The sequence below is a fragment of the Sporichthya polymorpha DSM 43042 genome (assembly GCF_000384115.1).
GTDB lineage: Bacteria > Actinomycetota > Actinomycetes > Sporichthyales > Sporichthyaceae > Sporichthya > Sporichthya polymorpha.
This window is the reverse complement of the sequence record NZ_KB913029.1, coordinates 5067210-5181252: the sequence shown is the minus strand read 5'-3', so window position 1 is coordinate 5181252 and position 114043 is coordinate 5067210. Positions and strand designations below refer to the sequence as shown.

The following is a 114043-nucleotide window of genomic DNA, read 5'->3' as shown; positions in this document are numbered from 1 at the left end:
GCCCGGGGCGGGCCGGAACTCGGCGACGATCGCGGGCAGGTCGTCCACGCCCTCCAGGTACTCGACGACGACGCCTTCGTGCCGCAGGTCGTCGCCCCAGACCTTCTCGACCAGTTCGGCGTCGTGGCGGCCCTCGACGTAGATCCGGCTGGCCCGGGCGACGCGGGCGCGGGCGCGGGGCACCGCCACCGAGCCGGACGCGGTCCGGGCCGGGACCTTGGCCGCGGCGGGGGCGCTCGGGGGCGTCAGCGTGACCGGCTTGCCGTCGATCAGGAAGCCGGGGCCGAGCGGGAACGTGCGGTGCTTGTCGTGCCGGTCCGCGAGGGTGACCACCCAGCCGCCGGGCATCTTGTCGCAGCGCACCACGGCGCCGCAGAAACCGGTGTCGACCTCCTCGACGACGACGTCCCGGTCGGCCGGGACGGCCGGGACGGCCCGGGGCCGCCGCCAGTTCCCGGCGAGGACGTCGGCGCCGTAGTGGTCGCCGGGCATGTTCGAGCGCATCCGTCAGACGTTAATGGCGATGGGCGAGCAGGTTCGGACGGCGCGCGGCGCGGCTAAACTGTCACTCACCAGGTGAGAGTGCCAACGGTCGAGCTCGATGCGGGGAGGTGCGGCGTGCTGGACGAACGCAAGCTCGCCGTGCTCCGCGCGATCGTGCAGGACTACGTCTCGACCGAGGAGCCCGTGGGCTCGAAGACGCTGGTCGAGCGGCACAACCTCGGCGTCTCCCCGGCCACGATCCGCAACGACATGGCCGTGCTGGAGGAGGAGGGCTACATCGCCCAGCCACACACCAGCGCGGGGCGGGTGCCGACCGACAAGGGCTACCGCCTGTTCGTCGACCGCCTGGCCGGCGTGCGGCCGCTGACCTCGCCCGAGCGGCGGGCGATCCAGCAGTTCCTGGACTCGGCGATCAACCTCGACGACGTCGTCGACCGCACCGTGCGGCTGCTCGCGCAGCTCACGCGGCAGGTCGCGGTGGTCCAGTACCCGTCGCTGTCGACGGCCACGGTGCGGCACCTCGAGGTGCTCTCCACGGGTCCGGGCCGCGTGATGCTGGTGCTGATCACCGACACCGGGCGGGTCGAGCAGCGCGTCGTCGACGTCCCCGTCGTGACCAGTGAGGACCTGCTGCCGGACCTGCGGGCCCGCCTCAACGCCGTGCTGGACGGCCAGCGGCTGTCCCAGGCCGCGGACGCGGTGACCCTGCTCGGGCAGAACTGGCCGGCGCCGCCGGGGAGCGTGGACGGCACGGTCGTCGGGACCGTCATCGCGGCGCTGCGCGAGATGATCGACGACAGTCACGACCAGCGCGTCGTGATGGCCGGTGCGGCGAACCTCACGCGCGCCGGGCAGGACTTCACCGACTCGCTCGGCGTCGTCCTCGAGGCGTTGGAGGAGCAGGTCGTGCTGATGCGCCTGCTGCACCAGGCGAACTCCCCGGACGTCAGCGTGCGGATCGGGCACGAGAACAGCTTGGAGAGCCTGGCCGGTACCTCGGTCGTCGCCTCCGGGTACGGTCACCGCGAGGTCGTCGCCCGGCTGGGCGTGATCGGGCCGACCCGGATGGACTACCCGGGCACGATGGGTGCGGTGCGCGCCGTGGCGCGCTACGTCGGCCACATCCTCTCCGACGAGAAGTAGGACGGGCGGACAACCACAGTGGCGGACTACTACGGCGTCCTCGGCGTGTCCCGGGACGCCGGGCCGGACGAGATCAAGAAGGCGTACCGGAAGCTCGCGCGCGAGCTGCACCCGGACGTCAACTCCGCGCCCGACGCCGCGGATCGTTTCAAGGAGGTCACGGCCGCCTACGAGGTGCTGTCCGACCCGAAGAAGCGTCAGATGTACGACCTCGGCGGGGACCCGCTGCAGCCCGGCGGGGGCGGCGGCAACCCGTTCGGGGGTGCCGGCTTCGGCTTCGGCGACATCATGGACGCCTTCTTCGGCGGCGGGCAGACCCGCGGCCCGCGCAGCCGCGTGCAGCGCGGCCAGGACGCCCTGCTGCGCCTGGAGATTCCGCTCGCGGACGCCGCCTTCGGCACCACCCGCGAGCTCACGCTCGACACCGCCGTCGTCTGCAACCGCTGCGGCGGCGACGGCTGCGCGCCCGGTTCGGAGCCGGTGACGTGCGACATCTGCCACGGCCGCGGTGAGATCTCCAGCGTCCAGCGTTCGTTCCTCGGCCAGGTCATGACGTCGCGGCCGTGCAACCAGTGCCGCGGCTACGGCACGGTGATCCCGTCGCCTTGCCCCGAGTGCGCGGGCGAGGGGCGCGTGCGCAGCCGGCGGACGCTCAAGGTGAAGATCCCCGCGGGCGTCGACACGGGGACGCGAATCCAGCTCTCCGGCGAGGGCGAGGTCGGCCCCGGCGGCGGCCCGCCCGGGGACCTGTACGTCGAGATCATCGAGGCGCCGCACCCGCACTTCACGCGGCAGGGCGACGACCTGCACGTCGAGGTCCGGCTCCCGATGACGGCCGCGGCGCTCGGCGCCTCGCTGCCGATCGAGACGCTCGACGGGCCGTTCCAGCTGCACGTGAAGCCGGGCACCCAGTCCGGGCATCTCGAGCGTGTGCCGGCCCGCGGCGTCCCGCACCTGCGGGGCTCGGGGCGCGGTGACCTGATCGTGCACATCGAGGTCGTGACGCCGACCAAGCTCGACGCCGAGCAGGAGAAGTTGCTCCGGGAGCTCGCCCGTCTCCGCGGCGAGGAGCACCCGACCGGCGACCTGTCCACCGGGCAGCCCAACGTCTTCTCGAAGATCCGCGACATCTTCGGCGGACGTTGATCCGGCGGTGACGGCGCCGCTGTTCTTCGTCGACCCGGGACAGCTCGGGGCCGACGAGGTCGTGCTCGGCGGGGCCGAGGGGCGGCACGCGGCGAAGGTCCGGCGGCTGCGGGTCGGCGAGGAGGTCGACCTCGCCGACGGCACCGGCGGGCTGGCGCACTGCGTGGTCGCGGCGGTGGTGGGGGAGACGCTGACCCTGCAGGTGCGCGAGCTGACCGAGGCGCCGCCCGCGGAGCCGTCGTTCACGGTCGTGCAGGCGCTGCCCAAGGGCGACCGGGGTGAGCTGGCGGTCGAGGTGCTCACCGAGGTCGGGGTCGACGAGATCGTGCCGTGGTCCGCGGCCCGGTGCGTGACGCAGTGGACCGGCGCCCGCGGGGAACGCTCCGCGCTGCGCTGGGCCGCGCACGCCCGCGAGGCGGCCAAGCAGGCTCGGCGGCCGCGCATCCCCACGGTGTCGCCGCTCGCCAGCACCGCCCAGGTGGCGCGCCGGCTGTCGGAGGCGGCGCTCGCGCTGGTCTTGCATGAGGGTGCGTCAGATCCGCTCGCGACCGTGATGCTTCCCTCGGCGGGGGAGGTCGTGCTCGTCGTCGGGCCTGAGGGTGGGATCGACAACCACGAGCTCGCGGCCTTCGCGGCCGCCGGGGCCCACGCGTCGCGGCTCGGGCCGGAGGTGCTGCGCACCTCGACGGCCGGGGTCGCGGCCCTGTCGGCCTTGCTGGCTCGAACCACCCGCTGGGCCTGACCCACCGTCTGCTGATCGACCGTCACTGTTCGTCACGGCGGTCCCGGAACCCGCTTCGCCGATCCGTCCGGATCCCGCCCGATTCGTCCGGGCCAACGGGGTGGTCGCACGCAAAGCGGGACCCAAATCGCCTGCGCGTCAAGGGTGCAGTCGTCACGATGTGTGTGCGGGACCGATCGGGGGGATCGGGCCCACAGCATCCGGGGGGATCGATGAGCGCTCGACGTGTGACGTCGTACCGCCTGCTCCTGGTGCGCTCCGCGCTCGGACGTCTGGCCCGTGCACTCGGTTACTACGCAGTCGCGGCCCGGGCTCAGATCCGCGCGTGGCGCACCTCGTACCACGTCCAGATGTTCGGGTACCGGATCCGCGCGGGGCTCGCCGCCGCCGGCCGGGTCGCGGGCCGCATCCCGCGTCAGATCCTCGCGGGCCTGGCGCTGGTCGCCTGGTTCTTCAAGGAGCTGCCGGCCTACGTCGGACGCGTCATCTCCGAACGCCGCGAGGACCGCGCCGAGCTCCGCGCCGAACGTCGCATCGCCGTCGCCCACGTCCGGGCCGAGCGCGCCGAGCGGCGCGCGGCCCGTGCCGAGCGGCGCGCCCGCCGTCGGGCCGAGGCCGCGGAGATCAAGGCCGCCCGCGGCTCCCGTCCGAACGCCCTGCCGGTCCCGGCCTGGCTCTCCCGCGCCGAGAGCGCCGAGAACGCTCCCCGGCCGGCCCGCCGCGTCCCCGTCCCGCGCCGCGCGATCGTCGCCGCCGCGCTGACGATGGCCGCCGCCGTTCCCGCCTACTCCGTCGTCTCCGGCTCGCTCGGCTCCGACGAGCAGCCCCGCCTCCCCGACGCCGCCGCCGCGCCCGCCGTGACCGGCGGTCCGGCGGCTCCGGCCCCGGCCGCGGAGCCGACCGTTGCTCCGGCCCCGAGCCCGCCCGGCGCCCCGGCGCTCCCGGGGGTCCCGGCGGTCGGCGTCGGCCCCGCCGCGCCCGCGCCGGTCCCGACCGGCGACACCGGCGAGTTCGCCCGAACCCTGACGGTCCTCCCCACACCCGCCCCGGCGATCCCGGCCCCGCGCCTGCGCGTCGCCTCGACCCCGGACGGCTCGGTCCCGCTCGACAGCGCCGCCGTCGTCGGCTCCCTCACCCGCCCCCTGACCCCGGCCCAGGCCGCCGAGGCCCAGCGGCAGGCGACGTGGGAGAAGAAGATGACCCGCGCCCCCCGCGCCGCCAAGCCCGTCGGCAAGTAGCCGCCCCGGGCACCCGCCGTCTTCTCCAGCCTGGCGCGCCTATTCCGCACCCGGGATGGGCGCGGCGCGCCGGAGAAGACGGGCCTCGCGAGCCCGGCACCCTCGGCGCCTGGGCGGCGAGGCGGCAGCCGCAGCTCGGCCTCGTCGCCGCCTGCGAAACCCCCGTGGATCAGCCGATCTTGCTGCCGGGCGGGGGAGGGGTCGGGGTGGTGGTCGGGGTCCCGGGGGTCGGGGTGGGGGTCGCCGGGGTGGAAGGGGTCGGCGAGGGGGTCGGGGTCGGCTGGACCGCCCCGGGCGGGGTGGAGATCGTGATCCAGATCGAGTCCGAGGCGAGCTTGGTCTCGCCGTCCGCGGCGGAGAGCGTGTAGGCGTCGATCCGGTAGTTGCCCGGGTCGAGGGCGAAGGTGACCTGCCAGTCGCCGAGCTCCGGGGCGCCCTGGGTCGCCTGGACGTGGGCCCGCTTGAGCACGTTGCCGTTCTGCGAGACGTCGACGGTGACGCTGGCCTCGAACACGCGCGCCTGCCCGGCGACGGTCAGCGGGCTGGAGTAGCTGCGGCCCGACAGCGGGGCGAGGATCGCGACGTAGTTGCTCTGACCGTCGTCGACCGGGATGCCCGAGTCGTCGCGGTTGCGCTCCTGCTCCTCGGTGACCGGCGCGATGAACGCCGAGTTCTCCGGCGACTCGATGACGCCCTCGGTGACCTCGGGGTCCTCGCCCCCTTCGGCGCCGATGGGCGGCCCCGGGTCTTCGGGCACGTAGCGCTCCGCGTCGGCCTGCTCGTTGGTGATGACCGGGCCGTCGAAGGGCTGGACCGCGACCGGGTCCGGGGCCCGCTCGACGACGTTGACGTCCCGGCCCCCGTCGTCGCCGGTGACCTGCAGGCCGATGGCGGTGCCGGCCACCAGGGCGACGACGAGCGTGCCGCCGGCCAGCGCGGGGCGGGCGGCGGCGGAGGTGAACCAGCCGAGGACGCCGCGGCGGGCCTCGGTGCGGGCGCGGATCTTGGCCAGGCCGTCCCCGACCGGGTGGACGCGGTCGGCCTCCGCGCGTAGGGCGCGGGCCAGGATGGCCTCGAGGTCCTCGGGCGGCTCGGGCCGGCCGAACCGGCTGCCGTAGTCGCTCATGACGTCTGCTCCGCTTCCAGCATCGCTCGCAACGCTGCCATGCCCCGGTGGGTGTGGCTCTTCACCGCGCCCTTGGACACCTTCATCGCCGCAGCGATGTCGGCCTCGGACAGGTCTCCGTAGTAGCGCAGGACGAGCGCCTCGCGCTGCCGCTCCGGCAGCTTGCGGAGGGCAGCCATCACGCGGTCGCCCTCCAGGCGGGCGAGCGCGCCGTGCTCGGCGCTCGGCATGTCGGGACCGGGCGTCGGGGCGTACTTGTCGGCGACGACGCGGCGGCGCAGGACCGACCGGGACCGGTTGACCACCGTCTGGCGGAGGTACGCCAGGGCCTTGTCCTGGTCCTGGATCCGTCGCCACGCACCGTGCATGGCGACGAAGGCGTCCTGGACGACCTCCTCGGCCTGCATCGAGTCGCGCAGGAGGAGGGCGGACAAACGGACGAGGGAGCGGTAGTGCTCGGAGTACAGCGCGGTGACGGCCTCGTCGGCGTCCCACCGGGCGCCGGCGGCCCCCAGCTCCGCGACCATGACTGTCATACCCCCAAGACGCCGGACTGGCTGGATAGGTTTACCCGGTGACCAGCTCAGCGCCCGAACCGGATTGTCTGTTCTGCAAGATCGTCGCCGGAGAGATCCCGGCAACAATAGTCGCGGAGACCGCCGACACCGTCGCTTTCCGTGACATCAACCCACAGGCGCCGACGCACGTGCTGGTGATCCCCCGGGAGCACCACCGTGACGTGGCCGTGATGGCCGAGCAGAACCCCGCCCTCGCGGGCCGACTGCTCGCCGACGTGGCCGCCGTGGCCCAGCAGGAGGGGCTGCCCGGCTTCCGCCTGGTGTTCAACACCGGCGCCGAGGCCCAGCAGACGGTCTTCCACGTCCACGCGCACGTGATCGGCGGCCGTGAGCTGACCTGGCCGCCGGGCTGACGCCGGCCCGACGACGGCCGGGTGTGCCCAGTGCACACCCGCGGGCGGGAACGGGGGACGGCTGACCGTCGCTCGCCGGTCGTGACGCGCGTCACGCTGCGGGCATGGCTGCCCCCGCCCTTCCCGAGCTCGACGCCCCCGATCTCGACACCATCGACCTGTCGCTGCCGGCGGTCTTCGCCGACGGTCCGCCGCACGAGCTGTTCGCGCGGCTGCGCGCCCACGCCCCGGTGCACCGCAACCACAGCCGGAACCCCCACGTCGGGGACTTCTGGTCGATCACGCGTGCCGCCGACATCGAGATGATCAGCAAGCACGCCACGCTGTTCTCCGCACACGAGCGGGGCATCTGGATGCGGTCCGACGCCGCCGGCGGGCTAAACCTGATGCGCAACATGGTCATCTTCAAGGACCCGCCCGACCACACGCGCTACCGGAAGCTGGTCCAGGTCGCGTTCACCCCGCGGACGATCGCGCACCTGGAGGACTACGTCCGCGCGCGGGTCGCCACGATCCTCGACCGGGCGGCCGCGACCGGCTCGATGGACCTGGTGAAGGACCTGTCGCTGCCGGTGCCGCTCGCCGTCATCACGGACCTGCTCGGCGCCCCCGCCTCCGACGTCGACAAGCTGGCGGACTGGACCGCGCGGCTGGACACCGGCGTCGATGCGCCCGAGCTCGGCATCTGCCTCGAAGCGATGATGGAGATGGGCGGGTACCTCGAAGAGCTGATCCTGGGTCAGATCAAGGGCGACTCGCTGGTCGGCCTGCTCGCCCGGGCCGAGGTCGACGGCGACCGGCTCACCGAGGAAGAACTGATGATGTTCTTCGCCATCCTCGTCTTCGCCGGCAACGACACCACGCGCAATGCGACCTCCGCCGGGGTGCTCGCCCTGACCGAGCACCCCGACCAGCTGCAGGCGCTGGCCGCCGACCCGTCGCGGATCCCCAACGCGGTCGAGGAGATCCTGCGCTGGAGCACGCCGCTGAACTACTTCGCGCGCACCGCGCTGGAGGACACCGAGATCCGCGGGGTGCCCATCGCGGCGGGCGACCTGCTGCTGATGTGGTACGCCTCGGGCAGTCGGGACGAGGAGGTCCTGCCGGGCGCGGACCGCTTCGACGTCCTCCGGCCGGTCGAGTACCACCAGGCCTTCGGGGGCGGTGGACGGCACTTCTGCCTCGGCGCCGGACTGGCCCGCCTCGAGCTGAAGGTCATCTTCGAGGAGTTCACCCGCCGCGTCCGGGACCCCCGTCTGTCGGGTCCCGTTGTGCGGCACTGCACGACCTGGGTGAACGGTTACGACTCGATCCCGCTGACCTTCACTCCGGCGTAGCGGGGCCTGCCAGAACCGCCGCCCCGTAGTGCTCGGCGACGGCGAGCGCGAGCGCGAGCCCGGACCGGTCCTCGTCCAGGGGCCGGCCCCGCAGCCGGGCCGCCAGCTCGAGCCGCTGCTGGATCGTGTTGCGGTGGTAGTTCAGCTCGCGCGCGACGGCGCGGGCGTTGGCTCCGCCGTCGCAGTAGTTCCGCAGCGTCGCGCGCAGCCGCTCCGCCCGCTCCCCGGGCAGCGCGAGGTCGCCGAGCTGCGCGGCGACGAACCGGCGCAGGGCGTCCACGTCGTCGGTGAGGACGGCAAGGGTGGCGACGTCCGCGAAGCGGGTGACGCCGACGGGCACCGCCGCCGCGGACGCGATCGTCTGCGCGCGCAGCGCCTCGGTGTGGCTGCTGCGGAACCCCGCGGGCCCGGGAGCGGGGGTGCCGGTCGCGATCCGGAATCCCTCCCGGGGCGCGGGCAGGTCGCCGTCCAGCCACCCCGCCCCGGCCGGGGCGCTGAGCCAGCCCCACGTCGTCGTCGAGTCGACCGGGACCAGCAGCGGCGCGCACCCGGCGGCGGCGTCCGCCCACTCGCGGGCGGCGGCCTCCAGCCCGCCGACGTCCCGGCCGGTGAAGCGGACGCCGGACCAGCAGACGAACGCCACGTGGGTCCGCTGAAGCGGGTGACCCAGGCGCCGGGACAGCTCGTCCTCGGACCCGCTCGCCCGGCCCTCCAGCACCGCGAGCACGTCGTCGCGCTGGCGCCAGGACGCCCCGCGGAGCCGCGCCTCGCGCTCGACCGCGTGGGTGTGGACGGTGACCTCCATGCCGGCGGTCACGTACTCCAGCAGGACCTCCGCGCACAGCGCGACGACGGCCGCCCGGGCCTCGGGGTCCGCGACGTCGGTCTCGATCCGCTGCTGCCAGAGCTGCCAGAGCCGCTGGTGCCCCCGCTGGTAGGACCGCAGGATCGCGCCGACCGAGACGTCCCAGTGCGCGCAGTCCCGCGCGAACGGGGCGGTGATGGCGGCGAGCTCGACCGGCTGCGGGCTCCCGGCGGCGACCAGCGCTGCCGTGATCGCCGCGACGTGCTCGTCGACCATCTGCTGCGTCTGGCGGGCGATGACGGGCACCGCGGTCAGCTCCGGGACGCCGGGCAGGACCTCCCGGTGAAGCATCGCGGCCGTGTCTCGGTCGCCCGGGGCGTGGCGGCGGGCCACCTCCGAGAGCAGCTGCGTGACCTTCGGACGGTCCACGGTCGCAGCCTAGGCCGCGCGGGCGCGTAGCATGGCGCCGATGGCCGAGAGCGCAACCGCCGAGCACACGATCGTCGTACCCCCCAGCGTTCCGATGGTGGGTCTGCTCGGGTCCGGAGACGAGTACCTGCGGGTGATCGAACGCTCCTTCCCGGCGGTGGACTTCCTCGCCCGCGGGAACGAGATCCGCGTCCAGGGTCCCCAGCCCGAGGTCGCCCTGGCCGAGCGCCTGTTCGACGAGCTCGTCGTGGTGCTGCGCACCGGCGCCCCGCTGTCCGCGGACTCGGTCCGCCGGTCGGTGGAGATGCTGCGCGCCGACACGCTCACCCGGCCCGCGGACGTGCTCACCGCCGACATCCTGTCCAACCGCGGCCGCGCGATCCGGCCCAAGACGCTCAATCAGAAGCGCTACGTCGACGCGATCGACCGGCACACGATCACGTTCGGGATCGGCCCGGCCGGCACCGGGAAGACGTACCTGGCCGTCGCCAAGGCCGTCCAGGCGCTACAGACCAAGCAGGTCGACCGGATCATCCTGACCCGCCCGGCCGTCGAGGCGGGGGAGCGGCTCGGGTTCCTGCCCGGCACCCTCTACGAGAAGATCGACCCGTACCTGCGGCCGCTCTACGACGCGCTGCGGGACATGATGGACCCGGAGGCGGTCCCGCGCCTGCTGACCGACGGGGTCATCGAGGTCGCGCCGCTCGCCTTCATGCGCGGCCGGTCCCTGAACTCGGCCTTCATCATCCTCGACGAGGCGCAGAACACCTCGCCCGAGCAGATGAAGATGTTCCTCACCCGGCTCGGCTTCGACTCGAAGATCGTCGTCACCGGCGACATCACGCAGGTCGACCTCCCCGGTGGCACGCAGAGCGGCCTGCGCCAGGTGCAGCAGATCCTCGAGAATGTCGACGACGTCTCCTTCTGCTTCCTGCAGAGCACGGACGTCGTGCGGCACCGACTGGTCTCCGACATCGTCGAGGCCTACGGGCGCTGGGACGCGACCCAGACGCCGGCGCCGAACGTCGGTCGCAACCGCGGGCGACGGTGACGGGTCATCAGATGAACGTCGACATCTGCAACGAGTCGGGCGTCGAGGTCGACACCGACGCCTTGCTCGATCTGGTCCGCCACGTCCTGGACGAGATGCGCATCCACCCGCAGGCCGAGCTCTCGGTGCTGCTGGTCGACACCGCGACCATGGAGAAGCTGCACCTGCAGTGGATGGACGAGCCCGGTCCCACCGACGTCCTCGCCTTCCCGATGGACGAGCTACGCCCGGGTCGTCGCGACAACCCGGAGGCCGACCCCGGTCTGCTGGGCGACGTCGTGCTCTGCCCCGAGGTGGCGGCGAACCAGGCCCGGGTCGCCGGCCACTCGACCGAGGCCGAGCTGCAGTTGCTCTGCACCCACGGCATGCTCCACCTGCTCGGGTACGACCACGCCGACCCCGCGGAGGAGAAGGAGATGTTCGACGAGCAACGACGTCTGCTCGCCGCGTGGCAGTCACGGCGCCGGCAGGGCTAGGCGGCGACTTCCTCCATGGGCTCCGACCTCTCGCTGATCCTCCTCGCCGTCACGCTGGTGGCGGTGGCCGGTGCGTTCGCGGCGATGGAGGCGTCGATCTCGCGGCTGTCCCGCTCGAAGGTCGACGAGCTCGCCCGCAGCGGCCGCCGCCTCGGCGTGAAGCTGCGCGAGATCGCCGACGACACCCCGCGCTACCTCAACATCGCCCTGCTCCTGCGCCTGATCTGCGAGCTGATGGCGACGGCCCTGGTGGCCGTCGTCGCGCTCGGGGAGATCGACAACAAGTGGGGCGCGGTCGGCCTGACCGCGGGCGTGATGGTCGTCGTGTCCTACGTGGTCGTCGGCGTCTCTCCGCGGACCGTGGGACGCCAGCACGCGGGCGCGGTCGGGCTCGTCGCCGCGGCGGTCCTGCCCCCGCTCGCCACGGCGCTGGGCCCGCTGCCGAAGGGCCTGATCCTCCTCGGCAACGCCGTCACCCCCGGCAAGGGCTTCCGCGAGGGCCCGTTCGCTTCCGAGGCCGAGCTGCGCGACCTCGTCGACCTCGCTGCCGAGGAGTCGATGGTCATCGAGGACGACGAGCGCCGCATGGTGCACTCGGTCTTCGAACTCGGCGACACGATCGTGCGCGAGGTCATGGTCCCGCGCACCGAGATGGTCTTCATCGAGCAGACGAAGACACTGCGCCAGGCCCTCTCGCTCGCCCTGCGCAGCGGGTTCTCGCGCATCCCGGTCGTCGGGGAGGGCGAGGACGACATCGTCGGCGTCGTCTACCTCAAGGACGTCGTCCGCCGCGTGCACTGGGATCGCGACGCCGAGTCGCTGCCGGTCTCCAACGTCATGCGGCAGGCGATCTTCGTGCCCGACTCGAAGGCCGTCGACGCGCTGCTCAAGGAGATGCAGCTGACGCAGTCTCACATCGCGATCCTCGTCGACGAGTACGGCGGCACCGCCGGGCTCGTGACGATGGAGGACCTCGTCGAGGAGATCGTCGGCGAGATCGCCGACGAGTACGACCGCGAGCGCCCGCCGGTCGAGCGACTGGACGACGGCGCGGTGCGCGTGATCGCCCGGCTCCCGGTCGAGGAGCTCGGCGAGGTCTTCGAGCGGGAGATCGCCGACGACGAGGTCGAGACCGTCGGTGGCCTGCTCGCCAAGCACCTCGGCCGCGTCCCGATCCCCGGGGCCGAGGTGGTCGTCGAGGGCCTGCGCCTCCACGCGGAGAGCGTCGGCGGGCGCCGGAACCGCATCACCACGGTGCTGGTCACCGTCGAGCCCGAACCCGACCCCGAGGGGTCCGACGAGGGCGCCGCCGTCGCCGAGCACGAGCACGCCTGAGCCGGGCCGACCGGCTGTCCTAGGGTTCTCGCGTGGCCGACGACCTGCACCCCGAAGACGCCAAGCTCGTGACGCTCGCGCGCTCCACCCGCGCCCGCAACGGTGCCGCGGAGGGCGCGGCGGTCCGCGACGACACGGGGCGGACCTACGCCGCCTCCACGGTCGACCTGCCGTCGCTGCAGCTGACCGCCCTCCAGGCGGCGGTCGTGATGGCGGTCGCCAGCGGCGCCCGGGGCCTCGAGGCCGGGGCCGTCGTCTCCGACGCCGAGGCCGTGGCCGACGCCGACCGCGCCGCGCTCAGCGACCTCGGCGGGACCCCGCCACTGCACCTCGCCGGGCTCGACGGAGTCGTCCGCGTCACCGGCTGAGACACCTACGGCGGGGGTTCGGTCGACCCGCAGCGGTGGCACGGCGTGACCGGCTCACCGTCGCCGTCGACGTCGCGGAGCGCTCCGCACTCCGGGCAGACCCGGTTGAGCCAGCAGACCGGGTCGCCACCTGTCTCACTCATGGCGCTCACCCATGGCTCCATGATGCCCCCAGCCTGGGAGAATCGCCGGATGACCGATCACCGCTCCGGCTTCGCGTGCTTCGTGGGGCGGCCGAACACCGGCAAGTCGACCCTGACCAACGCCCTGGTGGGGGCGAAGGTGGCCATCACCTCCGACCGCCCCCAGACGACGCGGCACACGATCCGCGGCATCGTCAGCCGCCCGGACGCCCAGCTCGTGCTCGTCGACACCCCCGGGTTCCACCGACCGCGGACGCTGCTGGGCGAGCGGCTCAACGACCTCGTCCGCGGGACGCTCGCCGAGGTCGACGTGATCGGCATCTGCATCCCGGCCGACGAGAAGATCGGCCCCGGCGACCGGTACATCGCGAGCGAGCTCGCGAAGGCGAAGAAGAAGCACACGACGGCGTTCGCGATCGTCACGAAGACCGACGCCGCCGGCAAGCAACAGATCGCCGAGCAGCTGCTTGCGGTGTCCGCCCTCGGCGAGCAGGTCGGCATCGACTTCGCCGAGATCGTGCCCGTCTCGGCGGTCCGGGGGGAGCAGGTCGACCTGCTCGCCGACCTGCTGATGAAGAACCTTCCGCCCGGCCCCCCGCTCTACCCGGACGGGGAGCTGACCGACTCGCCGGAGGAGCGGATGGTCGCCGAACTCATCCGCGAGGCCGCGCTCGAAGGTGTCCGCGACGAGCTCCCGCACTCCTTGGCGGTCGTCGTCGAGGAGATGGTGCCCCGCGAGGGCCGGCCCGAGGACTCGCCGCTGCTCGACGTCCGCGCCGACGTCTACGTCGAGCGCGACAGCCAGAAGGGGATCGTCATCGGCAAGGGTGGGGCCCGGCTCCGCGAGGTCGGCTCGACGGCCCGGCGGCAGATCGAGGCCCTGCTCGGCACCCCGATCTACCTGGACCTCCACGTCCGGGTCGCCAAGGACTGGCAGCGCGACCCCAAGCAGCTGCGGAAGCTGGGGTTCTGACGCGTCAGAGCCGGACCTGCCACTCGCCCCAGTGGTCCCAGAGCCGGAAGCCCATCGCCTCGTTGACGGCGATCATGTGGGTGTTCGACGCGGCGTTCCAGGTCAGCAGGGTTCGCACCTCGGGTCGGCGGCGCAGCAAGTGCGCGAGGTTCGCGACCTTGACCCAGGTCCCGAGCCGGTGGCCACGGTGGTCGGGGTCGACGATCGTGTTCCACTGCCATCCGTGCTCCGGGATCTCCGGCGCCAGGCCGATGTGTGTGAAGGCCGCGACCGTCCCCTCCTCGTCGACCGCGACGGTCGTGTAGACCTCCAGCCCCTGCTGCTGCGCCGCCTCCTCGCGACCCCGCAGTCGCTCGACGTCGTAGACCTCCGGCTCCCACTGCAGGTTCTCCATCGGGGCGTCGGTGGACATCCGTCCGTTGAGGTAGGCGAGACCGGCGGCGAACCGCTCCGGGGCCGCACCGACGAAGGAGTGCACCGCGTAGCCCGTGGCGTGGGGGCGGGACGACGTCTCGAGGTCGACGGCCCGGGCCCGGACGTCCTTGTCGACGAGGAGACGACGCCGGGCGTCGTACAGGCCGAGCTCGGCGCCGAGGGACCGCGCGAACGCCTCGCCGACGGAGTCCATGCGGGCCTCGAAGATGAGCAGCTTGCGCTCGGACGCCAGCGCCAGGTCCGCCACGGAGTCCCACAGCAACCGGCCGACGCCGCGACGCCGGAACTCCGGATGGACCGTCAGATCAACGATCCCGGTGGAGGTGTTGTCCAGTTCCGGAGTAGTCAACTGGACCAGCCCCACGATGCGCCCACTCGGGCCGTCGACCGCGACCCAGTGGGTCGTGGGTTCGTCCGGCGTCGGGTGCAGGATGCGCCGGCCCTCGTACCCCGGGGCGAACGGCGGGTCGTCCGGGAGGTCGTGGGCGTGGGCAGCCGCCAGCACGGCGACGACGTCGTCAACCCGTGCCGGGTCCAACCGCTCGATGTGCATGGAGCCAGGGGACCGTGCCGGGTGGGTCCGGCGCCAGCGAATTTCGAGCGGTGCGGGCGTGTGTGCGGGTGGGGAGAGTTCAGCGCAGCAGCGCGCTCATGACGCGGGTGGCGCGGTCCGGGTCGGCGGGTTCGCCGGTGAGGGTGGGGGCGTGCGCGTAGGCCTCCAGCAGGCGGACGACGGCGAACGCGAGCTCGTCGTCGTCGAGGTCGATGCCCAGGTGCCCGGCCGCGCGGTCGGTGGCCAGGACCTCGGTCACCTTGGCGATCATGCGGCGCTGGAACGGGCTCGCGTTCGTGGTGCAGAGGCGGACGAACGTCTCGGGTTCCTCGCGCTGCAGGCGCAGGACGCCCGTGTTGGTCGAGATCGCGCGGATGTAGCGGCCGAGGAGTTCGGGCGCCCGCGGGCTGATGCCCTCGGCGTCGATCTCGGCGAGCAGGCGGTCGAGCGTGCGGTTGGTCAGGTGCCACATCACCTCGGACAGGAGTTCGTCCCGCGTCCCGACCCAGCGGTGCATCGTCACGCGGCTGACGCCCACCTCGCCGGCGAGGGCGGAGATGTCGACGCGTTTGCCCGCCATGAACCAGTGGCAGGCGAGGTCGAACGCGGTGCCGATGCTCGCGCGCGGAGCGTCGCCCTCGCGCGCCAGGCGTTCGCCGAGCGTCTCGGACGTCGTCACACGTTCCCCTTGCCTCAGCGGTGAGACCGATGTTACACATTGCGCCAGATGTAACAGACTGAAACAAACGCCACCAAGTGTAGCGAGGTGCCCCCGATGCAGCGAAGCCTTCTCGCGGTCCTCCTGTCGGCCGCGGCCGTCCTGACGACCGCACCCGGTCCGGCGGTCGCTGCGGCGGAGAGCCGGTTCGCCCCCGTGAACCGGCCGGGTCCGGCGCTCTCGGTCCCGACGGCCGAGCTCGACGCCTCGCTCGCCTGCACCGGGAACGTGGCGAAGGGCCGGCAGACCGTCCTGTTCGTCCCCGGGACGACGGTGAATCCGCGCGAGGACTACTCCTGGAACTGGTTCCGGGCCCTCGACCAGCTGAACCGGCCGTACTGCGCGGTGACGCTGCCGTTCAACACGACCGGCGACACCCAGGTCGCGTCGGAGTACGTCGTCCACGCGATCCGGAAAATCTCCGCGATCACCGAGCGCAAGGTGCAGGTGATGGGCCACAGCCAGGGCGGCACCGAACCGCGCTTCGCGCTGCGGTTCTGGCCGGACCTGCGCAGCAAGGTCGACGACTACATCGCCTTCGCGGCGACCAACCACGGCAGCGCGCTGATCCGCGGGCTCTGCCTGCCGACCTGCTCGCCGTCGCTGTGGCAGCAGATCGACAACTCGAACTACATCCAGGCGATGAACTCGCACCAGGAGACCTTCGAGGGGATCTCGTACACCGCGATCTACACCTGGTTCGACCAGTTCGTGCAGCCGAACCTCGACGACACCGGCACGACGTCGCTGAGCGGCCCCGGCGACATCACCAACGTCGCCCTCCAGGACGTCTGCCCGGCCAACACCGGCGAGCACATCGCGATCGGCACGTACGACCCGGTGGCCTACGCGCTGGCGATGGACGCGCTGAACCACCCCGGCCCGGCGGACCCGTCGCGGATCCCGTCCTCGGTCTGCAACGAGGTCCTCATGCCGGGCGTCGACCCGCGCACATTCGCGACCAACCTCGCCGACGCCTACAACCAGATCTTTGCGGGGCTGACGACCGATCCGCGGGTAGACCAGGAGCCGGAGCTGAAGCCATACACGCTGGCCGGGAGGTCTTGATGCTGGGCTCGATCTACACCGACGACCACGAGATGTTCCGGGAGTCCGTGCGGGAGTTCGTCCGCCGGCAGATCGAGCCGAACGAGGAGAAGTTCCGCGAGAACCGGCTGATCGACCGGGACGTCTGGCTCGCGGCGGGCCGCCAGGGCCTGCTCGGCCTGGGCGTGCCGGAGAGTTACGGCGGCGCGGACGCCGGCGACTACCGCTTCAACGCCGTCCTCGGGGCGGAGCTCGCGGCGGCGGGCATGGCCGTGGCGTCCTCCTTCGGGATCCACTTCGACGTCGTCGCGCCGTATCTGGTCGAGCTGGGGACCGAGGAGCAGCGCGAGCGCTGGCTGCCGAAGTTCGCCACCGGCGAGTACATCACCGCGATCGGGATGACCGAGCCCGGCGGCGGCTCCGACCTCGCGGCGCTGAAGACCGGCGCGGTCCGCGACGGGGACGACTGGATCGTCAACGGTTCCAAGACCTTCATCACCAACGGGATCCAGGCGGATCTCGTCGTGGTCGCCGCGCAGACCGACCCAGCGAAGAAGGCGCGCGGCATCACGCTGTTCGTCCTGGAGGAGGGCATGCCCGGGTTCACTCGGGGCCGCAAGCTCGACAAGGTCGGGCAGCCCGAGGCGGACACCGCCGAATTGTTCTTCGACGACGTCCGCGTCCCCGACACCAACCGGCTCGGGGAGGTCGGGCAGGGTTTCGTCGCGATGATGGAGCGCCTGCCGCAGGAGCGCATCGGGTCGGCCGTGTCGAACATCGCGCACGCCGCGGCGGTGCTGGCGGAGACCGTCCAGTACGCCAAGGACCGCAAGGCGTTCGGGCAGCAAATCGGCGCGTTCCAGTCCAACAAGTTCCTGCTCGCGGAGCTCACCACGAAGGTCGAGCTGACGCAGTGTTATGTCGATCAGGGCGTGCTCGCCCACAGCAAGGGCGAGCTGACCGCCGTGGACGCCGCCAAGATCAAGTGGTGGTCGGCGCAGGTGCAGAACGAGGTCCTCGACGCCTGCGTCCAGCTCCACGGCGGGTATGGCTACATGCGCGAGTACCGCGTCGCCCGGGCCTGGATGGACGCCCGGGTCACGAAGATCTGGGCCGGCTCGAACGAGATCATGAAGGAGATCATCGGCCGCGACCTCGGCCTCTGAGTTCGACCGGGATGTCCCGCTTTCGGCGTAACGCCGCTCACGCAACTTGTCGTGCGGGCGGCCGCGTCATGTACGCTCGCGCCATGCGTTTGCGCCGGGTCGGCCTCTCGGGCCTCCTCCTTAGCAGCCGCGGCGAGGCCCCGTAAGGGCCGGCTCCCTCGTCGCGGGTTTTGCTGCGCCTGCCGGTCGCGCCCGATCCGACCTGACGACATGAGGAGCCTTCAATGTTTCACCCCCAGCAGCCGAGCGGGATGCCCGTCCACCGCTACCCGGCGTACGTGCCCGTCGGCCTGACCGACCGCACGTGGCCGGACAAGGTCATCACCTCCGCGCCGCGCTGGTGCGCGGTCGACCTGCGGGACGGCAACCAGGCGCTGATCGACCCGATGAGCCCGCAGCGCAAGCGGCGCATGTTCGAGCTGCTCTGCTCGATGGGTTACAAGGAGATCGAGGTCGGCTTCCCGGCCGCGAGCCAGACCGACTTCGACTTCGTCCGGCAGATCATCGAGGAAGACCTGATCCCGGACGACGTCACGATCCAGGTCCTGACGCAGGCGCGCGAGGAACTGATCACCCGCACGTTCGAGTCCATCAAGGGCTCGAAGCAGGCGATCGTCCACCTCTACAACTCGACCTCGACGCTGCAGCGCCGCGTCGTGTTCGGCCTCGACCGTGACGGCATCAAGGACATCGCCGTCCAGGGCGCGCGCATCTGCCAGAAGCTGACCGAGACCGTCCCCGGCACCGACGTGTACTTCCAGTACTCGCCGGAGTCCTACACCGGCACCGAACTCGACTTCGCCGTCGAGGTCTGCAACGCCGTCAACGACGTCTGGAAGCCGACGCCGGACCACAAGGTCGTCGTGAACCTGCCCGCGACCGTCGAGATGGCGACGCCGAACATCTACGCCGACTCGATCGAGTGGATGCACCGCAACCTCGCCTACCGCGACGCGGTCGTGCTGTCGCTGCACCCGCACAACGACCGCGGCACCGCGGTCGCGGCCGCGGAGCTCGGCTACATGGCCGGCGCCGACCGCATCGAGGGTTGTCTGTTCGGCAACGGCGAGCGGACCGGCAACGTCTGCCTGGTGACGCTGGGTCTGAACCTGTTCAGCCAGGGCGTCGACCCGATGATCGACTTCTCCGACATCGACGAGATCCGCCGCACCGTCGAGTACTGCAACCAGCTGCCGGTGCACGAGCGTCACCCCTACGGCGGCGACCTGGTCTACACCGCGTTCTCCGGCTCGCACCAGGACGCGATCAACAAGGGCTTCGCGTGGCTCGAGCGGGACGCGGCCGCGGCGGGCATCCCCGTGGAGCAGCAGACCTGGGCCGTGCCGTACCTGCCGATCGACCCGAAGGACGTCGGCCGCACGTACGAGGCCGTGATCCGGGTGAACAGCCAGTCCGGCAAGGGCGGCGTCGCCTACATCATGAAGACCGAGTACAACCTCGACCTGCCGCGCCGGCTGCAGATCGACTTCTCCGCGGTGATTCAGCGGCACACCGACACCGAGGGTGGCGAGGTGACCCCCGAGGAGATGTGGGGCATGTTCGAGGGCGAGTACCTCAAGCCCTCGGAGATCGGTGCCGCCACCGGTGTCCAGCTGGACTCGCACCACACGTCCTCGGCGGCGGGGGAGCAGGACGAGCTCTCGGTGAACGTCATCGTCGACGGCCAGTCCAAGACGCTGACCGGTCGGGGCAACGGCCCGATCGCCGCGTTCTGCGACGCGCTGTCCTCGATCGGCGTCGACGTCCGCGTCCTCGACTACCACGAGCACGCGATGAGCGCCGGCGGCGACGCCCGCGCGGCCGCGTACCTCGAGTGCGCCGTCGGCGGTCAGGTGAAGTGGGGCGTCGGCATCGACGCGAACATCGTCACCGCGTCACTGAAGGCCGTCTGCTCGGCCATCAACCGCTGATCCGCCCGTGACGTCCGACGAAGTGGCTGTTATAGCGACCGCATCCTCGGACGTCAGGGACCTGCCGGCGGTCGTCGAGACGCTGAGTACGGCGTTCGACGAGGTCCCGATCTTCCGCTGGTTCTTCCCGGACGACGAGCGCCGGGCAGCGATCCTGCCCGCGTTCTTCGCCGCGGTGTGCGAGGCCCATCTGTCCTGGGGTGAGATCCACCGGTCGGCAGACGGACTCGCCGCCGCGGTCTGGGTCCCGCCGGGTGCGGAGATGCCCGCGGAGGTGTCAGCGACCCTCGGCGACCGCCTCGGCGGGATCCTCGGGGAGGAGGCCGGGACGAAGATGGCCGACCTCCGCCCGCTGATCCGCGCCCACCACCCCGACGGGCCGCACTGGTTCCTCAACTTCCTCGCGGTCCGGCCGGAGGCCCAGGGTCGCGGGTACGGCACCGCCCTGCTGCGGCCGATGCTCGACCGCTGCGACGCCGAGGGCGTCCCCGCCTATCTCGACGCGACGTCCGAGGCCAACAAGCGCCTGTACGAGCGCGAGAGATTCGTGGTCGTCCAGGAGGTGACCCTGCGAGACTCGCCGCCGCTGTGGTGCATGGTCAGGGAGGCGCAATGACCGAGATCGAGCCGGCTGAGATCCCACCGGACGGCAAGGACTGGACCTGGGTCCTGAACACCCCGTGCGGGGAGTGCGGCTACGACGCGGGGACGGTGGTCCCGGAGCAGGTGGCGTCGACGCTGCGGACGAACGTGGCGGACTGGACGGCGGTGCTGGCGCGCCCGACCGGGCTGCGGGAGCGCCCCGCGCCGACGGTGTGGTCGCCGCTGGAGTACGCCTGCCACATCCGGGACGTCTACCGGCTCTTCGACCAGCGCCTGGTGCTCATGCTCGACCACGACGACCCGCTGTTCGCGAACTGGGACCAGGACGCGACCGCCGTCGCCGAGCGCTACGGCGAGCAGGACCCGGCGACGGTCTCGGGCGAGCTGGCGGAGGCGGGCACCGCGCTCGAGGACCGCTTCGCCGGCCTCACCCCGGAGCAGTGGAGCCGGACCGGGCGGCGCAGCGACGGCGCGGTCTTCACCGTGGACTCGTTCGCCCGGTATCTGCTGCACGACGTCCTCCACCATCTCGGGGACGTCAGACCGCAGAATGGTTGAGTGAGCGTTTACCGGGACACCGGGGTCGTCCTGCGCACCCAGAAGCTGGGGGAGGCCGACCGCATCGTCACGCTGCTCACGCGGCGCCACGGGCGGATCCGCGCCGTGGCGAAGGGCGTCCGCCGGACCTCGTCGCGGATCGGGGCGCGCCTGGAGCCGTTCGCGCACGTGGACGTGCAGTGCTACTCCGGGCGGACGCTGGACATCGCCCAGCAGATCGAGACCGTCGACGCCTTCGGCGGCAAGCTCTCCCGCGACTACGCCCGCTGGACGGCGGGCCAGGCGATGCTCGAGGCCGCGGAGCGCTTCACCGAGAACGAGGGTGACCCGGCGCTGCAGCAGTACCAGCTGCTGGTCGGCGGCCTCCGTGCGCTGGCCGAGAGCGACCGCGACCCGGTGATGGTGCTCGACGCGTTCCTCGTCCGGTCGCTGGCGATCGCCGGGTACGCGCCGAGCTTCTCCGACTGCGCCGGCTGCGGGGCCCCGGGCCCGCACCGCTTCTTCACGATCCCGGGCGGGGGAGCGACCTGCGCGGACTGCCGCCCACCGGCCTGCGCCGCTCCCGGCGCCGAGACGCTCGTCCTGCTCGGGGCGCTGCTCTCGGGCGACTGGGAGGTCGCCGAGTCCGCCGCCCCGCGCGCCCGGCGCGAGGCCAGCGGTCTGGTCGCCGCTTACCTGCAGTGGCACCTCGAGCGTGGCCTGCGCTCGCTCCGGCACGTCGAGCGCGACCAGCCCTCTGCCCCGGGACCGACGGCCACGTCCGCATGAGCCGTCGCCAGTACGCGGCTCCGCCGCCGCATCCGTCCGGCGCGCGTCCGCCCGACCTGCCCAAGGAACTGATCCCCCGTCATGTCGCGATCGTGATGGACGGCAACGGCCGCTGGGCCAAGCAACGAGGCCTGGCCCGGACCAAGGGCCACGAGGCCGGCGAGGCCGCACTGCTCGACGTCATCTGCGGCGCGATCGAGATCGGCGTCGAGTGCGTCTCGGCGTACGCGTTCTCGACCGAGAACTGGAAGCGGACGCCCGACGAGGTCCGCTTCCTGATGGGCTTCAACCGCGACGTCATCCACCGCCGCCGCGACGAGCTCGACGCGATGGGCGTCCGCGTCCGCTGGGCCGGGCGTCGGCCCAAGCTCTGGCGGTCGGTCATCTCCGAGCTCGAGGACGCCGAGCGGCGCACCGCCCGCAACGACAAGATCACGCTGCAGTTCTGCGTCAACTACGGCGGCCGTGCCGAGATCGCCGACGCCGCTCGCGCCCTCGCCGCCGACGTCGCCGCCGGCACGGTGAAGCCGGACAAGATCACCGAGACCACCTTCGCCCGGTACCTCGACGAGCCCGACCTCCCCGACGTCGACCTGTTCGTCCGCAGCTCGGGGGAGCAGCGCACGTCGAACTTCCTCCTCTGGCAGAGCGCCTACGCCGAACTGGTCTTCCTCGACACCCTCTGGCCCGACTTCGACCGCCGCCACCTCTGGCACGCGATCGAGCTCTACGCCTCCCGGGACCGCCGCTACGGCGGCGCCGCCCCGAACCCGGTCCCGCCCGCCGGCTGACTCACTCCTGCGGGACGTCATCCCGCGGAGCGGCGGCCGCCCAGTTCTGCAGAGTTGCACAATATTGAAATTATGCAGTTATGATGAAGGCATGACTTCCCCCGGCGCGCTCCCGCTGTACCAGGCGAAGGCGGAGTTCTTCCGCATGCTCGGGCACCCGGTGCGGATCCGGGTGCTCGAGCTGCTGGCGGCCGGGCCGACGTCGGTCCGGGACCTGCTCGCCGCGATCGAGATCGGGCCCGCGGGGCTCTCGCAGCAGCTCGCGGTGCTGCGACGGTCGGGGATCGTGTCCGCCCGCCGGGAGGGGACCACCGTCATCTACTCGCTCGCCGGGGTCGAGGTGGTCGACCTGCTCGCGGCCGCCCGGCGGATCCTGACCGAGGTGCTCGTCGGGCAGACGGAGGCGCTGACCGACCCGACGGCCCCCGAGATACCGGCCGGCTGATGGCCCCGCTCCCGGCGGCCGTGTCCGGCTGGCGCTCGCTGCTCCCGTCGGCGGCCGACGTCGCGCCGATGCGCCGGTCCTGGCGTCGCGACCTCCAGGCCGGGGTGACCGTCGCCGTCGTGGCGCTGCCGCTGGCGCTCGGCTTCGGCATCGCGTCCGGGCTGGGGGCCGAGGCCGGGCTGGTGACGGCGATCGTCGCGGGCGCGGTGGCGGCGATCTTCGGTGGCTCCAACCTGCAGGTGTCCGGCCCGACGGGCGCGATGACGGTCGTCCTGGTCCCGATCGCGCACGAGCACGGCCGCGAGGGTGTGCTGTTCGTCGGCGTCCTCGCGGGGCTGATGCTGATCGCGCTCGCGGTCGCCCGGGCCGGCCGGTACATGAGCCTGGTGCCGGCGCCGGTGGTCGAGGGGTTCACGGTGGGCATCGCCTGCGTCATCGCGTTGCAGCAGGTGCCCGCCGCCCTCGGGGTCGACGTCGAGAGCGCGGAGAGCGCGCTCGTCACCGCCGGGCGGGCGGTCCGGGAGTTCGCCGACGACCCCGGCGCTGCCTCGCCGCTGCTGGCGCTGCTGGTCGCGGCGGGCATCGTGCTCGCGACCCGGCGCCGCCCGACGCTCCCGCTCGCCCTGCTGGCCGTCGCCGTCGCGACGGTCGTGGCCGAGACCGCCGACCTCCAGGTCGGGCGGGTGGGGGAGATCCCGCGGTCGCTGTCGGCGCCGTCGCTCGGGTTCGTCGACCTCGGCGACCTCGACGCCCTGATCGCGCCGGCGATCGCGGTGGCCGCGCTGGCCGCTCTGGAGTCCCTGCTCTCGGCCTCGGTCGCCGACGGCATGACGGTCTCGCAGCGCCACGACCCCGACCGGGAACTCGTCGGCCAGGGCCTGGCGAACCTGGCCGCGCCGGTCTTCGGCGGCGTGCCCGCGACCGGCGCGATCGCGCGCACCGCCGTCAACGTCCGCGCCGGGGCGACGACCCGCCTCGCCGCGTTCGCCCACGCGGTCGTGCTCGCGATCCTCGTCCTCGCCGCGGCCCCTATCGTCGAGAAGATCCCGCTCGCGGCGCTGGCCGGCGTGCTGTTCGCGACCGCCTGGCAGATGGTCAGCGTCGGGTCCGTGCGCGCCATCGCGCGCTCGACACGTCCGGACGCCGTCGTGCTGGTCCTCACCGCGGCGGTGACGATCGCGCTCGACCTCGTCCGCGCCGTCCTGCTGGGCCTGCTCGTCGCCGGGGCTCTCGCACTGCGGACGATCGTCCGGGCGTCCGAGGTCGCGGAGGTCCCGCTCTCCGAGGAGCTCCCGCCCGACACCGCGGAGGAGGAGCACGCCCTCCTCGCCGAGCACATCGTCGCCTACCGCCTCGACGGCCCGCTGTTCTTCGCCGGCGCCCATCGCTTCCTGCTGGAGCTGACCGACGTCGCCGACGTCGCGGTCGTGATCCTGCGTCTGTCGCACGTGTCGACGATCGACGCCAGCGGCGCGATCGTCCTCGCCGACGTGATCGGGGCGCTGGAGCGCCGCGGCGTCGTCGTTTACCTCTCCGGGCTGCGCCCGGTGCACCGCCGGCCGCTGACCGCGGTCGGGGTGCTGCCCCGCCTGCAGGAGGCCGGCCGGGTGGCCGCGTCGACGCCGGAGGCGATCGCGGCGGCCCGTGCCCGCCTGCGCCAGGACGGGGTGCTCGCGCCCGAAGGGTGAGCGTTCGCTGTGGGCGGCCGTAAAGGCGTTGAACCGCGCCGCGGACCTCCGACTGAATGTCAACCATGTTGGTCGACATTCAGTCGCACAAGCCGTATCGGCTGTCGCTGATCGGGATGCACACGCACGCGGTGTCCGACGTGTTGTGTTCCTGGCGCTGAGCCCGCCCCCGACCACTTCGCCGCCCTGCCGCGGCCCCTCGAACGGATCGATCCCATGCGTGTCCTCCCTCGTCCCCGCTTCCCCTTCCGTGCCGGTCGCGGTGCTCTCCGCAGCGCCCGGCGCGCGCCCGCACCGCTGCTCGCGGTCGTCGACTACCGCGTCGGGCCGTTCGTCCGGTGGTGCGCGACGGTGACCTCGCCGACGGGGGAGTTCTCCGAGCGGGTCGTCCTCGCGGTCGACGCCGAGGGCATCTACCTCGCAGCCCTGGCCGCGCTCGACGACCTTCGTCGGGAGAGCGGCCGACAGGTCGAGGCCGAGCACGTCCTGCACGAGGACCTGATCCCCGCCTGACGGGCCACCCGGGTGGGTGAGGTGGTGACCGTGCGCAGCCCACGCACCACGGTCCGCGAGACCGCGGCGGCGGAAGCGGCCTGACGCAGCGTCAGGCCGCCTGCGCTGCCGAACGGCTCAGTCGAGCCCGATGACCTTGCGGCCGGAGTAGAGGATCAGCTGGTCCTGCAGCGTGGCCTCCGGGGGCGCCGGGATCTCGGGGCCGAAGGCGCCCGGGGCGCGGATCGAGTCGCCGAAACTCCTCAGCAGCTCGAACGCGGCCTCGACCCCGGCCTCGTCGAGCTTGTCGTCGAGGCCCGCCGCCTGGCACAGGTCCCAGGTGTGGATCAGGGTGTCGGTGCAGAGCATCCCGCCAACGAGGGTGGCGAACTCCGACTCCGCCCCGTAGAAGCGCACCGGGAACAGGGCCTTCTCGTCCTCCGCGAGCGCCGCGGCGACGTCCGCGGTCGCGGCACGCCAGGCGGCAATCACGTCCTCGGTGTCGGTGACCTCCTCCAGCGGGGTGTCGTTCAGCGCGGCCAGCACCCGCCGGTGGTTGTCGACGACGTGGGCGAGCAGGTCGCGGCTGTTCCAGTCGCGGCACGGCGTCATCGAGTTCCAGTCCAGGGTCCGCACGCGCCCCACCCGCAGGTCGAGGTCGGCGGCGATGCGGCCGTACCGGCCGCGGATCTCGTCGAGATCGGGGAAGGTCGGGTTCGGGGACGTCATGACGCTCATTAATAACCCACGGCCGGGTCAGGTGGCGGAGCAGTCGGCACAGCGGCCGAAGATCTCGACGGTGTGGCTGACGTCCGTGAACCCGTGCTCGGCCGCGACCTTGTCGGCCCACCGCTCGACGGCGGGTCCCTCGACCTCGACGGCGCGGCCGCAGACCCGGCAGACCAGGTGGTGGTGGTGCCCGTCGCTGCAGCGACGGTAGATCGACTCACCGTCGTCGGTGCGGAGCACGTCCACCTCGCCGGACTCGGCGAGCGACTGGAGCGTCCGGTACACCGTCGTCAGGCCGACGTTCTCCCCACGCTGCTTGAGCAGGTCGTGCAGTTCCTGCGCGCTGCGGAAGTCGGAGACGGCGTCGAGCGCGGCGGCGACCGCGGCCCGCTGGCGCGTCGCGCGCTGCGGCCGGACTCCGGCGTCACTCATCGTTCGTCCACTTCCGGCATCCGAGGCATCAGAGGTTGAGCACTCCCACGACGATCACCGCGGCCAGGGCCGCGACGCGAAGCGCGCGACCGGCGTTGGGGAGCGTCGGCCAGAACGCGGCGAGCAGCCACCCCAACAGTCCGACGACCACAACCAGCAGGAGCAGGCCGAGAATTCCGCCGGCGATCAGTCCGCCGACCAGCGCGACCGCGACGAACGCGGGCAGCACGAGCTTCGGCATCCGGCTCAGCCAGAGCAGGCCCGGCGCGGTCGTCGTCGCGACGCGGTTGGCGATCTTGTCCGGCGGGACGTTCGCGCGCACCCGCGGATGCGCGTTGCGGGGACGTGGTTTCGCGGCCATTGCCACATCCTGCCAAGGTGGAGCAATGCTGCTCGTCGCCCGGGTGCCCGGGGTGTCCGATCCCGTCGAGTTCCAGGCCGAGGCCGAGGGCGCACTCGCCGCGCTGGCGACCCGCCCCGGGTGGGTGTCGGGCCGGGTCGGGCGGGCCCTGGACGACCCGTCGACGTGGGTCGTCGTGTGCGAGTGGACCGACGTCGGCAGCGGCCGGCGTGGGCTCACGACCGGCGCGGTGCGGACGCAGATCATGCCGCTGATGGCGCGATTCCCCGCCGAGCCGGGCACGTTCGAGATCGTCTCCTCCGCGTGAACCGGACGCGACAGAGGACTTCGCTCGCGGACCGGCGGCGAGTAGGCTGACCCGCTCCGGCCTCATCCCCTGTGGCCCGCTGAACGTCCCGTACGGAGTGCTCGCGTTGCCTGCTGACCGGATCGACGCGATCGTCGGCCTCAGCCGTCGCCGGGGCTTCGTGTTCCCGTCGAGCGAGATCTACGGCGGCATGCGTTCGTGCTGGGACTACGGGCCGCTCGGGGTCGAACTCAAGGAGAACATCAAGCGGCAGTGGTGGAAGGCGTGCGTCCAGAGCCGCGACGACGTCGTCGGGCTGGACTCCTCGATCATCCTCGCCACCGACGTCTGGAAGGCCTCGGGCCACCTCGAGTCGTTCGTCGACCCCCTCACCGAGTGCCAGGCCTGCCACAAGCGCTGGCGCGTCGACCAGATCACCGAGAACCCCGCCGAACTCGCGAACCTGTCGTGCCCCGGTTGCGGCAGCCCCGGGTCGCTCACCGAGCCCCGGCCGTTCAACGGTCTGCTGCGCACGCACCTCGGCCCGGTCGAGGACGCCGACGCCGTGCACTACCTGCGCCCGGAGACGGCGCAAGGGATCTTCGTCAACTTCGCCAACGTGCTCACGACGTCCCGGCGCCGTCCGCCGTTCGGCATCGGTCAGGTCGGCAAGAGCTTCCGCAACGAGATCACGCCGGGCAACTTCATCTTCCGCACGCGTGAGTTCGAGCAGATGGAGCTCGAGTTCTTCGTCGAGCCCGGCACCGACGAGCGCTGGCACGAGTACTGGCTCGCCGAGCGCTGGGCCTGGTACCTCGACCTCGGCATCCCCGAGGCCGACCTGCGCCGCTACGAGCACCCCGCGGACAAGCTCGCGCACTACTCGCGACGCACCGTCGACATCGAGTACCGCTTCGGCTTCAGCGCCGGCGCGGGCACCGAGTGGGCGGAGCTCGAAGGCGTCGCCAATCGCAGCGACTTCGACCTCACCACTCACAGCAAGAACTCCGGCAACGACCTGAGCTACTTCGACCAGACCACGGGCGAGCGCTGGACGCCCTACGTCATCGAGCCCGCGGCCGGGCTGACCCGCTGCGTGCTGGCGTTCCTGCTCGCGGCGTACTCCGAGGACACCGCCCCCAACGCGAAGGGCAACCCGGAGAAGCGGACGGTGCTGCGGCTCGACCCGCGCCTCGCCCCGGTGAAGGCGGCGGTGCTGCCGCTCTCGCGCAACCCCGAGCTCTCGCCGCGCGCCCGCGAGGTCGCGGCCGGCCTGCGCCGGCACTGGAACGTCGAGTTCGACGACGCCGGCGCGATCGGCCGGCGGTACCGACGGCAGGACGAGATCGGCACCCCGTACTGCGTGACGCTGGACTTCGAGTCGCTCGACGACGGCGCCGCCACCGTGCGCGACCGCGACTCGATGCGCCAGGAGCGGGTCTCGCTCGACCGGCTGACGGGGTACCTCGCCGAGCGGTTGGTGGGGTGCTGACCCCGCTCCGCCTGGGCACGCACGAGATCTGGCCGCCGGTCGTGCTGGCCCCGATGGCGGGAATCACCAACCGGGCCTTCCGTCGCCTGTGCCGCGAGCACGGCGCCGGGCTGTACGTGAACGAGATGGTCACCGCGCGCGGACTCGTCGAGGGCGACCGGACGACGCGGGCGATGGTGTCCTTCGACGCCGACGAGTTCCCCCGCAGCCTCCAGCTCTACGGCACCGACGCGGACTCCATCGCCGGTGCGGTGCGGCTCGTGGTGGCCGAGAACCTCGCCGACCACGTCGATCTGAACTTCGGCTGCCCGGTGCCCAAGGTGACGCGCAAGGGCGGCGGCTCGGCGCTGCCGTGGAAGCGGGCGCTGTTCGCGCGGATCGTCGCCGGCGCGGTGGACGCGGCCGACGGTGCGGTGCCGGTGACGGTGAAGATGCGCGTCGGCATCGACGACGAGCACCCGACGTTCCTCGACGCCGGCCGGATCGCCGCGGAGGCCGGCGTCGCCTGGGTCGCCCTCCACGCCCGGACCGCGGCGCAGCACTACTCGGGCCAGGCGGACTGGTCGAAGATCGCGGAGCTGAAGGAGTCGCTGGCCGGCACCGGCGTCCCGGTGCTCGGCAACGGCGACATCTGGGAGGCCGGTGACGCCCTGCGCATGGTCGCCGAGACCGGGTGCGACGGCGTGGTCGTCGGGCGTGGCTGCCTCGGCCGGCCCTGGCTGTTCGGCAATCTCGCCGCTGCGTTCGACGGCCGCCCCGACCCCGGCCACCCCGGGCTCGGCCAGGTCGCGGCCACGCTGCGTCGGCACGCCGACCTGATGACCGAGGACCTCGGCGAGTTCAAGGCGTGCCAGGAGATCCGCAAGCACATCGCCTGGTACCTCAAGGGGTTCGCGGTGGGCTCCGGGCTGCGGCAGGCGCTCGGCCTGGTCGGCTCGCTGGCGGAGCTGGACCGCCTGCTGGCCGAGCTCGACACCGACCAGGAGTTCCCGGCCGCGAGCCTCGGCGTCCCCCGCGGACGGGCGGGCTCACCGCGCCGTGTCGCCCTGCCCGACGGGTGGCTCGACGACGCCGGTGACGCGGTCGTCGACGACGCCGACGCGGGTCTCGCGGCCCTCTCGGGGGGATGACGGAACGTCATGATCGCGCCGGAGGCGATCTCTCGATCCGGCGGCTTGATCGAAATCAGTGACCCAAACGTGACCTCGTCGGTGAGAGGAACAACGCAGGGGGTCGGGTAGGACTTTGTGGGTAGACGAGACAGAATCAGGTCTTACCGCACAGCCGCACAGCCGCGCAGGGTCGCGTGGCCTGGCCCATCCCGGTGGAAGCCGAGAGAGCGAGATTCCATGGCGCCCGAGCACGGTGCATCGTCCGACGCCCCCGTTGTCGTCATCGGCGCCGGCCCGGCCGGCCTGACCGCCGCCTACGAGCTGGTCAAGCGCGGACGCGCCGTGACGGTCCTCGAGGCGACGGACCAGATCGGCGGCATCTCCCGCACCGAGGTCCGCGACGACTGGCGGTTCGACATCGGCGGTCACCGCTTCTTCACCAAGGTGCCCGAGGTCGAGGCGCTCTGGCACGAGATCCTCCCCGACGAGGACTTCCTGCAGCGGCCGCGCATGAGCCGGATCTCCTACCGCGGCAAGCTCTACGACTACCCGCTCAAGGCCGGGAACGCGCTGAAGAACCTCGGCATCATCGAGGCCGTCCGCTGCGTGCTGTCCTACGTCTGGGTGCGCATCCGCCCGCCGAAGGACCAGACCAACTTCGAGGGCTGGGTCGCCGCGCGCTTCGGCTGGCGCCTCTACAACATCTTCTTCAAGACCTACACCGAGAAGCTCTGGGGCATCCCCGGCGACCAGATCCAGGCCGACTGGGCGGCCCAGCGCATCAAGAACCTCTCGCTGTTCTCGGCGATCAAGAACGCGATCTTCCAGCCCAAGGGCCAGACCGAGATCACGACGCTGATCGACACGTTCCAGTACCCGAAGTACGGCCCCGGGATGATGTGGGAGCGCTGCCGCGACCTCGTCGTCGAGGGCGGTGGGCAGGTGATCATGGAGGCCCCGGTCGTCGCGCTGCACCGCGAGGGCAAGCGTGTGACCGCCGTCACCGTGTTGCAGGACGGCGAGGAGAAGCTGATCCCGTGCAGCGACGTCATCTCCTCGATGCCGCTGCAGCACCTCGTCCAGGGCATGAACCCCAAGGCCCCGCAGGAGGTTCGCGAGGCGGCCGAGGGCCTGGGCTACCGCGACTTCGTCACCGTCGCGATCGTCGTGCCGGTCGAGGACGGCTTCCCCGACAACTGGATCTACATCCACACCCCGGGCGTGAAGGTCGGCCGCATCCAGAACTACGGCTCCTGGTCGCCGTACCTGGTCAAGGACGGCCTGACCTGCCTCGGGCTCGAGTACTTCGTCAACGAGGGCGACGGCACCTGGACCTCGTCCGACGAGGACCTCATCGCCCTGGCCAAGAAGGAGCTCGCGCAGCTCGGCCTGGTCAAGACCGAGCGGATGCAGGCCGGCTTCGTCGTCCGCGTCCCCAAGGCGTACCCGATCTACGACGAGGGCTACGACGTCAAGGTCGACACCATCCGGCACTGGCTGGCGGACGAGGTCGTCAACGTCCAGGCCACCGGCCGCAACGGCATGCACCGCTACAACAACCAGGACCACTCGATGGTCACGGCGATGTACGCGGTCGACAACATCTGTGGCACCCCGCGCGACCTCTGGACGGTCAACGTCGAGGAGGAGTACCACGAGGAGAAGCGCAACGACTCCCCGGGCACCTCCGCGAACACCGCCCCCGCTGCCGGCACCGGCCGGGCCGCTCCGGTCCTGCCGCGCCGGGACTCCTCCGCCTGACCGACCTCCCAGGACCGCCCGTGGTCTCCTCCCTCCCCGCCTCCGCCCGCACCGCCGCTCCCGCGGCGGCGCGTGGGCGGCTGGAGCGGTTGGAGCCGTTCGCGCTGCCGGCGCTCGCGCTGGCCGTCGCGCTCGGGGTGGGGCTACGGCTGTGGTCCACGGGGCCGCTGTGGCTGGACGAGGCCCAGACGGTCGAGTTCGCCCGGGTTCCGCTCGCCGACCTGCACCAGGCGCTGAAGACCGACGGCGCCCCGCCGCTGTACTACGTCCTGCTCCACGGCTGGCTCGACCTGCTCGCGACGCTCGGGGTGGGGGACAGCCCGTGGGCGGCGCGCTCGCTGTCGATGGGGTTCTCCCTCGCGGCGCTTCCCCTGGCCTACCTGGCGGGGCGGCGGCTCGGCGGGTCGCGCCGGCACGGGGAGATCGCGCTCCTGCTCTTCGCGGTCAACCCCTGGTCGGTCCGGTACGCCGGCGAGGCACGGATGTACTCGCTGGTCGTCCTGCTCGTTCTGTGCGCGCTGCTCGCGTTGGAGCGGCTGCGGCGGCGGCCCGGCCCCTGGCCCGCGGTCGCGCTCGGCGCGATCACCGCGGCCCTGCTCTACACGCACTACTGGGCGATGTTCCTGCTCGTCACCGTCGGTGCGCTGCTGCTGTACCGCGCGGTGCGCAGCCGGGAGGACCGCCGCGGCGCCCGCCTGGCGTTGACCGGGATGGCCGCCGGCGGAGTGACGTTCCTGCCGTGGTTCCCGACCGTGCTCTACCAGTCCGAGCGCACCGGCGCTCCCTGGGCGTCCCGGCCGGACCTGGGCTCGATCGCGATCCTGCCCGCCGAGTGGTGGGGCGGGTTCGGCCCGGTCGGCAGCACGCTCGCCCTGCTCGTGGTGCCGCTCTCGCTGCTCGCGGTGTTCGCCCGCCGCCGTCCCGGGACCTCCGTGATCACCTTCGTCCGCCCCCTGGGGGTGACGGCCCGGCTCGCCGCCGTCGCCGGCGGGACGCTGCTGGTCGCGCTCGGCATCTGCCTGGCGACCGGGGGAGCGGTGGTGGGCCGGTACACGGCCGTCGTCGTCCCGCTGGTCCTGCTGCTGCTCGCCTTCGGCATCCTGACGCTGCCGCCGGCCGCCGGCGTCGGCGTCCTCGCCACGTTCGTCAGCCTCGGCCTGCTCGGCAGCCTGACGATGGCGACCACCCCGCACACCCAGGCCGGCCGGATCGCCGCCGCCCTGAACGAGAACAGCAAGCCCGGCGACCTCGTCGTCTACTGCCCGGACCAGCTGGCCCCGGCCGTCGAGTCCGAGCTGACCGCGGCCGGACTGGAGAAGCTGACGCTGCCGGCGCAGGCCAACCCGGCCGTCGTCGACTGGACCGACTACGAGGAGCAGATCGCCGGCCTGAGCCCGCGGGTCCTCGCCGACGGGATCGCGGACTACGTCGAGGCCGGGTCGAACGTGACGGTCTGGTACGTCGCCGGGGTGGGCTACCGGACCCACAGCCGGGTCTGCATCAGCCTGCGTGACCGCCTGGTCGCCGAACTGGGGATCCCGACGCTGGTGCACGACCGCACCGGTCGCGGCTACGAGAAGGCCAGCCTGGAGCGATTCCGGCGCTGAGGCCCGGACGCGACCTCGGTAGGCTGCCCAGTTGACGCCGGGACTATCGAGGGAGCTTGCGCGTGCCGAAGTTCGTCTACGACTTCACCGAGGGCAACCGCGACCAGAAGGACCTCCTGGGTGGCAAGGGGGCCAACCTCGCGGAGATGACCAACCTCGGTCTCCCCGTACCGCCCGGCTTCACCATCACGACCGAGGCCTGCCAGGCCTACCTGGCCAGCGGCTCCGCCCCGGCCGAGCTCTCGGAGCAGGTGACCGAGAAGCTGGCGTGGCTCGAGGGCCAGTTCGGCAAGAAGCTGGGCCAGGCCGACGACCCGCTGCTGGTCTCGGTGCGCTCGGGCGCCAAGTTCTCCATGCCCGGGATGATGGAGACCGTTCTCAACATCGGCCTGAACGACGAGTCCGTCGCGGGCCTGGCGAAGCAGTCGAGCAACGACCGCTTCGCGTGGGACTCCTACCGCCGCCTGCTGCAGATGTTCGGCAAGACCGTGCTGCACATCGACGGCGAGCACTTCGAGGACGCGATCGACGCGGCGAAGAAGGCCAAGAACACCACGGCCGACCTCGACCTCGACGCCGAGGATCTGCGCGGCCTGGTCGACACCTTCAAGGCGATCATCCTGCGCGAGACCGGCAAGGAGTTCCCGCAGGACCCGCGGGCCCAGCTCGACGCGGCCGTCGAGGCCGTCTTCAACTCCTGGAACGCGCCCCGCGCGATCCTCTACCGCCGCCAGGAGCGGATCCCGGCCGACCTCGGCACCGCCGTCAACGTGCAGTCGATGGTGTTCGGCAACCTCGGCATGGACTCCGGCACCGGCGTCTGCTTCACCCGCGACCCGGGCACCGGCGCACAGGGCCTCTACGGCGACTACCTGTCGAACGCGCAGGGCGAGGACGTCGTCGCCGGCATCCGCAACACCCTCCCGCTGCAGGACCTGGAGAAGCTCGACAAGCCGTCGTTCGACCGGCTGCTCGAGATCATGACCCAGCTCGAGAACCACTACCGCGACCTGTGCGACATCGAGTTCACGATCGAGCGCGGCAAGCTCTGGATGCTGCAGACCCGCGTCGGCAAGCGCACCGCGGGTGCCGCGTTCCGCATCGCGACCCAGCTCGTCGACCAGGGCCTGATCGATCTCGACGAGGCCCTGCAGCGCGTCACCGGCGACCAGCTGACGCAGCTGATGTTCCCGAAGTTCGACACCTCGGGCAAGCCGCAGCAGATCACCAAGGGCATGAACGCCTCGCCCGGTGCGGCGGTCGGCAAGGTCGTCTTCTCCTCCGACGACGCGGTGGCGTGGGCCGAGCGCGGCGAGGCCGTCATCCTCGTCCGGCGCGAGACCAACCCCGACGACCTGTCCGGCATGATCGCCGCGGCCGGCATTCTCACCTCCCGCGGCGGCAAGACCTCGCACGCCGCCGTCGTCGCGCGCGGCATGGGCAAGACCTGCGTGTGCGGCGCCGAGGAGCTCGACGTCGACACCCGGGCCAAGCGGATCTCGGCCCCCGGCGGCATCACCATCTCCGAGGGTGACGTCGTCTCGATCGACGGATCCTCCGGTGCGGTCTACCTCGGCGAGGTGCCGGTCCAGCCGTCGCCGGTCGTGCAGTACTTCGAGGGCCGGCTCGCTGCCGAGGACGGCGACGACCTGGTGAAGGCCGTGCACCGCCTGATTTCGCACGCCGACGCGACGCGCACGCTGAAGGTCCGCACCAACGCGGACACCCCCGAGGACTCGGCCCGCGCCCGCCGCATGGGCGCCGAGGGCATCGGCCTGTGCCGCACCGAGCACATGTTCCTCGGTGACCGCGCGCAGCACGTCGAGAAGTTGATCCTCGCCAACAGCGACGCGGAGCGGCAGGCGGCGCTCGACGCTCTCGAGCCGCTGCAGAAGCAGGACTTCCTCGAGATCTTCGAGGCGATGGACGGCCTGCCCGTGACGGTCCGTCTGATCGACCCGCCGCTGCACGAGTTCCTCCCGAACCTCACCGACCTCGCCGTCAAGGTCGCGGTCGCCGAGGCCAAGGGTGAGGACCCCGGCCACGACCGGGAGCTGCTGGCCGCGGTCAACCGCCTGCACGAGGCGAACCCGATGCTGGGTCTGCGCGGCGTGCGCCTCGGCGTGGTCATCCCGGGCCTGTTCGGCATGCAGGTCCGCGCGATCGCCGAGGCCGCGGCCGAGCGCAAGAAGGCCGGCGCCGACCCGCAGCCGGAGATCATGATCCCGCTCGTCGGGGCGGTGCAGGAGCTCGAGCTCATGCGCGAGGAGTCGGAGAGCATCCTCACCTCGGTCGCCGCCGAGACCGGCGTCGACCTCTCGTTCATCCCGATCGGCACGATGATCGAGCTGCCGCGCGCCGCGGTGACGGCAGGTCAGATCGCCGAGGCGGCGGACTTCTTCTCCTTCGGCACGAATGACCTCACCCAGACGACGTGGGGCTTCTCCCGCGACGACGTCGAGGCCGCGTTCTTCACCCAGTACCTGGAGAAGGGCATCTTCGGCGTCTCGCCGTTCGAGTCCCTCGACCGCGAGGGTGTCGGCCGCCTGGTCTCGATCGCCTCCACCGAGGGCCGGGGCACCAAGCCCGACCTCAAGCTCGGCGTCTGCGGCGAGCACGGCGGCGACCCGGAGTCGATCCACTTCTTCCACGGGGTCGGGCTGAACTACGTCTCCTGCTCCCCGTTCCGCGTCCCGGTCGCCCGCCTCGAGGCCGGCCGCGCCGCCGGCTCCGGTGGCTCCGACACCCGCTGAACCTGCGTTGCGTCCGACGATGTGGCTGCAATAGCAACCACATCGTCGGACGCACGGTGTCGTCGGGGCGGCCTAGGGTGGGCGTCTGATGGACAGTGAGGGGTACCCCGCGGGGTACGGCGCGGCGGACGCCGAGCGCTGGGTCGCCGAGCCGCCGAAGTTGACCGAGCGGACGGCGTTCGCGCGGGATCGCGCGCGGGTGCTCCACTCGGCCGCGCTGCGGCGTCTGGCGGCCAAGACCCAGGTGGTGGCCCCGGGAACCGACGACTTCGCCCGGAACCGGCTCACGCACTCGCTCGAGGTCGGGCAGATCGGCCGCGAGCTCGGGGCCTGGCTCGGTGCCGACGCGGACCTGGTCGAGACCGCCTGTTTGGCCCACGACCTCGGTCACCCGCCGTTCGGGCACAACGGGGAGGACGCGCTCGACACCGCGGCGTTCTCCTGCGGCGGGTTCGAGGGCAACGCGCAGACGCTGCGGGTGCTCACCCGGCTGGAAGGGAAGACGATCCGGGCGGACGGACGCAGCGTCGGGCTCAACCTGACGCGGGCCGCGCTCGACGCGACCGTGAAGTACCCGTGGCCCCGGCGGGAGGGCCTGCGCAAGTTCGGCCACTACCCGGACGACGCCGACGCCTACGCCTGGCTCCGGGCCGGGGCCCGGTCGGGGCGCCGGTGCCTGGAGGCGCAGGTCATGGACTTCGCCGACGACGTGGCGTACTCCGTGCACGACGTCGAGGACGGCATCCAGGCCGGGATGATCGACCTCGGGGCACTGGGCTCGGTGGGGGAGCGGGCCGACCTGGCGGCCCTGGCCGCGCGGAACTACCTCACCGACCTCGACTCCGCCGAGCTGGACGACGCGGCCGCGACGCTCACGACGCTGCCGTGGTGGCCGCAGAGTCCGGACCGGACCCGGCGCGGGCTCGCGGCCCTGAAGAACATGACCAGCCAGCTGATCAGCCGGTTCTGCCTCGCGGCGCAGGCCGCGACCCGGGATCACCACGGGCCCGGCCCGCTCACCCGCTACGCCGCCGACCTCTGCGTGCCGCGCGAGACCCAGGTCGAGATCGCGCTGCTCAAGACCGTCGCCGCCCGGTACGTGATGCACACCGAGGCCCGCGAGACGCTCCAGGCCCGCGAGCGGTCGGTCATCGCCGAGCTCGTCGACGCCCTGGAGGCCGGCGCACCGGACGCCCTCGACCCGGCGTTCGCCGTCGACTTCACCGCCGCGGAGGACGACGCCGCCCGCCGGCGGGTGGTGCTCGACCAGATCGCGTCCCTGTCCGACACGTCCGCCCTCGCCCTCCACGCGCGGCTCTGCCGCTGAGGCACCGAATTGAGTTAGTCTCAGCGCATTCACAGGCCCAACGCCGGGTAACGGGATTGCCACGGGGTGTTCATGTCCCGTAGACCCGTCGGGCCGGTATTCGTCAGGGAGGGACCTCATGCGGGGGCTTCGGTCGACGCTGCGCGCACGCGCGCACACAGGGAACAGGACCATTCACAGAACCGGGGTGGTGGTCGCGGGTGCGGCCGTCGCCCTCGCCGGCCTGCCGGGTCTCGCGGCTCCGGCCGCCGCGGCCGGCAACGGGATGATCGCCTACACCGCCGGCGACGTCGGCGACGGACCGGAGATCCCGTCGGCGTTCGCGGTCTCGCCCGCCGGGGGCACACCGAAGACCATCAGCGCGGGCTCCGTGAGCGACGCCGGCGCGACCGTCGCGGCCTTTCCGGTGTACTCGCCGGACGGGAAGAAGGTGGCGTTCTCCCGTGGGACCGTCGGCGAGGTGCCGGCGCTCCGTGTGTACGTCGCGAACGCGGACGGCTCGAACCCCGTTCCGGTGACACAGCCCGCGAGCGGAGACGCGCCGGCCCGGCTGGACGTCGTCGCCGGGTTCTCGCCCGACGGCACCAAGCTCGCATTCACCCGCCAGCTGACCGGCGGGGAGGGCGAGGGAGGCTACCCACCGATCCAGACGTGGATCGTCGACGTCGCGACCAAGGCCGAGAAGCGGCTGGCCGAGGGTGTCGACCGGGCCGTCTTCGGGCTCATCGAGGGACTGTCGGCGAACGGCAACGGGGTCTTCTCCGCGGACGGCAAGCAGGTCGTGCTCACCAGCATGGCCGAGGAGTCGGTCTACCGGGCGAACGTGAGCACCGGGGCGGCGCAGCGCGTGACCGACCCGGCCGCGGGCGCCGCGGTGGGGCCCCAGTTCTCCCCGGACGGCAAGCGGATCGCCTTCGGCGCCCAGTACGAGGTGTCCGAAGGCTGGGAGTGCGGCGTGTTCACGGTCGGGGCCACCGCGACGAATGCGGCCCGGGCGGCGTGGACCCCGGTCACGACCTTCGCGTGCGACGACTCGCAGGACACACCCCTACCCACGTACTCCCCGAACGGGAAGTGGATCGCCTTCGGCACCGCGAAGGAGGATCCGGATCCGGAGGAGAGGCAACTGCGTCTGGTGCCCGCGTCGGGTGGCACGGTCACTCCGTTGACCGCGGTCGCGGAGGGCGCCGCGATGTTCCCGGTGTGGTCCCCCGACAGCACCAAGGTCGCCTTCGCTCACATGGTCGAGGACCCGGAGACGGACTCGACGTCCACCTCCCTCCGCGTGGTCAGCGTCTCCGACCCGACTCACGCCGCAGGGCCGCCCTTGGCGAGCGGCTCCATGCTCGTTCCCTCCTCTTGGCAGCGGCTGCCGGACGCGACGAAGCCGCCGGTGTCGGGTCTGCACGTGTGCAACGAGAAGGCTCCGGTGCCGGCGGGTTACAAGCTGATCTCCGGGACCAAGGGCAAGGACCGCCTGGTCGGGACCAAGGCCAAGGAGCTGATCCGTGGGCTCGGTGGCGATGACGTGATCATCGGCAAGGGCGGCGGCGACATCCTGTGCGGCAACGGTGGAGACGATGTGATCCGCGCGGGCTCCGGGGACGACCGCCTCTACGGCGGCAACGGCAACGACGATCTGCGGGGCTCGACCGGGACGGACTACGTTTCGGGCGGCCAGGGCGACGATGTTCTCCGCGGCGGTGCCGGTGCCGATGTTCTGACGGGTAATCAGGGCAACGATCGGCTGCTCGGGCAGAAGGGCGCCGACGAGATCCACGGCGGCAAGGGCACGGACACCGGGGTCGGTGGGCCGGGCAAGGACACGTTCTTCGGCGTGGAGAACAAGACGCAGTAGTCGGTCTCACCGAGATCGACTGGGGAGTCGCGGACGGCGGCGAGCCGGCCCGGGGTTAGCCTCGGGCGGTGCTCGCCGCCGTCGTCTGTCCGCACCCCCCGCTCCTGATCCCGGAGGTCGCCGCCGGCGCGGCTCCCGAGCTCGACGACCTGCGCGCGGCGTGCGACGCCGCGCTGAAGGTCGGCCTCGCCGCCGCACCGGAGCGGGTCGTGCTCGTCGGCCCGGCGCCGACCACCGCTGCCTGGGAGCCGGACGCCGCCGGGGCCCTCGCCGGCTTCGGGCTGCCGGGCCCGCCGGCCGAGCTCCCGCTCTCCCTCACTGTCGGCCGCTGGCTGCTGGACCGGGCCGGATGGGACGGGCCGCGCGTCCTGCACTCGATCGCCGCCGACGCCGACCCCGCCGCGTGCGCGGCGCTGGGGGAGTCGCTCGCGGCCGGACCGCCCGCCCTGCTGCTCGTGCTCGGCGACGCGAGCGCCCGCCGCTCCGCGGCCGCGCCGGGCCACCTGGACGGCCGGGCCGCGGGATTCGACGCGGCGGTCGCGGCCGCCCTCGAAACGGCCGACGTCGACGCCCTGCTCGGGCTGGACGTCGACCTGGCCGGCCAACTGATGGCGGCGGGCCGCCCGGCCTGGCAGGTCCTCGCCGGGGCGGCCCGGGGGAGCTCCTGGGAGGCGACGCTGCACGCCGACGTCGCCCCCTACGGCGTGGGCTACCTCGTCGCGTCCTGGCTGCGTTCCTGAGAGTTCAGCGCATCAGCGCGGCGAACGCCTCCAGCTCCCGCGGGGCGTCGCGATGCGCGATGTGGAAGCTGACCTCGGTGACCCCGGCCGACTCGAGGTCGTCGAGCCGCTTGCGCAACTCGTCCGCCGTGCCGGTGAACGTGGCCGCCGCGATGAACTCGGCCGGGATCAGCTCGCGGTCGATCGCATTCAGCGTGTGGGCGTGGCCCTCGTGGATCGTCAGATGCCGGGCCGGCGCCGGGACCGCCTCGACGCGCTCGCGCCAGGCTCGGCCGTTGGGCAGGCCCTCCAGCGCCTCGAGCCAGCCGAAGTCGTACATGCCGTGGTACGCGAGGGCGGCGGCCGGTCCGGCGACGTCGACGACGCGCGGCGAGGTCGGCAGCTCGCCCTCGGCCAGCACCGTCCCGAGCGCGACCCGCAGCGACCAGTCGAAGCCCGCGGGCGGGTCCATCAGCGAGGAACTGACGCCGTCGCCGACGCGGCGTGCGGCCTCCAGGCCCCGGGGCCCCTCCGCCGCCACCACGATCGGCACCTCCAGCGGCCGTGGGGCCGTGACACCGTCCTCGTGGAGCATGCGCAGCCGCCGACCCTCGTGCTCGACCTCCTCGCCCCGGAGCAGGGCCCGCAACGTCTGTACGTAGCTCTCCACCTCGGACCAGCGCACCGGTGTCCGGCCCAGCAAACGTGCCGCGGAGAACCCCGAGCCGATACCGACGGCGACCCGGCCGGGAGCGAGGCGGGCGAGGGTCGCGATCGCCGCCGCGGACGTCAGCACGTGCCGCGTGTGCGGGACGAGTACGCCGGGGGCGAGGCCGATCCGGCTCGTCCGCTGCGCGGCCAGCGCGAGCGTCATCCAGACGTCGCTGAACACCGCAGGCGAGTCGTAGCACCAGGCCCGGTGGAACCCGAGTTGCTCGGCGAGCGCGATGTGGTCGGGTGTGTCCGCCGCGGGCGCGAAGCTGCAGGAGATGAGCATTATTGCAACTCCCTGTCTCGAATATCTGCAGCCTAGCCCGCAGGCGGACGCGAAAAAAGGGGCCGGCGGGGCGTCGGAGTTCTCTCGCGAGCGACGACGATGAGGGTGTGAGCGTGCAATCGGCGAGAGCGGGCGCGGAGGGGGACCTCCTCGCGCTCTACGACGTCGCGCTCCCGCAGGTGTACGGCTACCTGCTGCGGCGATGCGGCACGCAGGCCGTCGCGGAGGACCTGACCGCGGAGACGTTCCTCGCGGCCGTCGACGCCACGCGGCGGCCCGACCCGCCGGCGATCGACGTCGCCTGGCTGATCGGGACCGCCCGGCACAAGCTCGTCGACCACTGGCGCCGTCTGGCGCGCGAGGACCGGAATCTACGGGCCGTGGAGGCACCGGCGGAGGCGGAGGACCCGTGGGACGCCACCCTCGACGCGCTCACCGCGCAGGCCGCGCTGGAACGGCTCGGTCCGCATCACCGTGCCGCCCTGACGTTGCGTTACCTGGATGACCTGACTGTGCCTCAGGTTGCCGCCGCCCTGGGGCGGACGCGGCACGCCACCGAGGCCCTGATCGTGCGGGCCCGGGCGGCGTTCCGCTCCGTCTACGAACAGACCGTGACCGGGAAGGAGGTCGACCGTGGCTGACCCGTTGGACGTCCTGCGAGGCCCGGACGGCCCCGGAGACCCGGACCCCCAGTTCGCCGCCCGGCTGCGAGCGCGCCTGGAGCGCGCCCTCGCGGCCCCGGAAGGAGTCGATGTGAGCAGCACCGCGCTCGAGATCGAGCCGACGACCGCCACTGCCCAGCCCAGCCTGCCCCCGCTGACCAACGCCCTGACGCCGTACCTCACCGTCGCCGACGGCCGGGGCGCGATCGCCTGGTACGCCGAGGTGTTCGGCGCCCTGGTGGCCGAGCCGCCCTACGAGATGCCGGACGGCCGGATCGGGCACGCCGAACTCCGCCTCGGCGGGGCGCGGCTCTACCTCGCCGACGAGTTCCCCGATCTCAACCTGGGTGCGCCCGGCGGCGTCACGTCGGTGACGCTGCACCTGGCGGTCGCCGACGTCGACGCGGTCGTCACCGCGGCGCGCGCGGCCGGGGCGGCCGTCGAGCGGGAGCCGGCCGACTACCCCTACGGTCGCAACGGCGTCGTCCGCGACCCGTTCGGGCACCGCTGGCTGCTGGACCAGGCCAGGGCGCCCAGCGGGTTCGCCGAGGGTGAGGGCGACGTCGGTTACCTGTCGCTGTGGGTCCGCGACCTCGACCGCGCCGAGGCGTTCTACGCCCACGTCCTCGGCTGGACGTTCGCCGAGCGGAGCCCGTTCGCCCGGACGGTGTCGGGCTCGATGTCGCGGGCCGTCGTGGCCCTCGACGCCCCGAACGCGGAGTTCTGGCCCGACCCGCGGCCGGGCGCGTTCATCTCCCGAGCCGTCGCCGACATCGACGCCGCCGTCGCGCGCGTGCGCGCCGCCGGCGGGCGGGCGAGCGACCCCCGGGACACGCCCTACGGCCGCAGCGCGGACTGCGTGGACGACCAGGGCCTGCCGTTCTCCCTGCACGAACGCGGGCCGGGGGAGCCGCGGCCGGCAGTCAACGGCGAGCGGCACGGCGACGTCGCGTACGTGACGGTCCTGACCCCGGACTCGGCCCGCTTCCGGGCGTTCTCGGAGTCGGTGTTCGGGTGGACGTTCAGCTCCGGTCGGGTCGCGGACGGCTGGAACGTCGACGGCCCCGCCCCGATGACGGGCGTCGCCGGCGGCCAGGCGCACCCGGAACTGGTGCCGATGTACCGCGTCGACGACCTCGCGGCCGCGGTGGAGCGCGTCCGCGAGGCCGGGGGCACCGCCACCGACCCGGAGCCGCAGCCCTACGGCCAGTGGTCGCAGTGCACCGACGACCAGGGGCTGCCCTTCCACCTCGGGCAGCTCTGACCTTCGGACCGGCGCGTCAGGCGGGGTTGCCGTCGTTGTCGACGAGGCCCTGGAGCTTCTCGACCCCGGTGTCGATCTTGTCGGAGTACTTGCCGCCGGTCTTGTCGTCGACGAGGTCGCCGAGCTTCTCGGCGGCGGCGTCGATCTTGTCGTCGTGCTCGGTGGCGAGGTCCTTCGCCTTGTCCACGAAGTCGCCGAACTTCCCCATGACAGCCTCCCGGGCGCCGCTGGAACGCAACGCCCGGAAGGCTATCGGGATATCTCGGCCGGGATCTCCCGGCCGGGATGTCTCGGCCGGGACCCGGCTCAGCCCATCGGCGGGCCGGGCGGCTGATTCGGCATCGGCGGGGTCTCGGCTGCGTTCTCGTCCCCGGCGTTGCCCTCAGCACGGTCCAGACCCTGCTTGGCCTTCTCCAGGCCCTGGTCGATCTTGTCCGCGTGCTTGCCGCCGGTGCGCTGGTTCACCATCTCACCGGCCTTGTCGAGGCCACCCTCGATGCGGTCGCGGTTCTCGCTGACCATGTCCTTGGCCTTGTTCTTGAGCTCGTCGAGCTTGCCCATGTGCTGCCTCCCGGGCTCGTGTGCGGTCACTAGGTCCTTCCCGAGGGTGGGCGCGGAAACCTTCCTGCCCGGCGCGCCTGGGAAACTGGCGGCATGTCCGAACCGCTGGTCGTCGCCGTCGTCGGCCCGACCGCGACCGGAAAGTCCGCCCTCGGCATCGAGCTGGCGAAGCGCCTGGGTGGCGAGGTGGTGAACACCGACTCGATGCAGCTCTACCGCGGCATGGACATCGGGACGGCGAAGTTGTCCCCCGCCGAACGCGCGGGTGTTCCGCATCACCTCCTGGACCTGTGGGAGGTGACCGAGCCCGCCGCGGTGGCGGTCTACCAGCGGCTCGCGCGCCAGGTGGTGGCCGATCTCCTCGCGGCCGGGAAGTCGGCGGTGCTCGTCGGCGGGTCCGGCCTCTACGTCCGGGCCGTGCTCGACGACCTGGACTTCCCGGGCACCGAGCCCGAGGTGCGCAGCCGGCTGGAGGCGGAGTTGGAGGAGGTCGGCGCTCCGGCCCTGCACGCCCGGCTGGCGACGCTCGACCCGGTCGCGGCCGAGCGGATCCTGCCCGGCAACGGGCGCCGGATCGTGCGGGCGCTGGAGGTGATCGAGCTGACCGGCCAGCCGTTCACCGCGAAGCTGCCCGACCCGCGGTACGTGCGCCCCGCGGTGCAGATCGGCCTGGGCGCGGACCGCGAGACGCTCGACCGGCGCCTCGACGAGCGCGTGGACGCCATGTGGGCGGCCGGCCTGGTCGACGAGGTCCGGAGTCTGCTGCCGCGTGGCCTGCGCGAGGGCCGGACGGCCTCCAAGGCGCTCGGTTACGCGCAGGTGCTGCAGTTCCTCGACGGCGTCTGCGACGAGGACGCCGCGCGGGCGGAGACGCAGCGCGCCACGCGCAAGTTCGCCCGCCGTCAGATGGCGTGGTTCGGCCGCGACGCCCGGGTGCGCTGGCTCCCGGCGGACCACCCGCAGCTGGTCGACGCCGCGCTCGCGGCCCTCGAGCGGCCGTTGCCGGCGGGCACGGACCGGGCCGGATCCGTACTCTGAGAACCATGGAGCGGATCGCGTTCGTCAAGGGTCACGGCACGGAGAACGACTTCGTGCTGATCCCGGACCTCGACGGCGCCCTCGACCTCGGCGCGGCCACCGTCGCCGCGCTCTGCCACCGGCGTGCGGGTATCGGCGGCGACGGCATCCTGCGGGTGGTCCGGACCGAGGCTGAGCCCGACGCCGCGCCGTACCGCGGCGCCGCCGAGTGGTTCATGGACTACCGCAACGCCGACGGCTCTCTCGCCCAGATGTGCGGCAACGGCATCCGGGTCTTCGCCCGGTACCTGGTCGACGCGGGGCACCAGGCGCCCGGGCAGTTCCTCGTCGCCACCCGGGGCGGCGTCCGCACCGTGACGTGCGGGCCCACCGGCGACGTGACCGTCGACATGGGCCCGTACGCCCTGCCGGACCTGGGTGCGGTGAACGTGACCGTCGGTTCGCGCACCTGGCCCGCGCTCGCGGTCATGATGCCGAACCCGCACGCGGTCGTCTTCGTCGAGGATCTGACCGAGGCCGGCGACCTCCTGACGCCACCTCAGGTCACGCCGGGCGCATTCCCGGAGGGGGTCAACGTCGAGTTCGTCCTCGTCCGCGGCCCGCGCCACGTGGCGATGCGCGTGCACGAGCGCGGAGTGGGGGAGACCCAGGCCTGCGGGACGGGTGCCTGCGCCGTGATGGTCGCGTCGGCCCGCCGCGCCGGGGCCGGCGCCCCGACCACGTACCGGGTCGAACAACCCGGTGGGTCGCTGCTGATCACGCTCACCGCCGACGGCAACGTGGAGATGACCGGGCCGGCCGTGCTGGTCGCGGAGGGAACCTGGCTGCTCGGGGCGGAATTTGGCTCGAGTGACGGGGTAGATCCGTGTCACGCTGAGGTCGTTTCCACTGGCGCGACGACAGGGACGGTATGACGAGCACCTCACGGCAGCCGCAGTTCGACGACTTCGAGAACTTCGACGAGTTCTCCGCCGCTCTCGACGAGGGCGCTCTCGACGACGCGGACCGTGACGGTGACCAGCTCGACCTCGCCGATCGTCACGCTCTGCGCCGGATTCCCGGGCTCTCGACCGAGCTCGAGGACATCACCGAGGTCGAGTACCGGCAGCTGCGACTCGAACGGGTCGTGCTGATCGGTGTCTGGACCTCCGGCACCGCGGCGGAGGCGGAGACGTCGCTGCTCGAACTCCGCCGCCTGGCCGAGACCGCGGGCGCCGTCGTCCTCGACGGCTTCACCCAGCGGCGCGACCGGCCGGACCCCGCGACCTACGTCGGTTCCGGCAAGGCGCGCGAGCTCCGCGACGTCATCGTCACCGAGGGCGCGGACACGCTCATCTGCGACGGTGAACTGACGCCCAGTCAGCTGACGCAGCTGGAGAACGTCGTCAAGGTCAAGGTCATCGACCGGACCGCGCTGATCCTCGACATCTTCGCTCAGCACGCGAAGTCGCGAGAGGGCAAGGCGCAGGTCGAGCTCGCGCAGATGCAGTACATGCTGCCGCGTCTGCGTGGTTGGGGTCAGTCGATGTCCCGCCAGGCCGGTGGTCGGGCCGGTGCCGGCGGTGTCGGCATCGGTGGCCGTGGCCCCGGTGAGACCAAGATCGAGACCGACCGCCGTCGCATCCGCGCGAAGATGGCCAAGCTCCGCCGCGAGATCGCCGAGATGGGCACCTCCCGGCAGACCCAGCGCTCGGAGCGCCGGCGCAACGCCGTGGCCTCGGTCGCGATCGTCGGGTACACGAACGCGGGCAAGTCCTCGCTGCTGAACCGGATCACCGGCGCGGGAGTCCTGGTCGAGAACGCGCTGTTCGCGACGCTGGACCCGACCGTGCGCCGGGCCGCGACGCCCGACGGCCGCGAGTTCACGCTCACCGACACGGTCGGGTTCGTCCGGCACCTGCCGCACCAGCTCGTCGAGGCGTTTCGCTCCACGCTGGAGGAGATCTCCGGCGCGGACCTGATCCTGCACGTCGTCGACGGCTCGGACCCCGAGCCCGAGGCGCAGCTGTCCGCGGTCCGCGCGGTGCTTGCCGAGATCGACGCGCGGAACATTCCCGAGATCGTCGTGGTGAACAAGGCCGACGCGGCCGACGAGTACGTCCTCGAGCGTCTGGTGCGCCGGGAACCGACCGCGGTCGTGGTCTCCGCCCGCACCGGCCGGGGGATCGACAACCTGCTCGCCGCCATCGCCGCCGACCTGCCCCGCCCCGAGGTCGAGGTCGAGGTCCTCGTGCCCTACGACCGCGGCAGTCTCGTCTCCCGGGTCCACCAGCACGGCGACGTGCTGGTCGAGGAGCACACCGAGACCGGCACCCGCATCCGCGCCCGGGTCGGCGAGGCTCTCGCGGCCGAGCTGGCCCCGTTCGCCGCGGCCGGCTGAGCGCTCGGCCGGCGGCGGTCCCGCGGGAAATCCGCCCCGGACATGACAGCGGGACGGGGTTCTTCCCCGTCCCTCTTCAACGTATAGAGCACTGGGGGGCTTGCGGCAAGAGGTGGGGTGTGCCGGATCATCGCCCGCCGTAGGGCTGCACTTTCGCCGAGGGCCCTGCAGCGAGGGGGATTCATCGCATGCGCGTGTTCGACCTGCCCGAGCGGCTCGCGGCCAAGGACGACCCGGCGTTGATCGGCGCCGACGAGGAGCACTTCACGGCGATCGCGGCGAGCCTGGAACGGACCGTCGCCGAGCTGACCGAGCGGCTGGCGGCCGAGCGGGCCGCGCCGGTGAGTGCGGGCCAGGCGGCGCTCGACCGGGACCTGGAGGTGCACCGGCTCACCGCCCGGCTGCGGACGCTGCGCCGCTACGGGCTCGACCTGTGCCTCGGCCACCTGCAGCCGGCCGACGGCTCGGAGCGCGTCTACGTCGGACGCCTCGGGCTCACCGACGCGGACGGACGGCGCCTGCTCGTCGACTGGCGCTCGCCGGCCGCCGAGCCGTTCTTCGGCGCGACCCACGCGAATCCGATGGGGCTGGCGAGCCGGCGCCGCTACCGGTGGACCCGCGGGCGCATCACCGACTACTGGGACGAGGTCTTCACGCCGGAGGGCCTGGAGGGGCACGCCGCGCTCGACGACCAGTCGGCGTTCCTCGCCAGTCTCGGCGCGCACCGGTCGGAGCGGATGCGCGACGTGCTCGGCACCTTGCAGGCCGATCAGGACGCGATCATCCGCGCCGGCTCGCGGGGGGCGCTCGTCGTCGACGGCGGGCCCGGGACTGGCAAGACCGTCGTCGCGCTGCACCGCGCGGCCTACCTCGTCCACTCCGACCCGCGGTTGCAGCAGCAGCGGCGCGGCGGCGTGCTCTTCGTCGGGCCGAGCGTGCAGTACCTGTCGTACGTCTCCGACGTCCTGCCGAGCCTGGGCGAGGAGGGCGTGCTGGTCGCGACGTTGCACGACCTTGTACCTGAGGGAGCGTCAGCACAGCCGGAGCCCGATCCCGATGTCGCGCGGCTGAAGGCGGTCGCGGCGTGGCCGAAGGCGGTCGACGCGGCGGTCGCGTTGTACGAGGAGCCGCCGACGAAGCCGCTCACCGTCACGACACCGTGGGCGGAGGTGCGCCTGACGCCGGAGGACTGGGTGGAGGCCATCGCCGCGGCCGACCCGGGGACGCCGCACAACGACGCCCGCGCGCCGATCTGGGACGAGCTCGTCACGATCGTCGTCGACAAGCACCGCGAGGTACTCGAGGAGGTGGACCTCGCCGAGGACCAGTTGCGCCGGTTCCTCGGGCAGCACCGGGAACTGATGGCGGCGTTTCACCGGACGTGGCCGTTGCTGGAGGCCGCGGACATCGTCGCGGACCTGTGGGCGGTGCCGGCGTACCTGCGGCGCTGCGCGCCGTGGCTCTCGGTCGAGGACGTCCGCCGCCTGCAGCGGCCGGAGGGCTCGCCCTGGACGGTCGCCGACCTGCCGCTGCTCGACGCTGCGCGGCAGCGGCTCGGTGACCCGGAGGCCGCGCGCCGCCGGCGGGCCAACGCGGCGGAGCTCGCCCTCGAGCGCGAGCAGCGGTCCGCCGTCATCGACCGCATGATCGAGGCGGACCACGACCACGACAGCCTGATGTGGATGTTCCGCGACGTCGGCGGCCAGGACATGCGCGAGGTGCTCGTCGAGGACTCGGTCCTCGCGCTCGACGTCGACGCCTACGCCGGCCCGTTCGCGCACGTCGTCGTCGACGAGGCGCAGGAGCTCACCGACGCGCAGTGGCAGATGCTGCTCGCCCGCTGCCCGTCGCGCAGCTTCACGATCGTGGGGGACCGGGCGCAGGCCCGCCACGGCTTCCCGGAGACCTGGGAGGAGCGGCTGCACCGCGTCGGTCTCGACACCGTCCGCGTCACCACGCTGACCGTGAACTACCGGACCCCGACCGAGGTCATGGCCAAGGCGGAGCCGGTGATCCGCGCGGTCCTGCCCGACGCCAACGTCCCGACCTCGATCCGCAGCAGCGGCATCCCCGTCACCGTCGGCGCGACCGCGGACCTGCCCGCGATCCTCGACGACTGGCTCGCCGCGAACCCCGAGGGCGTCGCCGCGGTCATCGGCGCCCCCGACCAGCCGCACCTGCCCGACCGACCCCGGGTCGCCTCCCTGACCCCCGAGACGGCGAAGGGACTCGAGTTCGACCTCGTCGTCCTCGTCGACCCCGACGAGTTCGGGACCGGCGTCTCCGGAGCCGTCGACCGCTACGTCGCGATGACCCGCGCCACCCGGCAGTTGGTGCTGCTGGCGAGCTGACGGACCTAGCTGACGGGTCGTCAGCCGCAGGTCTTCGCCGCGAGGACGCGGCCGGCGGCCTCGCGGACGCGGGCCTCGGGGAGGCGGCCGGCGCGGACGTCACGCTCGAGGGCGTCGAGCAGCTTCGGGACGCGGGCGGGCTCGGCGAAGAACAGGGCGAGGTCGGCGCCGGCGCCGAGGGCCCGCCGCAGCGACTGCCCGAGCCCGAAGGGAACGGCCTTCATCTCCGAGAGCTCGTCGGTGACGACGAGCCCGTCGAACCCGACCTCGGTGCGCAGGGCGCGGTAGACCACCGGGTCGAGCGAGGAGGGGAGGCCCTGGGTCGAGAGTCCGGGGACGGTGAGGTGGCCCATCATCACGGACGTGCCGGTCGCGCCCAACGTCCGGTACGGCTTCCAGTCCGACGACCGCAGCGACGCGACCGGCGGGGTGACTGCGGCGCCGCGATGCGAGTCACCGGTCGCGCGGCCATGCCCGGGGAAGTGCTTGAGAGTCGGCAGGACGCCGGCCTCGCGCAGGCCGGCCGCGAAGGCGCCGGCGAAGCGGGAGACGTCGTCGGGCCGGGCCGCGTACGCGCGGTCGCCGATCGCCGGATTCCGGCCGGCGAGGTCGACGACCGGCGCGAGGTTCATCGTGATCCCGTACCGGAGCAGCTTCTCCCCGCGCTTGCGGGCGAGGGTCCGCACCTGGTCGGGGCGCAGCTGAGCCTGCTTGCGCGCGCTGCGCATCGAGCCGGTCGCCGCGATGCGCTGCACCCGTCCGCCCTCGTCGTCCGCCGAGACGAGGGGCGGCACGGCGGCCTTGGACAGCCGGGTGAGGCGGCCGTCGGTCAGCTCGCGCATACCGTCGCCGTGGAGGAACAGCCCACCGATCCCGAGCCTTGCCAGCCGGGTGAGCTCGGCCCGCGTGGGCGCGGCGACACCGACCATGAGCGTCTGGGCGAGGGCCGCGCGCAGCGGCATCGTGGCCGCGTCGGCGCAGGCCGAGGGCGTGGGGACGGTCGGGGTCGAGAGGGAGGACAGTCGGGCCACGCGGCCGTCGGACTGCGACAGGGCGATCACACCCGACCCCGCCGCGAGTGCGCCGACGCCGAGCACCGCGACCACCGCGCGGCCGCGCCACCCCGTCACCACCGGCTTACGCCGACGGCGGTGCTCGCCCCTCATGCGCTCCCCTCGGCCGGACGGGCGTCCGGGAGGACCCTACGGGGGCTTCCTGTGCCTCGGGGGCCGGACGGCGAAAATGCGCGGCCCGCCACACGCGGAGCTGCGGGTCGTCCACAGGCAGGTCTAACCACCCGCCGACCTGATCTAACCTCGGGCGGTGCCCACACCGTCTGTCCGCGAGCTGCTGGAGGCAGCGGTCGGTGACATCGGCGGGGTGGAGCGGCCGGGACAGCTGCAGATGGCCGACGCGGTCGCGGAGGCGCTGCGGACCGAGGAGCACCTGCTCGTCCAGGCCGGGACCGGGACGGGGAAGTCGCTCGCCTACCTGGTGCCCGCGCTGCTGCACCGGCGCCCGGTCGTGATCTCGACGGCGACGTTGGCGCTGCAGGCCCAGCTGGTCCGGCGCGACCTGCCGCGGCTGGTCGAGGCCGCCGAGCCGCTCCTGGGGCGGCGGCCGGAGTTCGCGATCCTGAAAGGCCGCAACAACTACGTCTGCAAGCACAGAGTTGGGGGAGGAGCGGGCGGCGGAGTCCCCGAGGACGACGGCGAGACCCTGTTCGAGGTCGCGGCGCCGTCGAGTGCACTGGGTCAGGACGTCCTGCGCGCCCGGGAGTGGGCGGCGACGACCGAGACCGGCGACCGTGACGACCTCGTGCCCGGCGTGGGGGACCGTGCCTGGGCGCAGGTGTCGGTCACGTCGCGGGAGTGCCTGGGCGCGACGCGCTGCCCCGAGGGGCCCGAGTGCTTCGCCGAGCGCGCCCGGGAGAAGGCGGCCGAGGCCGACGTCGTCGTCACCAACCACGCCCTGCTCGCGATCGACGCGCTGGAGTCGATGCCGGTCCTGCCGGACCACGGAGCGGTCGTCGTCGACGAGGCCCACGAACTCGTCGACCGGGTCTCGGCCACCGCGACGGCCGAACTCACGGTCAACGCGGTCGAACGCGTGGGCCGCGCGGCCGCGAAGGTCGCCGACGAGCGGCAGGTCGACATCCTGCTCGGCGTCGCGGAGGGCCTCGGCGCGACGCTCGCCAATCTCACCGAGGGCCCGCTCAACCCGATGCCGCCGCTGCTCGCCGCCGAACTCGGCGCGCTGCGCGACGCCGCCCGCAACGCGCTGGTGTCGATCTCGACCTCGCGCGACGACAGCTCGGACGTCCTGCTCGCGAAGAAGATCGCGCGCGGCGGGCTGGAGGAGATCGCCGACGTCGCGACCAAGCTCGCCGCCCCCACCGAGTACGACGTCGCCTGGCTCGCCGTCGAGGACCGGCGCGGCCGCGTGCTCCGCGTCGCGCCGCTGTCGGTCGCGGGGCTGCTCCGCTCCGCGCTGTTCGACTCCCGCACCGTCGTCCTGACCTCGGCCACCCTCGCCGTCGGCGGCGGGTTCGACGTCACCGCCCGCAGCGTGGGCCTGCCGACGGGGGAGAAGGCAGGGGAGCAACCGAGGGAGAAGCCGGAGGCCCCGGCGGAGGGCGAGGATCAGCCGCTGCGGTGGAAGGGCCTCGACGTCGGATCGCCGTTCGACTACGGCAAGCAGGGCATCCTCTACGTCGCCCGGCACCTGCCGACGCCGGGTCGCGACGGACTGGGGCCGGCCGTGCTCGACGAGCTGGCCGCGCTGATCGACGCGGCCGGCGGCCGGACGCTCGGGCTGTTCTCCTCACGCCGGGCGGCGGAGTGGGCGGCGGCCGAGCTGCGCGAGCGCCTCGACGTCCCGGTGCTGTGCCAGGGCGACGACACGCTCACCGATCTGGTCCGGCGCTTCGCGGACGAGGAGGAGACGTGCCTGTTCGGGACGCTCTCGCTCTGGCAGGGCGTCGACGTGCCGGGGGAGTCCTGTCAGCTCGTCGTGATGGACCGCATCCCGTTCCCGCGACCGGACGAGCCGCTCTCCGCCGCGCGGGCGCGCGCCGTCGACGCGGCCGGGGGCAACGGGTTCATGTCGGTGTCGGCCGCGCACGCCGGGGTCAAGCTCGCGCAGGGGGCCGGTCGGCTCATCCGGCGGGCCGAGGACCGGGGTGTGGTCGCGATTCTCGACCCTCGCCTGGCCAACGCGCGCTACGGCAACTTCCTGCGGGCGTCGTTGCCGCCGTTCTGGTACACCACCGATCGCGAGGTCGCACTCGGTGCGCTCCGGCGCCTGTCCGGCGGGGCGAATCCCCCGCCGGACAAGCAACCTGAGGTGGCGTCAGGTACTGCCCGTTGATCGTCTGAACCGGAGGGAGGATCAGACGCGGCGCAGCACGCTCACCACGCGACCGAGGATCGTCGCCTCGTCGCCGGGGATGGGCTCGTACGCGGGGTTGTGCGGCATCAGCCAGACGTGACCGTCGCGGCGCTTGAACGTCTTCACCGTCGCCTCGCCGTCGATCATCGCGGCGACGATGTCACCCGGCTCGGCCACCGGCTGCTGGCGGACGACGACCCAGTCGCCGTCGCAGATCGCGGCGTCGACCATCGAGTCGCCGGAGACCTTGAGCAGGAACAGCGTGCCGTCGCCGACGAGTTCGCGGGGGAGCGGGAACACCGACTCCACCGCCTGCTCGGCGAGGATCGGGCCACCGGCGGCGATGCGGCCGACGAGCGGGACGTACGCGGCCGCCGGGCGGGCCGAGCGCATCGTCTCCTCGTCCTCGAGCTCGGGGTTCGGGGCCGGCGCGACGCCCTCGGGGAGCCGCACCTCCACTGCGCGCGGCCGGTTCGGGTCGCGGCGCAGGTAGCCCTTCTTCTCCAGCGTCGTCAGCTGGTGGGAGACCGAGGACGTGGACGTCAGGCCCACCGCCTCGCCGATCTCGCGCATCGACGGCGGGTAGCCGCGGCGCTCGACGGAGTCCCGGATCACTTCGAGCACCTTGCGCTGTCGCGCGGTCAGGCCGTCGGCGTCCGGGGGGCCGTCGGGAAAAGCGTGCACCTCGGCCGCGGGCTCCGCCGCCGGCTCACCTTTGCGTGATCGGGCCACCTGCTCCTCCTCGACGTTGCCGTAATCGGCCGCATCCGGGCCGTTTCCGTGCTCCGAAACGTAGCGTGCACCGGCGACACGATCAAACATATGTTCGAGCGAGTCGTAGGAATTGTCGGAGGGTCCGTGTAGAACTTCGGTCAGACGTTCGATCGAACCTCTGTTCGAGCGTACGGGGACGGCTGGAGGAGGATTCTCATGAACGGCACGCTGCACCGCACGACCGACCGCACACACCTGACGTTGGTCCCGACGTCGGTGCCGACACCGACGCCGACACCGACCGTGGCCGAGCTGGAGCGCCTCGTCGCGCACCCGGCTCCGCTGCGCCTGACTCGGCGCGGCCGTCTCGTCGCGGTGGTGCTCTTCCTCGGGGCGCTGCTCGCCGGCGGGGTGCTGTTCGGCTCGACCTCCACCCGCGCGAGCGGGGAGGCCGGCCCGGCGCGGTCCTACGAGTACGTGATCGTCCAGCCCGGCCAGACGCTGTGGGGCATCGCCAAGGAGGTGGCGCCGGACGACGACCCGCGGGCCACGATCGAGGCCATCCGCCGCCTCAACGCGCTCCCCGACGGCGGCATCCAGGCCGGTCAGCGGATCGCCCTGCCCTGACGGCGGGTGACGGCCCCGTCACTGACTCGTCACCGTTCGTCCCCAACGGCCGTGACGGCTGGGACGGGCGACGACGGATTCCCGGAACACGCCGGACACGCCCGATTCCGCCCGAATTTCGGCGACCTCACCGGCTCTGACCTGCGGCGCTGCCCGTCCCCCGAAACGGGTCCCGTCGCCGTCTTGCCTCGTGTGGTCTCAAGGGCCTACGGTTCCCACATCTAGTAGTTACATCGCTGTAGTTACCCACATGTTGTCCCCACGTTGTGCTCAGGGGGTCAACACCTTCTCAACAGCAACATCCACAGGATCCCGGGGAAAGCGACCGGATCCGCACATGATTCGCGTTTCGGGAGCCCTCGTGAACTGTCCGTTCTGCCGCGTCGCGGACACCCGCGTCGTCGACTCCCGGACGGCCGAGGACGGGACGGCGATCCGCCGGCGGCGGCAGTGCGGCCAGTGCGAGCGGCGCTTCACCACCGTCGAGGTCGCCAGCCTGAACGTGGTCAAGCGCAGCGGCGCGGTCGAGCCCTTCAGCCGGGACAAGGTCCTGGCGGGCGTCCGGAAGGCCTGCCAGGGCCGGCCGGTCGACCAGAACTCCCTCGCGCTGCTCGCGCACAAGGTCGAGGAGTCGGTGCGGAGCCTCGGCAGCCCCGACGTCCCGGCGCACGAGGTCGGTCTTGCGATCCTCGGTCCGCTCCGGGCCCTCGACGAGGTCGCGTACCTGCGGTTCGCCTCGGTGTACCGGAACTTCGACTCGATGGCCGACTTCGAGGCCGAGATCTCGGCGCTGCGCGCCGAACGCGCCCTCACGTACTGAGCGACACGCACCACCCGGGCATCACCAGCCACACCGGACAGCAGCAGTACCCAGCATCACCGGCCCCTTCGGGCCTGAACGACAAACCACGGGGAATGGCATGTACCGGCCTCGCCGGACGTTCCAACAGACGACGAGAAGTCGAGAGGAAGCGACGTGACCGAGATGGTGAACGGCGAGACGCAGGCCGCGCAGGCCGGGGGAGCAGCGCCGGGTTCGGTGCCGGGCCAGGCGTCGGGTCAGGCGGGCGCGCAGCGTCGCGGCCTGACGATCGAGCGCATCTTCACCACCCCGGGCACTCACCCCTACGACGAGGTGTCCTGGGAGCGTCGCGACGTCGTCATGACGAACTGGCGTGACGGGTCGGTCATCTTCGAGCAGAAAGGCGTGGAGTTCCCGTCGTTCTGGTCGGTGAACGCCGCGAACATCGTCACCACCAAGTACTTCCGCGGGGCCGTCGGCACCGAGCAGCGCGAGTGGAGCCTGCGTCAGCTCATCGACCGCGTCGTGCACACCTACCGCGACGCCGGCGTCCGGCACGGCTACTTCGCCACCCCGGCGGACGCGGAGGTCTTCGAGCACGAGCTCACGCACGCGCTGCTGCACCAGGTGTTCTCGTTCAACTCCCCGGTCTGGTTCAACGTCGGTACCACCGCGCCGCAGCAGGTCAGCGCCTGCTTCATCCTCGCCGTCGACGACACGATGGACTCGATCCTGAACTGGTACCGGGAGGAGGGCCTGATCTTCAAGGGCGGCTCCGGAGCCGGCCTCAACCTCTCGCGCATCCGGTCCTCGAAGGAGCTGCTGTCCTCGGGCGGCACCGCGTCCGGTCCGGTCTCGTTCATGCGTGGTGCGGACGCCTCCGCCGGGACGATCAAGTCCGGCGGCGCGACGCGGCGCGCGGCGAAGATGGTCATCCTCGACGTCGACCACCCCGACATCGCCGAGTTCATCTCGACCAAGGCGCGCGAGGAGGAGAAGATCCGCGTCCTGCGCGACGCCGGCTTCGACATGGACCTCGGTGGCTCGGACATCAGCAGCGTCCAGTACCAGAACGCCAACAACTCGGTGCGCGTCACGGACGAGTTCATGCGCGCGGTCGAGAGCGGCGCCCCGTTCGGCCTGCGGTCGCGCACGACCGGTGAGGTCATCGAGAACATCGACGCGCGCGAGCTGTTCACCTCCATGGCGAAGGCCGCGTGGGAGTGCGCCGACCCGGGCATCCAGTACGACGGCACGATCAACGACTGGCACACCTGCCCGGAGAGCGGCCGCATCACTGCGTCCAACCCGTGCAGCGAGTACATGCACCTGGACAACTCCTCGTGCAACCTCGCGTCGCTGAACCTGCTCAAGTTCCTCCGGAACGACGGCACGTTCGACGCCGCGCAGTTCGCGAAGGTCGTCGAGCTCGTCATCACCGCGATGGACATCTCGATCTGCTTCGCGGACTTCCCGACCGAGCCGATCGGCGAGACCACCCGCAAGTTCCGTCAGCTCGGCATCGGCTACGCCAACCTCGGCGCGCTGCTGATGGCGACCGGCCACGGCTACGACTCCGAGGGTGGTCGCGTCCTCGCGGCGTCGATCACCTCGCTGATGACCGGCACCGCCTACAAGCGCTCGGCCGAGCTGGCCGGCGTGGTCGGGCCGTACGAGGGCTTCGCGCAGAACGCGTCCGCGCACACCCGCGTCATGCGCAAGCACGCGGCGGCGAACGACGCGATCCGGTCGCTGGACGAGATGGACCGCTCGGTCCTCGCGCTCGCGACGAAGACGTGGGACGAGTGTCTGCGCGTCGGTGCGGAGAACGGCTGGCGGAACTCCCAGGCGTCGGTGCTCGCGCCGACCGGGACCATCGGCCTGATGATGGACTGCGACACGACCGGCATCGAGCCGGACCTGGCGCTGGTCAAGTTCAAGAAGCTCGTCGGCGGCGGCTCGATGCAGATCGTCAACCAGACCGTGCCGCGTGCGCTGGCCAAGCTCGGCTACCACGAGGAGCAGATCGAGGCGATCGTCGAGCACATCGCCGAGCACGGCCACGTCATCGACGCCCCCGGCCTGCGGCCGGAGCACTACGAGGTCTTCGACTGCGCGATGGGCGCCCGCGCCATCAAGGCGATGGGCCACGTGCACATGATGGCCGCGGTGCAGCCGTTCATCTCGGGCGCGATCTCGAAGACGGTGAACCTGCCGGAGTCGGCGACGATCGAGGAGATCGAGGAGGTCTACCTCCAGGGCTGGAAGCTCGGCCTCAAGGCGCTCGCGGTCTACCGCGACAACTGCAAGGTCGGCCAGCCGCTGTCGGCCTCGAAGTCCGGCTCCGAGGAGGCCTCGACGTCGGAGAGCGCGCCGGCGACGCAGATCGAGTACCGCCCGATCCGCAAGCGCCTGCCGAAGGTTCGCGACTCGAAGACGGTCTCGTTCGCCGTCGGCGGCGCCGAGGGTTACATGACCTCGGCCGCCTTCCCCGACGGTGGCGTGGGCGAGATCTTCCTCAAGATGAGCAAGCAGGGCTCGACCCTCGCGGGCATGATGGACGCCTTCTCGATCGCGGTGTCGATCGGTCTGCAGTACGGCGTCCCGCTGGAGACCTACGTCCAGAAGTTCACCAACATGCGCTTCGACCCGGCCGGCATGACCGACGACCCGGACGTCCGCATGGCGGCCTCGATCATGGACTACATCTTCCGTCGCCTCGCCCTGGACCACATGGCCCCCGAGGAGCGCGCGGCACTCGGCATCTACACCGCCGAGGAGCGGGCGCGGCAGCTGGAGACCGGTTCCTACTTCGCCGACGACGAGGACGACGACGTCGACGTCGAGGCCATGGCGCAGTCGGCTCCGATCGAGACCGTGGACATCTCCACCGGTGGCGCCTCGGCCACCTGGGAGGCCCCGGGCTCGACCACCGAGCTGATCGAGGCCCAGCAGGGCCGCACCGCCGACGCCCCGCTCTGCCTCACCTGCGGGACGAAGATGCGCGCCGCCGGCTCCTGCTACGTCTGCGAGGGCTGCGGCTCCACGAGCGGTTGCTCGTAACAAGATTCTGCGGCGCCCCGGACCCCCCTCCGGGTAGCCGCAGAAAACATCAGCCGACGGACGGTGGCACGATCGGCGGCTGAGCGTAAGAGGAGGGGCGGTCCCAACGGGCGGGACCGCCCCTCCGGTCTTAACTCCAACTTCTCCCGCGCGCCGCGCCTGTCGGGCTCAACTACTCCGGCGCGGCGCGCCCATCCCCAGGCCCGGATGGGCGCGCCGCGCCGGAGAAGACGAGCTCAGGCCGCGTCGAACTCCGGGGAGGGGACGGGTCGGAGGGCGCCGACCACCCGGGCGCCGCAGGTGTCCTCGGCCGGGACCGCACCCGCAGCCGCGACGGCCGCCGCCCGCGTCTGCCGGACGAGAGCGATCAGGGCGAACGCGGTCAGTACCATGACCGCGGAGCCGTAGTAGTACGAGGTCGCCATGATGTCGCCGGTCTCGACGACCAGGACGCCGGCGACGATCGCGGGGCCGCCGAAGGCGACGTAGGAGATCACGAACAGCACCGAGATCACGCCCGCGCGCTCGTGCGGTCCGGCGACCATCGCCACCGACCGCAGCGCGCCCTGGAACGCGGCGCCGAAGCCGACGCCCGCGACGATCGCGGCGAAGAAGAACCCGAGGCTGGAGACGTCGCCGGCGAGCATCGTCAGCCCGACGCCGGCGAACAGCGCGGCGGTGCCGAGAACCATGGAGGTCTGCGGTTGGGTGTTCGCCAGCGCGAGCACCGCGACTGCGCCGCTGCAGGCGAGGACGAACAGCGCCCCGCCGCCGTAGACGTGGTTGACCGACCCGGTGATCCGGTGGACCAGCGCCGGGCCGAGCGAGCCGTAGAGCCCGGCCATCGACCAGCACGCCACCATCGCAGGTGCCGCGGCGACCAGCGGCCGTCGGGCCGCGGGCGGCAGCGCGAACTGCGGCTTGAGAGAGGCGAGCGCGCCCGGCTTCGGGGTGACGGTCTCGCGCATCAACGCGACGCCGACCGCCTGCAGCACGAAGACGCCGAGCAGGACGACGTAGATCAGGTGCTCCGGTGCCGGCAGCCACTGCACGAACATGCCGGAGACGACGGCGCCCGCACCGGTCCCGACCATCGGGGCGACGGCGCTCGCGGTCGCGCCGCGGAGCTTGCTGAGGTCGAGCAGACCCGCGCCGATCGCGCCGATCGCGGCGCCCGTCGAGATGCCCTGGATGAACCGCGCGGCCATCAGCGTCTCGACGTTCTCCGCGACCGCGAACAGCACCAGTGCGACGACCTGCGCGCCCAGCGCGCCGAACAGCAGCGGCCGCCGGCCGATGTGGTCCGACAGCGACCCGACGGTGAGCAGCGCTCCGAGGACGGAGGCGGCGTAGACGGAGAAGACGACCGTCGTCGTGATCGCGGAGAAGCCCCACTCCTCCTGGTACACGGAGTACAGCGGGGTCGGCGCGCTCGCGGCGGCGAGGAACGCCAGGGCCATCGAGCAGAGCAGCGCGAACGCGGCCCCGTCCGACAGACGGAAACGGGTCGACGCCGGTGCGGACGACGCGGGCGGAGCGGTCGCGGCCATCGAGATGGTCCTTCGCCTGGGCTCACCAGACAGGTCTGTCTGGCCCGTTGATGGTAGACAGACCTGTCTGTTAGAGTCAACCGGTATGAGCACCGTCACGCCGGACCGGAACGCCCCGGAGCGGGCACCGTCCGCGCGCGAGCGGCTCCTGCGCGCCGCGGACGAGTTGTTCTACGCGGAGGGCGTCAACACGGTCGGGATCGACCGCGTCATCGAGCACGCCGGCGTGGCCAAGGCCAGCCTCTACAGCGCGTTCGGGAGCAAGGACGGCCTCATCCGGGCCTATCTGGACCGTCGCCGCGAGGCCCGCGCGCGGCGCATCGAGCGGCACCGCAGCCGGCACACCGACCCCCGGGCGCGTCTGCTCGCGGTCTTCGACGCGTTCGACGAACTCGCCCACAGCCCGCACTGGCGCGGGTGCCCGTTCCTCGCCGCCACCGGGGAGGCGCGCACCGACGCGACCGTCAACGAGGTCCTGGGTCAGGCCCGCGCCGAGACCCGGCAGTGCTTCCTCTCCGACGCCACCGCTCTCGGCGTCGCCGACCCGGAGGCGCTCGCGGACCAGCTGGTGCTGATCTTCGACGGCGGCATCGTGGGCGCGCAGAATCCGGTCGACCCGAGCGCGGCGGTCCGGGCCCGCGCCCTTGCCGAGCTGGTCATCGACAACGCACCCCGCTAGAGGCGCCGGCTCACGTCTTCCGGCGGAACAGTCGCTGCCCGAGGACGATCGCGAACGTCGCGACGAACGCCCCGGCGGCGCCGGAGAACGCGCCGAGGAACGGCAGCACGGCGAACGTCGCGAACACCAGTGCGGCCGCAACCCCGCCGGAGACGGCGGAGACCTTCAGCGACGCCTCGAACCGGCCCGGGGGACGCTCGACGGCGGCGTCGGCGACGGGTGCCGGCTCACGCCGGGACCGGACCGGAGGAGCCGCCGGCGGCCGACCGAGGGCGGCGTCCGCCTCGGCGATCAGCCGGTCGATCTCGTCCTTGGAGGCCACGAGCTCATCCTGCCAGCCGGAACCCCGGCACGGGGGACCAAGATGGACGCGTGATCGCGCTGAACGACCCCGAGACCGCGCAGGACATCGACCGGATCCGGGAGGCGTTCGCCGCGGCCGACTACACCACCGACGGCGTCTTCGACCTGCTCGGCTCCGTCGCCGAGCTGGCCCTCGCCCGGCACGAGACCGTGCCAGCCCGCCGGGCCGCCCGCGCGGCCTCATCGCCGCTCGCCGCGCTGGTCCGTCTGTTCCTGCTCCAGGACACCGTCGCGGCCGCCGATCTCACGCTGCCGCTGGACGCCGCGACGCGGCTCGGGCTGGTCGAGACCGCCGGCGACGAGGTCCGGGCCCGGCTCGACGCCCGACCCCACGACGAGGGCTTCTACGTCGTCTCCGACCTCGGCTCCGGGCTGGACGGGAACGTCCGGCCGGTTCCCGCCGACCACGTCCTCGGTGTCGGCGGCGCGTCGGTGTCGCTGGCGGAGCTGACGGTGCGTCACCCGGTCGAGCGGGCCCTGGATCTGGGCACCGGCTGCGGCGTCCAGGCCCTGCACCTGACTCGGCACGCGCGATCCGTCGTGGCCACCGACGTCCTCCCGCGCGCACTGGAGCTGGCGGCGCTGTCGGCGGCCCTGTCCGGGGTCTCGGTGGAGTTGCGCGAGGGCGGGCTGTTCGACCCGGTCGCGGGGGAGAGCTTCGACCTGATCGTCTCCAACCCGCCGTTCGTGATCGGGGCCGGCGACGGGCAGCGCACGTACCGCGACGGCGGGCTCGCGGGCGACGAGCTCTGCCGGCGCCTTGTCGGCGCGGCACCCGGGTACCTGTCGGAGGGTGGCTGGTGCCAGGTCCTCGCGAACTGGGTCCACCGCCGCGGCGAGGACTGGCGCGACCGCGTCGGCGCCTGGCTGCCCGGCAACTGCGACGCGTGGGCGCTGCAGCGGGAGATCCTCGACCCGGCCGCCTACGTCTCGCTCTGGCTGCACGACGCCGGCGACGTCGCCGGGCCGGACTACCGCGACCGCTACGACGCCTGGCTGACCGCGCTGGAGGCGGAGCAGGTCGAGGGGATCGGCTTCGGCTGGATCTGCCTGCGGCGCACCGAGGCGACCGGAACCCACCGCGTCGAGGACTGGCCGCACGCCGTCGAGACCCCGCTCGGCCCGCACGTCGCCGACGCCTTCGACCGCGTCTCCTGGCTGCGGACCCGCGACGACGCCACGTTGCTGACGTCCCGTCTGATCGTCGCGGACGACGTCACGCAGGAGCTGATCGGCGACCCGGGCGCGGAGGACCCGCAGCACGTCGTGCTCCGGCAGGCGCACGGGCTGCGGCGGGCGGTGCAGGTCGACACCGCAACCGCCGCCCTGGTCGGCGCGTGCACCGGGCAGGCGCCCGCCGGCGTGCTGGTCGACGCCGTCGCGACCCTGCTCGACGAGGAGGAGGACGCGATGCGGACCCGGCTGCTGCCGCAGATCCGCGACCTGGTCGACCAGGGCTTCCTCGTCCCGGGGGAGGCGCGCCGATGAGCCCGCTCCTCGGTGGCGTCCTGGTCTTCGTCAGCTCGGCGGCGGTTCTCGTCCTGGAGATCCTCAGCCTCCGGCTGGTCGCGCCCTACGCCGGCATCACACTCGAGGTGAGCACCGCCGTCATCGGGTTCGCCCTCGCGGCGATCGCGCTCGGGTCCTGGCTCGGCGGCGTCGCGGCCGACCGCTGGGACCCGCGGAAGATGATCGGCCCGGCCATCATCGCCGCCGGCGGCCTGACGCTGCTGATCGTCCCGGCCATCCGCGCGACCGGCGAGGCGATCACCGGCAACGACGACGGGGCCGTGCTCACGATGGCCGCGATCGCCGTGCTGTTCCCCGCGGCGTTGCTCTCCGCGGTGACGCCGATGGTCGTGAAGACCCAGCTCGGCACGCTCGACAAGACCGGGTCGGTCGTCGGCATGCTGTCCGCGACGGGGACGGTGGGCGCGCTGGTCGGCACCTTCGTCACCGGGTTCGTGCTGGTCTCCTCGGCCCCGACGTCGCGGATCTTCTACGCCCTCGGCATCGGGCTGATCGTGCTCGGCATCGCGGTGGCCGCGCGGACCCAGCTCAAGGCCGCGGCCGCGGGCGGTACCAGCGCGGCGGTGATCGGCGCGGGCGCGTTCGTGATCGCTCCGCAACCGTGCGACACCGAGACCGCGTACCACTGCGCGAAGGTCGTCGTCGACCCGGACCGACCGACCGGCCGCGTCCTGCAGCTCGACACCCTGCGCCACTCGTACGTCGACCTTGCCGACCCGACCCATCTGGAGTTCGCCTACATCCGCACGCTCGGCGCCGTGTTCGACGCGCTGCGCCCGCCGGGGCAGCCGGTGCGCGCGCTGCACATCGGTGGTGGCGGCGCGACCCTGCCGCGGTACGTCGACGCCACCCGGCCCGGCAGCGACAACCTGATCGTCGAGATCGACTCCGGCGTCATCGACATCGACCGCAAGGAGCTCGGGCTCGTCACCGGGGACGGCATCGAGGTCTCGATCCGCGACGGCCGGACCGCTCTCACCGCCCAGCCGGACAACTCCTGGGACGCCGTGGTGATGGACGCCTTCGGCGGCATCGCGGTCCCGTGGCACCTGACGACCCGTGAGGTCGTGGAGGACGTTCGCCGCGTGGTCGGCCCCGACGGCCTGTACCTGGTCAACGTCATCGACTACTGGCCCGCCGACTTCGCCCGGGCCGAGGTCGCGACCGTCGCCTCGGTGTTCCGCCACGTCGCGCTCGTCTCCTACCCGGCGGTCTTCGACTCCACCGGCGGCGGCAACATCGTGATCGTCGCCTCCGACGCTCCGCTCCCGGCCTTCGCCGACGCGATCGAGAACAACGTCGGCCAGTTCGCCGTCCGCACCGGCCCCCAGGTCACCCAGTTCGCCCGCGACGCCGAGGTCCTCCGCGACGACTTCGCCCCCGTCGACCAGCTCATCACCGTCCCCGCCGGCTGACCCGGCGGGACCTCATCCCGCGGACTCGGCGGCGTCCATGGCGGCGAGGATCCGCTTCTCGGAGACCGTGTGGGCGGTGCCGAGGGTCTGGGCGAACAGGCTGATCCGGAGCTCCTCGAGCATCCAGCGGATCGCGACGACGTCGGGGTCGGTGCGCCGGGCCGGCGGGAGGGCGGCGACGAGGTCGGCGTACTCGCGCGACAGCTGTGCGACCTGGGCCATCCGGGCGGCGTCACGCTCGGGGTTCTCGTTCAGCTTGTCGAGCCGGCGGCCGATGCCGCGCAGGTAGCGGGCGACGTGGGGGAGCCGGTCGGCCCCGGCCTCGGCGACGAAGCCGGGGTGGAGCAGCCCGGTGTATTGCGCCCGCATGTCGAGGACGGACGCTGAGTCGCCGGCGCGGGCGAGCGCGGCGTCCACTTCCTGAGCAACCGTCAGAATCGTGACGACCTGCCCCACAACCGCCTCGAACCGCGCCGGCAGCTCGGCCCGCACCGCGGCGAGCAGTGCGGCGTACCCGGCGGCGTCGCGCACGGGACCACCGTGGGCCGCGACGATCGCGTCCACCGCGGCGTCGGCGCAGTCGGCGAACAACGCCGATCCGTTCTCGTGGGGGGCGGCCGCGAGCGCGAGCTTGGCCCGGTTCGGCAGGCGGCCGAGCACCGCCTTCACCGGCGGACTGACCTCGGTGAGCAGCAGCCGCCGCACCCCGCCGGCCATCGCCGCGCGCGCGGCTTGCGCGTCCGGCAGCACGCGCAGTGCGGCGGTGCCGTTCTCGTCGACGAGGGCGGGGTAGCCCTCGACCACGCGCCCGTCCTGGACGCGGGAGTAGGTCTCCGGCACCGCCCCCGCGGGCAGGTCCGGCCACCCGGCGAGCGCCGGCTGCTCCAGCGCCGCGGCGCCGGCGGCGACCATCGACGCCACCGTCGGCGCGAGTTGCGCCGCGAGCGCGGCGAGGTCCTTGCCCTCGCCGAGCGCCTTGCCCCGCTCGTCCTCGACCCGGAACGTCATGCGCAGGTGGGGCGGGACGCGCTCCCAGTCCCAATCCTCCGGGTCGATGGGGACGCCGTTGCGCGCGCCGAGCTCCCGCTCCAGCGCGGTCGTGATCGGCTCGCCGGCGTTCGGGTCGAGCCGCGGCAGAACGGCGGCGGCGTGGTCCGGCGCGGGGACGAAGCTGCGCCGGATCGGCTTGGGCAGCGAGCGGATCAGCGCCGTCACGAGTTCGGAACGCAGGCCCGGCACCTGCCAGTCGAACCCGACGGGGGAGACGCGGTTCAGCACCGAGAGCGGGATGAGCACGGTGACGCCGTCCGCGTCCGTCCCCGGCTCGAACTGGTAACTGAGCGCGAACGTCTCCGGCCCCGCGGCGGTGCGCGCGGTCCACGTGTCCGGGTAGTCGTCGCGGGACACCGTGCTCCCGCGGTCGGAGAGCAGCAGCTCCGGGTCCGCGTCGAGCAGGTTCGGCTGCGTGCGCCGCGTCTTCTTCCACCAGGCGTCGAAGTGCCGCGCCGAGACGACGTCGTCGGGGATCCGCGCGTCGTAGAACGCGAACAGCGTCTCGTCGTCGACGACCAGGCCGCGCCGGCGCGACCGGTGCTCCAGCTCCTCGACCGCCTCCCGGAGCGCCTGGTTGTGCGCGAAGAACGCGTGGTGGGTCTCCCAGCCGCCCTCGACCAGCGCGTGCCGGAGAAACAACTCGCGGCACAGGCCGGGATCGATGCGCGCGTAGTCGACCTTGCGTCCCGCGACCAACGTCAGCCCGTGCAGCGTCACGCGCTCGTAGGCGACGACGGCGCCGCGCTTGCGCTCCCAGTGCGGCTCGGAGTAGTTCCGCTTGACCAGGTGCTCCGCGAGCGGCTCGACCCACTCCGGCTCGATCCTCGCCACCGTGCGGGCGAACAGCCGGGAGGTCTCGACGAGCTCGGCCGCCATCACCCACTTCGGCGGCTTCTTCGCCAGCGCCGATCCGGGGAAGATCGAGAACCGCGTGTTGCGGGTGCCGACGAACTCCCGCGACGAGCCCTTCGCGCCGTCGACGTCCTGGTTCCCGATCTGCGTCAGCAGCCCGGTCAGGAGCGCGAGGTGGACCTTCTGCGGGTCGCCGGGGTTCGAGTTCCAGCGCAGCCCGATCTGCCCCGCCACCTCCCGCAATTGCGCGACGAGGTCCTGCCACTCGCGCACCCGCAGGTAGTGCAGGTAGTCCGCTGCGCAGAGCTTGCGGAACTTCGCGGAGGACAGCTCCCGCTGCTGCTCGCGCAGGTAGGTCCACAGGTTCAGGTAGGCAAGAAAATCTGACGTCGGGTCATTGAAGCGCGCGTGCTTGGCGCGCGCGGCCTCCTGGGCCTCGACCGGGCGCTCGCGCGGGTCCTGGATCGACAGCGCCGCCGCGATGATGATGACCTCGCGCAGCACGCCGTACCGGTCGGCCTCGAGGATCATCCGCCCGATCCGCGGGTCCACCGGCAGCTGGGCCAGCTTCCGCCCGACCGGCGTCAGCGCGCCCGCGGGCGTCAGCGCTCCGAGCTCCTCCAGCAGCGCGACGCCGTCCGCGACGCTGCGCCGGTCCGGCGGGTCGACGAACGGGAACGCCGCGACGTCCCCCAGCCCGATCGCCGTCATCTGCAGAATGACGCTCGCCAGGTTCGTCCGCAGGATCTCCGGCTCGGTGAACTCCGGTCGGCCGAGGTAGTCCTCCTCCGAGTACAACCGGACGCAGATGCCCTCGGCGACACGACCGCAGCGACCCGCGCGCTGGTTCGCCGAGGCCTGCGAGATCGCCTCGATCGGCAGCCGCTGCACCTTGCGGCGCGTGCTGTACCGGGAGATGCGCGCGGTGCCGGCGTCCACGACGTACCGGATCCCCGGCACCGTCAGCGACGTCTCGGCCACGTTGGTCGCGAGCACCACCCGCCGGCCGGAGTGCGGCGCGAACACCCGGTGCTGGTCCGCGTTCGACAGCCGGGCGTAGAGGGGCAAGATTTCCACCGGCAGGCCTGACCGTGCGTCAGGTCGGAGCCGGCCCCGCAGGGCGTCGGCAGTGTCCCGGATCTCGCGCTCGCCGGAGAGGAAGACCAGGACGTCGCCCGGCCCCTCACGGAAGAGCTCTTCGACGGCGTCGCAGACCCCGGCGGGCATGTCGTGCGGCTCGGCGCGGTCGTCCCGGCGCTCGTTCTCGGTGTCCGAGACCAGCGGGCGGTAGCGGACCTCCACCGGGTAGGTCCGGCCGGACACCTCGATGATCGGCGCCGGCCGGCCGCCGGGGGAGGCGAAGTGCCGCGCGAACCGCTCGGGGTCGATGGTCGCGGAGGTGATGACGATCTTCAGGTCCGGCCGCGCGGGCAGCAGCTGGCGCAGGTAGCCGAGGATGAAGTCGATGTTGAGACTGCGCTCGTGCGCCTCATCGATGATGAGGGTGTCGTAGCCGAGGAGCCGCCGGTCGCGCTGGATCTCGGCCAGGAGGATGCCGTCGGTCATCAGCTTCACCAGCGTGTTCTCGCCGACCCGGTCGGTGAAGCGGATCTGGTACCCGACCGTCTCACCCAGGTTCGTGCCGAGCTCGTCGGCGATCCGGTCGGCCACGGTCCGCGCCGCGAGGCGCCGCGGCTGCGTGTGGCCGATCAGCCCGCGGACGCCGCGGCCGAGCTCGAGGCAGATCTTCGGCAGCTGCGTCGTCTTGCCCGACCCGGTCTCGCCGGCGACCACGACGACCTGGGAGTCGCGGATCGCCGCGGCGATGTCGTCCCGCCGGGCGCTGATCGGCAGCTCCTCGGGATACGTGATCTCCGGCCGCGCGGTCGCCCGCAGCTCGGCCCGCACCGCGGCGGTCGCGACGTCGTCGGTCAGCTTCGCCAGGGCCGCCGGCTCCGTGCGCCGGCGCAGCGCGTCCAGCCGGCGGCCGAGCCGGTGCGCGTCACGCAGCGTCAGGGTGTCCAGCTGCTCCCGCAGCGCGCGGAGCTGCGCTCGGGTCTCGGGGTCGAGGGGTGTCTGGCGGGCCATTACTCCCGAAAGTGCACTACGGCACCCGCGGAAGCAAAATTTCGGTGCCGTACTGCGCTTTCGGGGCGGTGCGGGCGGTGATCTGTGCCGCGCCTGACGGGGCCGGTTCGAAACCTCCTCACGTTGGAGCGCCGCGACGCTCAAGTGACCGGCGGGGCGGACCGATCCTCCCTACGTCCTCCTTGCCCGGAGGACGCACCAGGGGAGGCACGGCAATGGCGCGCAGGGCCCGCAGAACCGGTCCGCGCGCGTCCGTCCTCGTCGCCGGTCTGTCCGGGATCGCCCTGGTCGCGGCCGCCGTCGTCGCGGTCGCCCCGTCGCCCGACCCCGAGCGCCTCCCGGCCGGCGACTACGTCCTGCGGGCCCAGTCCGGCGAGCTGGACGACGTGCTCCGCGACGTCCGCGCCGCGGGCGGGACCGTCACCGGCGAGTTCGACTCTCTCGACGGCGCCGCCGTGCGCCTCGACGCCGACGCCGCCACCGCCCTCGCCGCCGATGGTCGCGTCGCCGCCCTGACCCCGGACGTCGACGTCCCCGCCCCCGCGGGTGCGACCGCCACCCCGGCGCCCGGAACGACGACTTCCCCGAAGAACGCGTCGAAGCCCCCGACGGCGTCCCCGACGAGAAAGCCGACGAAGTCGACCGGCACCAAGGCGAAGCCGAAGAGCACCCCCGCGGGACCGACGCACGACGGGGGAGCCGGGCAGTCCTACGACGCCGCGGCGGACCCGAACTCGCTGTGCAACATCGCGAAGCTGGTCGGGGTCCGGCCGATGTGGCGGCAGGGCGGGACCGGCCAGGGCGTCGACGTCGCGCTGATCGACTCCGGGGTCGCGCCGGTCCCCGGGCTGAACGCGCCCGGAAAGGTGATCCACGGTCCGGACCTGACGCCCGAGTCGCAGAACTCGAGCACCCGCTATCTCGACACGTTCGGCCACGGCACCCACATGGCCGGGATCATCGCCGGCAAGGACGCGAGCGTCGACACCAAGAAGTCGGGCTCGTGCGAGGGCTTCGCCGGCATGGCGCCGGACGCGCGCATCATCAGTGTGAAGGCCGCCGACGCCCACGGCGCGACCGACGTCTCGCAGATCCTCGCGGCGATCGACTGGGTCGTGCAGCACGCGAAGGACCCCGGGATGAACATCCGGGTCCTCAACCTGAGCTTCGGCACCGACGGGACCCAGGACTACGTCGTCGACCCGCTCGCCCACGCGGTCGAGGTCGCCTGGCGCAAGGGCATCGTCGTCGTGGTGTCGGCCGGCAACTCCGGCTTCGCCGACGGCCGCCTGACGAACCCGGCGCGCAACCCCCACATCCTCGCCGTCGGTGCGGACGACACCAAGGGCACGGCCTCGACGCTCGACGACACGATCCCGGAGTTCTCCTCGCGCGGGGACAGCAAGCGCAACCCCGACATCGTCGCGCCGGGCAAGAGCGTCCAGAGCCTGCGCGTCCCCGGCTCGTACATCGACACCGCGTACGGGGAGAAGGGCGCCTTCGCCGGCCGATTCTTCCGCGGCAGCGGCACGTCGCAGGCGGCGGCGGTCGCGTCCGGGGCGATCGCGGCGCTGATCTCCGCCCGCCCGAACCTCACCCCGGAGCAGGTCAAGCTCCTGACGGCGACGCTCGGCCTCGGCCTCGTCGTCGCCGACCCGCGGGCCCAGGGGCACGGGCTGCTGCAGCTCGGCGTCCCGGCCCTCGTTGCCGCGCTGACGTCCCCGCCGCTGGTCGGCAACCTCATCGAGCCGGCGGCCGGGCTGCTCAACGGTCTGCTGAACGGCCGGGTCACCGCCCCGCGGGCCAAGGGCACCGGGACGCTCGAGGGCGCACGTGGGCAGGATCACCTCGAGCTCGACGGGAAACCGCTGACCGGCGAACGGGACATCTTCGGCAAACCGTTCAACTCCGCGACCCATGCGAAGGCTGCCGCCGCCGGTCACGCCTGGAACGGCGGCACCTGGAACGGCTCCACGTGGGCGGGCCGGACCTGGGCCGGGCGCACCTGGGCATCCACCGAATGGCTGGGTCGCACCTGGGCCGGACGGACCTGGGCCGGCCGGACTTGGGCGGATGGGTCCTGGAATGGCCGGACTTGGGCCGGTGGAACGTGGAACGGACGCACCTGGGCCGGCGTCTCATGGGCTGGGCGTACCTGGGCAGGTACGGACTTCGCCGGAGGAGACTGGCAGTGACAGGGACGCGGGCAGTGGAGCGGCGGGGGGCTTCCCGTCGCGGTCTGGCCGCCCTGCTGACGGCCCGCGGGACCCGGATCCTCGGGCTCATCGTGTTCCTGCTCGCGACCGGCACCGCGCTGCTGGTCTGGTCGCCGGCGCTGGAGGACAAGGCCCCCGGTCCGACCCACCTGCCCTGGTGGGCGATGGTCCTGATGTTCGGCGTGGCCGAGATGGTCGTGCTGCACATCCAGATCCGCCGTGAGGCGCAGACGGTCTCGCTGTCCGAGATCCCGCTGGTCGTCGGCCTGTTCATGGCCGGCCCGGAGGGGCTGCTCATCGGCCGCGTCGTCGGCTCGCTGCTGATCTTCGTCTTCCACCGCCGCCAGGCCCCGATCAAGGTCGCGTTCAACACCGCCCTGGTCTTCGCCTCCGGCGCGCTGGCCCTGACGATCTGGTCGCTGGCCTTCAACGGCCAGGAGGCCGGCCCCGAGGCGTGGGCCGCCGCCTTCGCGGCGCTGGTCGCGGCCGGCTCCTTCGACGCGACGATCACCACGATGGCGATCGCCTGCTACGAGGGCCGCATCAAGATCTCCCGCATGGCCCGCGAGGTCGCGAGCGCCGGCACGCTGGCCGCCGCCGTCGGCACCGTCGGCCTGGTCGCCGCCACCGCGGTCACGTACGACGTCCGCAGCGCGTTCCTCGTCGAGGCCGCCGGCGCGCTGCTGCTGCTCGGCTACCGCGCCTACGCGTCGCTGCGTGAGCGGCACGAGAGCCTGGAGCAGCTGTACCACTTCTCCGAGGTCGTCTCCGGCGCGCACGACGTCGACACCGTCCTGCGCTCGGTCCTGGCCCAGGCCCGTCAGCTGCTGCGCAGCGACCGCGCCGAGTTCCTGTCCTTCGACTTCCCGGGCGGTCTGGCGCCGGCCCGCATGAGTCTGCTCCCCGACGGCGTCCAGCGCGACGGGGTCGCCGAGGTCGGCCTCGCCGCCTTCGACGCCGACCCCGTGGTCGCCCGCGTCCGGCGCGAGCGTCGCTCGGTGCTGCTCGCGCGCACGACCAAGGACGCCGCCGAGAAGGAGTACCTGGCCGAGCACGGCCTGCGCGAGGCCATCGTCGTCCCGCTGCACATGGACGGCGTCATCGTCGGCACGCTCTCGGTCGGCAACCGCCTCGGCGAGGTCCGCGGTTTCGACGCCGGTGACGTCCGCCTGCTGGAGACCGTCGCCAACCACGCCGGCGTCGCGCTGAAGTCCGGCTCGCTGATCGCCCGCCTTTCGCACGAGGCGCACCACGACACCCTGACCGGCCTGCCCAACCGTCACCTGCTCCAGCAGGAACTCGACGCCGCGATCGCCGCCGTCCGCCTCGGCACGTCGGTCGGCTGCGCGGTGATGATCAGCGACCTCAACGGCTTCAAGGAGGTCAACGACACCCTCGGCCACCAGCACGGCGACCAACTTCTCCGGGACGTCGCGCGCCAGTTCGTCGAGGTGGCCGGTACGCGGGCGCTCGTCGCCCGGCTCGGTGGGGACGAGTTCGCCGTTCTGCTCACCGATGTCGCGAGCCCGGCCGAGGCCGCGTCGATGGCGCAGGCGATGGTCGACTCCCTGGCGGCGCCCATGCGGCTCGACGGCGTCTCGGTCGAGGTCTCCGCCTCGATCGGCGTCGCGATGGCCCCGCTGCACGGCGAGGACGTGTCGGGTCTGCTCAAGCGCGCGGACGTCGCGATGTACGCGGCCAAGGCCAACGGCGGCGGTGTGCGCTTCTACGACGAGGGTCTGCAGGAGGCGGCCAACCCCAGCCGGCTGGCGCTGGTCGGCGAACTGCGCGCGGCCATCAAGGACGGCGGCATCGAGGCCTGGGTTCAGCCGAAGGCGTCCCTGGTCGACGGCTCGATCGTCGGCGTCGAGGCCCTCGCGCGCTGGCGGCACCCGGTCGACGGCATCCGCGGCCCGGCCGAGTTCCTCCCGGTGGCCGAGGCCAACGGCATGATCGGCCCGCTCACCGAGGCGATGCTCGACTCCTCGCTCTCGGCGTGCTCGGCGTGGCTGCGCCGCGGCATCGAGGCCGGCGTCGCCGTCAACGTCTCGCCGCGCAGCCTGCGCGACACCTCGTTCGCCGAGACGGTCTCGTCGGTGCTCGCCCGCCACGACGTCCCCGCGCACCTGCTGACCCTCGAGATCACCGAGACGTCCCTGATGGCGGACAGCCCGCAGGCGATCGACGTGCTGGTGCGCCTCAACGCGCTCGGCGTCCGGCTCTCCATCGACGACTTCGGCACCGGCTACTCGTCCCTGGCGTACCTGCGCCGACTCCCGGTCAACGAGATCAAGATCGACCGCGAGTTCACCTCGCGGATCGAGAGCGACCCGCGGGTGCTCACGATCGTCCGCTCGGTCGCCGACCTCGCGCGCAACATCGGCATGCAGACCGTCGCCGAGGGCGTCGAGGACTCGGACGTCTTCGCCCGCCTCCAGGAGCTCGGCGTCGGGCAGGCGCAGGGGTACCACATCTCGCGCCCGATGCCCGCGGCCGAGTTCCCGGCCTGGCTCGACCGCTACAACGAGGACCTCAACGGCCCCCGGCCGCTGCTCCCCGGCGGTCGCCGCCCCCGCTCGCACGCGGCGGCCTAGTACTCCTTTTCACCGGGCTGACTCGGTCGCTCACCTGGGAATTCGCGACATCCGCCGGCCGACACGCCGCGGGGGAGTTGCGATCTTGGTCCCGATGTCGGGCAAAATGACATCGGCGTCATCTGTTCTTCCCGAACTGGCACGTCGAGACCGCAGGGGAAGGCGTATCTCGAGCCGAGTCCAGCCAGGAGGAAACACGTGACGACCACTCGTGGAGTGCTGTACATCCACTCCGCTCAGTCCGCCATGTGCCCGCACGTCGAATGGGCCGTGGCGGGAGTTCTCGGCGTCTCGGTGAACTTCGACTGGACGCCGCAACCGGCCGCGCCGTCGCAGTGGCGAGCCGAGCTGTCCTGGCAGGGGGAGCGCGGCACAGCGGCCGCCTTGGCCTCCGCGCTGCGTGGCTGGAACCAGCTGCGCTACGAGGTCACCGAGGAGCCGGTGGGCGGCCACGAGGGTGCCCGCTACAGCTGCACCCCGAGCCTGGGCATGTTCCACGCCGTCATCGGCGTCCACGGGGACATCATGATCGGAGAGGACCGGCTCCGCGCCGCGATGAACCGCGCCCGGGAGACCGAGGACTGCGACCTCGCCGACGAGGTCGACCTGATGCTGGGTCAGCCCTGGGACGACGAGCTCGAGCCCTTCCGCTACGCCGGCGACGGGGCCCCCGTCCGCTGGTTGCACCAGGTCGGCTGAATCTCCTCGTTGCGTCCGACGATGTGGCTGCAACAGCGACCACATCGTCGGACGCAACGGCTGTTCACAGCGGCATGTTCGTGTGTGCGCCGCGGACGGGAGGGTCGCTGAGGGCAGCGGCGAGGGCCCGGGCGACGGCGGTGCGCGTGCGCGCCGGAGCGATCACCTCGTCGACGATCCCGGCCGCGAGAGCCGCGTCGACCCCGCCCTCGTCGCGGGCGTGCTGGGCGGCCAGGGTCGTCTCGAGAGCGGCGCGCTCGGCCTCGTCGGCGGCGGCGAGGGCCCGCCGGTGCAGGATCCGCACCGCGGCCACCGCACCCATCACGGCGATCTCGGCGCCGGGCCAGGCGAAGACGCGCGTCGCACCGAGCGAGCGGGAGTTCATCGCGATGTAGGCCCCGCCGTACGCCTTGCGCAGGACGACGGTCACGCGGGGGACGGCGGTCGCGGCGAAGACGTGCAGCAGCTTCGCGCCGCGGCGGACGACGCCGTCCCACTCCTGGCCGACGCCGGGCAGGTAGCCGGGGGTGTCGACGAAGACGGCCAGCGGGATCCCGAACGCGTCGCACATCCGGACGAAGCGCGCCGCCTTCTCGGCCGACGGCCAGTCCAGGCAGCCGCCGAGTCGTTGCGGGTTGTTCGCGACGACGCCGACGGTGCGGCCGCCGAGCCGGCCCAGGGTCGTCACGATGTTCGGTGCCCACTCCGGCTGTAGCTCGACGGCGGTCCCGGCGTCGAGCAGACGCTCCGTCAAGGGGCGGACGTCGTAGACCTGGCGGGCCTCGGTCGGCAGCCCGGCGGCGAGGTCGGTGTCGTTGACCGCGTCGAGGTCGAGCCGGCCGGGCCGGGCGAGCAGCGCGGTCAGCGTGCGGGTGGCCGTGAAGGCCGCGGCGTCGTCGGGCGCGACGACGTGGACGACGCCGGACGTTCGCCCGTGCGGCTCCGGGCCGCCGAGCAGCGCCATGTCCGCGTTCTCGCCGGTGACGGTCGCGACGACGTCGGGGCCGGTGACGAAGACCCGTCCGTCGGGACCGAGCACGACGAGGTCGGTCAGCGCCGGCCCGTAGGCCGCGCCACCGGCCGCGGGACCGAGGACGAGCGAGATCTGCGGGACGCGCCCCGACGCGGCCGTCATCGCCGCGAAGATCCGCCCGACGGCGTGCAGGCCCGCGACACCCTCGGTCAGACGCGCCCCGCCGGAGTGCCAGATCCCGATCACCGGAATCTGATGGTCCGTCGCTTTGCGGTACACGGCCTCGATCAGCCCGGACCCCTCGATCCCCATCGCGCCGCCCATGCGCGCCGGGTCGGCCGCGAAGGCGACGACGGGGGAGGACTCGACGGTCCCGTTGGCGGCGCGGAACCCGCTCTCCGCGCCGTCCCACCACAGGTCGATCGACCCGGGGTCGAGCAACCGCGCGAGACGGTCGATCGGATCCCGCGGGTCGCTCACAAGCTGACCCTAGGGTCAGACCGACGTGAAGACTACGCAGATGTTGTGGCCGCCGAAGCCGAAGGAGTTGTTCAGGGCGGCGATGGGGCCCGAGGGGAGCTCCCGGGGCTCGACGCGGACGATGTCGATGTCGGCGTCGTCGTCGGGGTCGTCGACGTTGATCGTCGGCGGGGCCTTGCGCTCGGCGACGGCGAGGACGGTCGCGACGCCCTCGACGGCACCGGCGGCGCCGAGCAGGTGGCCGGTCATCGACTTGGTGGCGGAGACCGCGACCGAGTCGAGGGCGGAGCCGAACACCTTGCGGAGGGCGAGGATCTCGGCGACGTCGCCGAGCGGCGTGGACGTCGCGTGCGCGTTGACGTGCTTGAGGTCGGAGGCGGTGATGCCGGAGTTCTCCAGCGCGAACTGCAGGGCGCGGGTGACGCCGGCGCCGTCGGGCTCAGGCTGCGCGATGTGGTGGGCGTCGGAGCTCATGCCCGCGCCGGCGACGGCGCAGTAGATCCGGGCGCCGCGAGCGCGCGCGTGCTCCTCGGACTCCAGCACGATGACACCGGAGCCCTCACCGAGGACGAAGCCGTCGCGCGCCTTGTCGTAGGGACGCGAGGCCCGCTCCGGCTCGTCGTTGCGGGTCGACATCGCCTTCATGGCCGCGAAGGCCGCCATCGGCAGCGGGTGGATGCAGGCCTCGGTGCCGCCGGCGAGGACGACATCGGCGCGGCCCTCGCGGATCATGTCCGCGCCCATCGCGATCGCCTCGGCGCCGGACGCGCAGGCCGAGACCGGGGTGTGCACACCGGCGCGCGCGGTGCGCTCGAGGCCGATCGCGGCGGCCGGGCCGTTCGGCATGAGCATCGGGATCGCGAGCGGCGAGACGAACCGGGCGCCCTTGGCGTTCAGGGTGTCGTACGCGGAGAGCAGCGTGGTGATGCCGCCGATGCCGGAGGCGACCACGACGCCGAGCCGCTCGGGCTCGACGCCGACGTCGTCACCGCCCGCGTCCGCCCACGCGTCGCGGGCGGCGATCACGGCCATCTGCCCACCGCGGTCGAGGCGCCGGGCCTGGACGCGGTCCATCACCTCGGAGGGGTCGACCGCGACCCGCGCGGCGATCTGCACCGGCAGGTCGGCGGCCCACTCCTCGGTCAACGAACGGACGCCGGAGCGGCCGGCGAGAAGCGCGGACCACGTCGTCCGCGCGTCGCCACCCAGGGGCGTGGTCGCCCCGACTCCGGTGACCACGACGGTCCGTGTGCTCATGCGCTTTCTCCACCCTCTCCGGCTCAGAACCCGATCAGCGAACGACGATCAGGCGTTGGACGCGATGTAGGACACCGCGTCGCCGACCGTCACGAGCTTCTTGACCTCGTCGTCCGGGATCTTCACGCCGAAGCGCTCCTCGGCCGCGACGACGACCTCGACCATCGACAGCGAGTCGATGTCCAGGTCCTCGATGAAGGCCTTGTCCGGCTGGACGTCCTCCGCCGGGATGCCGACGATCTCGTTCACGATCTCGCCCAGACCGGCGATGATCTCGTCCTCGGATGCCATGCGGTGCTCTCCTGTCGTTCTGCGGTGATCGGGTGGGCTTGGGGAACTACCGGTGCCGGCACGGCCGACCAGGTCAGCGTAGGGCCGGGCCGGGGTGTGACCGGATCAGGGGATGGTCACCACCTGGGCGGCGAAGCTCAGGCCGGCGCCGAAGCCGACGAGCAGCGCAGTGGCGCCGCTCGCGATCTCGCCGCGCTCGAGCATCGTCTCCATCGCCAGGGGGACCGAGGCCGCCGAGGTGTTGCCCGAGTCGACGATGTCCCGGGCGATCGCGATGTGCGAAGGCAGCTTGAGGGCCCGCACCATCGCGTCGGTGATCCGCATGTTGGCCTGGTGGGGGATGAACGCGTCGATGTCCTCGAAGGTCAGCCCCGCGGCCTCGACGGCGCGGCGCGCGACGGGCGCCATCTCGTAGGCGGCCCAGCGGAAGACCTGCTGGCCGTTCATCTGGAGGAAGGCGCGCTCGCCGGCGGTGGCCTTGGTGACCCAGTCGGCGTTCATCTCGATCGCGGAGGCCTGGCTGCCGTCCGCGCCCCAGACGACCGGGCCGATGCCGGGGACGTCGGACGGACCGATCACCGCGGCGCCGGACCCGTCGCCGAAGATGAACGCGATGCTGCGGTCGGTCGGGTCGACGACGTCGCTGAACTTCTCGGTGCCGATGACGAGGACGTACTCCGCGCTGCCGGCGCGGATCATGTCCGAGCCGAGCGCGACGCCGTGACAGAAACCGGCGCAGGCGATGTTGACGTCGAAGGCGGCGGCGTTGGTCGCGCCGAGGCGGTGCGCGACCTCCGGCCCGGCCGCGGGGATCTGCACGATCGTCGTACAGGACGCGACCAGAACGGCGCTGATCTGCTCGGGTGCGATGCCCGCTGCGGCGATGGCCTTGCCGCCCGCGGCCACCGACATGTCCGAGATGGTCTCCTCGGGCGCGGCGAATCGCCGGGTGGCGATGCCGGAGCGGGTGCGGATCCACTCGTCGGTCGAGTCGATGTGCTCGCAGATCTCGGCGTTGGTCACCAGGCGCGCGGGTCGGTAGCCCCCGACGCTGTAGAGCCGGGTGTGCGCGGCGCCGGTGGACGGCCGGATCGCGCCCGTCACGGAAGCAGATCCCGGGCTGCGGCCAGATCGTTCGGGGTCTTCACAGCTACGGACGCTACGCCGCGCATGCCGCGCTTGGCGAGGCCGACGAGCGTCCCACCAGGCAGAAGCTCGATGATGCCCGTCACGTTCAGGCTCAGCATCGACTCCATGCACAGGTCCCAGCGCACCGGGTTACTCACCTGCTTGACGAGGCGGTCGAGCACCTCGGCGCCGGTGGTCACGGCCGAACCGTCGGCGTTGGAGAGCAGCTTCGTGACCGGGTCGGCGGGCGTCAGCGTCGCCGCGAGGGCCGCGAGCTGGTCGACCGCGGGCGCCATGTGCGTCGTGTGGAACGCCCCGGCGACCGACAGCGGGATCAGCCGCGCCTTCTCCGGTCCGTCCGCGGCGAGCGCGGCGAGCTGCTCCAGCGTCCCGGCGGCCACGATCTGGCCGGCGCCGTTGTCGTTCGCGGGGGTGAGCCCGTGCTCGGCGAGCTTGGCGAGGACCGTGTCCCGGTCACCGCCGAGGACGGCCGTCATGCCGGTCGGCGTGACCGCGGAGGCCTCGGCCATCCCGCGCCCGCGCGCGGCGACGAACGTCATCGCGGCCTCGGCCGGCAGGACGCCCGCCGCGGCCGTCGCGGTCAGCTCACCGACGCTGTGACCGGCGAGCACGCCCGCGGCGCTCGCGACGGGATCGGCGCCGGCCGGGGTGCCGAGGAGTTCGGCGAGCGAGGCCAGCCCGGCCGCGACGAGCAGGGGCTGCGCGACGGCAGTGTCCTTGATCTGCTCCGCGTCACCCTTGGTGCCGAGCTCGACCAGGTCGATCTGCGCGACCTCCGACCAGGCACCCAGCCGCGCGGCGAACGCGGGGAGCTCGAGCCAGGGCTCGAGGAAGCCGGGGGTCTGGGCCCCCTGACCGGGGGCGACGATCGCCAGCATGGGTCCACCTTGTGCTCTTCGGGCGGGTGCGCGCCCCTGCGGCCGGGGCCAACGCGCTTCGCGGGCCTTTGTACACGTCCTACAACCCGCGGTCGAAAAAGGGTGACACCCCTTACTCCGCAGTAAGGGGTGTCACCCCCTACTCCGCAGTAAGGGGTGTCACCCCTTTTTGACGTCAGGGCTGACTGTTTCGGCCGGGGGCGGGTCAGGGGGGCGGGTCAAGGGAGGCGGCCGAGGGTAAGGGCGAGGCGGAGGGCGTAGGCGCCGCGGGCGGTGCCGGGGACGGCGCCGGTGATCTCGGCGGCGCGGCGGAGCCGGTACCGGACCGTGTTGGGGTGGACGAACAGCGCGCGGGCGGTGGCCTCCAGCGACCCGGCGAGCTCGAGGAAGGTGCTGACGGTCTCGAGGATCGACGAGCCCGCGGCCGCGAGCGGTTCGTAGAAGTCCTCCACCAGGGCGCGGCGGGCGGCGGCGTCGCCGGCGAGGGCGCGCTCGGGGAGGAGGTCGTCGGCCTCGACCGGCCGCGGGGCGGCGGGCCAGGCGGCGACGGCGCGGAGCCCGGACAGCGCGGCCGCGGCGGACCCGGTCGCGGCGGCGAGGTCCGTCACCAGCGGCCCCACGACGACCGGCCCCGGGCCGAAGCGGTCGACGATCGCCCCGCCCGCGGCGCGGAGGTCCCCGACGCCGCCGAGGATCACGAGCAGCCGCTCGCCCTGCACCCCGACGAGGACGTCGAGGTCCGCGTGCCGCGCCGCACGCTGGACGGCCCGCACGACGTCGGCCGGGTCGCCGTCCGGCGTGTGCCCGGCGACGACGGTGACCGGCCCCGGGTGCGACCAGCCCACCGCGGCGGCGCGGGAGTTCAGCGCCTCGTCGGACTCACCGCGCAGGACGGCGTCGACGATCAGCGCCTCGAGCCGGGCGTCCCACGCACCGCGCGCCTCGGCAGCCGTCGCGTAGACCTGCGCCGCGGCGAACGCGAGCTCGCGCGAGTAGCGGAGCACCGCCGTCCGCAGCCAGTCCGCCTCGCCGGGGGCGGCGAGGTCGCCGACCTGGCTCTCCAGCACCTCGACGGTGAGCCGGACCAGCTCGACGGTCTGCGGCAGCGACACGGCGCGGGCCATCTCCGGCGGCGCGGCCGCGAAGACGTCGGTGGGCAGTTGCGCGCCCTCGGCGGGGTCGCGCAGCCACGTCGTGAACGACGTCAGGCCGGCGGTGACGATCAGCCCGATCAGCGACCGCCGCTCGGCCGGCAGCTCGCGGTACCAGGGGAGCTGCGCGTTCATCGCGTCCACGGCGGCCGCGGAGATCTGGCCGGCCGCCTGCTCGACCCGACGGGCCGTCGCCTCGTGCTCGGCGTGGACGGCACTCGCCCGGGTTGGCGACATGGACCGCAGCCTAGGCGGCACGAGCGGGGCGCCTCGGGGAAGATCTCCGGGATGAGTGAGAGCCGCGACCCGCTCGGGGACCTGGACTCGATCGCGTTCCTGCTGGAGCGCGGTCACGCCCCGACGCACCGCGTGAAGGCGTTCCGCAACGCCGCCGCGGTGCTCGCCGACCTGCCCGAGGGCGAGCTCGCGGCGCGCGTCGCCGCCGGGACGCTGAAGGAGCTCAAGGGCATCGGCGACACGACGGCAACGGTCGTCGAGGAGTCCCTCGCCGGCACCGTCCCCGGCTACCTGCGCAAGCTCGCGGCCGAGTCCCCGGCGTCGGTCGCGCCCGGGGGAGAGGCGATCCGCGCGGCGCTCAAGGGCGACCTGCACACGCACTCCGACTGGTCGGACGGCGGCAGCCCGATCGAGGAGATGGCCCGCACCGCGGCCGACGTCATCGGCCACGAGTACCTGGTGCTCACCGACCACTCACCCCGGCTGACCGTCGCCAACGGGCTCTCCCGCGACCGGCTGCTGCGTCAGCTCGACGTCGTCGCCGAGATCAACGAGCGCCTGGCACCGTTCCGGCTGCTCACCGGGATCGAGGTCGACATCCTGGACGACGGCTCGCTCGACCAGGACGCGGATCTGCTCGCCCGCCTCGACGTCGTCGTCGCGAGCGTCCACTCCAAGCTGAAGATGGATGCCGACTCGATGACCCGGCGCATGGTGAACGCCGTCGCGAACCCGCACGTCGACGTCCTCGGGCACTGCACCGGCCGCATCGTGAAACGCGACCCCGACGGCAAGCGCGGGGGACGAGGCGGCCGGCCGGAGTCGCAGTTCGACGCCGAGCTCGTCTTCGCGGCGTGCGCACGCTTCGACGTCGCGGTCGAGATCAACTCCCGGCCCGAGCGGCTCGACCCGCCCAAACGGCTCATCGCGATGGCCGTCGAGGCCGGATGCCGCTTCTCGATCGACTCCGACGCCCACGCGCCCGGGCAGCTCGACTGGCAGCCCCACGGCTGCGTCCGCGCGACCGAGATGGGCCTGAGCCCGGATCAGATCGTCAACACCTGGGACCTGGACACGCTGCTGGAGTGGACCCGGCGCCGCTCCTGACGCGGCGTCAGCAGTTCGGCAACGGGGCGGTGTACGGCGCGAGGTGGCGGCGGTTGAGGTACAGGCCGTTGTGGAGCTGGACCCAGGTGCCCTGGCGGCAGGAGATCCAGGCCAGCGAGCCGAGCGGGAGCTTCGCTGCGGTCGGCGTCGTGTCCGCCGGGCCCGTGCGGGTGAACGCCCCGCCCGAGGTCAGGACCTGCACCGGGTAGCTGCAGGTCGGCAGCGGCTTGCGTGCCCCGCCGCCGACGTAGGCGTCGGAGACGTAGCTGCCGTCGACGAGCTTGTCCCAGACTCGCGAGCCCTCGACCTCGGGGCCGCTCACCTGGCACACCACCGCGACCTCGGTGCCCGGCTCGGCGGAGCCGACGATCTCGGCCGAGGTCCCGGGGGAGCGGCGGAAGTTCAGCGTCGAGGCGCTCGTGACCGGGTACGTGCGCGCCACCGTGGCGACCGGGGCGTCGACGGAGTCGGAGTCGATGACCATCCGCACGCCGCCGTGCGTCTCGGCGTGGTCCCCGCGGTACTGCTTCGCGCGCTGCGAGGCCGACCAGCGGTTGTTCGGGACCCCGGCCCAGCCGGTCAGGCGCGGCGAGCGGTCCCAGCGCGCGACCCACACGGCGTCGGGCCGGGCGTCGGTCTTCGAGTTGTACCGCTTCGCCGCGTCGGCGAGCCCGGAGGAGAGCGCGCCGTACAGCCCGGAGAGGTAGCCGTGGCGGTGCAGCTCGCGCGTCCAGGCGCTCACGTAGGCCGCGACGGCCCTGACGCAACGGGGCTTGCTCGGGTCGTAGGGCTCGATGTCGGCGTAGATCGGGGAGCCGGGCAGCAGGCCGAGGTTCTTGGCGGCGACGACCGCCTCCGCGGCCTCCGTCCGCCCGGACGCCGCCGCCGAGGCCGGCTTCATCGGCTTCTTGCGCTTGTTCTCCCGGCACGGCGCCTGCAGGCCCATGTTGATCGGCAGCAGCTTCCAGCCCATGGCGCTGATGTCCCGCACCCAGGCCGCGGTGAGCTCCGGCTGCGTGCAGGCCCGGTTGCGGCCGCTCACATAGATCCCGACCGCGCCGTACGGGGAGGCGCGCCAGGCCTCCATGGCCCGGCGCGAGGGCGCGGTGCAGATGTCGAAGGCGAGCCCGCGGTACCGGGTCGCGGTCGCCGCGGCCGGGTACGCCGGCCCCGGGTTGGGCGAGGACGTCGCGGCCGGCGCGTAGGCCGGCTCGGCCGTCGGGGCCTGGTCGGCCTCGGCCTGGGGCCCGACGAGGACGGCGGCCAGCCCCATCGCGGCCAGCAGCAGCGCGGCGAGAACGGTGACCGCCCGGTCCCGCCGAGTCGCGGCGGCGGTCCGGACGACCCGCTGCTGGCGGGACATGGGCGCAGGGTGCCTCTCGTTGGACGGGGTGGAACCCGTTCAGCGTAGAGGCCAAAGAGGCCAAAGTGCTTCAAGTGACTGATGTGACGAATGGTGTTTCGTCCGGGTTGGTCCCCGTCCGGCGTCCCCTGCTCATGCATGAGCGGGAGGTCGAAAATCGGACACGATCGGGCCCGAAATCGACCGTCTGCTCATGCATGAGCAGACGGTGGGGGGCGCCCGGGGGGCTCAGGTCTCGCCGCCGGCCTCGGTGGCGGTGGTGGCGGTGACGTCGGTGAGCCGGTAGGTGTCGAGGGCCTTGCGGACGGTCTCGGGCTCGATCTCCTTGCGGGCGGCGAGCTCGGCGAGGGTCCGGACGACGATCGACTGGGCGTCGACGCGGAAATGGCGGCGCAGGGCGGCGCGGGTGTCGGAGCGGCCCCAGCCGTCGGTCCCGAGCGAGATGAAGTCGCTGGGGACCCACCGCGCGATCTGGTCCGGGACGGCCTTCATCCAGTCGCTGACCGCGACGACCGGGCCGGGGGCGCCGGTCAGGGAGCGGGTGACGTGGGGGACGACCGGCTCGGCGTCGGGGTGGAGCAGGTTGTGCTCCTCGCACGCCATGCCGTCGCGGCGCAGCTCCGACCACGACGTCACCGACCAGACGTCGGCGCCGACGCCCCACTCGGACGCGAGCCGGGCCTGGGCCTCGAGCGCCCACTGCATCGCCGGGCCGGACGCCAGGAGCTGGGCCCGCGGGGCGCCGTTCGGTACCTCGGGCGCCGGCGCGTACCGGTACATGCCGCGCAGCAGCGCGTCGACGTCCAGGCTCGCGGGCTGCACCGGCTGGACGTAGGGCTCGTTGTAGACCGTCAGGTAGTAGAAGACGTCCTCGCCGTGCGGGTGGGCGACCGACGAGCCGTACATCCGCTTGAGCCCGGACTGCACGATGTGGCCGATCTCGAACCCGAACGCGGGGTCGTAGGCCACGCACGCCGGGTTGGTCGACGCGAGCAGCAGCGAGTGCCCGTCCTCGTGCTGCAGGCCCTCGCCGTTCAGCGTGGTGCGGCCCGCGGTGGCGCCGATCAGGAACCCGCGGCCGAGCTGGTCCGCGAAGGCCCAGATGGCGTCGCCGGTCCGCTGGAACCCGAACATCGAGTAGAAGATGTAGACGGGGATCATGTGCTCGCCGTGCGTCGCGTACGACGTGCCCGCGGCGACGACCGAGCCCATGGCGCCGGCCTCGCTGATGCCCTCGTGCAGGATCTGACCCTGCGTCGATTCCTTGTAGGACAGGAGAAGCTCGCGGTCGACGGCGTCGTAGTTCTGGCCGTGGGGCGAGTAGATCTTCGCGGTCGGGAAGATCGAGTCCAGGCCGAAGGTGCGCGCCTCGTCGGGGATGATCGGCACGAAGCGGTGGCCGATCTCCGGGTCCTTGATCAGGTCGCGGATCAGTCGCACGAACGCCATGGTCGTCGCGACCGGCTGCTTGCCCGAGCCCTTCTCCATCTGGGTGAACGCGGCCGCGCCCGGCAGCTTGAGCGGCTTGGCCCGCACCACGCGCGAGGGCAGGAACCCGCCGAGGGCGCGGCGCCGCTCGAGCAGGTAGTTGATCTCGTCCGAGTTCTCACCGGGGTGGAAGTACGGCGGCAGGTCGGCCTCGAGCGCGGCGTCCGAGATCGGCAGGTGCAGCCGGTCGCGGAACTCCTTGAGGTCGTCCTTGGTCAGCTTCTTCATCTGGTGCGTCGCGTTGCGCGCCTCGAAGCTCTTGAGCGTCCAGCCCTTGATGGTGTGCGCGAGGATCACCGTCGGCTGGCCGACGTGCTCGCGCGCGGCCTTGAACGCCGCGTAGACCTTGCGGTAGTCGTGACCACCGCGCGAGAGCTTGGTGAGCTGCTCGTCGGTCATGTTCTGGACCATCTTGCGCAGCCGCGGGTCCCGCCCGAAGAAGTTCTCGCGGATGTAGGCGCCGGACTCGGTCGTGTAGGTCTGGAACTGCCCGTCCGGCGTGGTGTTCATGGCGTTGACGAGGACGCCGTCGACGTCGCGCGCGAGCAGCGGGTCCCAGTCCCGGCCCCAGACGACCTTGATGACGTTCCAGCCCGCGCCGCGGAAGTAGCTCTCGAGCTCCTGGATGATCTTGCCGTTGCCGCGCACCGGGCCGTCGAGCCGCTGCAGGTTGCAGTTGACGACGAACGTCAGGTTGTCGAGCTCCTCGCGGGCCGCGACGCCGATCGCGCCGAGCGACTCGACCTCGTCCATCTCGCCGTCGCCGAGGAAGGCCCACACGTGCGAGCGCGACGTGTCCTTGATCTGACGGTTGAACAGGTACCGGTTGAACCGGGCCTGGTAGATCGCGTGCAGCGGGCCGAGGCCCATCGAGACGGTCGGGAACTCCCAGAAGTCCGGCATCAGCCGCGGGTGCGGGTACGACGGCAGACCGCCGACCGGGGAGGTCAGCTCCTGCCGGAACCCGTCGAGCTGGTCCGCCGACAGACGACCCTCGAGGAACGCGCGCGCATAGATGCCGGGGGAGGCGTGGCCCTGGATGAAGACCTGATCGCCGGACTCGCCGCCCGCCTTGCCGCGGAAGAAGTGGTTGAAGCCGACGTCGTAGAGCGACGCCGCCGACGCGTACGTCGCGATGTGCCCGCCGACGCCGATGCCGGGCCGGTTCGCGCGCGACACCATGACGGCCGCGTTCCAGCGGATGAACGCGCGGATGCGGCGCTCGACGTCCTCGTCGCCGGGGAACCACGGCTCGTTCTCGGTCGAGATCGTGTTGATGTAGTCCGTGCTGCGCAGACCGGGGACGCCGACCTGTCGCTCACGGGCGCGTTCGAGCAGTCGGAGCATCAGGTAGCGCGCGCGGGCCTGGCCGCCTCCGTCGATGACGGCGTCGAGCGACTGCAGCCACTCCCGCGTCTCCTCGGGGTCGACGTCCGGCAGTTGGGTGGGCAGCCCGTCGCTGATGACGGAGAACCGTTCGCGTCCTGATGTCACGGCGGAGGTCCTTTTCTTCCGAGGCCACCCCCTCCGGTGCCGGGGTGTCCCCTCCATCGTTGTCCTGGAGATCGTTTCGTGCATCGCTACCCTCCGGTAAACCGGGCGTTTCGGGCGTGAGGTGTGTCTCGATCGCTGTCCACACCTCCGGCGGGGGTACTTGCGCGGCGGGCCTCGAACCGGATGAACTACCCGCCAACCACCTCAGTGGGACACACGAGGAACAGGAGACATACGTTGGGCGCCAGCGCCGAGGGCGCGGCCGCGACCATCTCGCGGCTGGGCTTCGCCTCGGGTCAGGTCGTCCAGGAGATCGGTTACGACGACGACGTCGACTTCGACCTCCGCGACGCGATCGAGGACGTGACCGGTAACGAACTGGTCGACGAGGACTACGAGGAAACCGTCGACGCCGTCCTCCTGTGGTGGCGCGAGGGGGACGGTGACCTGGTGGACGCCCTGGTCGACTCCCTGGCCTCCCTCATGGACGGGGGTGTGGTCTGGCTGCTGACGCCGAAGTCGGGCCGACCCGGTCACGTCGAGCCGTCCGACATCGGCGAGGCGGCCCCGACCGCCGGCCTGTCGCAGACCAGCAGCATCGCCGCGGCGCCCGACTGGTCGGGCACCCGTCTGGTGACCCCCAAGGCCGCCCGCAAGCGCTGACCCGTAGGTTGGTGCCGTGGCGATCGAGATCGGCGCGAAGGCCCCCGACTTCGCACTTCGCGACCAGCACAACGTCGTGATCACGCTGGCGGAGCACCGGCCCAAGGCGGTGCTGCTCGTGTTCTACCCGCTGGCCTTCACCGGCGTGTGCGCCGGCGAGCTGACGCTGCTGCAGGCCGACGTCGAGCACTTCCAGAACGACCGGGTCCAGGTCCTGGGCTGCTCGGTCGACTCGCCGTACACGCAGCGCGTCTTCGCGGACCGGGACGGCCTGAAGTTCCCGCTGCTCTCCGACTTCTGGCCGCACGGCGAGGTCGCCCGGGCCTACGGCGTCTTCGACGAGAACGCCGGCGTCGCGACCCGGGGCTCGTTCCTCATCGACAGCGAGGGCGTCGTCGTCTGGCGGACGCTCAGCGACATCGGCCGGCCCCGCAATCACGAGCTCTACCACGAGGCCCTGGCCCAGTTCGTGGGATGATCCCGCGGCACGGGCGTATAGCTCAGCGGTAGAGCGCCGCCCTTACAAGGCGGTGGTCACAGGTTCGATCCCTGTTGCGCCCACCCAGTCCCGGCCGGCCGGTTCACGGCGTCCAGGCCGGGTCCCGGCCCGAGAGGCCGAGCGCCCGGACGAACGGCGGGGCGTCAGCCGGTACCTCGACGACCGGGCCGAACAGGCCGTCGCGGCTGTCGGCGAACTCGGGGGCCGCGGACATCTGGGTGAACCCGAGGACGGCGCCGGCGCTCGCCTCGTCGCAGGCGAAGTTCTGGCCGGTGGCGCGGGCGAGGTCCCAGCCGTGCAGGACGAGCTCGTCGAGCGCGACGACGCCCATGACCTCGGCCGGCATCGTGACGCCGTCCGCGGTCGCCTCGCCGGCCCAGGCCGCCGGGTCGCGCCACGCCTGCGCGAGCTCGCCGAGCTGCTTGGGCAGCAGCGCCCGCCACTCCGGGTTCAGCTCGACGTCGGTCGGCGCGCCGCCGGCGGGCGCGTCCGGGGGCGGCGGGACCTTGCGCGCGGCGTCGGTGAACGCCTGCGTCAGCCCGAGAAAGTGCTCGAGCAGCGCGCCCACGGTCAGCCCCACGCACGGGGTCGGGGCGGTGAGGTGCTCCTCGCGCACCCCGTCGAGCAGGCGGATCACCTGGGTCGCGGCGGGGGTGAGGTCGGGGCCGGGCTGGGTCTCGGGCATGGCGCGTCCTTCCGCAGAGGGGGTCGCATCCACAGACGGGCGCCGGGCCCGAAACTCATCGCGGCAGGTCGTAGGTGATCCGGCCCTCGCCGTCGACGGTCTGGACGACCTCGCCGCGTTCGGCGAGGACGACGAGGTGGGCCCAGGTCTCGCCGACGGCGAGGATCTGGTTGTAGGTGTTCAAATCCGCGAACGGGGTCTCGCGGCGGGTCCAGCCGATCGCCTTCGCGGCCTCGGCGGGGGAACCGGCGCCGGCGCGGATCGCCTCGAGCGTGGCCGCGAGCCGGACGTCGTGGTGGTGCAGCAGCTCCTTCACCCGGCCGTGGACGCTGCCGCCCGGGGTCCCGTGGGCCGGGAGCATGAGGGCGTCGGGGTGGCTGAGCAGCAGCCGCAGCGAGGCCAGGTAGGCCGTCAGCGGGCTGTCCTGGCGGGCGGGCTCGAGGCCGATCGACGGCGTGATGTGCGGGAGCACGTGGTCGCCGGTGAACATCACCTCGGCGTCGGGGTCGAGGTAGACCAGGTGGCCGCGGGTGTGCCCGGGCGTCTCGATCGCGGTCAGGCTGCGCTTGCCGGCGTCGAGGACCTGGCCGTCGCGGATCCACTCGTCCGGGGTCTCGTAGGACTTCCGCGAGAGCTCGCGCTCCTCCGGCTGGATGGTGGCGGCCCAGGCCTGCCCGAGGTCGGGGGCGCCCCAGGCCGGCAGCAGGCGCAGCAGCGCCGCGTCGTTCGCGGACAGGATCAGGTCCAGGTTGGGCTGCTCGCCGGCCCCGAGCGCGACCTTCGCCCCGAACAGGCGGCGCAGCTCGATTCCGAGCGTGAAGTGGTCGCGGTGCATGTGGGTGACGAGGAACCGGCGGACGTCGTCGAGCCCGTAACCGATCAGGGCGAGGGAGTCCTCCAGCTGCGTGCGCGCCTCCGCGAGGGCCCAGCCGGAGTCGATGAGCACGCACCCGTCGGCGGGCTCCGGCCCGGCCGGGAGGACGTAGACGTTGACCGCCCGCAGGCCGTCGTTCGGCAGCGGCAGCGGGATGCGGTGGACCCCGGGTGCCACCTCGTACGCCCCCGGCGCGGTCCAGTCGCTTGGTTGATCGGTCATCTTTGTAGGTAAGCACGAGGACTTCGCAAACTGGGAACCGGGCTGGTCAGGACCGCGTCGAAGCCCTTATGGAGCCGCAGGCAGCCGTCGTCGCGCAGTCCCGTCTCACGACCGGGCCGGACCCGGTGACGATCGGGCTGTCGATGGTCAACTGGCTGGTCCTGATGCTGCTGATGTGCGGGTACCTGCTCGCGTCGACGACGAACGACGGCTCGACGCCGGCCGGCTCGTCCGCGGAGATCGGCGCGGCGGAGACCAGCAGCGCGGCGACGCGCTGAACCGCGGCCGCGCCGGGTAGCCTCCCGGCGTGCCTGCTGCCCTGCGCGACGTGGTCAAGGTCATCGAGAGCCGCTACGACCCCCGCTGGGCGGAGTCCTGGGACGCGGTCGGGCTCGTCTGCGGCGACCCGGACGCCCGTGTCGAGAAGGTCCTGTTCGCCGTCGACCCGGTGGCGGAGGTCGTCGACGAGGCCCTGGAGTGGGGCGCCGACCTGCTGATCACGCACCACCCGCTGTTCCTGCGCCCGGTGAACGGCGTCCCGGCGACGAACTACAAGGGTCGCCTGGTCCACCGCCTGATCGCCGGCGGCTGCGGGCTGCTCGTCGCGCACACCAACGCGGACTGCGCCACCGGCGGCGTTTCGGACGCCCTCGCCGACGCGCTCAAACTGCCGCCGGGCAAACCGATCGAGCCCCGGCCGTGCGACCCGATGGACAAGATCGTCACGTTCGTGCCGCACGCCGACGCCGACCGCGTCCTCGACGCGCTCGCGATCGCGGGCGCCGGGGCGATCGGCGACTACGACCGCTGCGCGTTCACCACCGAGGGCACCGGCACGTTCCGGCCGCTGCCCGGCGCGAACCCGACGATCGGCGCGGTCGGCAAGGTCGAGACCGTTGCGGAGACGCGGTTGGAGATGGTGCTCTCCCGCGACCGGCGCGGCGCCGTCCTCGCCGCGCTGCGCGCCGCGCACCCGTACGAGGAGCCGGCGTTCGACGTCCTCGAACTGGCCGGCGAGGTCGGCCCGCGGGGGACCGGCCGGGTCTGCGTCCTCGACGAGCCCGAGCCGTTGTCGATGTTCGTCGCCCGGGTCCGCGACGGGCTGCCCGCCACCGCCGGCGGCATCCGCGTCGCGGGGGACTCCACCCGCCTGGTCCGGCGCATCGCGGTGTGCGGCGGCGCCGGGGACTCCCTGCTCGGGGCCGTCCGCTCGATCGGCGCCGACGTCTACGTCACCGCCGACCTGCGGCACCACCCCGCCTCCGAGGCTCGCGAGGTCGACGGTGCCCCGGCGCTCGTCGACGTCGCGCACTGGGCGAGCGAGTGGCCGTGGCTGGCCCGCGCGGCGCAGGAGCTGGAGGCGGGTCTGACCGGCCGGAGCCGCGTGCAGACCCGCGTCTCCGAGATCGTCACCGACCCCTGGACGCTGCACATCTGACCCCGGCCGAGACCCCCGGCCGCCCCCTTCCAGGCCAGGCTCCGGTTCCGGCGGGCCGGGCGGGGATACGGTGGGAGACCGCACCCTTCAGGAGGATCCGCTGAACGTCGCGCTCGCAGACCAGTGGCGGCTGCTCGACCTGCAGGCGCTCGACACCCGCATCGACCAGTTGGCCCACCGGCGTCGGACCCTGCCCGAGACCGCGACGATCGCGGAGCTGGGGGTGCGCCGCGACCAGGTCCGGGACCTGCTCGTCGCCGCCGAGACCGAGGACTCCGACATCGCGCGGGAGCAGACGAAGGCCGAGGCCGACGTCGACCAGGTCCGCCAGCGGGCCGACCGGGACCAGAAGCGCCTCGACGCCGGCCAGGTCTCCTCGCCGAAGGAGCTCGAGATCCTCCAGCACGAGATCGCGAGCCTGGCCAAGCGACAGGGCGACCTCGAGGACGCGGTGCTGGAGATCATGGAGCGCCGCGAGGCCGCCCAGGCCCGGATCGCCGAGCTGACCGCCGAACGGGACCAGATCGCCGCCGACCTGGAGCGCACCGAGGCTGCGCTCGCGGCCGCGACCGCCGAGATCGACGCCGAGACCGAGAAGCTCGGCGGAGAACGGGCCACGCTGGCCGGTGGTCTGCCCGGCGAGCTCGTCGCGCTCTACGAGAAGGTCCGCGCCTCCTCGAACGGGCTGGGTGCGGCGGCGCTGCGCCGGGGTCGCTGCGAGGGCTGCCGGATGGAACTCTCCACGACCGACCTGAACAAGGTCCGGGCCACGCCCGAGGACGAGGTCGTGCGCTGCGAGGAGTGCCGGCGGATCCTCGTCCGCGTCGCGGACTCGGGGTTGTAGATGACGCGTCGGCTCGTGGTCGAGGCCGATGGAGCGGCCCGCGGCAATCCTGGTCCGGCGTCCTACGGCGCAGTCGTGCGCGACGCCGACACCGGTGAGGTCCTCGCCGAGCGCGCGGCCACGCTCGGGGTCACGACGAACAACGTCGCCGAGTACTCCGGCCTGATCGCGGCCCTGGAGGCGGCCTTCGAGCTCGACCCGACCGCACAGGTCGAGGTCCGCATGGACTCCAAGCTCGTCATCGAGCAGATGGCCGGCCGGTGGAGCGTCAAGCACGAGAACCTCAAGCCGCTGGCGAGCAAGGCGAAGACGCTGATCCCGGCGCAGGCGCAGGTGCGCTGGACCTGGATCCCGCGGGGCGAGAACACCCACGCGGACCGGCTCGCCAACCTCGCCCTCGACGGGTCGGGCCCGGCCGTCGAGCCGCCGCCCGGCGAGCGGACCGGTGAGATCCGCGTCGTGTCCGCGCAGCCGCTGGCCAAGGAGGTCGCGCTCGACGAGACCGGCCCGATCCCGAAGATCATCGGCTGGGCCACGGACCTCGGGCACGTCACGACCCTGCGCCTGCTCCGCCACGGCGAGACCCCGCACACCATCGAGAAGCGGTTCTCCGGCATCCGGTTCGACCCGCCGTTGTCCGAGCGCGGGCAGCAGCAGGCGAAGGCCGCGGCCACCCACCTCGCGGCGAACGGCGGGATCGACGTCATCGTCTCCTCGCCGCTGCTGCGGGCGCGGCAGACCGCGCAGGCGGTCGCGGACGCGGTCGGGCTCGAAGTGATCGTCGACGACGGGTTCCGCGAATGCGACTTCGGCGACTGGGACGGCCTGACCTTCGCCGAGGCCCGGGCCCAGGCCGGGGACGCGCTGTCGCAGTGGCTGTCGAACCCGGAGATCGCGCCACCGAACGGGGAGAGCCTGCTGCAGGTCGCGGCCCGCGTGGCGGAGGCCCAGCAGCGGATCCTCGCCACGCACGCCGGGCGCGGCGTGTTGATCGTGGCGCACGTCGGCTCGATCAAGATGCTGATCCGTGAGGCGCTGGGCGCGCCGATCGCGACGATCCACCGCCTGCAGCTCGACCCCGCGGCGCTGTCCACCGTCCGCTGGTACGGCGACGGCAATTCCGCCGTCCACGCCTACAACGAGACCGCCCACCTCGGCGAGTGGAAGCGGGTGGACGGGTCGTGAGTTCCGCGGACCTGCCCGAGGTGCCGGAGGACCTGCCGCCGGGAGTGCCGGCCGGCTCGCCGTGGCTGGCCTGGGCGCGCAAGCTCGACGCGATGGCGCGGATCGGCTCGACGTTCGCCTCGAACCCCTACGAGACCCGGCGCTACACCGAGCTCGCCGCGATCTCGAAGGCGATGCTCGCCGAGCTCTGGGCCCGGCCCGAGGTCGAGCTGCCCGAGATGTACCACCCGACCGAGGGCTACGTGACGCCGAAGGTCGACGTCCGCGCCGCCGTCTTCGACGAGGAGAACCGGCTGCTGCTCGTCCGCGAGGTCGCCGACGGCCGCTGGTCGTTGCCCGGCGGCTGGGCCGACGTCGGCGACTCCCCGGCTTCCTCGGCCGAGCGCGAGGTCCGCGAGGAGTCCGGGTTTCACTGCCGGCTCACCCACCTGATCGGCGTCTTCGACGCCCACGACCCGGGCTCGCCGTTCAGCGCCTACAAGATCGTCTTCGGCGGCGACGTCATCGGCGGCGAAGCCGGCGGCGACCACGAGACCGACGGCGTCGGGTTCTACACCCGCGACCAGCTCCCGCCGCTGTCCCACCGCCGCACCCCGGACCGCGTCATCGAGGCGATCTTCGCCCACCGCGCCGACCCCACTCTCCCCGCGCTCTTCGAGTAACTCCTCCCACGAAAGCGCAGATCCGTACGCGTTTTCCTCGGATTCGGCGTACGGATGTGCGCTTTCGTGGTGCAGAGCGATGAGTTTTGGGGTCCGCGGTCGTCACCAGGGGTACGAGAGCGACACACACCCCGGAGGAGACAGCAATGAACAAGCCGATCACCCCGTGCCTGTGGTTCGACGGGAACGCCCGGGAGGCCGCGGAGTTCTACACGTCGGTCTTCCCGAACTCGAAGATGGGCGAGGTCGGTCTCGCGCCCGACGGCGGCACGCCCAGCAACGAGGCGGGCGCCGAGATGGTCGTCGAGTTCACGCTCAACGGCCAGCCGTTCACCGGGCTCAACGGGGGCCCGATGTTCACGTTCAGCGAGGCGGTCTCGTTCCAGATCTTCTGCGCCGACCAGGCCGAGGTCGACCACTACTTCGACGCGCTCGTGGCGGGCGGCGAGCCGAGCTACTGCGGGTGGCTGAAGGACAAGTTCGGGCTGTCCTGGCAGGTCGTCCCGCTGCCGGTGCTCGAGCTGCTCAACGGGCCCAAGGCCCAGATCGCGTTCGAGGCGATCAACAAGCCCGAGAAGATCGTCATTGCGGACGTGCAGGCGGCTTGCGCGTGACCAACGTGTGCACGAAGCGGAGCTTGTCGAGCACCGCGGGGGAGAGCACGAACGGGTAGAGGTCCTTCTTGCCCATGCTCCGGTTGACGGCGTTGAGCGCGTAGGTCAGCGGGAGCCAGGAGTTCACCAGGTCGTCGAAGTCGTCGGTCTCGATCGGGACCGACGCCAGCGGGGCGTCGGGGTCCGGCGGGACCTCGACCTCCGGGCCCGCGACGACGATGCCGAACGCGGAGGCCGTCTGTAGGGCGTCGCGGATGTGCAGGTAGTGGGCGAACGTCTCGGCCCAGTCCTCCCACGGGTGGGCGGTGGCGTAGATCGAGACGTGGGTCTGGTCCCACCCCGGCTCCGGGTCGGAGGAGTAGTGCGCCGCGAGGGCCTCGGCGTAGTCGGCCCGCTCGTCGCCGAAGAGCTTGCGGGTCGCCGGCAGCGCGGGACCCCCGTCGACGAGACGCATCCAGTAGTAGTGCCCGACCTCGTGACGGAAGTGGCCGAGCAGGGTCCGGTACGGCTCGTCGAGGCGGACGCGCATGGTCTCGCGGTGCCCGTCGTCGCCCTCGGCGAGATCGAGGGTGATGACGCCGTCCGCGTGCCCGGTGGTCACCGGTTCGTCGACCGAGGACAGCAGGTCGAACTCCAGGCCCGGGCAGTCCGGCGTGGCCTCGACACCGAGGCCGAGGTCGTCGAGCTGGTAGAGCAGCCGGCGCTTGGCCGCCTCGGCGCGGGCGAACGCGGCCATGCCCTCGGTGTCGTCGTCGCTGGGGCGGGTGCGGGTCAGGTCGCAGCAGTCGCAGAGCCCGCCGTCGGGTGCGATCCAGTTGCACTCGGCCAGGACGGCGTTGGCGCACCGCGTCGCGGGCGGCGCGAGGACGAACTCGGCCGCGGCCCGGTCGAACCCGACCTCGGACTCGCAGTTCAGGCAGAGGCTGTTCTCGAAGAACAGCAGGTGCCCGCACTTCGGGCAGGAGAAGGAGCGCACGTCGCGACGCTACCCCGCAAAACCGCTGGTCAAGCGCTCCGTGGTCACGCGCTCCCGGGATCGCGGGATCCCGCGTCGGGGATCTCCGCCGTGAGCGGGGCCATGTCCACCGAGACCGTGAGGGTGTTCTTGGTGCTCTCGGTGAAGATGACGCCCTTGAGCGGCGGGACGTCGGAGTAGTCCCGCCCGATGGCCGTGACGATGTAGGTGTCGTCGACGAACTTGTGGTTGGTCGGGTCGAAGTCGATCCAGCCCATGCCGGGGGCGAACACCGACGCCCAGGCGTGGGAGGCGTCGGCGCCGATCAGCCGCGGCTTGCCGGGCGGGGGCTGAGTCTCCAGGTAGCCGGAGACGTACCGGGCGGCCAGCCCGACGGCGCGCAGGCTCGCGACCGCAAGGTGCGCGAAGTCCTGGCAGACGCCCTCCCGGGTCGCGAGCAGTTCGGGGAGCGTCGTGGTCACCGTCGTCGCCCCGGTGACGTAGGCGAAGCCGTCGCGGATGCGGTCGAGCAGGTCCGCGACCACCTCGTCGAGGCTGCGTGCGGGCCGCATCAGGTCGCGCGCGAACGAGGCGACCTGGTCGGCGCGTCCGACCATCGGCGACGGGAGCAGGTACTGCCGCGCGGCGTTGAGGTCCGGCGTCAGGTCGCTGCGGTCGGCGAGACGGTCGTGGACGTCCTTGGCTCGCAGCCCGCGGAGCGCGTCGCGCCGGGCGCTTCCCCGGTGGACGGCGACGACGCTGGTCGCCGTCACCGTCAGCTTCCGGTGAGGCGTGCGCACCGCGAAGTAGGTCGAGCGATTGCCGAAGTAGTCGGTGTGCTCGCGCAGGTCCGCCGGCTCCGGGTCGACCTCGACCTCGGCGGCGATGCGGTGCTGGCCGTCGCCATGACGGGGAATCAGATGGCCGCGTCCGTAGGAGGTGTCGACGTCGTCGTCGTAGACGTACTCGGTGCGGTGCACCAGTCGCCACACCTTCGCGTGGGCCGGGATCTCCGTGGCCAGAGTCGTGGTCGTCACCAGGCCTCCCACGTCGAGACGGTGACGTCGAGCGGACGCTGCGGCGCCGGCTGGACGAAGAAGATGCGCTCGACGTCGACGGCCAGGGTCGAGAGCAGCTTGTTGAGGTGGGAGAGCAGGTCGCGCAACCCCGGCCGCGTCCCGTCCTCCTCCGCCCGCGCGAGGGCGACGGTGTCGGCGTTGCGGATGATCGCCCGGATCTCGGCGAGGGCGTCGCGCACCGGCGAGATGCGCTCGGACTCGGCCGGGATCCGCTCGAGCGCCTCGCCGAGCCGGTCGAGCTGGTACGCCACGGCGCGCGGGTTCTCCCGATCGGCGAGGAGGAGGTCGAGCATCGTCCCGACGCCGGCGCGAGCCTGGTACCGACGACGGTAGGTGATGATGCTCTCCGCCGCGATGAGCACCGATTCGAGGACGAGGCTGTCGGTCTGCGGCGCCCGTCGGGCGGTGACGGCCGCCTCGAGCAGCGCGGTGACGTGCAGGGCCCGCTCGACCCGGCGTCCGATCTCGCAGAACCGCCAGCCGGCGTCGCGGACCAGGCTCTCGGCGATCAGGCCGGAGAGGGCGAGCAGGCCTTCCAGCACACGGGCGATCGCGGTCGGGACGTCCGGGGTCAGGACCTGCCGCCCGCGCAGCGTCCGGCGCAGTTGGTCGAGCTCGCGCTCCAGGCCGCCGAGGACGAGCCAGGTGTCGGTCGAGAGCTGCTCGCGGACGTCGCCGGAGACCTCGGTGAGGCGGCGCACCGCGAACGCGAGCGTGCCCTCGCGCTCCTCGTCGAGGACGAGCGAGAGCAGTTCTCCGGCCCGGCCCGCGAACCGGGTGTCGGCGTCGACGCCGAGGAAGCCCGGCGTGGTCGCGGTGACGCGGGTCAGCGTCTCGAGCAGCACGGCGAGCGCGGCGGCGCCGGTCCGCTCGGGGGAGTGGTGGAAGTCCGCCCAGCGGTCGTTGACCGCGCGGACCAGGCGGGCGGTGTCCTCGGCCCGCTCGGCGTAGCGGCCGAGCCAGAACATGTCCTCGGTGACGCGCGGCGTGATCGTGAGCGGGAGCACCTGGGACGGAGTCGCCTCGCGGACCCAGGGCTCGATCGTCGGCGCGCCGCGGGTGTTGCGGATCCAGACGTCCTTGGTGGTGAGAACCTGACGATCCGTCAGGGCGGGCGAGGTGCGGACCTGCCCAAGGCCGCCGGTCATCACCTGGAAGCTCGCGCCCGACGCGACCGCGAAGGTCCGCAGCGTCAGGTCCTGGGGGAACAGGTCGTCGGCGATGATGCTCGGCGCGGTCGAGCAGGGCAGCGACTCCTGCCCGACCCAGGCGTAGGGCTCGGACTCGATCCGGCGCAGCAGGTCCTCGCGCTGTTGAGCCGTCAGTTCCCAGCCGTGGACGCGGGTGCGGCTGATGCCGCGTGCGAGGGGCTTGATCACCATCTCCGGCAGCGAGGCGCGGACCTTGGCGAGCCCCGCCTCGTCGCCGCACCACCAGGTCGGCACGGACTTCAGCCGCAGCGGCTCGTCGAGCAGCGTCTGGCACAGAGCGGGCAGGAACGGCAGCAGGCCGGGGTTCTCCAGCACGCCGCAGCCGAGACCGTTCACGAGCGACACCGAGCCGGCGCGTGCGGCCTCGACCAGCCCGGGCACGCCGAGTTCGGAGTCCGGGCGCAGGTCGAGCGGGTCGCAGTACCAGGAGTCGACACGGCGCAGGATGACGTCGACCTGCTCCAGGCGGCCGAGGGTCTGCTGCCAGACCCGGCCGTCGGCGACGACCAGGTCCTCGCCGCGCACGAGCGGGTAACCGAGCAGCGTCGAGAGGTAGGCCTGCTCGAACGCGGTCTCGCTGCCGGCGCCGGGGGTCAGGAGCACGGCGCGGGGCGCCTCGGCGGTGGGCGGCGCGACCTGTTCGAGGCCGATCCGCATCGCGTGGAAGAACGGGCCGAGGCGGTGGATCTCGGCCTCGCGGTGCAGGCCGGGCAGGACGCGGGACACCACGCGCCGGTTCGCCATCGCGTACCCGGCACCGGAGGGGGCCTGGACGCGGTCGGCGAGGACGCACCAGGTCCCGTCGGCGGCCCGGGCCAGGTCGGCGGCGGCGAGGAACAGCTGGCGGGCCGTCCCGGTCGCGACGCCGTCCCAGACCCGCAGGAAGCCAGGGTGGGCGTGGACGAGTTCGTTCGGCAGGACGCCCGACCGCAGGGTGTTGCGCGGTCCGTACAGGTCGTGGAGCAGGGTCTCAAGCAGGTTCGCCCGCTGGATCAGGCCGGGCTCGAGCATCGCCCACTCGGCCTCGTCGACGAAGACGGGCAGCGGGTCGAGCACCCACGTCTGCTCCTCCGGCGCGCCGAGCGGCCGGTAGGTGACGCCGTCCTCCTCCAGGAGGCGGTGCGCCTCGGCCGCGGCGGCGGCCAGGCCGGAGGGCCCCAGGCTCTCCGCGACCGCGGACAGCTCGCGCCAGCCGCGGCGGACCCGGCCGTGGAAGCCGACCATCTCGTCCCACCGCGCGCGCTCGGTCCGGTTCCCGGACCGGCGGGCGGCGTAGGCGTGCACCATCCCGGACGCGTCGGTCCGGGACTCGCTCCCCGCGGTCACCGTCGGGGGCGGGTCCGGCGCAGGTCGAGCGTGCGCGGGTACTCGCCGGCGTCGGCCGCGGTACCCGCGATCAGCGACGTGGCCGGCGACGGATGCATGGCCACAGATTGCCATGCCTCCACGTCCACCGGGCCCGGTGTGTGGCCCTCGGGGACGAACCGTGCCCCGCGGCGGGCCTCCGCCTCGCCCGCATTGACCGGGAACGTCGTGTATGCCCGGCCACCCGGATGGGTCACGTGGTACGTGCACCCGCCCACGGCACGGGCGTTCCACAGGTCGACGACGTCGAAGACCAGCGGCGACTGGACATCGATCGTCGGGTGCAGCGCCGACGGCGGCGACCAGGCCCTGAACCGCACCCCGGCGACCAGGGCGTCGCCCGAGCGGGCCGGCGCCAGCGGCAGCGGGACGCCGTTGCAGGTGACGGCGTGCCGGCCCGGCACCGCGCCGGTGATCTTCACCTGCACGCGCTCGACGGAGGAGTCGACGTACCGCGCGGTCCCCGACCCGGTGACCTCCTCGCCGAGGACGTGCCACGGCTCGATCGCCAGGCGCAGCTCCAGGTGCACCCCGGCCACGTCGACGGCGCCGAGGCGCGGGAAGCGGAACTCCGCGAACGGGTCCAGCCAGGCCGGGGAGAACGCGATGCCGTGGGTGTTCAGGTCGGCGACGACGTCCGCGACGTCGGCGAGCGCGAACTCCGGCAGCAGGAACGAGTCGTGCAGCCGGGTGCCCCAGCGGACCAGCGGCCCGGAGTACGGCGCGTCCCAGAACCGGGCGACGAGCGCGCGGACCAGCAGCGCCTGGACCAGCGCCATGTCCGGGTGCGGCGGCATCTCGAACCCGCGGAGTTCGAGCAGGCCGAGCCGGCCGCGGTCGGAGTCGGGGGAGAACAGCTTGTCGATGCAGAACTCGGAGCGGTGGGTGTTCCCGGCGATGTCGGTCAGCAGGTGCCGCAGGGCGCGGTCGACGTGCCAGGGCCGGACGTCGCCGTCGGCCGCGAGGCGGGCGAGCTCGGCGAAGGCGATCTCGAGCTCGTAGAGGTTCTCGGCCCGGCCCTCGTCGACGCGCGGGGCCTGGCTGGTCGGCCCGACGAAGCGCCCGGAGAACAGGTACGTCAGGCCCGGGTGGTGCTGCCAGTAGGTGACCATCGAAGCCAGCAGGTCCGGCCGACGCAGCAGTGGGGAGTCCGCCGCAGTCGGGCCGCCGAGGGTCAGATGCCCGCCGCCGCCGGTGCCGGTGTGCGTGCCGTCCAGGCCGAACGTCTCGGTCGCCAGGCCCACCGCGCGCGCCGCGGAGTCGAGCGTCGCGTTGATCTCCGCGAGCTCCGTCCAGCTCGCCGCCGGGTGGACGTTGACCTCGATGACGCCCGGGTCCGGGGTGACGGTCAGCGAGCGCAGCCGGTCGTCGCCGGCGGGCGCGTAGCCCTCGAGGACGACCTTGGTGCCCGTCGCCGTCGCGCCCGCCTCGACGACGGCGAGCAGCGCGACGGTGTCCGCGGCGTCGGGCAGCGGCGGCAGGAACACGAACACGTGCCCGCCGCGCTCCTCGACGCACAACGCGGTCGTCGGCGCCCCCTCGACGGGGAGGACCGTCGCCGCGGGGCTCGTCGGTTCCGGGTCGGTCGGTTCGGGCTTCGGCGGCGGCTCGGCGTACCGCGGCATCGGCGGGGCCGGGGCGAACCGGGAGCGGTCGAACGTGACCGGCGGCGGCGTCCACGCGATGGCGTCGAGCGGCAGCCGCAGCCCCGCCGGCGACGTGCCCGGGCGCAGGAAGACCTCGCCGCGGCGGGTGCGCCACTGCGTCGTCGTCCAGCCGGTGCCGTCCTCGGTGCGGTTGAGCGGGATCGCGCAGGCGACCGGATCCCCGCGTTCGGCGTCGAGTTCGGCGATCAGGGCGTGGCGGCGCTCGGCGTCGGCCGGCCACGCCGACTGCGCGGCCGCGCCGTGCTCCGGTGGTGCGCCGGCGGGCAGACGGGCCTCGGCGGCGAGGCGGTCGATCGGGTCCTCGTAGAGGTGGCGGACGCAGTCGGCGGGGACCCCGAGGCCGGCGGCGATCGCCTCGGTCAGGGCGGTGACCGCGGCGCGCGCGGCGGGGGAGCCGGGGTCGACGACGGGCTCGCTCCACGGATCGTCGAGCAGGTCGGGGTTCGCCCACAGCGCGGCGTTGTCGCTGCGCCAGACGATGCCGATCTGCCAGCGGGGCAGCGGCTCGCCGGGATACCACTTGCCCTGCCCGTGCAGCACGACCCCGCGCGGGGCGTAGTGGGCCTTCAGCCGGTCGGCGAGCGCGACGGCGAACGCGCGCTTCTCCGGGCCGTCGGCGGCGATGCGCCACTGCGGGGAGTCCATGTCGTCGGCGGCGACGAACGTCGGCTCGCCGCCCATCGTCAGCCGGACGTCGCCGGCGACCAGGCGGGCGTCCACCTCGGCGCCGAGCGCGTGGATGCGCTCGATCTGCTGCTGGGAGTACGGCTTGGTGACCCGCGGGTCCTCGTAGAGGCGCCGCACCGTGTTGGCGAACTCCAGCGTGGTCTCGCACGGGCCGGTGGTGCCGGTGATCGCCGCCGCCTGCTCCGGCCGCGGCGTGCCGACGAGCGGGATGTGGCCCTCGCCGGCGAGCAGACCGGAGGTCGCGTCCAGGCCGATCCAGCCCGCGCCCGGGATGTAGACCTCGGCCCAGGCGTGCAGGTCGGTGAAGTCGGTGGCGGAAGCACCGGTGGGCAGATTTGACGGGTCGTCAGGAACGAGCTGGACCAGGTAGCCGGAGACGAACCGCGCGGCCAGGCCGAGCTCGCGGAGGATCGCCACCAGCAGCCAGGCGCTGTCGCGGCAGGAACCGAGTGCGCGGGTCAGCGTCTCGTCCGGGGTCAGGACGCCTTCCTCGAGGCGGATCGAGTACGCGACGTCGCCGGCCACGCGGCGATTGACCTCGACGAGGAAGTCGACGATCGGGGTGCCCTTCGCGGCGCCGGCGTCGAAGCGGTCGAGCCACTCGGCCAGCGGCGAGCCGGGGGAGTTGTGCCCGACCGGGCGCAGGTACGGCTCGAGGTCGTCGGCGAGGCCGCGGGGGTACTCGAACGGGAACTGACGGGCGTCGCAGTCGACGAAGAAGTCGAACGGGTTGATGACCGCGAGGTCCGCGATGAGGTCGACGGTGATCGACAGCTCCCGCGCCGGCTCCGGGAAGACCAGGCGCGCGGCGTGGTTGCCGTAGACGTCCTGCTGCCAGTTCACGAAGTGCGGCTCGGGCGCGACCTTCAGCGAGTAGCCGAGGATCGGCGTCCGGCAGTGGGGCGCCGGCCGGAGGCGAACCAGGTGCGGCCCGATGTCGGTCGGGCGGTCGAAGCGGTAGATCGTCCGGTGCTCGACCGCGACACGGATGGACACGCGTTCCTCCACGGGTAGGTCGCGAGCGTAGTGCTCCCCAGCGTGGCGCGCCGTCCGCCGGCGTCCGTTTCGGGAACGTGAACGGTGAGTACCGCGGTCAGTCGTCGAACCGCACGCTCGGTTGTGGGCGCGTGTTCACGTTCAGGGTGAAGACGTCGGGGCGGGCGTAGTGGCCGACGGGGTCGAACAGGCGCCGGTGGGGCGGCACGTTGCGCTCGACGTCGATCTCGGCGACGACGATGCCCTCCTGATCGCGCAGCGGCCCGGCGAGGATCGCGCCGCCGGGCGCGACGATCGTGCCGAGGCCCCGGCTCATCCAGTCGGCCTCGTCCGGGTCGGTCGCGTCCCGGTAGATGTCGCCGCGCAGGTCCGCGGGCACGTCGGCGCCGCGGAGGACGGGGGAGACCCCGATGACGTAGCAGCGGCCCTCCTTGGCGATGTGCCGCAACGTCGAGATCCAGGCCTCGTCGTTGTCCCACGTCGGGGCGAGGTGGATCTCGACGCCCCGCGCGTACATCGCCGCCCGCGCGAGCGGCATGTAGTTCTCCCAGCAGATCAGTCCGCCGACCACCCCGAACGGGGTGCGGACGACGTCGAGGGTCGAACCGTCGCCGTAACCCCAGACGGTGCGTTCGCCGCCGGTGGGCATGAGCTTGCGGTGGCGGCCGGCGAGCGAGCCGTCGGGGGCGAGGTAGATCAGCGTGTTGTAGAGCGTCCCGCCCTCGATCTCGTTGATGCCCATCGCGACGTAGGCGCCGGCCTCGCGGGCGGCCTCGCCGAGGCGGGTGACGACCGGGCCGGGGACCTGTACGGCCTGCTCGTAGAGGCGGCCCGTGTACCGGCCGTCGCTCCAGGCGGGCAGGCGCCAGACCCAGTCCGGGTAGGTCGGGACGAACGCCTCGGGGAACACGATGAGCTGTGCCCCGAGGTCGGCGGCCTCCTTGATCAGCGCGGTGGCCTTCTCGACGGTGGCGTCGGTGTCGAGGAAGACCGGGGTGGCCTGGACGGCGGCGACGGTGACCTGCACGGGGACCTCCGGCTGACGCGGGGTGGTGCGGTGCCGCGAGCATCCCACGGCGGGGGCCGGAAAGATCCGTCGAAATTTCTCGGCGGCCGTTGTCGATTCCGGGTCGGGGCGTTCGTAGCAGGGGTGAGAGACCGCGCACCAGCCGGTTCCACACCCTCAGGAGACCGCAATGACCGCCACCGCCACCACCGTCCTGTCCGCCCCGCGCACCTCGGTCCGCCCGCTCGTCCGCGCCGGCCTGCTCGCGACCGTGCTCGCCTCGATCGCCACGACCGTCGTCGCGGCCGTCGGCCAGGAGGCCGGGATCTCGCTCGACATCTCCGGCGAGGCCATCCCGCTGTTCGCCTTCGCCCAGCTCACCGCGCTGTTCTCGCTGGTGGGCGTCGGCCTCGCCGCCGTCCTCGCCCGCCGGAACCGAGCCCCGCGCCGGACCTTCGTCGTCACCACCGTCGCCCTGACCGTGCTCTCCCTGGTCCCGGACGTCCTCGCCGACGCCGCCTGGGACACCCGGGTCCTGCTGATGGCCACTCACCTCGTCGCCGCCGCGATCGTCGTCCCCGCCCTCGCCGCCCGCCTCCCCGAATGAGGCCTCTTGCGTCCGGGAAAGTGGTTGCCGGGGCGACCACTTTCCCGGACGCAACGGCGGTTCAGAGGTCGCGCTGCATGCACACCGACGTCGCGGACGCCTCGTAGGGCGGGAACCGGGGGACCTCGCCGAACCCGTGCCGCCGGTAGAAAGCGATCGCGGCGTGCTGCTTGTCCCCGGTCTCGAGCCGGACGGTGGTGACGCCGCGCCCCGCCCCGTGGTTGAGCAAGGCCTTGATCACCGCGTCGGCGAGCCCGGCCCCGCGGTGGGCCGGGTCGACGTAGAAGCGCTTGAGCTCCGCGACCCCCGCGCCCTGAATCTCGATGCCGCCGACGGCGGCGAGCGTCCCCCCGACGCGGACGCCGACCAGGTGCACGCTCTGGGCCTCCAACTGCTCGACGGAGTACCCGAACGTCTCCTCCGCCGCGTACCCCTCGCCGGCGAGGTCGGCGGTCAGCGCCTCGAGCAGCGCCGCGACCCCCGGATCCCGGGGGCTCACCTCCTCGACGTTCACGCGCGGGAGGCTAGCCTCGACATTTCGCGTGTGAGCGGTTGAGTTCGGCGCGTTAAACACGGAAGTGCCTGTCTGGCACGGGATTCTGGGCTTGTCGAAGGTCCAAGATCGCCGAGCCGGAAGGCACTCCGTAGGTGATGGGTAGCCGGGTTCGTTCTGTGCCCCGTGTTGAGGCTGGCGGCGAGTCGCTGATCTCTTCAGCGGGTGGGGCGTTGCTTTTGAAGACCGCGGTGGTCAGCGGCTTGGCCGGTGCCCTGTCCCGGGGGTTGGCGCCGTGGCGGGCGCACCGGGCGGTGCACGACCCAGGTAAGACGGTGCTCGATCTGGTGGTCGCGATCGCGTTGGGTGGGGACTGTCTGGCCGATCTGGCGTTGGTGCGCGCGCAGCCGGAGCTGTTCGGCCCGGTGGCTTCGGACCCGACGGTCAGCCGACTTATCGAAACCCTGGCCGCAGATCCGGACACGGCCAAAGCCACACTCGGCGCGATCCGTGCCGCCCGCGCGCAGGCCCGGGCGTGGGTGTGGTCACGGGTCGATCCGTGGGCTGGTCAGGACCGCCCGGTGCTGGATCTGGACGCCACGCTGGTCGGGGCGCATTCGGAGAAGGAAGGAGCGGCGCCGACCTTCAAGCGCGGGTTCGGGTTCCACCCGCTCCTGGCCTTCGCCGATCACGGCCCGACCGGAACCGGCGAGCCGTTGGCCGCGCTGCTGCGCCCCGGCAGTGCGAATGCCAACAACGCCGCCGATCAGATCGCAGTCCTCGATGCCGCACTCGCCCAACTGCCCGAAGCGGTGCGGGGCGGGGTGCTGGTGCGCGCCGATAGCGCGGGCGGGGTCAAGGACTTGCTGAACCACGTGCATGAGCTCGGCCTGGAGTTCTCGGTCGGGATCGCCGCCCGTCAACCGGTGCTCGATGCCCTCGCGGTCCTACCACGCCAGGCTTGGCGCGCCGCCCTCGATGCTGACGGGTGCCCGCGCCCGGGCGCGCAGGTCGCCGAACTGACCCGCTGGCTGCCGGCCTCCTTCACCGGATGGCCGCCCGGCATGCGGGTGATCGCCCGTCGCGAGGAGCCCCACGTCGGTGCGCAGCTGCGGATCACCGACGCGGACGGCTGGCGCATCACTGTGTTCGCCACCAACACCCGCGGCTCTCGTCTGGCCGATCTCGAAGTCCGACACCGGTTACGGGCCCGGGCCGAGGACCGCGTCCGGACGCTGAAAGACACCGGCGCCACCAACCTGCCCTTGCACTCGTTCACCAAGAACGAGCTCTGGCTCGAACTCGCCCAGCTGGCCACCGAGCTGTTGGTCTGGACCCAGCTGCTGGCCTGGCCCACCCACGCGGCCCGCCGCTGGGAACCCAAACGTCTTCGACTACGCCTGCTCAGCGTCGCCGCCCGCGTGATCACCACCGGCCGTCGGCGCACCCTGCGCCTGAACTCCCGATGGCCCTGGGCCGATCTGATCACCGGCGGCCACCAACGACTGACCGCCCTGACCTGAACCCAGATCCCGTCGCGACGAACACCCCGGAGAACCGGCGAACACAACGCCGGCGGACAACAGTGCCCAGGACTCCGACCAACGCCATCGACTACCCGCTCGCTGGGAACCGGCTGGTCACGAAAGATCGAGGCTAGCTGCGCTCGCCGGGGGCCCAGGACCAGCCGTCGTGAACAGCGACGGTTCGGGTGTCCCAGCCGTTCTTGGTGGGCTTCAGGGCACCGTTGGCGAAGATCAGCAACCGGTCGCCCGCCCACGCCCACAGCGAGTCGCTGAACCCGTGCGTCCGGCCGGGGATCGGCGGCAGGGCCGCCCAGGTTCGCGCGTGGGTGTCGTATCTCCACACCGCCTCCTCCGAGTCGCTGGCCTGGGTGATGGCCGTCGACTCGTCGCCCAGGGCGCCGGCGAAGATCGGGGCGCCCTTCCGCGGGAACGGAGTCAGCGGCTCCCATCGACCGGCGTCGACGTCGAGGACGCCGCCGGACGGGACATTGGGTTCGTCGCCGCACCCGGCTTCCACGGAGTCGGCCGGGAGAGATCCGGTCTCGACGTTGATCAGTCGACTGCCGACGGCGGTCCAGGATCCGTGGAAGTTCCGCGCGAGGCCGGACCGGGGCAGCTCTCGCCACGAATCGGCGCCGGTGTCGAGCACGGCGGCCTTCCAACAGGGCCCTGGGTTATCGGGACCGCGCGGCTCCGCGGGTCCGGCGACGACGAACGTTCCGCTGTCCTCAGCGCCAGGCGGCGGCGTCGGCGGCGGGGGCGCTGTCGTCGAGAGGACGACGATTCGGCCGTCGGCGAGCCCGACCATCTCGTTCTGACCGTTCGGCCAGGGATCCGCGGGAGCGGCTCGCCAGTTCTCGCTGTCGAGGTCGAGCAGGTGAATCGTCCGGCCCGCCTGCCCGAAGGACGTCGTGGCCAGAGTCCGACCGGCAAGGGTCACGCCGTAGAAGTCCTCGGCGGGCGGGGAGGGGAGTCGGCGCCACGAGTCGGCGTCGACGGAGTAGGCCCAAAGCTCCGGGGTCCAGACCCGGTCGACCATCCGGCCGGTAACTGCAAAAACCGCTCCGGCGGTGCCGACAACGCCCGCGTTCGTGACGTCGAACGGCGCGACGGCGATCTGCCGCCACGTGTCTGAGGCGGGATCGTAAGCGCCGGAGATCGAGCCCATCCGGTTCTTCTCGACCCGCTGGTCCCGGCCGGGCCCGGATCCGAACACCAGCACCTCGCGGCCGGTCCAGGCCGAGACCTTCATGACCCAAGGGCGGTAGGGCCACGGTGCGACCTTCGTCCAGGTCGTCGGGCCACCGGCTCGGGCCTTCGCCGTCGCGAACGGGATCTGTGCCGGCGGCGGCGAACCGTCGAGTGCGGTGACGTTGTCACCGGAGCCGCACGCAGCGACCGCGAGCAACGTCAGAACGGCGGTCACGGGGGTGCGGGTCCTGATCATCGACCCACTATCGGCCGCTCCTCAGGGGGCTTGAGGGCGTTCGGGGGATCAGCGGAGGGGCTGATCGGCCCAATCCAGCGCGCCGCGACGTCGCACCGCCGGGAGCCGGCGGTGGACGACCACTACGCTGAGCTTCGCGACGAGCCGGCCGGACGGCCGCGCCGAAACGCTTCCGCGGAAGCGTCTCGGTGAGGAAAGTCCGGACTCCACAGGGCAGGGTGGTGGGTAACACCCACCCGGGGTGACCCGCGGGACAGTGCCACAGAAAGCAGACCGCCGCCCCGCTTGCGGGACGGTAAGGGTGAAACGGTGGTGTAAGAGACCACCAGCGTCCGGGGTGACTCGGACGGCTCGGTAAACCCCACCCGGAGCAAGGCCAAGATCGCTGGGCCCGCCCAGCGTGTGTGAGCGTTCGAGGGCGGCCCGCCCGAGCTCACAGGTAGGCCGCACCGAGGCCGGTGGTGACACCGGCCCCAGATGGATGGCCGTCTCGCCGGACCGCAAGGCCCGGCGAACAGAATCCGGCTTACAGGCCGGCTCGTCGTCCCCACGTTATCCACAGGGCACCGCTGGTGTCCGACACGCCTTGTGAGCTGCAGGGATCACGGTGCGTGGTTGACTGCTCACGACCTCTATTTACCCCCTGTCGCCGAGCTGTCACGGCCCAGAGACGGCCCAGGCGATCTTGAATGCCGCTCTTTGGCCCCTGCGGTTGTGTGTGTGGTCGTCCCTCAGTCGACTTCTGCTGCTGCGGTTGGACGAGGCTAGAAAATCTGCACAGAAATCTATATAGTTTCCGTATGAGTCTTGCTGCGGCTGAGCCGCTGCCGATTGCGGAGGCGAGCCGTCGCGGCGTCTCCAAGCTCGTCGCCGACGCCGAGAACGGCCATGCCACCATCCTGCGGCGGCACGCGGAGCCCGTCGCTGCCGTGATCAGTTTCCACGAGCTGCAACGTCTCCAGGGGCTCGAACGCGACCTGGTCGACGTCGCCCTCGTTCTGGCCCGGGCCGCCACGGACAGCGGTCGCCGTACTTCGTTGGACGAGGCGATTGAGTCGCTGGGCTTCACCCGGGACCAACTGGCATCCATGGATGACCCCGCGTAGCGGTGCCACCCAGAAAGCGCAGCGGACAGTCCGGCCCGGCCGAGGTCTGGCTGACCGACCCCGCGGTCGAGGATCTGCGACGCCTGGACGGCGCACCGCTGGTGTGGGCGCTCAAGAAGATGTTGTTGCTCGAAACCGATCCCCTCGCCGGCGAACCGCTGCTCGGGTCGCTGGTCGGCTACCGCAAGCTTGTCGTCGGCAACCGCGACTGGCGCGTCATCTGGCGGGCCACCAGCGACAAGCGCGGAACCCTCACGGTGGAGATCGCCGAGGTGTGGGCCGTGGGTGCCCGCTCCGACGGTGAGGTGTACGCCGAGATGGAGCGGCGCGTCGCCTCACTCGGGGCAACCCCCGTGCGGAGATCGTTGGAAGCAATCGTCGGAGAACTCGGAAAGGCGGCGAAAGACGTCGACGTCACCCCGGTCGCGATTGCGCCCTCCGCGCCCGAGGCCTGGCTGGTCGATCGGCTGGTCCACACCGCCGGCTTGGATCGCAACAAGGTGATGGGCATGACCAGCGAGCAGGCCGTGGATGCGTGGACGGACTTCATCAGCCGCAGGCACTGATGCGCTGGTGGTGAAGGCGGGGACTCATTCCGCCCTGAGCGCCTCTTGTCGACCTGCGAAATCGCGCTCGTTGGCTGCAATCCCTTACTGAGTAAGGGATTTCAGCCTTGGGTGATCCACCCGCGGCAGACCCCTCCATCTGCCATGTATCTGGCACGCATCTGGCACGGGCCGGCACGCCTCCGACACCCACGAAGCGTCGAAGAGTAACGCGTCGGTCCCGTCGATTGCCGGGGACCTCGCGAGGAAGACGAGTAAGCGCTGACGGTCTTCGTTCGCCGAAAGGAGAAACGGGGGTCACTCTGGCGGCGATGAAATTGTGGTGCTCGCCCGACCCATCGTGTTCGCCCTAACCGGCAGGGGCGGGCTACGACTGTGGGACCTCAAGAAGCGACCGACTACGGGGCGCAGGGCAGGCTGCCCGAGTCGCATCTCGTTACTATCAACCGGTCTACTCCGCGCCCGGCCTAGCGCCGTGGCCCTCGTCTTGATCGGTGAGTCGTGGTCAAATCGAATACCCGTCCGCGCGCTGGGGCTTCCTCGGCTCGTCGCATCGAGCGTCAATCATCCGTGTCGGCGCCCCCGGACGGGCACCGGCGCTGGGTGTTTGCGGCGGTTGGCGCCGTCGCTGCCCTGGTGGCGATAGGCGGCACCGTGGTGGCCCTTTCCGGGGACGGCGACGAGAGCACGTCCGGGAGTTCCGTCGAGATTGTCCACGTGCACGGGCTGGGCGTGGACCCCCTCGGTGGGGTGCTCCTTGCCGGCACGCACCACGGGCTCTTCCGCGTCCCGCAAGGCGCACAGGCCACCCGCGTCGGTGAGCAGGTGCAGGACTTCATGGGCTTCACCGTGGCGGGGCCGAATCACTACCTGGCCAGCGGACATCCTGGTCCTGCCCAGTTGGGTCCGGAGTCGGTCGGGCTCATCGAATCCACCGACGGCGGGCGTAGCTGGCAGTCTCTCTCGCTCGAGGGCAAGGCCGACTTCCATGCCCTCGAGGCGCGCCACGGACTCGTGTACGGCCTCAACGCCCTCACGGGCGACTTCATGGTCAGCCAGGACAAGCGGACGTGGCAGACCCGTGGGCAGCTGCCCATCGCCGACTTCGCGGTCAGCCCAGACGACGCCGAGATCCTGCTGGCCACGACCGAGCAGGGGCTGGCTCGCAGCGAGGACGGCGGCAACACCTACACGCCCGTGGCAGCGGCCCCGCCGCTGCTCCTGGTGTCCTGGGCCGAGGACGGCACGATTGTCGGCGCCGGCCAGGACGGGACGTTGCATGCCAGCACCGATGGCGCCCGCACATGGCAGCGCCGTGGCAGCCTCGGCTCCACCCCGCACGCGCTGACCGCGACCAGCGGCAGCGACGTCTTCGCCGCCGTGGATGGCGCCATCCTGGCCTCGCTCGACGGCGGGCGGACCTTCGCCGTCCGATACCGCGAGTAGCAGCATGCATCGACGCTGCGCGCCACGCTGCACGTGCCGAGTACGACCAGAACAGCGCGAACTACGTTGCAGCTGTTCCGGGGTTCAGGGATCGGCGTGCTCCGTGGAGGTGAGGGAGCGCTCTTTGCCCTCGCGCCACGTCTCGAAGCCGGACCAGGCAGCGAGGGCGGCAACCACGAGGGCCACGACCGGGTCGGCCCACCACCATCCGAGCGTCGAGTTGAGCCCGAGGCCGGTGAGAACCGTGACCGAGAGGGCGTTCGACATCCACGTCTCGGTGGATTGGGCCAACAGCACGGGGTTGTCCAGAGCTTGTCCGGTGCGGCGTTGAGCGATTGCCACCGGCACCATGACGGCGAGCGCAACGGCGTTGAGCAGAATGCCGACCACAGACTCGCCGGCTCGATCCTGACTGATCAGATCGCGCGTTGACTCGAAAGCAACGTAGCCGGCGAGCACGAAGAAGGAGATGGCGATCAGTCGTAGGGCGGGTCCCTGCCGGGACTGGGAGCCGCCGCGTAGCTGCCAGATCACCACGGAGGCGGCGAACACCTCGATAGCGGAGTCGATCCCGAAGCCGACAAGTGCGATGGAGTTGGCCGCGAGTCCTGCGGTGACGGCGACGATGCCCTCGACGACATCCCAGACGACGATGAGGTAGGCCAGCGCCAGCCCGCGGCGGACCATCACATGCTTCTCCGGCGAGGTCATGGCCTGCTCTGCTGTGACCGCTCGGCGCGCTCGGCCCGGAGCATGGCCAGACCCAGCGCGATGGCGCCGAGGGTGATGTAGATGTCGGCGCCGTTGAAGGTGGGGAACCAGCCGGTGTGCAGGTAATCGGTGACCTTCCCGTCCGCGGCGCGGTCGAGGAAGTTGGCGACCGCCCCGGCCAGTACGACGGCCAGCGCCACTGCCACGGGCATGGGCGCGGCGCGGGAGAAGCGCCAGCTGAAGGTCGCCAGGGCGGCGATGAGCAGCCCGGTGACCGTGAGCACGAGCCAGCTGGGAAGGCCGTCGCCGAGCCCGAATGAGACGCCGGGGTTGAACGTCAGTCGCAGTTGGATGACGCCGAGGTCGACGGATCGTTCGTCGGCGAGGTCTCGCTCGGCCCACGCCTTGATGCCCAGGTCCAGTGCGACCAGCACCGCCACGGTGGCGATCAAGAAGATCCGGGGGCGTCTGTTCCCGAGGTCGCGGAGCGGTCCGCCTGCGGTCACGATGAAGCGTCCACCGTGGTGCGAGGAAGTGAGGCCGCGTTGGCGGCGGCCGGGATCTCCAGGGCCTTGGTGCGTCCGGCGCGGACGCCGTTGGCGATGACGACGACCTCGGCGAGCTCGTGTACCAGGACTACGGCCGCGAGGCCGAGCAGGCCGAACAACGCAAGTGGCATCAGCCCGACCACGATGGCCAGCGACAGGCCGACGTTCTGCAGCATGATCCGGCGGGCTCGGCGGGCGTGGGCAAACGCTTGTGCAAGATGTCGGAGGTCCTCGCCCATCAATGCGACATCGGCGGTCTCGATGGCCACGTCGCTGCCCATGGCGCCCATGGCAATGCCCAGGTCGGCGGTGGCCAGCGCAGGAGCATCGTTGACCCCGTCCCCGACCATCGCGGTGGAGTGTCGGCTGCGCATCTGCCCGATCAACCGGGCCTTGTCCTCGGGGCGGAGCTCGGCGTGGACGACCTCGATGCCGACGTCCTTGGCCAGGGCGTCGGCCGTGGCCTGGTTGTCGCCGGTGAGCATCGCGACCTCGTAACCGTCGCGGCGCAACTGCGCCACGACCTCGGCCGCCTCGGGTCGCAGTTCGTCGCGGACCGCGATGGCCCCGATGACCGTGCCGTCCTGCTCCACCAGCACGGCGGTGGCCCCGGCGGATTGCATCCGCCTCACGTCGGCGGCCAGCGCGCCGGGCTCCAGCCAACCGGGGCGCCCGAGCCGGAGGGTGTGCCCGTCGCGGCGGCCGGTCAACCCGGCGCCGGTGACGGCCTCCACATCGGTGGCCGGTCGGACGTGGTCGACGGCGGCCAGGATCGCGCGGGCCAACGGGTGCTCGCTGCGGGCCTCCAGCGCGCCGGCGAGGTCCAGGACCTGCTCGCGGGTGGCGTCAGCGGTGGTGGCGACCTCGATGACGGCGGGCCGGTTCGCGGTGAGCGTGCCGGTCTTGTCCAGCGCGACCGCGCGCACGGCGCCGAGGGCTTCCAGGGCGGCCCCGCCTTTGACCAGGACACCGAGTTTGCTCGCCGCGCCGATGGCGGCGACCACGGCGACCGGCACCGAGATCGCCAGCGCGCACGGTGACGCGGCCACCAGCACGACCAGGGCGCGCTCGATCCACACGAGGGGATCGCCCAGCGCGCTGCCGATCGCGGCGATCAACGTCGCGACGATCATCACCCCAGGCACCAGCGGCTTGGCGATGCGGTCGGCCAAACGCTCGCTGGCACCCTTGCGGGACTGTTCGGCCTCGACGATCTTCACGATCCGGGCCAGGGAGTTGTCCTCGGCCGTGGTGGTCACCTCGACCGTGAGCGCCCCGGTGCCGTTAATCGCCCCGGCGAAGACCTCGACGCCGGGCCCGGCCTCGACCGGCACGGACTCACCGGTGATCGCCGAGAGGTCCAGAGCGGTGCGGCCGTCGCGGATGATCCCGTCGGTGGCGAGGCGCTCGCCCGGCTTGACCAGCATCGCGTCCCCGACCCGCAGCTCGCCCGGCGGCAGGACGAGCTCCCGCCCGTCACGCAGCACGGTCGCCTCGTCCGGGACGAGCGAGAGCAACGCCCGCAGGCCCCGGCGGGTCCGCGCCAGGGAGTATTCCTCCAGGCCCTCGCTGATGGAGAACAGGAAGGCCAGCATCGCGGCCTCCCCGACCTCGCCGAGGAGCACCGCGCCGACCGCGGCGATGGTCATGAGCGTGCCCACCCCGATCCGGCGCTGCGCCAGTCGGCGCAGCGTCGAGGGGACGAAGGTGTACCCGCCGACGACCAGCGCCAGCGCCTCCAGCGTCAGCTCGACCGACCGGGTCGCCCCCGCCCAGTCCGCGCACAGCGCGGCCACCAGTAAGACCCCGGCCGCCGCGGCGAAGCGCAGCTCGCTGATCTCCCAGAGCCGTTCCGGCTCCTGCCCGGTCTCTCCCTCCGGCCGGGGTCCGTCGCTGCACCCACAGGCATCGCTCATCGCGCGCGCTCCTTCGCTTCGTCCGCCGAGTCGGCGTCGGCGCCGTAGGCCGGGCACAGTGCGACCGCGTTGCCCGTGGCCGCCAAGAGCGTTTCGGCGGACGCCAACAGGTCGATCAGCTCCGGTCGGGCGAGGCTGTAGAACACCTGCCGGCCCTCTGGCCGCCCGGCCACCAGACCGCAATCCCGCAGGCAGGCCACGTGCGTCGACACCGTCGACTGAGCCAGGCCGAGTTCGGCCACCAGGTCGACCACGCGTGCCTCACCACCGGCCAGGCGGCGCACGATCGCCAACCGGGTCGCGTCCGAGAGGCTGTGGAACAGGGCAACTGCCGCATCCAGCTCGCTCGGGGCCCCCGTCGACCGCAGACATCCGGGTGTGCTATCCATCGTCATGGCGCGATGATAGCGAGGAGGGGCGATGCAGGTCGAGGGAATGCAGGGCGGCCACTGCTGCGCCTGCCGCACGTTGGTCATGGCGCGGCGGGTCACTGGCGGGCCGTCCGATGCAGGGACGCTCGGAGGATCATGAGGCGCGATTGGCGGCTCGCGATCACCGTGGCCGGCGTTGTGATGGTCGCGGGGTGTGGCTCCGGCCCGGGGGCGGGCTCGGCGCCCGGAGATGATGCCGGGTTTGTCTCCGGCTCCGGCACCATCACCGTGCTCTCGGTCGCACAACGAGGGGAGCCGGTCGCGTTGAGCGGGCCGCTGCTCGGCGGCGGGCGTTACGACATCGAATCGCAGCGCGGCAAGGTCGTTCTGATCAACATCTGGGGGTCCTGGTGCGCCCCGTGCCGCCGAGAGGCGCCGGACCTGCAGCGGGCCTGGATCGAGCTCGGGGACGAGGGCGTTCAGTTCCTCGGTCTGAACACGCGCGACGACGCGGCCGGAGCCGCGGAAGCTTTCGAGCGCCGGTGGGGCATCACCTATCCGAGCATCCGTGATCCCGACGGAAGCCTCCAATTGTCCTTCCGCCGGACCCTGCCCCCGAAAGCGATCCCGAGCACGCTCATCCTCGACCGCCAGGGCCGCGTGGCGGCGCGGATCATCGGGGTCGGCTCTTATGGCACCTTCACCGCGCTGGTCCGGCAGATCGCAGCCGAGACCTTCGACGGCACCGCCGGCGGGTTCGCTCCGACCGCGACCCCAGGCCAGCGCGGTGGGGCGCGACGGGGGCCGTCCATGAGGGTCCAGCGGTGAGCGCGCTGGCCGCCGTGGTGGGCGAGTCGTTCTCGACGACCGTCACATCAGGTTCGCTGCTGTTGGCGGCCCCAATCGCGCTGCTCGCCGGGCTCATCTCGTTCGCGTCGCCCTGTGTGCTGCCGCTGGTGCCCGGATACCTCGCCTACGTCACCGGGCTTGCAGGGACCGATCTCGGCGTGGCCAGACGCGGGCGCGTGCTGGCGGGCACCACCCTGTTCGTCCTGGGTTTCGCGGCGGTGTTCGTTTCGTTCGGCGCGTTGTTCGGGTACGCCGGGGCCGAGCTGATTGAGCGTCAGGACACGGTCAACCGTGTGCTCGGGGTGGTGACGATCCTGCTCGGGCTGAGCTTCCTCGGGGTGCTACCCGGCCTGCGCCGCGAGGCCAGATGGCTGCACCGGGCTCCCGCGTCCGGCCTGGTCGCGGCGCCGGTGCTCGGCGTGCTGTTCGGGGTCGGCTGGTCCCCGTGCATCGGCCCCACCCTGGGTGCGGTGCAGGCACTGGCCTTCGACAGCGCGAGCGCGGAGCGCGGGGCGCTGCTCACCTTCATCTACAGTCTGGGCCTCGGCCTGCCGTTTATCGGGATCGCGCTGGGGATGCGCCGGTTGCTAGGTGCCGTCGATTGGGTGCGGTCCCATCACCTCGTGGTGATGCGCGCCGGTGGCGTGATGATGTGCGTGCTCGGGATCCTGCTGCTCACCGGTCTGTGGACCGAGCTCTCGGTCCAGATGCGGATCTGGACAGCGAACTTCAGCACGCCCATTTGAGCTTCGGCCAGGCCGAGGGACGCGCCGGGCGCGGGGTTCCCCGCTTCCATCGGCCGCACGACCGGCACCCGCCTGCGGCTGATTGACGCGTCGGCACGACCGGAGCCAATTGGCGAGATTCTCGGGTTGATGATCGGCATGGCGCTGGGCTGGGGAATCACGCCGACGATCGCGCTCGCGGTGGCGCTCGCATTCCTGTACGGATACGCGCTCTCGACGTTGCCGCTGCTGTCGGCCGCCCTCGGGTTCTTCGCCGCACTATCCGTGGTGTTCGCGGCCGAAACGCTTTCGATCGCGACCATGGAAGTCGTCGACAACCTCGTCATGGCCTGATCCCCGGCGCCATGCACGCCGGGCTGGAGAGCCCCTGTTCTGGAGCTCGATGATCCTGGCGCTTTTCGCCGCTTACTCCGTCGCGTACACCGTGAATCGGCGACTGCTCACTAAGGGCAAGGGCCACGCCTTGACGATGGCCTACCACCACGGCTCCGACCCCGGGTTCCGACGGTGGTGCCGCACACGACATGCGCCACATGAGCCACCACCACTAGGAGCAGCCATGAACACCACCGCACTGGCATCCGCTGTCGCGGGCTTCCTGATCGGCGGGCTGGTTGCCTCCACCGCTGCCAGTCTCAACGACGAGCCCGACCACTCCAGGGTCGTTCCGGCCACCTCAAGCTCCGACCGTGGGCTTTAGCTCGCCTACCGGCCAGGAGCACGACGCGACGCGCCGACACGCGCTCGATCGCGCAATTCGTCCGCGACAAATTCTCCTACCGACAATCGCCTCTACAACCCATACCGAACTCCCACTAACCATCGTTACCAACAATCATCAGCACACCTCAAATTCAACCCTTAACCCCAGCAGACATGTGCATTCTTTGAATGTACGGTTGGGCGCGAGCTGGCCTTTCGGGG

General features: G+C 72.2%; 103 protein-coding genes, 1 tRNA gene and 1 other RNA gene (1 of these 105 running past the window's edge). 66 read left to right on the top strand and 39 right to left on the bottom strand.

All coding sequences use genetic code 11. The features are described from left to right. Positions 1–504 carry the 5' portion of a DUF3097 domain-containing protein gene (locus SPOPO_RS31545; protein ID WP_211210960.1) on the bottom strand. It extends 360 nt beyond the left edge of the window, so only the first 504 of its 864 coding nucleotides appear in the window; the start codon lies at positions 502–504; its stop codon lies beyond the left edge, outside the window. Positions 505–618: 114 nt separating this feature from the next. On the opposite strand from SPOPO_RS31545, the gene hrcA reads away from it, so the two are divergent. The 4 genes from hrcA (at position 619) to SPOPO_RS0124965 (ending at position 4773) form a co-directional block, all read left to right on the top strand. Continuing rightward, complete coding sequence (gene hrcA / locus SPOPO_RS0124980) at positions 619–1647, top strand: heat-inducible transcriptional repressor HrcA (RefSeq protein WP_019877924.1); 1029 nt, start codon at positions 619–621, stop codon at positions 1645–1647. Between the two features lie 18 nt (positions 1648–1665). Beyond that, positions 1666–2793 (top strand): molecular chaperone DnaJ, encoded by a 1128-nt coding sequence (gene dnaJ / locus SPOPO_RS0124975; protein ID WP_019877923.1) that lies wholly within the window; start codon positions 1666–1668, stop codon positions 2791–2793. A 7-nt stretch (positions 2794–2800) separates the two neighbouring features. Further along, complete coding sequence (locus SPOPO_RS0124970; RefSeq protein ID WP_019877922.1) at positions 2801–3535, top strand: 16S rRNA (uracil(1498)-N(3))-methyltransferase; 735 nt, start codon at positions 2801–2803, stop codon at positions 3533–3535. A gap of 212 nt (positions 3536–3747) precedes the next feature. After that, entirely contained in the window at positions 3748–4773 is a 1026-nt protein-coding gene (locus tag SPOPO_RS0124965) for a hypothetical protein (RefSeq protein WP_156870227.1), read from the top strand. Positions 4774–4942: 169 nt separating this feature from the next. Here SPOPO_RS0124965 and SPOPO_RS0124960 read toward each other — a convergent pair whose 3' ends face one another. Both SPOPO_RS0124960 and SPOPO_RS0124955 read right to left on the bottom strand, forming a co-directional pair. Beyond that, the gene (locus tag SPOPO_RS0124960; protein ID WP_019877920.1) at positions 4943–5899 is read right to left on the bottom strand and encodes a Gmad2 immunoglobulin-like domain-containing protein; all 957 of its coding nucleotides are present in this window, start codon (positions 5897–5899) and stop codon (positions 4943–4945) included. Then, positions 5896–6426, bottom strand: coding sequence for a SigE family RNA polymerase sigma factor (locus SPOPO_RS0124955; RefSeq protein ID WP_019877919.1), 531 nt, complete (start codon positions 6424–6426; stop codon positions 5896–5898). The genes SPOPO_RS0124960 and SPOPO_RS0124955 overlap by 4 nt, the downstream gene beginning before the upstream one ends. Positions 6427–6473: 47 nt before the next feature. Here SPOPO_RS0124955 and SPOPO_RS0124950 point away from each other — a divergent pair, with 47 nt between their 5' ends. Together SPOPO_RS0124950 and SPOPO_RS0124945 are read left to right on the top strand one after the other, a co-directional pair. Continuing rightward, entirely contained in the window at positions 6474–6830 is a 357-nt protein-coding gene (locus tag SPOPO_RS0124950; protein WP_019877917.1) for a histidine triad nucleotide-binding protein, read from the top strand. A 104-nt stretch (positions 6831–6934) separates the two neighbouring features. Next, complete coding sequence (locus SPOPO_RS0124945; protein ID WP_019877916.1) at positions 6935–8167, top strand: cytochrome P450; 1233 nt, start codon at positions 6935–6937, stop codon at positions 8165–8167. On the opposite strand, the gene SPOPO_RS0124940 is transcribed toward SPOPO_RS0124945, so the two are convergent. Further along, positions 8154–9401 carry a PucR family transcriptional regulator gene (locus tag SPOPO_RS0124940; RefSeq protein ID WP_019877915.1) on the bottom strand — a complete coding sequence of 416 codons (1248 nt, stop codon included), beginning with the start codon at positions 9399–9401 and terminating at the stop codon, positions 8154–8156. The genes SPOPO_RS0124945 and SPOPO_RS0124940 overlap by 14 nt on opposite strands. Before the next feature lie 40 nt (positions 9402–9441). Here SPOPO_RS0124940 and SPOPO_RS0124935 point away from each other — a divergent pair, with 40 nt between their 5' ends. The 4 genes from SPOPO_RS0124935 to SPOPO_RS0124920 are packed head-to-tail and all read left to right on the top strand — an operon-like array spanning position 9442 to position 12631. Beyond that, the gene (locus SPOPO_RS0124935; RefSeq protein ID WP_033387350.1) at positions 9442–10452 is read left to right on the top strand and encodes a PhoH family protein; all 1011 of its coding nucleotides are present in this window, start codon (positions 9442–9444) and stop codon (positions 10450–10452) included. A gap of 11 nt (positions 10453–10463) precedes the next feature. Continuing rightward, positions 10464–10928: an rRNA maturation RNase YbeY gene (ybeY, locus tag SPOPO_RS0124930; protein ID WP_019877913.1), complete on the top strand. Its 465-nt coding sequence runs from the start codon at positions 10464–10466 to the stop codon at positions 10926–10928. Positions 10929–10943: 15 nt separating this feature from the next. Then, positions 10944–12263 carry a hemolysin family protein gene (locus tag SPOPO_RS0124925; protein ID WP_019877912.1) on the top strand — a complete coding sequence of 440 codons (1320 nt, stop codon included), beginning with the start codon at positions 10944–10946 and terminating at the stop codon, positions 12261–12263. 32 nt (positions 12264–12295) lie between these two features. Then, positions 12296–12631: a cytidine/deoxycytidylate deaminase family protein gene (locus SPOPO_RS0124920; RefSeq protein ID WP_019877911.1), complete on the top strand. Its 336-nt coding sequence runs from the start codon at positions 12296–12298 to the stop codon at positions 12629–12631. Between the two features lie 5 nt (positions 12632–12636). On the opposite strand, the gene SPOPO_RS34585 is transcribed toward SPOPO_RS0124920, so the two are convergent. Continuing rightward, positions 12637–12774 carry a hypothetical protein gene (locus SPOPO_RS34585; RefSeq protein ID WP_019877910.1) on the bottom strand — a complete coding sequence of 46 codons (138 nt, stop codon included), beginning with the start codon at positions 12772–12774 and terminating at the stop codon, positions 12637–12639. 49 nt (positions 12775–12823) lie between these two features. Here SPOPO_RS34585 and era point away from each other — a divergent pair, with 49 nt between their 5' ends. Further along, positions 12824–13747: a GTPase Era gene (era, locus tag SPOPO_RS0124910; RefSeq protein ID WP_019877909.1), complete on the top strand. Its 924-nt coding sequence runs from the start codon at positions 12824–12826 to the stop codon at positions 13745–13747. 4 nt (positions 13748–13751) lie between these two features. Here the strand turns inward: era and SPOPO_RS0124905 are convergent, their stop codons facing one another. Together SPOPO_RS0124905 and SPOPO_RS31540 are read right to left on the bottom strand one after the other, a co-directional pair. Next, positions 13752–14735 carry a GNAT family N-acetyltransferase gene (locus SPOPO_RS0124905; protein ID WP_019877908.1) on the bottom strand — a complete coding sequence of 328 codons (984 nt, stop codon included), beginning with the start codon at positions 14733–14735 and terminating at the stop codon, positions 13752–13754. A gap of 79 nt (positions 14736–14814) precedes the next feature. Then, on the bottom strand, positions 14815–15414 hold the full coding sequence (locus SPOPO_RS31540) for a QsdR family transcriptional regulator (protein WP_019877907.1): 600 nt from the start codon (positions 15412–15414) through the stop codon (positions 14815–14817). A gap of 96 nt (positions 15415–15510) precedes the next feature. Between SPOPO_RS31540 and SPOPO_RS0124895 the strand changes: the two genes are divergently transcribed. From SPOPO_RS0124895 to SPOPO_RS0124845, 10 genes are all read left to right on the top strand, one after another. Continuing rightward, a complete protein-coding gene (locus SPOPO_RS0124895) occupies positions 15511–16521 on the top strand; it encodes an esterase/lipase family protein (protein ID WP_019877906.1) in 1011 nt (336 codons plus the stop codon). Then, complete coding sequence (locus SPOPO_RS0124890) at positions 16521–17666, top strand: acyl-CoA dehydrogenase family protein (RefSeq protein WP_019877905.1); 1146 nt, start codon at positions 16521–16523, stop codon at positions 17664–17666. Before SPOPO_RS0124895 ends, SPOPO_RS0124890 begins: the two co-directional genes overlap by 1 nt. 224 nt (positions 17667–17890) lie before the next feature. Continuing rightward, on the top strand, positions 17891–19597 hold the full coding sequence (leuA, locus tag SPOPO_RS0124885) for a 2-isopropylmalate synthase (protein ID WP_019877903.1): 1707 nt from the start codon (positions 17891–17893) through the stop codon (positions 19595–19597). A gap of 7 nt (positions 19598–19604) precedes the next feature. Next, positions 19605–20213 (top strand): GNAT family N-acetyltransferase, encoded by a 609-nt coding sequence (locus SPOPO_RS31535; protein ID WP_019877902.1) that lies wholly within the window; start codon positions 19605–19607, stop codon positions 20211–20213. Further along, positions 20210–20758 carry a DinB family protein gene (locus SPOPO_RS34580; protein WP_019877901.1) on the top strand — a complete coding sequence of 183 codons (549 nt, stop codon included), beginning with the start codon at positions 20210–20212 and terminating at the stop codon, positions 20756–20758. Before SPOPO_RS31535 ends, SPOPO_RS34580 begins: the two co-directional genes overlap by 4 nt. Then, positions 20759–21526, top strand: coding sequence for a DNA repair protein RecO (recO, locus tag SPOPO_RS34575; RefSeq protein WP_019877900.1), 768 nt, complete (start codon positions 20759–20761; stop codon positions 21524–21526). Beyond that, positions 21523–22317 (top strand): isoprenyl transferase, encoded by a 795-nt coding sequence (locus SPOPO_RS0124865; RefSeq protein ID WP_019877899.1) that lies wholly within the window; start codon positions 21523–21525, stop codon positions 22315–22317. Before recO ends, SPOPO_RS0124865 begins: the two co-directional genes overlap by 4 nt. Positions 22318–22408: 91 nt before the next feature. Then, on the top strand, positions 22409–22762 hold the full coding sequence (locus tag SPOPO_RS0124860; protein WP_019877898.1) for an ArsR/SmtB family transcription factor: 354 nt from the start codon (positions 22409–22411) through the stop codon (positions 22760–22762). Continuing rightward, a complete protein-coding gene (locus SPOPO_RS0124855) occupies positions 22762–24450 on the top strand; it encodes a SulP family inorganic anion transporter (RefSeq protein ID WP_019877896.1) in 1689 nt (562 codons plus the stop codon). The genes SPOPO_RS0124860 and SPOPO_RS0124855 overlap by 1 nt, the downstream gene beginning before the upstream one ends. Before the next feature lie 216 nt (positions 24451–24666). Next, entirely contained in the window at positions 24667–24963 is a 297-nt protein-coding gene (locus SPOPO_RS0124845; RefSeq protein ID WP_019877894.1) for a hypothetical protein, read from the top strand. Positions 24964–25080: 117 nt separating this feature from the next. On the opposite strand, the gene SPOPO_RS31530 is transcribed toward SPOPO_RS0124845, so the two are convergent. From SPOPO_RS31530 to SPOPO_RS0124830, 3 genes are read right to left on the bottom strand one after another with little or no spacing between them, the layout of a single operon-like run. Continuing rightward, positions 25081–25671 carry a TIGR03086 family metal-binding protein gene (locus tag SPOPO_RS31530; RefSeq protein ID WP_019877893.1) on the bottom strand — a complete coding sequence of 197 codons (591 nt, stop codon included), beginning with the start codon at positions 25669–25671 and terminating at the stop codon, positions 25081–25083. A 27-nt stretch (positions 25672–25698) separates the two neighbouring features. Further along, positions 25699–26103, bottom strand: coding sequence for a Fur family transcriptional regulator (locus tag SPOPO_RS0124835; protein ID WP_019877892.1), 405 nt, complete (start codon positions 26101–26103; stop codon positions 25699–25701). A gap of 28 nt (positions 26104–26131) precedes the next feature. Further along, on the bottom strand, positions 26132–26464 hold the full coding sequence (locus SPOPO_RS0124830; protein WP_019877891.1) for a DUF6703 family protein: 333 nt from the start codon (positions 26462–26464) through the stop codon (positions 26132–26134). Between the two features lie 25 nt (positions 26465–26489). On the opposite strand from SPOPO_RS0124830, the gene SPOPO_RS0124825 reads away from it, so the two are divergent. From SPOPO_RS0124825 to SPOPO_RS0124785, 9 genes are all read left to right on the top strand, one after another. Further along, a complete protein-coding gene (locus tag SPOPO_RS0124825) occupies positions 26490–26771 on the top strand; it encodes a hypothetical protein (RefSeq protein ID WP_019877890.1) in 282 nt (93 codons plus the stop codon). A gap of 106 nt (positions 26772–26877) precedes the next feature. Beyond that, positions 26878–28242, top strand: a complete 1365-nt coding sequence (locus tag SPOPO_RS0124820) for a glycine--tRNA ligase (RefSeq protein ID WP_028985104.1) — start codon at positions 26878–26880, stop codon at positions 28240–28242. Then, positions 28236–29372, top strand: a complete 1137-nt coding sequence (gene dusB, locus SPOPO_RS0124815; protein ID WP_019877888.1) for a tRNA dihydrouridine synthase DusB — start codon at positions 28236–28238, stop codon at positions 29370–29372. The genes SPOPO_RS0124820 and dusB overlap by 7 nt, the downstream gene beginning before the upstream one ends. 219 nt (positions 29373–29591) lie before the next feature. After that, positions 29592–31115 carry an NAD(P)/FAD-dependent oxidoreductase gene (locus SPOPO_RS0124810; protein WP_019877887.1) on the top strand — a complete coding sequence of 508 codons (1524 nt, stop codon included), beginning with the start codon at positions 29592–29594 and terminating at the stop codon, positions 31113–31115. Between the two features lie 20 nt (positions 31116–31135). Beyond that, a complete protein-coding gene (locus SPOPO_RS34920; protein WP_019877886.1) occupies positions 31136–32722 on the top strand; it encodes a glycosyltransferase family 39 protein in 1587 nt (528 codons plus the stop codon). Positions 32723–32784: 62 nt separating this feature from the next. Next, positions 32785–35475, top strand: coding sequence for a pyruvate, phosphate dikinase (gene ppdK, locus SPOPO_RS0124800; protein ID WP_019877885.1), 2691 nt, complete (start codon positions 32785–32787; stop codon positions 35473–35475). Between the two features lie 88 nt (positions 35476–35563). Beyond that, positions 35564–36802: a deoxyguanosinetriphosphate triphosphohydrolase gene (locus tag SPOPO_RS0124795; RefSeq protein ID WP_019877883.1), complete on the top strand. Its 1239-nt coding sequence runs from the start codon at positions 35564–35566 to the stop codon at positions 36800–36802. 187 nt (positions 36803–36989) lie between these two features. Beyond that, the gene (locus SPOPO_RS33290; RefSeq protein ID WP_019877881.1) at positions 36990–38660 is read left to right on the top strand and encodes a PD40 domain-containing protein; all 1671 of its coding nucleotides are present in this window, start codon (positions 36990–36992) and stop codon (positions 38658–38660) included. Between the two features lie 68 nt (positions 38661–38728). Next, positions 38729–39400: a class III extradiol ring-cleavage dioxygenase family protein gene (locus SPOPO_RS0124785; RefSeq protein WP_019877880.1), complete on the top strand. Its 672-nt coding sequence runs from the start codon at positions 38729–38731 to the stop codon at positions 39398–39400. 4 nt (positions 39401–39404) lie between these two features. Here SPOPO_RS0124785 and SPOPO_RS0124780 read toward each other — a convergent pair whose 3' ends face one another. Then, the gene (locus SPOPO_RS0124780; RefSeq protein WP_019877879.1) at positions 39405–40376 is read right to left on the bottom strand and encodes an LLM class flavin-dependent oxidoreductase; all 972 of its coding nucleotides are present in this window, start codon (positions 40374–40376) and stop codon (positions 39405–39407) included. Positions 40377–40483: 107 nt separating this feature from the next. On the opposite strand from SPOPO_RS0124780, the gene SPOPO_RS0124775 reads away from it, so the two are divergent. Continuing rightward, entirely contained in the window at positions 40484–41017 is a 534-nt protein-coding gene (locus SPOPO_RS0124775; protein ID WP_019877878.1) for an RNA polymerase sigma factor, read from the top strand. Continuing rightward, on the top strand, positions 41010–42302 hold the full coding sequence (locus SPOPO_RS0124770; RefSeq protein WP_019877877.1) for a VOC family protein: 1293 nt from the start codon (positions 41010–41012) through the stop codon (positions 42300–42302). The genes SPOPO_RS0124775 and SPOPO_RS0124770 overlap by 8 nt, the downstream gene beginning before the upstream one ends. A 16-nt stretch (positions 42303–42318) precedes the next feature. Here SPOPO_RS0124770 and SPOPO_RS0124765 read toward each other — a convergent pair whose 3' ends face one another. Continuing rightward, the gene (locus tag SPOPO_RS0124765; RefSeq protein WP_019877875.1) at positions 42319–42510 is read right to left on the bottom strand and encodes an antitoxin; all 192 of its coding nucleotides are present in this window, start codon (positions 42508–42510) and stop codon (positions 42319–42321) included. Between the two features lie 98 nt (positions 42511–42608). Then, entirely contained in the window at positions 42609–42863 is a 255-nt protein-coding gene (locus SPOPO_RS31515) for an antitoxin (RefSeq protein ID WP_019877874.1), read from the bottom strand. A 93-nt stretch (positions 42864–42956) separates the two neighbouring features. Here SPOPO_RS31515 and miaA point away from each other — a divergent pair, with 93 nt between their 5' ends. From miaA to helR, 4 genes are all read left to right on the top strand, one after another. Then, complete coding sequence (gene miaA, locus SPOPO_RS0124755) at positions 42957–43901, top strand: tRNA (adenosine(37)-N6)-dimethylallyltransferase MiaA (RefSeq protein WP_019877873.1); 945 nt, start codon at positions 42957–42959, stop codon at positions 43899–43901. A gap of 5 nt (positions 43902–43906) precedes the next feature. Next, positions 43907–44815 (top strand): diaminopimelate epimerase, encoded by a 909-nt coding sequence (gene dapF / locus SPOPO_RS0124750; RefSeq protein ID WP_019877872.1) that lies wholly within the window; start codon positions 43907–43909, stop codon positions 44813–44815. Next, the gene (gene hflX / locus SPOPO_RS0124745; protein ID WP_019877871.1) at positions 44812–46281 is read left to right on the top strand and encodes a GTPase HflX; all 1470 of its coding nucleotides are present in this window, start codon (positions 44812–44814) and stop codon (positions 46279–46281) included. Before dapF ends, hflX begins: the two co-directional genes overlap by 4 nt. A gap of 188 nt (positions 46282–46469) precedes the next feature. Further along, positions 46470–48632: an RNA polymerase recycling motor ATPase HelR gene (gene helR / locus SPOPO_RS0124740; protein ID WP_019877870.1), complete on the top strand. Its 2163-nt coding sequence runs from the start codon at positions 46470–46472 to the stop codon at positions 48630–48632. A 20-nt stretch (positions 48633–48652) separates the two neighbouring features. Here helR and SPOPO_RS0124735 read toward each other — a convergent pair whose 3' ends face one another. Then, complete coding sequence (locus SPOPO_RS0124735; protein WP_028985099.1) at positions 48653–49798, bottom strand: glycoside hydrolase family 3 N-terminal domain-containing protein; 1146 nt, start codon at positions 49796–49798, stop codon at positions 48653–48655. 157 nt (positions 49799–49955) lie between these two features. On the opposite strand from SPOPO_RS0124735, the gene SPOPO_RS0124730 reads away from it, so the two are divergent. Beyond that, complete coding sequence (locus SPOPO_RS0124730) at positions 49956–52001, top strand: ATP-dependent DNA helicase (RefSeq protein WP_019877866.1); 2046 nt, start codon at positions 49956–49958, stop codon at positions 51999–52001. A gap of 21 nt (positions 52002–52022) precedes the next feature. Here SPOPO_RS0124730 and lexA read toward each other — a convergent pair whose 3' ends face one another. After that, positions 52023–52844, bottom strand: a complete 822-nt coding sequence (gene lexA, locus SPOPO_RS0124725) for a transcriptional repressor LexA (protein WP_019877865.1) — start codon at positions 52842–52844, stop codon at positions 52023–52025. Between the two features lie 108 nt (positions 52845–52952). Here lexA and SPOPO_RS0124720 point away from each other — a divergent pair, with 108 nt between their 5' ends. The 3 genes from SPOPO_RS0124720 (at position 52953) to SPOPO_RS0124710 (ending at position 57228) form a co-directional block, all read left to right on the top strand. Continuing rightward, complete coding sequence (locus tag SPOPO_RS0124720; RefSeq protein ID WP_019877864.1) at positions 52953–53363, top strand: LysM peptidoglycan-binding domain-containing protein; 411 nt, start codon at positions 52953–52955, stop codon at positions 53361–53363. A 361-nt stretch (positions 53364–53724) separates the two neighbouring features. After that, positions 53725–54183 (top strand): transcriptional regulator NrdR, encoded by a 459-nt coding sequence (gene nrdR / locus SPOPO_RS0124715; RefSeq protein ID WP_019877863.1) that lies wholly within the window; start codon positions 53725–53727, stop codon positions 54181–54183. 165 nt (positions 54184–54348) lie between these two features. Further along, positions 54349–57228 carry a vitamin B12-dependent ribonucleotide reductase gene (locus tag SPOPO_RS0124710; RefSeq protein WP_084671846.1) on the top strand — a complete coding sequence of 960 codons (2880 nt, stop codon included), beginning with the start codon at positions 54349–54351 and terminating at the stop codon, positions 57226–57228. 236 nt (positions 57229–57464) lie between these two features. On the opposite strand, the gene SPOPO_RS0124705 is transcribed toward SPOPO_RS0124710, so the two are convergent. Further along, positions 57465–58778, bottom strand: coding sequence for an MFS transporter (locus tag SPOPO_RS0124705; RefSeq protein ID WP_019877861.1), 1314 nt, complete (start codon positions 58776–58778; stop codon positions 57465–57467). Between the two features lie 85 nt (positions 58779–58863). Here SPOPO_RS0124705 and SPOPO_RS0124700 point away from each other — a divergent pair, with 85 nt between their 5' ends. Then, entirely contained in the window at positions 58864–59457 is a 594-nt protein-coding gene (locus SPOPO_RS0124700) for a TetR/AcrR family transcriptional regulator (protein ID WP_019877860.1), read from the top strand. Positions 59458–59467: 10 nt separating this feature from the next. Here the strand turns inward: SPOPO_RS0124700 and SPOPO_RS0124695 are convergent, their stop codons facing one another. Continuing rightward, positions 59468–59779 (bottom strand): hypothetical protein, encoded by a 312-nt coding sequence (locus SPOPO_RS0124695; protein ID WP_019877859.1) that lies wholly within the window; start codon positions 59777–59779, stop codon positions 59468–59470. 50 nt (positions 59780–59829) lie between these two features. On the opposite strand from SPOPO_RS0124695, the gene SPOPO_RS0124690 reads away from it, so the two are divergent. Both SPOPO_RS0124690 and SPOPO_RS31510 read left to right on the top strand, forming a co-directional pair. Continuing rightward, a complete protein-coding gene (locus SPOPO_RS0124690; protein WP_019877858.1) occupies positions 59830–61308 on the top strand; it encodes a DUF7059 domain-containing protein in 1479 nt (492 codons plus the stop codon). Further along, positions 61305–62765, top strand: coding sequence for a fused MFS/spermidine synthase (locus SPOPO_RS31510; protein WP_019877856.1), 1461 nt, complete (start codon positions 61305–61307; stop codon positions 62763–62765). Before SPOPO_RS0124690 ends, SPOPO_RS31510 begins: the two co-directional genes overlap by 4 nt. A gap of 12 nt (positions 62766–62777) precedes the next feature. Here the strand turns inward: SPOPO_RS31510 and hrpA are convergent, their stop codons facing one another. Next, a complete protein-coding gene (gene hrpA, locus SPOPO_RS0124680) occupies positions 62778–66758 on the bottom strand; it encodes an ATP-dependent RNA helicase HrpA (protein ID WP_019877855.1) in 3981 nt (1326 codons plus the stop codon). 215 nt (positions 66759–66973) lie between these two features. Here hrpA and SPOPO_RS31505 point away from each other — a divergent pair, with 215 nt between their 5' ends. The 3 genes from SPOPO_RS31505 to SPOPO_RS0124665 all read left to right on the top strand — a co-directional run bounded on the left by SPOPO_RS31505 (position 66974) and on the right by SPOPO_RS0124665 (position 72267). After that, positions 66974–68953 (top strand): S8 family serine peptidase, encoded by a 1980-nt coding sequence (locus SPOPO_RS31505; RefSeq protein WP_019877854.1) that lies wholly within the window; start codon positions 66974–66976, stop codon positions 68951–68953. Next, positions 68950–71568, top strand: coding sequence for a putative bifunctional diguanylate cyclase/phosphodiesterase (locus SPOPO_RS0124670; RefSeq protein WP_156870221.1), 2619 nt, complete (start codon positions 68950–68952; stop codon positions 71566–71568). The genes SPOPO_RS31505 and SPOPO_RS0124670 overlap by 4 nt, the downstream gene beginning before the upstream one ends. Positions 71569–71766: 198 nt before the next feature. After that, on the top strand, positions 71767–72267 hold the full coding sequence (locus tag SPOPO_RS0124665) for a DUF3145 domain-containing protein (RefSeq protein ID WP_084671527.1): 501 nt from the start codon (positions 71767–71769) through the stop codon (positions 72265–72267). Positions 72268–72331: 64 nt separating this feature from the next. Here SPOPO_RS0124665 and SPOPO_RS0124660 read toward each other — a convergent pair whose 3' ends face one another. The 6 genes from SPOPO_RS0124660 to SPOPO_RS0124635 form a co-directional block, all read right to left on the bottom strand. After that, entirely contained in the window at positions 72332–73720 is a 1389-nt protein-coding gene (locus SPOPO_RS0124660) for an acyl-CoA carboxylase subunit beta (protein WP_019877851.1), read from the bottom strand. 15 nt (positions 73721–73735) lie between these two features. Then, positions 73736–74977: a beta-ketoacyl-ACP synthase II gene (fabF, locus tag SPOPO_RS0124655; protein WP_019877850.1), complete on the bottom strand. Its 1242-nt coding sequence runs from the start codon at positions 74975–74977 to the stop codon at positions 73736–73738. Positions 74978–75025: 48 nt separating this feature from the next. Further along, the gene (locus tag SPOPO_RS0124650) at positions 75026–75268 is read right to left on the bottom strand and encodes an acyl carrier protein (protein ID WP_019877849.1); all 243 of its coding nucleotides are present in this window, start codon (positions 75266–75268) and stop codon (positions 75026–75028) included. A gap of 105 nt (positions 75269–75373) precedes the next feature. After that, positions 75374–76372 (bottom strand): beta-ketoacyl-ACP synthase III, encoded by a 999-nt coding sequence (locus tag SPOPO_RS0124645; RefSeq protein WP_019877848.1) that lies wholly within the window; start codon positions 76370–76372, stop codon positions 75374–75376. Continuing rightward, positions 76369–77295 carry an ACP S-malonyltransferase gene (locus tag SPOPO_RS0124640; protein ID WP_019877846.1) on the bottom strand — a complete coding sequence of 309 codons (927 nt, stop codon included), beginning with the start codon at positions 77293–77295 and terminating at the stop codon, positions 76369–76371. Before SPOPO_RS0124640 ends, SPOPO_RS0124645 begins: the two co-directional genes overlap by 4 nt. Positions 77296–77513: 218 nt before the next feature. Then, positions 77514–78683, bottom strand: coding sequence for a PucR family transcriptional regulator (locus SPOPO_RS0124635; RefSeq protein ID WP_019877845.1), 1170 nt, complete (start codon positions 78681–78683; stop codon positions 77514–77516). 51 nt (positions 78684–78734) lie between these two features. Here SPOPO_RS0124635 and SPOPO_RS0124630 point away from each other — a divergent pair, with 51 nt between their 5' ends. Then, entirely contained in the window at positions 78735–79790 is a 1056-nt protein-coding gene (locus tag SPOPO_RS0124630; protein WP_019877844.1) for a PHP domain-containing protein, read from the top strand. Between the two features lie 7 nt (positions 79791–79797). Here SPOPO_RS0124630 and SPOPO_RS33285 read toward each other — a convergent pair whose 3' ends face one another. Then, positions 79798–81153: a glycoside hydrolase domain-containing protein gene (locus SPOPO_RS33285; RefSeq protein WP_019877842.1), complete on the bottom strand. Its 1356-nt coding sequence runs from the start codon at positions 81151–81153 to the stop codon at positions 79798–79800. 228 nt (positions 81154–81381) lie between these two features. Continuing rightward, positions 81382–84135, bottom strand: a complete 2754-nt coding sequence (gene aceE, locus SPOPO_RS0124620) for a pyruvate dehydrogenase (acetyl-transferring), homodimeric type (RefSeq protein ID WP_019877841.1) — start codon at positions 84133–84135, stop codon at positions 81382–81384. 237 nt (positions 84136–84372) lie between these two features. On the opposite strand from aceE, the gene SPOPO_RS0124615 reads away from it, so the two are divergent. From SPOPO_RS0124615 to SPOPO_RS0124605, 3 genes are all read left to right on the top strand, one after another. After that, positions 84373–84798 carry a DUF3052 domain-containing protein gene (locus SPOPO_RS0124615; RefSeq protein WP_019877840.1) on the top strand — a complete coding sequence of 142 codons (426 nt, stop codon included), beginning with the start codon at positions 84373–84375 and terminating at the stop codon, positions 84796–84798. Between the two features lie 16 nt (positions 84799–84814). Next, complete coding sequence (locus SPOPO_RS0124610; protein WP_019877839.1) at positions 84815–85276, top strand: peroxiredoxin; 462 nt, start codon at positions 84815–84817, stop codon at positions 85274–85276. 11 nt (positions 85277–85287) lie between these two features. After that, a tRNA-Val gene (locus tag SPOPO_RS0124605) sits at positions 85288–85359 on the top strand. Positions 85360–85379: 20 nt separating this feature from the next. Here SPOPO_RS0124605 and SPOPO_RS0124600 read toward each other — a convergent pair. Together SPOPO_RS0124600 and SPOPO_RS0124595 are read right to left on the bottom strand one after the other, a co-directional pair. Continuing rightward, positions 85380–85982: a TIGR03086 family metal-binding protein gene (locus SPOPO_RS0124600; protein WP_019877838.1), complete on the bottom strand. Its 603-nt coding sequence runs from the start codon at positions 85980–85982 to the stop codon at positions 85380–85382. Between the two features lie 55 nt (positions 85983–86037). Then, positions 86038–87078, bottom strand: a complete 1041-nt coding sequence (locus SPOPO_RS0124595) for an MBL fold metallo-hydrolase (RefSeq protein ID WP_028985094.1) — start codon at positions 87076–87078, stop codon at positions 86038–86040. Between the two features lie 68 nt (positions 87079–87146). On the opposite strand from SPOPO_RS0124595, the gene SPOPO_RS0124590 reads away from it, so the two are divergent. The 6 genes from SPOPO_RS0124590 to SPOPO_RS0124565 all read left to right on the top strand — a co-directional run bounded on the left by SPOPO_RS0124590 (position 87147) and on the right by SPOPO_RS0124565 (position 91821). Next, a complete protein-coding gene (locus tag SPOPO_RS0124590; protein WP_019877836.1) occupies positions 87147–87356 on the top strand; it encodes a hypothetical protein in 210 nt (69 codons plus the stop codon). A 29-nt stretch (positions 87357–87385) separates the two neighbouring features. Then, positions 87386–88516 (top strand): Nif3-like dinuclear metal center hexameric protein, encoded by a 1131-nt coding sequence (locus tag SPOPO_RS0124585; protein ID WP_028985093.1) that lies wholly within the window; start codon positions 87386–87388, stop codon positions 88514–88516. A gap of 100 nt (positions 88517–88616) precedes the next feature. Then, entirely contained in the window at positions 88617–89360 is a 744-nt protein-coding gene (locus tag SPOPO_RS0124580) for a zinc ribbon domain-containing protein (RefSeq protein ID WP_342672923.1), read from the top strand. Next, positions 89361–90545, top strand: a complete 1185-nt coding sequence (locus SPOPO_RS0124575; RefSeq protein ID WP_019877832.1) for a bifunctional RNase H/acid phosphatase — start codon at positions 89361–89363, stop codon at positions 90543–90545. After that, positions 90542–91207: an NUDIX hydrolase N-terminal domain-containing protein gene (locus tag SPOPO_RS0124570; protein WP_019877830.1), complete on the top strand. Its 666-nt coding sequence runs from the start codon at positions 90542–90544 to the stop codon at positions 91205–91207. The genes SPOPO_RS0124575 and SPOPO_RS0124570 overlap by 4 nt, the downstream gene beginning before the upstream one ends. A 146-nt stretch (positions 91208–91353) precedes the next feature. Continuing rightward, on the top strand, positions 91354–91821 hold the full coding sequence (locus SPOPO_RS0124565) for a VOC family protein (protein WP_019877829.1): 468 nt from the start codon (positions 91354–91356) through the stop codon (positions 91819–91821). Here SPOPO_RS0124565 and SPOPO_RS0124560 read toward each other — a convergent pair. The 5 genes from SPOPO_RS0124560 to SPOPO_RS0124540 all read right to left on the bottom strand — a co-directional run bounded on the left by SPOPO_RS0124560 (position 91790) and on the right by SPOPO_RS0124540 (position 100808). Beyond that, complete coding sequence (locus tag SPOPO_RS0124560; protein ID WP_019877828.1) at positions 91790–92797, bottom strand: zinc-binding metallopeptidase family protein; 1008 nt, start codon at positions 92795–92797, stop codon at positions 91790–91792. The genes SPOPO_RS0124565 and SPOPO_RS0124560 overlap by 32 nt on opposite strands. A 44-nt stretch (positions 92798–92841) precedes the next feature. Further along, the gene (locus tag SPOPO_RS31495; RefSeq protein ID WP_019877827.1) at positions 92842–93813 is read right to left on the bottom strand and encodes a transglutaminase family protein; all 972 of its coding nucleotides are present in this window, start codon (positions 93811–93813) and stop codon (positions 92842–92844) included. Beyond that, positions 93810–96392, bottom strand: a complete 2583-nt coding sequence (locus SPOPO_RS31490; protein WP_019877826.1) for a circularly permuted type 2 ATP-grasp protein — start codon at positions 96390–96392, stop codon at positions 93810–93812. Before SPOPO_RS31490 ends, SPOPO_RS31495 begins: the two co-directional genes overlap by 4 nt. After that, positions 96389–99781 (bottom strand): transglutaminase family protein, encoded by a 3393-nt coding sequence (locus SPOPO_RS0124545; protein WP_084671521.1) that lies wholly within the window; start codon positions 99779–99781, stop codon positions 96389–96391. Before SPOPO_RS0124545 ends, SPOPO_RS31490 begins: the two co-directional genes overlap by 4 nt. 97 nt (positions 99782–99878) lie before the next feature. Beyond that, positions 99879–100808, bottom strand: a complete 930-nt coding sequence (locus SPOPO_RS0124540; RefSeq protein ID WP_019877824.1) for a carbon-nitrogen hydrolase family protein — start codon at positions 100806–100808, stop codon at positions 99879–99881. Positions 100809–100977: 169 nt separating this feature from the next. Between SPOPO_RS0124540 and SPOPO_RS0124535 the strand changes: the two genes are divergently transcribed. Beyond that, a complete protein-coding gene (locus SPOPO_RS0124535) occupies positions 100978–101394 on the top strand; it encodes a DUF6069 family protein (RefSeq protein ID WP_019877823.1) in 417 nt (138 codons plus the stop codon). 61 nt (positions 101395–101455) lie between these two features. Here SPOPO_RS0124535 and SPOPO_RS0124530 read toward each other — a convergent pair whose 3' ends face one another. Next, the gene (locus SPOPO_RS0124530) at positions 101456–101908 is read right to left on the bottom strand and encodes a GNAT family N-acetyltransferase (RefSeq protein ID WP_019877822.1); all 453 of its coding nucleotides are present in this window, start codon (positions 101906–101908) and stop codon (positions 101456–101458) included. A gap of 137 nt (positions 101909–102045) precedes the next feature. On the opposite strand from SPOPO_RS0124530, the gene SPOPO_RS0124525 reads away from it, so the two are divergent. Then, positions 102046–103410, top strand: coding sequence for an IS1380 family transposase (locus SPOPO_RS0124525; protein ID WP_051098445.1), 1365 nt, complete (start codon positions 102046–102048; stop codon positions 103408–103410). 133 nt (positions 103411–103543) lie between these two features. On the opposite strand, the gene SPOPO_RS0124520 is transcribed toward SPOPO_RS0124525, so the two are convergent. Then, positions 103544–104860 carry a Kelch repeat-containing protein gene (locus SPOPO_RS0124520; RefSeq protein WP_156870215.1) on the bottom strand — a complete coding sequence of 439 codons (1317 nt, stop codon included), beginning with the start codon at positions 104858–104860 and terminating at the stop codon, positions 103544–103546. Positions 104861–105000: 140 nt separating this feature from the next. On the opposite strand from SPOPO_RS0124520, the gene rnpB reads away from it, so the two are divergent. The 4 genes from rnpB to SPOPO_RS0124505 all read left to right on the top strand — a co-directional run bounded on the left by rnpB (position 105001) and on the right by SPOPO_RS0124505 (position 107978). Further along, an RNA gene (rnpB, locus tag SPOPO_RS33375) (RNase P RNA component class A) lies at positions 105001–105405 on the top strand. Positions 105406–105660: 255 nt separating this feature from the next. Further along, complete coding sequence (locus SPOPO_RS0124515) at positions 105661–105966, top strand: type II toxin-antitoxin system Phd/YefM family antitoxin (protein WP_019877820.1); 306 nt, start codon at positions 105661–105663, stop codon at positions 105964–105966. 101 nt (positions 105967–106067) lie between these two features. Beyond that, positions 106068–106532, top strand: a complete 465-nt coding sequence (locus SPOPO_RS0124510; RefSeq protein ID WP_245541753.1) for a type II toxin-antitoxin system RelE family toxin — start codon at positions 106068–106070, stop codon at positions 106530–106532. 603 nt (positions 106533–107135) lie between these two features. Continuing rightward, positions 107136–107978, top strand: coding sequence for a F510_1955 family glycosylhydrolase (locus tag SPOPO_RS0124505; RefSeq protein WP_028985090.1), 843 nt, complete (start codon positions 107136–107138; stop codon positions 107976–107978). An 84-nt stretch (positions 107979–108062) separates the two neighbouring features. Here the strand turns inward: SPOPO_RS0124505 and SPOPO_RS31485 are convergent, their stop codons facing one another. Genes SPOPO_RS31485 through SPOPO_RS0124485 form a run of 4 tightly spaced genes read right to left on the bottom strand, consistent with a single transcriptional unit; the run spans position 108063 to position 111548 of the window. Then, positions 108063–108689 carry a cation efflux transmembrane domain-containing protein gene (locus SPOPO_RS31485; RefSeq protein ID WP_033385184.1) on the bottom strand — a complete coding sequence of 209 codons (627 nt, stop codon included), beginning with the start codon at positions 108687–108689 and terminating at the stop codon, positions 108063–108065. Further along, positions 108686–109195, bottom strand: a complete 510-nt coding sequence (lspA, locus tag SPOPO_RS0124495) for a signal peptidase II (protein ID WP_019877816.1) — start codon at positions 109193–109195, stop codon at positions 108686–108688. The genes SPOPO_RS31485 and lspA overlap by 4 nt, the downstream gene beginning before the upstream one ends. Further along, positions 109192–111153 (bottom strand): heavy metal translocating P-type ATPase, encoded by a 1962-nt coding sequence (locus tag SPOPO_RS0124490; RefSeq protein ID WP_019877815.1) that lies wholly within the window; start codon positions 111151–111153, stop codon positions 109192–109194. The genes lspA and SPOPO_RS0124490 overlap by 4 nt, the downstream gene beginning before the upstream one ends. Beyond that, entirely contained in the window at positions 111150–111548 is a 399-nt protein-coding gene (locus SPOPO_RS0124485; RefSeq protein WP_028985089.1) for a metalloregulator ArsR/SmtB family transcription factor, read from the bottom strand. Before SPOPO_RS0124485 ends, SPOPO_RS0124490 begins: the two co-directional genes overlap by 4 nt. A gap of 132 nt (positions 111549–111680) precedes the next feature. Between SPOPO_RS0124485 and SPOPO_RS33985 the strand changes: the two genes are divergently transcribed. The 4 genes from SPOPO_RS33985 (at position 111681) to SPOPO_RS35365 (ending at position 113819) form a co-directional block, all read left to right on the top strand. Further along, entirely contained in the window at positions 111681–112352 is a 672-nt protein-coding gene (locus tag SPOPO_RS33985; RefSeq protein WP_019877813.1) for a TlpA disulfide reductase family protein, read from the top strand. Continuing rightward, positions 112349–113119, top strand: a complete 771-nt coding sequence (locus SPOPO_RS0124475; RefSeq protein ID WP_019877812.1) for a cytochrome c biogenesis CcdA family protein — start codon at positions 112349–112351, stop codon at positions 113117–113119. The genes SPOPO_RS33985 and SPOPO_RS0124475 overlap by 4 nt, the downstream gene beginning before the upstream one ends. A gap of 129 nt (positions 113120–113248) precedes the next feature. Then, positions 113249–113452, top strand: coding sequence for a DUF4396 domain-containing protein (locus SPOPO_RS35370; protein WP_019877811.1), 204 nt, complete (start codon positions 113249–113251; stop codon positions 113450–113452). A gap of 226 nt (positions 113453–113678) precedes the next feature. After that, positions 113679–113819 carry a hypothetical protein gene (locus SPOPO_RS35365; protein WP_211210958.1) on the top strand — a complete coding sequence of 47 codons (141 nt, stop codon included), beginning with the start codon at positions 113679–113681 and terminating at the stop codon, positions 113817–113819. Positions 113820–114043 lie beyond the last annotated feature (224 nt).

Bases quoted from the DNA above. Each gene is read 5' to 3' on its own strand.
- SPOPO_RS0124965 (WP_156870227.1), top strand. From the start codon at position 3,748: ATGAGCGCTCGACGTGTGACGTCGTACCGCCTGCTCCTGGTGCGCTCC.
- SPOPO_RS0124960 (WP_019877920.1), bottom strand. From the start codon at position 5,899: ATGAGCGACTACGGCAGCCGGTTCGGCCGGCCCGAGCCGCCCGAGGAC.
- SPOPO_RS0124955 (WP_019877919.1), bottom strand. From the start codon at position 6,426: ATGGTCGCGGAGCTGGGGGCCGCCGGCGCCCGGTGGGACGCCGACGAG.
- SPOPO_RS0124945 (WP_019877916.1), top strand. From the start codon at position 6,935: ATGGCTGCCCCCGCCCTTCCCGAGCTCGACGCCCCCGATCTCGACACC.
- SPOPO_RS0124935 (WP_033387350.1), top strand. From the start codon at position 9,442: ATGGCCGAGAGCGCAACCGCCGAGCACACGATCGTCGTACCCCCCAGC.
- ybeY (WP_019877913.1), top strand. From the start codon at position 10,464: ATGAACGTCGACATCTGCAACGAGTCGGGCGTCGAGGTCGACACCGAC.
- SPOPO_RS0124925 (WP_019877912.1), top strand. From the start codon at position 10,944: ATGGGCTCCGACCTCTCGCTGATCCTCCTCGCCGTCACGCTGGTGGCG.
- SPOPO_RS34585 (WP_019877910.1), bottom strand. From the start codon at position 12,774: ATGAGTGAGACAGGTGGCGACCCGGTCTGCTGGCTCAACCGGGTCTGC.
- era (WP_019877909.1), top strand. From the start codon at position 12,824: ATGACCGATCACCGCTCCGGCTTCGCGTGCTTCGTGGGGCGGCCGAAC.
- SPOPO_RS0124905 (WP_019877908.1), bottom strand. From the start codon at position 14,735: ATGCACATCGAGCGGTTGGACCCGGCACGGGTTGACGACGTCGTCGCC.
- SPOPO_RS0124895 (WP_019877906.1), top strand. From the start codon at position 15,511: ATGCAGCGAAGCCTTCTCGCGGTCCTCCTGTCGGCCGCGGCCGTCCTG.
- SPOPO_RS0124890 (WP_019877905.1), top strand. From the start codon at position 16,521: ATGCTGGGCTCGATCTACACCGACGACCACGAGATGTTCCGGGAGTCC.
- leuA (WP_019877903.1), top strand. From the start codon at position 17,891: ATGTTTCACCCCCAGCAGCCGAGCGGGATGCCCGTCCACCGCTACCCG.
- SPOPO_RS34580 (WP_019877901.1), top strand. From the start codon at position 20,210: ATGACCGAGATCGAGCCGGCTGAGATCCCACCGGACGGCAAGGACTGG.
- SPOPO_RS0124865 (WP_019877899.1), top strand. From the start codon at position 21,523: ATGAGCCGTCGCCAGTACGCGGCTCCGCCGCCGCATCCGTCCGGCGCG.
- SPOPO_RS0124860 (WP_019877898.1), top strand. From the start codon at position 22,409: ATGACTTCCCCCGGCGCGCTCCCGCTGTACCAGGCGAAGGCGGAGTTC.
- SPOPO_RS0124855 (WP_019877896.1), top strand. From the start codon at position 22,762: ATGGCCCCGCTCCCGGCGGCCGTGTCCGGCTGGCGCTCGCTGCTCCCG.
- SPOPO_RS0124845 (WP_019877894.1), top strand. From the start codon at position 24,667: ATGCGTGTCCTCCCTCGTCCCCGCTTCCCCTTCCGTGCCGGTCGCGGT.
- SPOPO_RS31530 (WP_019877893.1), bottom strand. From the start codon at position 25,671: ATGACGTCCCCGAACCCGACCTTCCCCGATCTCGACGAGATCCGCGGC.
- SPOPO_RS0124835 (WP_019877892.1), bottom strand. From the start codon at position 26,103: ATGAGTGACGCCGGAGTCCGGCCGCAGCGCGCGACGCGCCAGCGGGCC.
- SPOPO_RS0124830 (WP_019877891.1), bottom strand. From the start codon at position 26,464: ATGGCCGCGAAACCACGTCCCCGCAACGCGCATCCGCGGGTGCGCGCG.
- SPOPO_RS0124825 (WP_019877890.1), top strand. From the start codon at position 26,490: ATGCTGCTCGTCGCCCGGGTGCCCGGGGTGTCCGATCCCGTCGAGTTC.
- SPOPO_RS0124810 (WP_019877887.1), top strand. From the start codon at position 29,592: ATGGCGCCCGAGCACGGTGCATCGTCCGACGCCCCCGTTGTCGTCATC.
- SPOPO_RS0124795 (WP_019877883.1), top strand. From the start codon at position 35,564: ATGGACAGTGAGGGGTACCCCGCGGGGTACGGCGCGGCGGACGCCGAG.
- SPOPO_RS0124780 (WP_019877879.1), bottom strand. From the start codon at position 40,376: ATGCTCATCTCCTGCAGCTTCGCGCCCGCGGCGGACACACCCGACCAC.
- SPOPO_RS0124765 (WP_019877875.1), bottom strand. From the start codon at position 42,510: ATGGGGAAGTTCGGCGACTTCGTGGACAAGGCGAAGGACCTCGCCACC.
- SPOPO_RS31515 (WP_019877874.1), bottom strand. From the start codon at position 42,863: ATGGGCAAGCTCGACGAGCTCAAGAACAAGGCCAAGGACATGGTCAGC.
- miaA (WP_019877873.1), top strand. From the start codon at position 42,957: ATGTCCGAACCGCTGGTCGTCGCCGTCGTCGGCCCGACCGCGACCGGA.
- dapF (WP_019877872.1), top strand. From the start codon at position 43,907: ATGGAGCGGATCGCGTTCGTCAAGGGTCACGGCACGGAGAACGACTTC.
- hflX (WP_019877871.1), top strand. From the start codon at position 44,812: ATGACGAGCACCTCACGGCAGCCGCAGTTCGACGACTTCGAGAACTTC.
- helR (WP_019877870.1), top strand. From the start codon at position 46,470: ATGCGCGTGTTCGACCTGCCCGAGCGGCTCGCGGCCAAGGACGACCCG.
- SPOPO_RS0124735 (WP_028985099.1), bottom strand. From the start codon at position 49,798: ATGAGGGGCGAGCACCGCCGTCGGCGTAAGCCGGTGGTGACGGGGTGG.
- lexA (WP_019877865.1), bottom strand. From the start codon at position 52,844: ATGTTTGATCGTGTCGCCGGTGCACGCTACGTTTCGGAGCACGGAAAC.
- SPOPO_RS0124720 (WP_019877864.1), top strand. From the start codon at position 52,953: ATGAACGGCACGCTGCACCGCACGACCGACCGCACACACCTGACGTTG.
- SPOPO_RS0124710 (WP_084671846.1), top strand. From the start codon at position 54,349: ATGGTGAACGGCGAGACGCAGGCCGCGCAGGCCGGGGGAGCAGCGCCG.
- SPOPO_RS0124705 (WP_019877861.1), bottom strand. From the start codon at position 58,778: ATGGCCGCGACCGCTCCGCCCGCGTCGTCCGCACCGGCGTCGACCCGT.
- SPOPO_RS0124700 (WP_019877860.1), top strand. From the start codon at position 58,864: ATGAGCACCGTCACGCCGGACCGGAACGCCCCGGAGCGGGCACCGTCC.
- SPOPO_RS31510 (WP_019877856.1), top strand. From the start codon at position 61,305: ATGAGCCCGCTCCTCGGTGGCGTCCTGGTCTTCGTCAGCTCGGCGGCG.
- hrpA (WP_019877855.1), bottom strand. From the start codon at position 66,758: ATGGCCCGCCAGACACCCCTCGACCCCGAGACCCGAGCGCAGCTCCGC.
- SPOPO_RS31505 (WP_019877854.1), top strand. From the start codon at position 66,974: ATGGCGCGCAGGGCCCGCAGAACCGGTCCGCGCGCGTCCGTCCTCGTC.
- fabF (WP_019877850.1), bottom strand. From the start codon at position 74,977: ATGAGCACACGGACCGTCGTGGTCACCGGAGTCGGGGCGACCACGCCC.
- SPOPO_RS0124650 (WP_019877849.1), bottom strand. From the start codon at position 75,268: ATGGCATCCGAGGACGAGATCATCGCCGGTCTGGGCGAGATCGTGAAC.
- SPOPO_RS0124640 (WP_019877846.1), bottom strand. From the start codon at position 77,295: ATGCTGGCGATCGTCGCCCCCGGTCAGGGGGCCCAGACCCCCGGCTTC.
- SPOPO_RS0124635 (WP_019877845.1), bottom strand. From the start codon at position 78,683: ATGTCGCCAACCCGGGCGAGTGCCGTCCACGCCGAGCACGAGGCGACG.
- SPOPO_RS0124630 (WP_019877844.1), top strand. From the start codon at position 78,735: ATGAGTGAGAGCCGCGACCCGCTCGGGGACCTGGACTCGATCGCGTTC.
- SPOPO_RS33285 (WP_019877842.1), bottom strand. From the start codon at position 81,153: ATGTCCCGCCAGCAGCGGGTCGTCCGGACCGCCGCCGCGACTCGGCGG.
- SPOPO_RS0124600 (WP_019877838.1), bottom strand. From the start codon at position 85,982: ATGCCCGAGACCCAGCCCGGCCCCGACCTCACCCCCGCCGCGACCCAG.
- SPOPO_RS0124595 (WP_028985094.1), bottom strand. From the start codon at position 87,078: ATGACCGATCAACCAAGCGACTGGACCGCGCCGGGGGCGTACGAGGTG.
- SPOPO_RS0124590 (WP_019877836.1), top strand. From the start codon at position 87,147: ATGGAGCCGCAGGCAGCCGTCGTCGCGCAGTCCCGTCTCACGACCGGG.
- SPOPO_RS0124575 (WP_019877832.1), top strand. From the start codon at position 89,361: ATGACGCGTCGGCTCGTGGTCGAGGCCGATGGAGCGGCCCGCGGCAAT.
- SPOPO_RS0124565 (WP_019877829.1), top strand. From the start codon at position 91,354: ATGAACAAGCCGATCACCCCGTGCCTGTGGTTCGACGGGAACGCCCGG.
- SPOPO_RS0124535 (WP_019877823.1), top strand. From the start codon at position 100,978: ATGACCGCCACCGCCACCACCGTCCTGTCCGCCCCGCGCACCTCGGTC.
- SPOPO_RS0124525 (WP_051098445.1), top strand. From the start codon at position 102,046: ATGGGTAGCCGGGTTCGTTCTGTGCCCCGTGTTGAGGCTGGCGGCGAG.
- SPOPO_RS0124520 (WP_156870215.1), bottom strand. From the start codon at position 104,860: ATGATCAGGACCCGCACCCCCGTGACCGCCGTTCTGACGTTGCTCGCG.
- SPOPO_RS0124515 (WP_019877820.1), top strand. From the start codon at position 105,661: ATGAGTCTTGCTGCGGCTGAGCCGCTGCCGATTGCGGAGGCGAGCCGT.
- SPOPO_RS31485 (WP_033385184.1), bottom strand. From the start codon at position 108,689: ATGACCTCGCCGGAGAAGCATGTGATGGTCCGCCGCGGGCTGGCGCTG.
- SPOPO_RS0124490 (WP_019877815.1), bottom strand. From the start codon at position 111,153: ATGAGCGATGCCTGTGGGTGCAGCGACGGACCCCGGCCGGAGGGAGAG.
- SPOPO_RS0124485 (WP_028985089.1), bottom strand. From the start codon at position 111,548: ATGACGATGGATAGCACACCCGGATGTCTGCGGTCGACGGGGGCCCCG.
- SPOPO_RS33985 (WP_019877813.1), top strand. From the start codon at position 111,681: ATGAGGCGCGATTGGCGGCTCGCGATCACCGTGGCCGGCGTTGTGATG.
- SPOPO_RS35370 (WP_019877811.1), top strand. From the start codon at position 113,249: ATGATCGGCATGGCGCTGGGCTGGGGAATCACGCCGACGATCGCGCTC.
- SPOPO_RS35365 (WP_211210958.1), top strand. From the start codon at position 113,679: ATGAACACCACCGCACTGGCATCCGCTGTCGCGGGCTTCCTGATCGGC.